General features: G+C 60.8%; 109 protein-coding genes, 6 tRNA genes and 2 pseudogenes (1 of these 117 only partly in view). 94 read left to right on the plus strand and 23 right to left on the minus strand.

What is annotated here, in order from left to right; translation table 11 throughout:
* Positions 1-276: 276 nt before the first annotated feature.
* Positions 277-1566 (minus strand): citrate synthase, encoded by a 1290-nt coding sequence (gltA, locus tag CKW24_RS10040; RefSeq protein WP_095167530.1) that lies wholly within the window; start codon positions 1564-1566, stop codon positions 277-279.
* Positions 1567-1929: 363 nt separating this feature from the next.
* Between gltA and sdhC the strand changes: the two genes are divergently transcribed.
* From sdhC to CKW24_RS10100, 12 genes are all read left to right on the plus strand, one after another.
* Entirely contained in the window at positions 1930-2304 is a 375-nt protein-coding gene (gene sdhC, locus CKW24_RS10045; RefSeq protein WP_095167532.1) for a succinate dehydrogenase, cytochrome b556 subunit, read from the plus strand.
* A complete protein-coding gene (sdhD, locus tag CKW24_RS10050) occupies positions 2298-2666 on the plus strand; it encodes a succinate dehydrogenase, hydrophobic membrane anchor protein (protein ID WP_003446906.1) in 369 nt (122 codons plus the stop codon). The genes sdhC and sdhD overlap by 7 nt, the downstream gene beginning before the upstream one ends.
* Positions 2667-2669: 3 nt before the next feature.
* Positions 2670-4442, plus strand: a complete 1773-nt coding sequence (sdhA, locus tag CKW24_RS10055; RefSeq protein ID WP_095167533.1) for a succinate dehydrogenase flavoprotein subunit — start codon at positions 2670-2672, stop codon at positions 4440-4442.
* A gap of 11 nt (positions 4443-4453) precedes the next feature.
* The gene (locus tag CKW24_RS10060) at positions 4454-5158 is read left to right on the plus strand and encodes a succinate dehydrogenase iron-sulfur subunit (protein ID WP_046032887.1); all 705 of its coding nucleotides are present in this window, start codon (positions 4454-4456) and stop codon (positions 5156-5158) included.
* A 262-nt stretch (positions 5159-5420) separates the two neighbouring features.
* Positions 5421-8252 carry a 2-oxoglutarate dehydrogenase E1 component gene (locus CKW24_RS10065; RefSeq protein WP_095167535.1) on the plus strand — a complete coding sequence of 944 codons (2832 nt, stop codon included), beginning with the start codon at positions 5421-5423 and terminating at the stop codon, positions 8250-8252.
* Positions 8253-8294: 42 nt separating this feature from the next.
* A complete protein-coding gene (odhB, locus tag CKW24_RS10070; RefSeq protein WP_095167536.1) occupies positions 8295-9512 on the plus strand; it encodes a 2-oxoglutarate dehydrogenase complex dihydrolipoyllysine-residue succinyltransferase in 1218 nt (405 codons plus the stop codon).
* Positions 9513-9611: 99 nt separating this feature from the next.
* Positions 9612-11048: a dihydrolipoyl dehydrogenase gene (gene lpdA / locus CKW24_RS10075; RefSeq protein WP_095167538.1), complete on the plus strand. Its 1437-nt coding sequence runs from the start codon at positions 9612-9614 to the stop codon at positions 11046-11048.
* Positions 11049-11226: 178 nt separating this feature from the next.
* Positions 11227-12393, plus strand: coding sequence for an ADP-forming succinate--CoA ligase subunit beta (sucC, locus tag CKW24_RS10080; RefSeq protein WP_007919879.1), 1167 nt, complete (start codon positions 11227-11229; stop codon positions 12391-12393).
* The gene (gene sucD, locus CKW24_RS10085) at positions 12393-13274 is read left to right on the plus strand and encodes a succinate--CoA ligase subunit alpha (RefSeq protein WP_053156820.1); all 882 of its coding nucleotides are present in this window, start codon (positions 12393-12395) and stop codon (positions 13272-13274) included. The genes sucC and sucD overlap by 1 nt, the downstream gene beginning before the upstream one ends.
* 429 nt (positions 13275-13703) lie before the next feature.
* On the plus strand, positions 13704-15017 hold the full coding sequence (gene brnQ, locus CKW24_RS10090) for a branched-chain amino acid transport system II carrier protein (protein WP_095167539.1): 1314 nt from the start codon (positions 13704-13706) through the stop codon (positions 15015-15017).
* A 222-nt stretch (positions 15018-15239) separates the two neighbouring features.
* Positions 15240-15977: a DUF599 domain-containing protein gene (locus CKW24_RS10095; protein ID WP_095167541.1), complete on the plus strand. Its 738-nt coding sequence runs from the start codon at positions 15240-15242 to the stop codon at positions 15975-15977.
* Positions 15977-16378 (plus strand): MAPEG family protein, encoded by a 402-nt coding sequence (locus tag CKW24_RS10100; protein WP_095167543.1) that lies wholly within the window; start codon positions 15977-15979, stop codon positions 16376-16378. Before CKW24_RS10095 ends, CKW24_RS10100 begins: the two co-directional genes overlap by 1 nt.
* A gap of 64 nt (positions 16379-16442) precedes the next feature.
* Here the strand turns inward: CKW24_RS10100 and CKW24_RS10105 are convergent, their stop codons facing one another.
* On the minus strand, positions 16443-16682 hold the full coding sequence (locus CKW24_RS10105; RefSeq protein ID WP_095167544.1) for a hypothetical protein: 240 nt from the start codon (positions 16680-16682) through the stop codon (positions 16443-16445).
* Positions 16683-16841: 159 nt separating this feature from the next.
* On the opposite strand from CKW24_RS10105, the gene CKW24_RS10110 reads away from it, so the two are divergent.
* The 4 genes from CKW24_RS10110 (at position 16842) to CKW24_RS10125 (ending at position 20555) form a co-directional block, all read left to right on the plus strand.
* Positions 16842-17318, plus strand: coding sequence for a PaaI family thioesterase (locus CKW24_RS10110; protein ID WP_095167546.1), 477 nt, complete (start codon positions 16842-16844; stop codon positions 17316-17318).
* Complete coding sequence (locus tag CKW24_RS10115; protein WP_095167548.1) at positions 17315-17767, plus strand: PaaI family thioesterase; 453 nt, start codon at positions 17315-17317, stop codon at positions 17765-17767. Before CKW24_RS10110 ends, CKW24_RS10115 begins: the two co-directional genes overlap by 4 nt.
* Positions 17768-17855: 88 nt before the next feature.
* The gene (gene htpG, locus CKW24_RS10120; RefSeq protein ID WP_095167900.1) at positions 17856-19760 is read left to right on the plus strand and encodes a molecular chaperone HtpG; all 1905 of its coding nucleotides are present in this window, start codon (positions 17856-17858) and stop codon (positions 19758-19760) included.
* A gap of 66 nt (positions 19761-19826) precedes the next feature.
* Positions 19827-20555: a dienelactone hydrolase family protein gene (locus CKW24_RS10125; RefSeq protein WP_095167549.1), complete on the plus strand. Its 729-nt coding sequence runs from the start codon at positions 19827-19829 to the stop codon at positions 20553-20555.
* A gap of 243 nt (positions 20556-20798) precedes the next feature.
* Here the strand turns inward: CKW24_RS10125 and CKW24_RS10130 are convergent, their stop codons facing one another.
* Together CKW24_RS10130 and CKW24_RS10135 are read right to left on the minus strand one after the other, a co-directional pair.
* Positions 20799-21671: a pirin family protein gene (locus CKW24_RS10130; protein WP_095167551.1), complete on the minus strand. Its 873-nt coding sequence runs from the start codon at positions 21669-21671 to the stop codon at positions 20799-20801.
* 62 nt (positions 21672-21733) lie between these two features.
* Positions 21734-22150, minus strand: coding sequence for an OsmC family protein (locus tag CKW24_RS10135; protein ID WP_095167553.1), 417 nt, complete (start codon positions 22148-22150; stop codon positions 21734-21736).
* Positions 22151-22296: 146 nt separating this feature from the next.
* Between CKW24_RS10135 and CKW24_RS10140 the strand changes: the two genes are divergently transcribed.
* Positions 22297-23316, plus strand: coding sequence for an amidohydrolase family protein (locus CKW24_RS10140; RefSeq protein ID WP_256585443.1), 1020 nt, complete (start codon positions 22297-22299; stop codon positions 23314-23316).
* Between the two features lie 70 nt (positions 23317-23386).
* The gene (locus CKW24_RS10145) at positions 23387-23851 is read left to right on the plus strand and encodes a DUF3859 domain-containing protein (protein WP_095167555.1); all 465 of its coding nucleotides are present in this window, start codon (positions 23387-23389) and stop codon (positions 23849-23851) included.
* 70 nt (positions 23852-23921) lie between these two features.
* On the opposite strand, the gene fabB is transcribed toward CKW24_RS10145, so the two are convergent.
* The 5 genes from fabB to CKW24_RS10170 all read right to left on the minus strand — a co-directional run bounded on the left by fabB (position 23922) and on the right by CKW24_RS10170 (position 30866).
* Positions 23922-25142 carry a beta-ketoacyl-ACP synthase I gene (gene fabB, locus CKW24_RS10150; RefSeq protein ID WP_095167556.1) on the minus strand — a complete coding sequence of 407 codons (1221 nt, stop codon included), beginning with the start codon at positions 25140-25142 and terminating at the stop codon, positions 23922-23924.
* A gap of 11 nt (positions 25143-25153) precedes the next feature.
* Positions 25154-25669: a 3-hydroxyacyl-[acyl-carrier-protein] dehydratase FabA gene (gene fabA / locus CKW24_RS10155; RefSeq protein WP_010211704.1), complete on the minus strand. Its 516-nt coding sequence runs from the start codon at positions 25667-25669 to the stop codon at positions 25154-25156.
* Positions 25670-25916: 247 nt separating this feature from the next.
* Positions 25917-27815 (minus strand): ATP-binding protein, encoded by a 1899-nt coding sequence (locus tag CKW24_RS10160; RefSeq protein WP_095167558.1) that lies wholly within the window; start codon positions 27813-27815, stop codon positions 25917-25919.
* Positions 27812-28741: an ABC transporter substrate-binding protein gene (locus CKW24_RS10165; RefSeq protein ID WP_256585445.1), complete on the minus strand. Its 930-nt coding sequence runs from the start codon at positions 28739-28741 to the stop codon at positions 27812-27814. Before CKW24_RS10165 ends, CKW24_RS10160 begins: the two co-directional genes overlap by 4 nt.
* Before the next feature lies 1 nt (position 28742).
* The gene (locus tag CKW24_RS10170; RefSeq protein WP_095167559.1) at positions 28743-30866 is read right to left on the minus strand and encodes a TonB-dependent siderophore receptor; all 2124 of its coding nucleotides are present in this window, start codon (positions 30864-30866) and stop codon (positions 28743-28745) included.
* A 196-nt stretch (positions 30867-31062) separates the two neighbouring features.
* On the opposite strand from CKW24_RS10170, the gene CKW24_RS10175 reads away from it, so the two are divergent.
* The 11 genes from CKW24_RS10175 (at position 31063) to pyrF (ending at position 40483) form a co-directional block, all read left to right on the plus strand.
* Positions 31063-32088 (plus strand): NAD(P)H-dependent glycerol-3-phosphate dehydrogenase, encoded by a 1026-nt coding sequence (locus tag CKW24_RS10175; RefSeq protein ID WP_095167561.1) that lies wholly within the window; start codon positions 31063-31065, stop codon positions 32086-32088.
* A 31-nt stretch (positions 32089-32119) separates the two neighbouring features.
* Entirely contained in the window at positions 32120-32467 is a 348-nt protein-coding gene (locus tag CKW24_RS10180) for a DUF4389 domain-containing protein (RefSeq protein WP_095167563.1), read from the plus strand.
* Positions 32464-32916, plus strand: coding sequence for a phosphohistidine phosphatase SixA (gene sixA / locus CKW24_RS10185; protein ID WP_095167564.1), 453 nt, complete (start codon positions 32464-32466; stop codon positions 32914-32916). Before CKW24_RS10180 ends, sixA begins: the two co-directional genes overlap by 4 nt.
* A gap of 107 nt (positions 32917-33023) precedes the next feature.
* Entirely contained in the window at positions 33024-34691 is a 1668-nt protein-coding gene (locus tag CKW24_RS10190) for an AMP-binding protein (RefSeq protein WP_095167565.1), read from the plus strand.
* Positions 34692-34720: 29 nt separating this feature from the next.
* Positions 34721-35164 carry a hotdog fold thioesterase gene (locus CKW24_RS10195; RefSeq protein ID WP_095167567.1) on the plus strand — a complete coding sequence of 148 codons (444 nt, stop codon included), beginning with the start codon at positions 34721-34723 and terminating at the stop codon, positions 35162-35164.
* A 134-nt stretch (positions 35165-35298) separates the two neighbouring features.
* A complete protein-coding gene (locus CKW24_RS10200) occupies positions 35299-36105 on the plus strand; it encodes an alpha/beta fold hydrolase (protein WP_095167569.1) in 807 nt (268 codons plus the stop codon).
* The gene (locus CKW24_RS10205) at positions 36096-36953 is read left to right on the plus strand and encodes an alpha/beta hydrolase (protein WP_095167570.1); all 858 of its coding nucleotides are present in this window, start codon (positions 36096-36098) and stop codon (positions 36951-36953) included. The genes CKW24_RS10200 and CKW24_RS10205 overlap by 10 nt, the downstream gene beginning before the upstream one ends.
* 50 nt (positions 36954-37003) lie before the next feature.
* Positions 37004-37663, plus strand: coding sequence for a glutathione S-transferase family protein (locus tag CKW24_RS10210; protein WP_095167572.1), 660 nt, complete (start codon positions 37004-37006; stop codon positions 37661-37663).
* Positions 37664-37686: 23 nt separating this feature from the next.
* Positions 37687-38493, plus strand: coding sequence for a DUF4892 domain-containing protein (locus CKW24_RS10215; RefSeq protein WP_095167574.1), 807 nt, complete (start codon positions 37687-37689; stop codon positions 38491-38493).
* Positions 38494-38565: 72 nt separating this feature from the next.
* Positions 38566-39618: an AI-2E family transporter gene (locus CKW24_RS10220; protein WP_095167576.1), complete on the plus strand. Its 1053-nt coding sequence runs from the start codon at positions 38566-38568 to the stop codon at positions 39616-39618.
* Between the two features lie 163 nt (positions 39619-39781).
* Positions 39782-40483: an orotidine-5'-phosphate decarboxylase gene (gene pyrF / locus CKW24_RS10225; protein ID WP_162530196.1), complete on the plus strand. Its 702-nt coding sequence runs from the start codon at positions 39782-39784 to the stop codon at positions 40481-40483.
* A gap of 259 nt (positions 40484-40742) precedes the next feature.
* On the opposite strand, the gene CKW24_RS10230 is transcribed toward pyrF, so the two are convergent.
* Entirely contained in the window at positions 40743-41747 is a 1005-nt protein-coding gene (locus CKW24_RS10230) for an NADP-dependent oxidoreductase (protein ID WP_095167578.1), read from the minus strand.
* Positions 41748-41979: 232 nt separating this feature from the next.
* On the opposite strand from CKW24_RS10230, the gene CKW24_RS10235 reads away from it, so the two are divergent.
* From CKW24_RS10235 to CKW24_RS28625, 4 genes and pseudogenes are all read left to right on the plus strand, one after another.
* Positions 41980-42741, plus strand: coding sequence for an SDR family oxidoreductase (locus tag CKW24_RS10235; RefSeq protein ID WP_095167580.1), 762 nt, complete (start codon positions 41980-41982; stop codon positions 42739-42741).
* Between the two features lie 211 nt (positions 42742-42952).
* A complete protein-coding gene (locus CKW24_RS10240) occupies positions 42953-44317 on the plus strand; it encodes a PLP-dependent aminotransferase family protein (protein WP_095167582.1) in 1365 nt (454 codons plus the stop codon).
* Positions 44318-45331: 1014 nt separating this feature from the next.
* Positions 45332-45718, plus strand: a pseudogene (locus CKW24_RS28620) (HAMP domain-containing protein); the annotation flags it as partial.
* A gap of 102 nt (positions 45719-45820) precedes the next feature.
* Positions 45821-46417: pseudogene (locus CKW24_RS28625) on the plus strand (methyl-accepting chemotaxis protein); the annotation flags it as partial.
* A 61-nt stretch (positions 46418-46478) separates the two neighbouring features.
* Here CKW24_RS28625 and CKW24_RS10250 read toward each other — a convergent pair.
* A complete protein-coding gene (locus CKW24_RS10250; RefSeq protein WP_177440614.1) occupies positions 46479-47237 on the minus strand; it encodes a hypothetical protein in 759 nt (252 codons plus the stop codon).
* A gap of 370 nt (positions 47238-47607) precedes the next feature.
* Between CKW24_RS10250 and CKW24_RS10255 the strand changes: the two genes are divergently transcribed.
* The 10 genes from CKW24_RS10255 (at position 47608) to CKW24_RS10300 (ending at position 51845) form a co-directional block, all read left to right on the plus strand.
* Positions 47608-47683: transfer RNA gene (locus tag CKW24_RS10255), tRNA-Glu, on the plus strand.
* A 2-nt stretch (positions 47684-47685) separates the two neighbouring features.
* Positions 47686-47761: transfer RNA gene (locus CKW24_RS10260), tRNA-Gly, on the plus strand.
* Positions 47762-47865: 104 nt separating this feature from the next.
* A tRNA-Glu gene (locus CKW24_RS10265) sits at positions 47866-47941 on the plus strand.
* Positions 47942-47944: 3 nt separating this feature from the next.
* A tRNA-Gly gene (locus tag CKW24_RS10270) sits at positions 47945-48020 on the plus strand.
* Positions 48021-48104: 84 nt separating this feature from the next.
* Positions 48105-48180, plus strand: a tRNA-Glu gene (locus CKW24_RS10275).
* A gap of 2 nt (positions 48181-48182) precedes the next feature.
* Positions 48183-48258: transfer RNA gene (locus tag CKW24_RS10280), tRNA-Gly, on the plus strand.
* Between the two features lie 479 nt (positions 48259-48737).
* Positions 48738-49520, plus strand: coding sequence for a transporter substrate-binding domain-containing protein (locus CKW24_RS10285; protein ID WP_095167588.1), 783 nt, complete (start codon positions 48738-48740; stop codon positions 49518-49520).
* A gap of 56 nt (positions 49521-49576) precedes the next feature.
* Positions 49577-50305 (plus strand): ABC transporter permease, encoded by a 729-nt coding sequence (locus CKW24_RS10290; RefSeq protein ID WP_095167590.1) that lies wholly within the window; start codon positions 49577-49579, stop codon positions 50303-50305.
* Entirely contained in the window at positions 50302-51012 is a 711-nt protein-coding gene (locus CKW24_RS10295) for an ABC transporter permease (protein ID WP_095167591.1), read from the plus strand. Before CKW24_RS10290 ends, CKW24_RS10295 begins: the two co-directional genes overlap by 4 nt.
* A gap of 68 nt (positions 51013-51080) precedes the next feature.
* Positions 51081-51845: an ABC transporter ATP-binding protein gene (locus CKW24_RS10300; RefSeq protein WP_095167593.1), complete on the plus strand. Its 765-nt coding sequence runs from the start codon at positions 51081-51083 to the stop codon at positions 51843-51845.
* 42 nt (positions 51846-51887) lie between these two features.
* On the opposite strand, the gene CKW24_RS10305 is transcribed toward CKW24_RS10300, so the two are convergent.
* Together CKW24_RS10305 and CKW24_RS10310 are read right to left on the minus strand one after the other, a co-directional pair.
* Complete coding sequence (locus CKW24_RS10305) at positions 51888-52526, minus strand: LysE family translocator (protein WP_095167595.1); 639 nt, start codon at positions 52524-52526, stop codon at positions 51888-51890.
* Between the two features lie 81 nt (positions 52527-52607).
* Complete coding sequence (locus CKW24_RS10310; protein ID WP_095167597.1) at positions 52608-53234, minus strand: hypothetical protein; 627 nt, start codon at positions 53232-53234, stop codon at positions 52608-52610.
* 91 nt (positions 53235-53325) lie between these two features.
* On the opposite strand from CKW24_RS10310, the gene CKW24_RS10315 reads away from it, so the two are divergent.
* Entirely contained in the window at positions 53326-54324 is a 999-nt protein-coding gene (locus CKW24_RS10315) for a LysR family transcriptional regulator (protein ID WP_095167599.1), read from the plus strand.
* A gap of 191 nt (positions 54325-54515) precedes the next feature.
* Here CKW24_RS10315 and CKW24_RS10320 read toward each other — a convergent pair whose 3' ends face one another.
* A complete protein-coding gene (locus tag CKW24_RS10320; protein WP_095167600.1) occupies positions 54516-54914 on the minus strand; it encodes a PA2817 family protein in 399 nt (132 codons plus the stop codon).
* 95 nt (positions 54915-55009) lie between these two features.
* Positions 55010-57457, minus strand: coding sequence for an acyl-CoA dehydrogenase (locus CKW24_RS10325; protein WP_095167602.1), 2448 nt, complete (start codon positions 57455-57457; stop codon positions 55010-55012).
* 250 nt (positions 57458-57707) lie between these two features.
* Between CKW24_RS10325 and CKW24_RS10330 the strand changes: the two genes are divergently transcribed.
* From CKW24_RS10330 to CKW24_RS10345, 4 genes are all read left to right on the plus strand, one after another.
* Entirely contained in the window at positions 57708-58367 is a 660-nt protein-coding gene (locus CKW24_RS10330) for a transglutaminase family protein (protein WP_095167604.1), read from the plus strand.
* Between the two features lie 43 nt (positions 58368-58410).
* Positions 58411-59034, plus strand: a complete 624-nt coding sequence (locus CKW24_RS10335; RefSeq protein ID WP_095167606.1) for a glutathione S-transferase family protein — start codon at positions 58411-58413, stop codon at positions 59032-59034.
* Between the two features lie 133 nt (positions 59035-59167).
* Positions 59168-60100, plus strand: coding sequence for an ABC transporter ATP-binding protein (locus tag CKW24_RS10340; protein ID WP_095167609.1), 933 nt, complete (start codon positions 59168-59170; stop codon positions 60098-60100).
* The gene (locus tag CKW24_RS10345; RefSeq protein WP_095167610.1) at positions 60097-60876 is read left to right on the plus strand and encodes an ABC transporter permease; all 780 of its coding nucleotides are present in this window, start codon (positions 60097-60099) and stop codon (positions 60874-60876) included. Before CKW24_RS10340 ends, CKW24_RS10345 begins: the two co-directional genes overlap by 4 nt.
* A 49-nt stretch (positions 60877-60925) precedes the next feature.
* Here the strand turns inward: CKW24_RS10345 and CKW24_RS10350 are convergent, their stop codons facing one another.
* The gene (locus CKW24_RS10350) at positions 60926-61447 is read right to left on the minus strand and encodes a DUF2062 domain-containing protein (protein WP_095167612.1); all 522 of its coding nucleotides are present in this window, start codon (positions 61445-61447) and stop codon (positions 60926-60928) included.
* A 135-nt stretch (positions 61448-61582) separates the two neighbouring features.
* Here CKW24_RS10350 and CKW24_RS10355 point away from each other — a divergent pair, with 135 nt between their 5' ends.
* The 11 genes from CKW24_RS10355 (at position 61583) to CKW24_RS10405 (ending at position 72071) form a co-directional block, all read left to right on the plus strand.
* Entirely contained in the window at positions 61583-63823 is a 2241-nt protein-coding gene (locus tag CKW24_RS10355; RefSeq protein WP_095167614.1) for a DNA internalization-related competence protein ComEC/Rec2, read from the plus strand.
* Between the two features lie 105 nt (positions 63824-63928).
* A complete protein-coding gene (locus CKW24_RS10360) occupies positions 63929-64564 on the plus strand; it encodes a MotA/TolQ/ExbB proton channel family protein (protein WP_162530197.1) in 636 nt (211 codons plus the stop codon).
* Positions 64561-64989: a biopolymer transporter ExbD gene (locus tag CKW24_RS10365; RefSeq protein WP_095167615.1), complete on the plus strand. Its 429-nt coding sequence runs from the start codon at positions 64561-64563 to the stop codon at positions 64987-64989. Before CKW24_RS10360 ends, CKW24_RS10365 begins: the two co-directional genes overlap by 4 nt.
* Positions 64989-65999 carry a tetraacyldisaccharide 4'-kinase gene (gene lpxK, locus CKW24_RS10370; RefSeq protein WP_095167617.1) on the plus strand — a complete coding sequence of 337 codons (1011 nt, stop codon included), beginning with the start codon at positions 64989-64991 and terminating at the stop codon, positions 65997-65999. Before CKW24_RS10365 ends, lpxK begins: the two co-directional genes overlap by 1 nt.
* A gap of 24 nt (positions 66000-66023) precedes the next feature.
* Entirely contained in the window at positions 66024-66209 is a 186-nt protein-coding gene (locus tag CKW24_RS10375; RefSeq protein ID WP_095167619.1) for a Trm112 family protein, read from the plus strand.
* Positions 66206-66970, plus strand: coding sequence for a 3-deoxy-manno-octulosonate cytidylyltransferase (kdsB, locus tag CKW24_RS10380; protein ID WP_095167621.1), 765 nt, complete (start codon positions 66206-66208; stop codon positions 66968-66970). Before CKW24_RS10375 ends, kdsB begins: the two co-directional genes overlap by 4 nt.
* The gene (locus CKW24_RS10385) at positions 66970-67434 is read left to right on the plus strand and encodes a low molecular weight protein-tyrosine-phosphatase (RefSeq protein ID WP_095167623.1); all 465 of its coding nucleotides are present in this window, start codon (positions 66970-66972) and stop codon (positions 67432-67434) included. The genes kdsB and CKW24_RS10385 overlap by 1 nt, the downstream gene beginning before the upstream one ends.
* Positions 67431-68450, plus strand: coding sequence for a UDP-N-acetylmuramate dehydrogenase (gene murB, locus CKW24_RS10390; protein WP_095167625.1), 1020 nt, complete (start codon positions 67431-67433; stop codon positions 68448-68450). Before CKW24_RS10385 ends, murB begins: the two co-directional genes overlap by 4 nt.
* A 239-nt stretch (positions 68451-68689) precedes the next feature.
* Positions 68690-69160 carry a (2Fe-2S)-binding protein gene (locus CKW24_RS10395; protein ID WP_095167626.1) on the plus strand — a complete coding sequence of 157 codons (471 nt, stop codon included), beginning with the start codon at positions 68690-68692 and terminating at the stop codon, positions 69158-69160.
* Positions 69157-71472, plus strand: coding sequence for a xanthine dehydrogenase family protein molybdopterin-binding subunit (locus CKW24_RS10400; protein WP_095167628.1), 2316 nt, complete (start codon positions 69157-69159; stop codon positions 71470-71472). The genes CKW24_RS10395 and CKW24_RS10400 overlap by 4 nt, the downstream gene beginning before the upstream one ends.
* The gene (locus tag CKW24_RS10405) at positions 71472-72071 is read left to right on the plus strand and encodes an NTP transferase domain-containing protein (RefSeq protein WP_371917582.1); all 600 of its coding nucleotides are present in this window, start codon (positions 71472-71474) and stop codon (positions 72069-72071) included. The genes CKW24_RS10400 and CKW24_RS10405 overlap by 1 nt, the downstream gene beginning before the upstream one ends.
* A gap of 126 nt (positions 72072-72197) precedes the next feature.
* Here the strand turns inward: CKW24_RS10405 and rne are convergent, their stop codons facing one another.
* On the minus strand, positions 72198-75398 hold the full coding sequence (gene rne / locus CKW24_RS10410; RefSeq protein ID WP_371917583.1) for a ribonuclease E: 3201 nt from the start codon (positions 75396-75398) through the stop codon (positions 72198-72200).
* Between the two features lie 740 nt (positions 75399-76138).
* On the opposite strand from rne, the gene rluC reads away from it, so the two are divergent.
* Genes rluC through sppA form a run of 3 tightly spaced genes read left to right on the plus strand, consistent with a single transcriptional unit; the run spans position 76139 to position 78764 of the window.
* Positions 76139-77101: a 23S rRNA pseudouridine(955/2504/2580) synthase RluC gene (rluC, locus tag CKW24_RS10415; protein WP_095167632.1), complete on the plus strand. Its 963-nt coding sequence runs from the start codon at positions 76139-76141 to the stop codon at positions 77099-77101.
* Entirely contained in the window at positions 77088-77753 is a 666-nt protein-coding gene (locus tag CKW24_RS10420) for an HAD-IA family hydrolase (RefSeq protein WP_095167634.1), read from the plus strand. The genes rluC and CKW24_RS10420 overlap by 14 nt, the downstream gene beginning before the upstream one ends.
* Before the next feature lie 21 nt (positions 77754-77774).
* Positions 77775-78764, plus strand: a complete 990-nt coding sequence (sppA, locus tag CKW24_RS10425) for a signal peptide peptidase SppA (RefSeq protein ID WP_095167635.1) — start codon at positions 77775-77777, stop codon at positions 78762-78764.
* Between the two features lie 114 nt (positions 78765-78878).
* Here sppA and CKW24_RS10430 read toward each other — a convergent pair whose 3' ends face one another.
* On the minus strand, positions 78879-79457 hold the full coding sequence (locus CKW24_RS10430) for a nucleoside triphosphate pyrophosphatase (protein ID WP_095167637.1): 579 nt from the start codon (positions 79455-79457) through the stop codon (positions 78879-78881).
* 105 nt (positions 79458-79562) lie between these two features.
* On the opposite strand from CKW24_RS10430, the gene CKW24_RS10435 reads away from it, so the two are divergent.
* The 12 genes from CKW24_RS10435 (at position 79563) to CKW24_RS10490 (ending at position 89381) form a co-directional block, all read left to right on the plus strand.
* The gene (locus CKW24_RS10435; RefSeq protein ID WP_008050439.1) at positions 79563-80090 is read left to right on the plus strand and encodes a YceD family protein; all 528 of its coding nucleotides are present in this window, start codon (positions 79563-79565) and stop codon (positions 80088-80090) included.
* A gap of 13 nt (positions 80091-80103) precedes the next feature.
* The gene (gene rpmF, locus CKW24_RS10440) at positions 80104-80286 is read left to right on the plus strand and encodes a 50S ribosomal protein L32 (protein WP_003179396.1); all 183 of its coding nucleotides are present in this window, start codon (positions 80104-80106) and stop codon (positions 80284-80286) included.
* A gap of 3 nt (positions 80287-80289) precedes the next feature.
* Positions 80290-81300, plus strand: a complete 1011-nt coding sequence (plsX, locus tag CKW24_RS10445) for a phosphate acyltransferase PlsX (protein ID WP_095167639.1) — start codon at positions 80290-80292, stop codon at positions 81298-81300.
* A gap of 125 nt (positions 81301-81425) precedes the next feature.
* Positions 81426-82364, plus strand: a complete 939-nt coding sequence (gene fabD / locus CKW24_RS10450) for an ACP S-malonyltransferase (RefSeq protein WP_095167640.1) — start codon at positions 81426-81428, stop codon at positions 82362-82364.
* Between the two features lie 16 nt (positions 82365-82380).
* A complete protein-coding gene (fabG, locus tag CKW24_RS10455) occupies positions 82381-83124 on the plus strand; it encodes a 3-oxoacyl-ACP reductase FabG (protein WP_095167642.1) in 744 nt (247 codons plus the stop codon).
* A 192-nt stretch (positions 83125-83316) separates the two neighbouring features.
* On the plus strand, positions 83317-83553 hold the full coding sequence (acpP, locus tag CKW24_RS10460; RefSeq protein WP_003175607.1) for an acyl carrier protein: 237 nt from the start codon (positions 83317-83319) through the stop codon (positions 83551-83553).
* Positions 83554-83662: 109 nt separating this feature from the next.
* The gene (gene fabF, locus CKW24_RS10465; RefSeq protein WP_095167644.1) at positions 83663-84907 is read left to right on the plus strand and encodes a beta-ketoacyl-ACP synthase II; all 1245 of its coding nucleotides are present in this window, start codon (positions 83663-83665) and stop codon (positions 84905-84907) included.
* Positions 84907-85722 carry an aminodeoxychorismate lyase gene (pabC, locus tag CKW24_RS10470; RefSeq protein WP_095167647.1) on the plus strand — a complete coding sequence of 272 codons (816 nt, stop codon included), beginning with the start codon at positions 84907-84909 and terminating at the stop codon, positions 85720-85722. Before fabF ends, pabC begins: the two co-directional genes overlap by 1 nt.
* Before the next feature lie 3 nt (positions 85723-85725).
* Positions 85726-86901 (plus strand): endolytic transglycosylase MltG, encoded by a 1176-nt coding sequence (mltG, locus tag CKW24_RS10475; RefSeq protein WP_095167649.1) that lies wholly within the window; start codon positions 85726-85728, stop codon positions 86899-86901.
* Positions 86902-86920: 19 nt separating this feature from the next.
* Positions 86921-87553 carry a dTMP kinase gene (gene tmk / locus CKW24_RS10480; RefSeq protein ID WP_095167651.1) on the plus strand — a complete coding sequence of 211 codons (633 nt, stop codon included), beginning with the start codon at positions 86921-86923 and terminating at the stop codon, positions 87551-87553.
* On the plus strand, positions 87546-88532 hold the full coding sequence (locus CKW24_RS10485; RefSeq protein WP_095167653.1) for a DNA polymerase III subunit delta': 987 nt from the start codon (positions 87546-87548) through the stop codon (positions 88530-88532). The genes tmk and CKW24_RS10485 overlap by 8 nt, the downstream gene beginning before the upstream one ends.
* 60 nt (positions 88533-88592) lie before the next feature.
* A complete protein-coding gene (locus CKW24_RS10490) occupies positions 88593-89381 on the plus strand; it encodes a TatD family hydrolase (RefSeq protein WP_095167655.1) in 789 nt (262 codons plus the stop codon).
* Between the two features lie 237 nt (positions 89382-89618).
* Here the strand turns inward: CKW24_RS10490 and CKW24_RS10495 are convergent, their stop codons facing one another.
* A complete protein-coding gene (locus CKW24_RS10495; protein WP_095167657.1) occupies positions 89619-90752 on the minus strand; it encodes an aminotransferase class V-fold PLP-dependent enzyme in 1134 nt (377 codons plus the stop codon).
* An 80-nt stretch (positions 90753-90832) separates the two neighbouring features.
* Here CKW24_RS10495 and CKW24_RS10500 point away from each other — a divergent pair, with 80 nt between their 5' ends.
* The 4 genes from CKW24_RS10500 (at position 90833) to CKW24_RS10515 (ending at position 93830) form a co-directional block, all read left to right on the plus strand.
* Positions 90833-91471, plus strand: coding sequence for a TetR/AcrR family transcriptional regulator (locus CKW24_RS10500; RefSeq protein ID WP_095167659.1), 639 nt, complete (start codon positions 90833-90835; stop codon positions 91469-91471).
* A gap of 139 nt (positions 91472-91610) precedes the next feature.
* Positions 91611-92579, plus strand: a complete 969-nt coding sequence (locus CKW24_RS10505) for a GTP 3',8-cyclase MoaA (protein ID WP_095167660.1) — start codon at positions 91611-91613, stop codon at positions 92577-92579.
* A 67-nt stretch (positions 92580-92646) separates the two neighbouring features.
* Positions 92647-93252, plus strand: a complete 606-nt coding sequence (locus CKW24_RS10510) for a DUF4823 domain-containing protein (protein ID WP_095167662.1) — start codon at positions 92647-92649, stop codon at positions 93250-93252.
* Between the two features lie 17 nt (positions 93253-93269).
* Entirely contained in the window at positions 93270-93830 is a 561-nt protein-coding gene (locus CKW24_RS10515; RefSeq protein ID WP_095167663.1) for a DUF1285 domain-containing protein, read from the plus strand.
* Positions 93831-93850: 20 nt separating this feature from the next.
* Here the strand turns inward: CKW24_RS10515 and CKW24_RS10520 are convergent, their stop codons facing one another.
* Positions 93851-95071 carry an MFS transporter gene (locus CKW24_RS10520; RefSeq protein ID WP_095167665.1) on the minus strand — a complete coding sequence of 407 codons (1221 nt, stop codon included), beginning with the start codon at positions 95069-95071 and terminating at the stop codon, positions 93851-93853.
* A gap of 230 nt (positions 95072-95301) precedes the next feature.
* Between CKW24_RS10520 and CKW24_RS10525 the strand changes: the two genes are divergently transcribed.
* Positions 95302-95784: a GNAT family N-acetyltransferase gene (locus tag CKW24_RS10525; protein WP_095167667.1), complete on the plus strand. Its 483-nt coding sequence runs from the start codon at positions 95302-95304 to the stop codon at positions 95782-95784.
* 8 nt (positions 95785-95792) lie between these two features.
* On the opposite strand, the gene CKW24_RS10530 is transcribed toward CKW24_RS10525, so the two are convergent.
* Entirely contained in the window at positions 95793-96845 is a 1053-nt protein-coding gene (locus tag CKW24_RS10530) for an NAD(P)-dependent alcohol dehydrogenase (RefSeq protein WP_095167668.1), read from the minus strand.
* Between the two features lie 179 nt (positions 96846-97024).
* On the opposite strand from CKW24_RS10530, the gene CKW24_RS10535 reads away from it, so the two are divergent.
* A complete protein-coding gene (locus CKW24_RS10535; protein WP_095167670.1) occupies positions 97025-97915 on the plus strand; it encodes an AraC family transcriptional regulator in 891 nt (296 codons plus the stop codon).
* 94 nt (positions 97916-98009) lie between these two features.
* Here CKW24_RS10535 and CKW24_RS10540 read toward each other — a convergent pair whose 3' ends face one another.
* On the minus strand, positions 98010-99674 hold the full coding sequence (locus tag CKW24_RS10540) for an electron transfer flavoprotein-ubiquinone oxidoreductase (RefSeq protein WP_095167672.1): 1665 nt from the start codon (positions 99672-99674) through the stop codon (positions 98010-98012).
* Positions 99675-100221: 547 nt separating this feature from the next.
* On the opposite strand from CKW24_RS10540, the gene CKW24_RS10545 reads away from it, so the two are divergent.
* The 14 genes from CKW24_RS10545 (at position 100222) to CKW24_RS10610 (ending at position 111770) form a co-directional block, all read left to right on the plus strand.
* The gene (locus CKW24_RS10545) at positions 100222-100971 is read left to right on the plus strand and encodes an electron transfer flavoprotein subunit beta/FixA family protein (RefSeq protein WP_003226982.1); all 750 of its coding nucleotides are present in this window, start codon (positions 100222-100224) and stop codon (positions 100969-100971) included.
* A gap of 2 nt (positions 100972-100973) precedes the next feature.
* Positions 100974-101903, plus strand: a complete 930-nt coding sequence (locus tag CKW24_RS10550; RefSeq protein WP_095167674.1) for an electron transfer flavoprotein subunit alpha/FixB family protein — start codon at positions 100974-100976, stop codon at positions 101901-101903.
* 81 nt (positions 101904-101984) lie between these two features.
* Positions 101985-102809 carry an ABC transporter substrate-binding protein gene (locus CKW24_RS10555; protein ID WP_095167676.1) on the plus strand — a complete coding sequence of 275 codons (825 nt, stop codon included), beginning with the start codon at positions 101985-101987 and terminating at the stop codon, positions 102807-102809.
* Positions 102810-102818: 9 nt separating this feature from the next.
* A complete protein-coding gene (locus CKW24_RS10560; RefSeq protein ID WP_095167678.1) occupies positions 102819-103175 on the plus strand; it encodes a DUF4398 domain-containing protein in 357 nt (118 codons plus the stop codon).
* Positions 103172-103975: an OmpA family protein gene (locus tag CKW24_RS10565; protein WP_095167679.1), complete on the plus strand. Its 804-nt coding sequence runs from the start codon at positions 103172-103174 to the stop codon at positions 103973-103975. The genes CKW24_RS10560 and CKW24_RS10565 overlap by 4 nt, the downstream gene beginning before the upstream one ends.
* A gap of 201 nt (positions 103976-104176) precedes the next feature.
* Entirely contained in the window at positions 104177-105616 is a 1440-nt protein-coding gene (locus CKW24_RS10570; protein ID WP_095167681.1) for a PLP-dependent aminotransferase family protein, read from the plus strand.
* Between the two features lie 90 nt (positions 105617-105706).
* A complete protein-coding gene (locus tag CKW24_RS10575; RefSeq protein ID WP_095167690.1) occupies positions 105707-106210 on the plus strand; it encodes a translation initiation factor 2 in 504 nt (167 codons plus the stop codon).
* Positions 106211-106369: 159 nt separating this feature from the next.
* A complete protein-coding gene (locus CKW24_RS10580; protein WP_095167692.1) occupies positions 106370-106624 on the plus strand; it encodes a YkgJ family cysteine cluster protein in 255 nt (84 codons plus the stop codon).
* A 41-nt stretch (positions 106625-106665) separates the two neighbouring features.
* Positions 106666-107271, plus strand: a complete 606-nt coding sequence (locus CKW24_RS10585; RefSeq protein WP_095167693.1) for an START domain-containing protein — start codon at positions 106666-106668, stop codon at positions 107269-107271.
* Between the two features lie 149 nt (positions 107272-107420).
* Positions 107421-107657, plus strand: coding sequence for a hypothetical protein (locus CKW24_RS10590; protein ID WP_095167695.1), 237 nt, complete (start codon positions 107421-107423; stop codon positions 107655-107657).
* 203 nt (positions 107658-107860) lie between these two features.
* The gene (locus CKW24_RS10595) at positions 107861-108202 is read left to right on the plus strand and encodes a ribonuclease E inhibitor RraB (RefSeq protein ID WP_095167696.1); all 342 of its coding nucleotides are present in this window, start codon (positions 107861-107863) and stop codon (positions 108200-108202) included.
* Positions 108203-108591: 389 nt separating this feature from the next.
* Positions 108592-110001, plus strand: coding sequence for a circularly permuted type 2 ATP-grasp protein (locus CKW24_RS10600; protein WP_095167698.1), 1410 nt, complete (start codon positions 108592-108594; stop codon positions 109999-110001).
* Between the two features lie 12 nt (positions 110002-110013).
* Positions 110014-110964 carry an alpha-E domain-containing protein gene (locus tag CKW24_RS10605; protein ID WP_095167700.1) on the plus strand — a complete coding sequence of 317 codons (951 nt, stop codon included), beginning with the start codon at positions 110014-110016 and terminating at the stop codon, positions 110962-110964.
* A complete protein-coding gene (locus CKW24_RS10610) occupies positions 110961-111770 on the plus strand; it encodes a transglutaminase family protein (protein ID WP_095167702.1) in 810 nt (269 codons plus the stop codon). The genes CKW24_RS10605 and CKW24_RS10610 overlap by 4 nt, the downstream gene beginning before the upstream one ends.
* Positions 111771-111868: 98 nt before the next feature.
* On the opposite strand, the gene CKW24_RS10615 is transcribed toward CKW24_RS10610, so the two are convergent.
* Positions 111869-111957, minus strand: partial view of a cytochrome c gene (locus CKW24_RS10615; RefSeq protein WP_095167704.1) — the end only. The gene runs 718 nt beyond the window's last position; the window shows 89 of its 807 coding nt (coding positions 719-807); its start codon lies beyond the right edge, outside the window; the stop codon is at positions 111869-111871.

The raw sequence follows: 111957 nt of genomic DNA on the forward strand, positions 1-111957 counted from the left end.
GGCCACCTCATGAACGCTACTGGCAGACAAACACTCTTCAATCAGTGATTGCTTGAGTGCTAGGTTGTATTTCGTCATGGAACACCCTCCCGAGGGGTCAGGTGTCCAACATTCGGGGGGCAGTTCATGTAAGAGCGAAACCGCCAGCGGCAGCACCCTAAGAAACGGATATGCCCCCAACCCCAAAAAATACCAACCCCAGCACAAACAAAAACGGCCCCTATATAAATAGAGGCCGTTCCCGGTACAACTTAAGACTTCATCGCAAGACAAATCTTATTTGCGGTCTTCCAGCTTGGTAATGTCACGCGACTCGTAGCCGGTGTACAACTGGCGCGGGCGGCCAATCTTGTACGGGCTGGAGAGCATTTCTTTCCAGTGCGAGATCCAGCCGACAGTACGTGCCAGGGCGAAGATCACGGTGAACATGCTGGTTGGAATGCCGATCGCCTTGAGGATGATCCCCGAGTAGAAGTCGACGTTCGGGTACAGCGAGCGTTCGATGAAGTACGGGTCGGTCAGGGCGATCTCTTCCAGGCGCATGGCCAGTTCGAGTTGCGGATCGTTGTTGATCCCCAGTTCCTTCAGTACTTCGTCGCAGGTCTGCTTCATTACAGTCGCGCGAGGATCGCGGTTCTTGTAAACGCGGTGACCGAAGCCCATCAGTTTGAACGGATCGTTCTTGTCCTTGGCCTTGGCGATGAACTTGTCGATGTTCGAGACATCGCCAATTTCGTCAAGCATGGTCAGTACCGCTTCGTTGGCGCCGCCGTGAGCCGGGCCCCAGAGTGCGGCGATGCCGGCAGCGATACAGGCAAACGGGTTGGCACCCGAGGAGCCTGCCAGGCGGACGGTGGAAGTCGATGCGTTCTGCTCGTGGTCGGCGTGGAGGATGAAGATCCGGTCCATGGCCTTGGCGAGTACCGGGCTGATCGGTTTGATCTCGCACGGGGTGTTGAACATCATGTGCAGGAAGTTTTCCGCGTACGACAGGTCGTTGCGCGGGTACATCATGGGTTGGCCCATGGAGTACTTGTAAACCATCGCTGCCAGGGTTGGCATCTTGGCAACCAGGCGGATCGCGGAGATTTCGCGATGCTGCGGGTTATTGATGTCCAGGGAGTCGTGGTAGAAGGCCGAAAGAGCGCCGACTACGCCGCACATGACCGCCATCGGGTGGGCGTCGCGACGGAAGCCGTTGAAGAAGGTCTTCAGCTGCTCGTGAACCATGGTGTGGTTCTTCACGGTGCCGACGAACTGGGCCTTTTGCTCTGCGGTCGGCAGTTCGCCGTTGAGCAGCAGGTAGCAGGTTTCCAGGTAGTCCGACTTTTCAGCCAGTTGTTCGATCGGGTAGCCGCGGTGCAGCAGGATGCCGTTATCGCCGTCAATATAGGTAATCTTCGACTCGCAAGAAGCGGTCGACATGAAACCCGGGTCAAAGGTGAAGCGGCCCGTGGCGGTCAAGCCCCGGACGTCGATAACATCGGGACCAACGGTGCCGGTTAAAATGGGCAGCTCGACGGGGGCTGCGCCCTCGATGATCAACTGCGCTTTTTTGTCAGCCATGTGGCCTCCTATTTATGCTTGAAATCATCAGACAGACCCCCCACGCAGGGCCCGCACCACTATAGTGAGATAAATTCGAATGTCAATTTGCCTAAAGTCTTGCCCCAGAAGGCTTTAACCACACTTTTTCCTCGAAATTGCCTGCCATTTACGCCTTTTATCCTGCTTGCGCAATCAGCTATTAGGGGAAGGTGTTTGCGTTGTCATTAGTAACCTAACTGTCTATACTCGGCAGCCGACCGCCAAGGGCTTTTGGGCCTGTTTTGATGGGGGTCGCATCCCTGGGTGGTGGTTACCTGACCAGTGCACTCCCCAACAACTTTGCCCTGATTGTTAGGGGCTCTTCAGTGTGAAAAAAAAGCCGTGAATAGCCAACGACCTGTAAACCTAGACCTAAGGACCATCAAACTCCCCATCACCGGCGTTACGTCGTTTCTTCACCGTGTTTCCGGCATCATCCTCTTCCTGGGCCTTGGCTTCATGCTGTATGCATTGGGCAAATCCCTGGGTTCCGAGGAAGGTTTCGCCGAGGTGAAGGCATGCTTGACCAGCCCGCTGGCCAAGTTCGTAGCATGGGGCCTCCTGTCCGCTCTGCTGTATCACCTGGTAGCCGGTGTGCGCCACTTGATCATGGATATGGGCATCGGTGAGACGCTGGAAGGCGGCCGCCTGGGCTCGAAAATTATCATCGCCGTTTCCGTGGTGTTGATCGTTCTGGCAGGAGTTTGGATATGGTAACCAGCGTTACGAACCTTTCGCGTTCGGGCCTCTATGACTGGATGGCACAACGTGTGTCTGCGGTCGTTCTCGCGGCTTATTTCATTTTCCTGATCGGGTACCTCGTCGCGAACCCTGGCATTGGCTACGCCCAATGGCACGAGCTGTTCGCAAGCAACTGGATGCGTATCTTCAGTCTGTTGGCCCTGGTGGCCCTGGGCGCTCACGCCTGGGTCGGCATGTGGACCATCGCGACCGACTACCTGACGCCAATGGCGCTGGGCAAGTCCGCGACTGCAGTACGTTTCCTTTTCCAGGCAGTATGCGGCGTTGCGATGTTCGCTTACTTCGTCTGGGGTGTGCAGATTCTCTGGGGTATCTGATTCATGGCTAACATTCCAACGATTTCTTTCGACGCCATCATCATTGGTGGCGGCGGTGCTGGCATGCGCGCAGCGCTGCAACTGGCACAAGGCGGTCACAAGACTGCCGTGATCACCAAGGTTTTCCCGACGCGTTCGCACACTGTATCGGCCCAGGGTGGCATCACCTGCGCCATCGCTTCTGCGGATCCGAACGATGACTGGCGCTGGCACATGTACGATACCGTCAAGGGTTCCGACTACATCGGTGACCAGGACGCTATCGAATACATGTGTCAGGAAGGCCCGGCCGCTGTCTACGAGCTGGACCACATGGGTATGCCGTTCTCCCGTACTGAACAGGGTCGTATCTACCAGCGTCCATTCGGCGGTCAGTCCAAGGATTACGGCAAAGGCGGGCAGGCTGCCCGTACGTGTGCTGCTTCCGACCGTACCGGTCACGCGCTGCTGCACACCCTTTATCAGGGCAACCTGAAAGCCGGTACCGTGTTCCTGAACGAGTACTACGCTGTTGACCTGGTAAAGAATGGTCAAGGCGAGTTCGTCGGCGTAATCGCTATCTGCATCGAAACCGGCGAAACCACCTACATCCGTGCCAAGGCCACCGTTCTGGCTACCGGCGGTGCAGGTCGTATCTACGCGTCCACCACCAACGCCCTGATCAACACCGGTGACGGCGTTGGCATGGCCTTGCGTGCTGGTGTTCCGGTACAAGACATCGAAATGTGGCAGTTCCACCCGACCGGCATCGCCGGCGCCGGTGTACTGGTGACCGAAGGTTGCCGTGGTGAAGGTGGTTACCTGATCAACAAGCACGGCGAGCGTTTCATGGAGCGTTATGCTCCGAACGCCAAGGACCTTGCCGGTCGTGACGTGGTTGCTCGCTCGATGGTCAAGGAAATCATCGCTGGCAACGGTTGCGGTCCGAATGGCGACCACGTAATGCTCAAGCTCGACCACCTGGGCGAGGAAGTGCTGCACAGCCGTCTGCCAGGCATCTGCGAACTGTCGAAGACGTTTGCCCACGTTGACCCGGTTGTTGCTCCGGTTCCGGTTGTTCCGACTTGCCACTATATGATGGGCGGCGTTCCGACCAACATTCACGGCCAGGCGATCACCCAGAACGACGAAGGCGTGGATCAGATCATTCCAGGTCTGTTCGCTGTAGGTGAAGTAGCTTGCGTATCGGTTCACGGTGCCAACCGCCTGGGCGGCAACTCGCTGCTCGACCTGGTGGTATTCGGCCGCGCTGCTGGCCTGCACTTGGAAAAAGCACTGACCGACGGCATCGAATACGATGAGGCCACCGACGCCAACATCGAAACTGCCCTGGCGCGCCTGTCCGCTCTGAACGAGCGTACTGATGGCGAAGACGTGGCAACCCTGCGTCGCGAGCTGCAAAGCTGCATGCAGAACTACTTCGGTGTGTTCCGTACCGGCGAATACATGCAGAAGGGTATTGCCCAGCTGGCTGACCTGCGCGTGCGCATCGCCAACGTCAAGATCAACGACAAGTCGCAGGCGTTCAACACTGCGCGGATCGAAGCTCTGGAACTGCAGAACCTGTTGGAAGTGGCTGAAGCCACCGCCATCGCTGCCGAAGTACGTAAAGAGTCCCGCGGTGCTCACGCCCGTGAAGACTTCGAAGACCGTGACGACGAAAACTGGCTGTGCCACACCCTCTACTTCCCGGGTGACAAGCGCGTGACCAAGCGTGCTGTGAACTTCTCGCCGAAGACTGTTCCGACTTTTGAACCTAAGATTCGGACTTATTAAGGGTGGCCGCCATGTTGAAAGTCAGCGTTTATCGTTACAACCCTGATCAGGACGCCGCGCCGTTCATGCAGGAATTTTCGGTCGATACCGGTGGTAAAGACCTGATGGTGCTGGACGTGCTGGCCCTGATCAAAGAGCAGGACGAGGGTTTCTCCTATCGTCGCTCTTGCCGTGAAGGTGTTTGCGGTTCCGACGGCATGAACATCAACGGCAAAAACGGCCTGGCGTGCGTTACGCCGCTGTCCGCTGTCGTAAAAGGTAACAAGTTGATCGTTCGTCCTCTGCCAGGTTTGCCGGTTATCCGTGACCTGGTCGTCGATATGAGCATCTTCTACAAGCAATACGAGAAGGTTAAGCCTTACCTGCAGAACGATACGCCGGCTCCGGCCATCGAGCGTCTGCAGTCCCCTGAAGAGCGTGAAAAGCTCGACGGTCTGTACGAGTGCATCCTGTGCGCTTGCTGCTCGACTTCGTGCCCGTCCTTCTGGTGGAACCCGGACAAGTTCCTGGGTCCAGCTGCCCTGCTGCAAGCGTACCGCTTCCTGGCAGACAGCCGCGACACCAAGACGTCCGAGCGTCTGGCTTCACTGGATGATCCGTTCAGCGTATTCCGCTGCCGCGGCATCATGAACTGCGTCAACGTTTGTCCGAAAGGCCTGAACCCGACTAAGGCCATCGGTCACATTCGTAACATGCTTCTGCAAAGCGGCGTGTGATTCAGCAGTAGTAAATGCAGGACCGCTGTACCCGTAGAGGCCAAGGCGCGGGCTTCAACCCGCGCCCTGGCTATAACCAGAGCAGTAGCCCATAAAGCTGCAGCTCTTATTTTGAAGAAATGAGACAAGCAGGGGCATCCGGGCTGGTACCCGGACTATCAGCGTGATCCTAAGTGGCTTGTTTTGGTCGCTGCACTCGGACTTCTGCAAGCTCGCTCGGTGTCTTCGCCGATGGTGTTCCCCTAACCGAGGGTGACCAAGCATGCAAGAAAGCGTGATGCAGCGCATGTGGAACAGCGCCTACCTATCCGGTAGTAACGCTGCCTATGTGGAAGAGCTCTACGAGCTCTACCTGCACGACCCTAACGCTGTGCCAGAAGAGTGGCGCACCTACTTTCAGAAGTTGCCGACAGACGGCAACTCTGCCATCGATGTTTCGCACTCCACAATTCGCGACCATTTTGTGCTGCTGGCAAAGAACCAGCGCCGCGCCCAACCGGTTTCCGCCGGCAGCGTGAGCAGTGAGCACGAGAAGAAGCAAGTTGAAGTGCTGCGATTGATCCAGGCCTACCGTATGCGTGGCCACCAGGCAGCCCAGCTTGACCCGCTGGGGTTGTGGCAGCGTCCTGCACCTGCAGACCTGTCGATCAATCATTACGGCTTGACCAATGCCGATCTCGATACGACCTTCCGTGCCGGCGACCTGTTCATCGGCAAAGAGGAAGCGAGCCTACGCGAAATTCACGAAGCGTTGCAGCAGACATATTGCCGCACCATCGGCGCTGAATTTACGCACATCACCGATTCCGAGCAGCGCCAGTGGTTCCAGCAGCGTCTGGAAAGCGTGCGTGGCCGTCCGACTTATTCCGCGGACATCAAGGGCCACCTGCTCGAGCGCGTGACCGCCGGTGAAGGCCTGGAAAAATACCTGGGCACCAAATACCCGGGTACCAAGCGTTTCGGTCTGGAAGGCGGCGAAAGCCTGATCCCGATGCTCGACGAGCTGATCCAGCGTTCCGGTTCCTACGGCACCAAGGAAATCGTCATTGGCATGGCCCACCGTGGCCGTCTGAACGTGCTGGTCAACACCTTCGGCAAGAACCCGCGCGAGCTGTTCGACGAGTTCGAAGGCAAGAAGAAGGTCGAGCTGGGTTCCGGTGACGTTAAATACCACCAGGGCTTCTCGTCCAACGTGATGACCACCGGCGGTGAAGTTCACCTGGCCATGGCGTTCAACCCGTCCCACCTGGAAATCGTTTCCCCGGTGGTCGAGGGTTCGGTTCGCGCCCGTCAGGATCGTCGCAACGACCCAACCGGTGAGAAGGTTCTGCCGATCTCGATCCACGGTGATGCGGCATTCGCCGGTCAAGGCGTGGTGATGGAAACCTTCCAGATGTCGCAGACCCGCGGTTTCAAGACCGGCGGCACCGTGCACATCGTGATCAACAACCAGGTCGGTTTCACCATCAGCAACCCGCTGGACTCGCGTTCCACCGAGTACGCTACCGACGTTGCGAAAATGATCCAGGCGCCGATCCTCCATGTGAATGGTGATGATCCGGAAGCCGTATTGTTCGTGACCCAGTTGGCCATCGACTACCGCATGCAATTCAAGCGTGACGTGGTGATCGACCTGGTCTGCTACCGTCGTCGCGGCCACAACGAGGCCGACGAGCCAAGCGGCACCCAGCCGATCATGTATCAGCAGATCACCAAGCAGCGCACCACCCGTGAGCTGTATGCCGATCGCCTGACTCAAAGCGGTGTGCTGGACGCAGAGCGTGTGCAGTCGAAAATCGACGAATACCGCAACGCACTGGACAACGGCCTGCATGTTGTAAAAAGCCTGGTCAAAGAGCCGAACAAAGAGCTGTTCGTGGACTGGCGTCCGTATCTGGGCCATGCCTGGACTGCGCGTCACGACACTCGCTTCGACCTCAAGACCCTGCAGGAACTGTCCGCCAAGCTGCTGGAAATTCCAGAAGGCTTCGTGGTTCAGCGCCAGGTTGCGAAAATCTACGAAGACCGTCAGAAGATGCAAGCCGGCGGCCTGCCGATCAACTGGGGTTACGCCGAAACCATGGCGTACGCGACCCTGGCGTTCGAAGGTCACCCGATCCGCATGACGGGTCAGGACATCGGTCGCGGTACGTTCTCGCACCGTCACGCCGTGTTGCACAACCAGAAAGACGCGGGGACCTACATCCCGCTGCAGAACCTGTACGAAGGCCAGCCACGTTTCGACCTGTACGATTCGTTCCTGTCCGAGGAAGCCGTACTGGCGTTCGAATACGGTTACTCGACCACCACGCCTGACGCGCTGGTGATCTGGGAAGCCCAGTTCGGCGACTTTGCCAACGGTGCCCAGGTGGTTATCGACCAGTTCATCACCAGTGGCGAGCACAAGTGGGGCCGTCTGTGCGGTCTGACCATGCTGCTGCCACACGGTTATGAAGGTCAGGGTCCTGAGCACTCCTCGGCACGTCTGGAGCGTTACCTGCAACTGTGCGCCGAGCACAACATTCAGGTAGCCGTACCGACTACGCCGGCTCAGATCTACCACTTGCTGCGCCGTCAGGTGATTCGCCCGCTGCGCAAGCCATTGATCGTACTGACACCGAAGTCGCTGTTGCGTCACAAGCTGGCCATCTCGACCCTGGAAGACCTGGCCGAAGGTTCGTTCCAGACCGTTATCCCGGAAATCGATGCCCAAGACCCGAAAAAGGTCGAGCGCATTGTTCTGTGTAGCGGCAAGGTCTACTACGACCTGCTGGAAAAACGCCGTGCCGAAGGCCGTGACGATATCGCCGTCGTGCGTCTCGAGCAGCTGTATCCATTCCCTGAGGACGACTTGAACGAAGTCCTGGCGCCTTACACCAACCTCAAGCATATCGTTTGGTGTCAGGAAGAGCCGATGAACCAGGGTGCCTGGTACTGCAGCCAGCACCACATGCGTCGCATCGTTGGCAATCACAACAAGGCACTCGTCCTCGAGTACGCCGGTCGTGAGGCCTCCGCTGCACCGGCTTGTGGTTATGCATCGATGCACGCTGAGCAGCAGGAAAAACTGCTGCAAGACGCCTTTACTGTTTAACGCCTTCGCGCACCTGAAACCGAATTTAAGGAACCACAGACAATGGCTATCGAGATCAAAGCCCCCACTTTCCCGGAATCGGTTGCCGATGGCACCGTTGCCACCTGGCACAAGCAACCGGGCGACGCGGTCAAGCGCGACGACCTGATCGTCGACATCGAAACCGATAAAGTCGTACTGGAAGTGTTGGCTACCGCTGATGGCGTACTGGGCGCTATCGTCAAGAACGAAGGCGACACCGTTCTGTCCGACGAAATCCTGGGCTCCATCGAAGCGGGCGGCGTTGCTGCCGCTCCTGCCGCGGCTCCTGCTGCTGCCGCTCAAGCCGCTGCCCCGGCTGCTGCTGGCGAAGACGATCCTGTTGCCGCTCCAGCTGCGCGCAAGCTGGCTGAAGAGAACGGCATCAACATCGCTTCCGTTGCCGGTACTGGCAAAGGCGGTCGTGTGACCAAGGAAGACGTGGTTGCAGCCGTTGCTGCCAAGAAAGCCGCTCCGGCTGCCGCGCCTGCCAAGGCTGCTGCTCCGGCCGCCGCTGCTCCTGTATTCGCTGCTGGCGATCGCATCGAGAAGCGCGTTCCGATGACCCGCGTGCGTGCCACCGTGGCCAAGCGTCTGGTTGAAGCTCAGTCGAACATGGCGATGCTGACTACTTTCAACGAAGTCGACATGACCGAAGTCATGGCACTGCGTTCGAAGTACAAGGATCTGTTCGAGAAGTCCCACAACGGCGTACGCCTGGGCTTCATGTCGTTCTTCGTGAAAGCGGCTACCGAAGCGCTGAAACGCTTCCCGGCGGTCAACGCTTCGATCGACGGTGCAGACATCGTTTACCACGGTTACGCCGACGTCGGTGTTGCTGTTTCCAGCGACCGCGGCCTGGTGGTTCCGGTTCTGCGTAACGCCGAACTGATGAGCCTGGCTGAAATCGAAGGCGGCATCGCCACCTTCGGCAAGAAAGCCCGTGACGGCAAACTGTCGATGGACGAAATGACCGGTGGTACGTTCACCATCACCAACGGTGGTACTTTCGGTTCGATGATGTCGACTCCGATCGTCAACCCGCCGCAAGCAGCGATCCTGGGCATGCACAACATCCTGCAGCGTCCTATGGCGATCAACGGTCAAGTGGTAATCCGTCCGATGATGTACCTGGCTCTGTCCTACGATCACCGTCTGATCGATGGCAAAGAAGCTGTGACTTTCCTGGTGACCATCAAGAACCTGCTGGAAGACCCGGCTCGTCTGTTGCTGGATATCTGATAGAAGCAGCCGCGAGCTGCAGGCTTCAGGCTGCTGGTTAACGGCAGTCTGGCTTGTGGCCCGCGGCTTCAGGCTTTTCGCTAAAGAGGATTTTTTTCAATGTCGCAGAAATTTGACGTAGTAGTGATCGGTGCCGGCCCTGGCGGCTATGTAGCAGCTATCAAGGCCGCTCAACTGGGTCTTTCGACGGCCTGCATCGAGAAGTACACCGACAAGGAAGGCAAACTGGCTCTGGGCGGTACTTGCCTGAACGTCGGCTGCATTCCATCCAAGGCGCTGCTGGACAGCTCCTGGAAGTTCCACGAAGCACAAGACGGCTTCGCGATCCACGGTATCAACCACGCTGGCGTGACCATGGACGTTCCAGCAATGGTCGGCCGTAAAGCCAACATCGTCAAAGGCCTGACCTCGGGTGTTGCCACCCTGTTCAAGGCCAACGGCGTGACCTCGATCCAGGGCCACGGCAAACTGCTGGCTGGCAAGAAAGTCGAAGTCACCAAGCCTGACGGTTCGGTAGAAATCATCGAAGCCGAGAACGTGATCCTGGCTCCAGGTTCGCGTCCAATCGACATTCCACCGGCTCCGGTTGACCAGAACGTGATCGTCGATTCGACTGGCGCCCTGGAATTCCAAGCTGTGCCAAAACGTCTGGGCGTGATCGGCGCTGGCGTGATCGGCCTGGAACTGGGTTCGGTATGGTCGCGCCTGGGCGCTGAAGTGACTGTCCTGGAAGCCCTGGACACCTTCCTGATGGCTGCTGACGCCGCCGTTTCCAAGGAAGCACTGAAAACCCTGACCAAACAAGGTCTGGACATCAAGCTGGGCGCTCGCGTAACCGGTTCCAAGGTCAACGGCGAAGAAGTAGTCGTGACCTACACCGACGCCAAAGGCGAACAGACCATCACCTTCGACAAGCTGATCGTAGCCGTTGGTCGCCGTCCGGTGACCACTGATCTGCTTTCCGCTGATTGCGGCGTGACCCTCGACGAGCGCGGTTTTGTGCACGTCGACGATCACTGCGCGACCACCGTACCGGGCGTATACGCGATCGGCGACGTGGTTCGCGGCATGATGCTGGCACACAAGGCCTCGGAAGAGGGCATCATGGTTGTCGAGCGCATCAAGGGCCACAAAGCCCAGATGAACTATGATTTGATCCCTTCGGTTATTTATACTCACCCGGAAATTGCATGGGTCGGTAAAACCGAGCAGGCCTTGAAAGCTGAAGGCGTTGAAGTTAACGTCGGCACTTTCCCGTTCGCAGCCAGTGGCCGTGCCATGGCAGCCAACGATACCGGCGGTTTCGTCAAAGTGATCGCCGATGCCAAGACTGACCGCGTATTGGGCGTCCACGTGATTGGCCCGAGCGCTGCAGAACTGGTCCAGCAGGGCGCAATCGGCATGGAATTCGGCACCAGCGCTGAAGACCTGGGCATGATGGTCTTCTCCCATCCGACCCTGTCCGAAGCCTTGCACGAAGCAGCTCTGGCAGTGAATGGCGGCGCCATTCACATCGCCAACCGCAAGAAGCGTTAAGACAATAAGAAACCACGGCGGTATGGCCCGTCGTGAGCCTTGCATGCAAGACTCACCGCGGAATATCCGCTGGACGCAGTCTTGCGTAGCCTAGGCTACGCAAGCAGCAGTCACAGGTGGTGCGGCACTCCACAGTGCAGCACCGAATGCGCAGTACCTAACGAAGACGGTAATAAGCATGAATCTTCACGAGTATCAGGGTAAGCAGCTGTTCGCTGAGTACGGCCTGCCAGTATCCACCGGTTACGCGGTAGACACCCCGGAAGCAGCAGCAGAAGCTTGCGACAAAATCGGCGGCAGCGAGTGGGTTGTCAAAGCCCAGGTCCACGCCGGTGGTCGCGGTAAAGCGGGCGGCGTAAAGCTGGTTCGCAGCAAAGAAGACGCTAAGGCATTCGCACAGCAGTGGCTGGGCAAGCGTCTGGTGACTTACCAGACTGACGCCAATGGTCAGCCAGTCACCAAGATCCTGGTTGAATCGTGCACTGATATCGCTAAAGAGCTGTACCTGGGCGCTGTCGTTGACCGTTCGAGCCGTCGCATCGTGTTCATGGCTTCCACCGAAGGTGGCGTGGACATCGAGAAAATCGCTCACGACACTCCAGAAAAAATTCTGAAAGCCACTATCGATCCACTGGTTGGCGCTCAGCCATTCCAGGGTCGCGAGCTGGCATTCCAGCTGGGCCTGGAAGGCAAGCAAGTTGCTCAGTTCGCCAAGATCTTCGTAGGTCTGGCCAAACTGTTCAAGGATCACGACCTGGCTCTGCTGGAAGTGAACCCGCTGGTGATCAAGGCTGACGGCGATCTGCACTGCCTGGACGCGAAGATCAACATCGACGCCAACGCCATGTACCGTCAGCCTAAGCTGAAGACTTTCCACGATCCGTCGCAAGACGATCCGCGCGAAGCGCACGCTGCCAAGTTCGAACTGAACTACGTAGCGCTGGAAGGCAACATCGGTTGCATGGTCAACGGTGCTGGCCTGGCCATGGGTACCATGGACATCGTCAACCTGCATGGCGGCAAACCAGCCAACTTCCTCGACGTGGGCGGCGGTGCTACCAAAGAACGCGTTACCGAAGCGTTCAAGATCATCCTGTCCGACACTAACGTCGCTGCAGTATTGGTCAACATCTTCGGCGGCATCGTTCGTTGCGACATGATTGCCGAAGGCATCATCGGCGCTGTGAAAGAAGTCGGCGTGAAAATCCCGGTTGTTGTTCGCCTTGAAGGCAACAACGCTGAGCTGGGCGCTAAAGTACTGGCAGAAAGCGGTTTGAACATCATCGCTGCTACCAGCCTGACCGACGCTGCTCAACAAGTTGTCAAAGCTGCGGAGGGCAAATAATGAGCGTCCTGATCAATAAAGACACCAAAGTTATCTGCCAGGGTATTACCGGTTCGCAAGGTAGTTTCCACACCCAGCAAGCCATCGAGTACGGCACCAAGATGGTTGGTGGTGTAACTCCAGGCAAAGGCGGCACCGAGCACCTGGGTCTGCCAGTGTTCAACACCGTGAAAGACGCCGTAGCTGCCACTGGCGCTACCGCCAGCGTGATCTACGTTCCGGCTCCTTTCTGCAAGGACTCGATCCTGGAAGCTGCTTTCGGCGGCATCAAGCTGATCGTGTGCATCACCGAAGGCATTCCTACCCTGGACATGCTGGACGCTAAAGTTAAGTGCGACGAGCTGGGCGTAGTCCTGATCGGCCCTAACTGCCCAGGCGTGATCACCCCAGGCGAATGCAAGATCGGCATCATGCCAGGTCACATTCACTTGCCAGGCAAGGTCGGTATCGTTTCCCGTTCCGGCACCCTGACCTACGAAGCTGTGAAGCAGACTACTGACGCCGGTTTCGGTCAGTCGACTTGCGTCGGCATCGGTGGTGACCCGATCCCGGGTTCGAACTTCATCGACATCCTGAAGCTGTTCCAGGAAGACCCGAAGACCGAAGCGATCGTGATGATCGGCGAGATCGGCGGTTCGGCTGAAGAAGAAGCGGCTGCCTACATCAAGGCACACGTGACCAAGCCGGTTGTTTCCTACATCGCTGGTGTGACTGCTCCTCCGGGCAAGCGCATGGGCCATGCTGGCGCAATCATCTCTGGCGGCAAAGGCACTGCAGACGAGAAGTTTGCTGCCCTGGAAGACGCAGGCGTGAAAACCGTGCGTTCGCTGGCAGACATCGGCAAGGCTTTGTCCGAGCTGACCGGTTGGGCTGTCAAGTAAGCCTCGCGCTTAGCTGACGCTTTACCAGACAAAGGCCACCTTCGGGTGGCCTTTGTCATTTCCGGGATTTGTGTTGACCGTGCGGACGCCATCGCGAGCAAGCTCGCTCCCACAGGGATTTGTAGTGCACATTCGATTTGATTCACACCGCAAAAACTGTGGGAGCGAGCTTGCTCGCGATGACGGACTTACAGACACCAACCATTTACATGCATAAACGCGACACGAAAATGTCGTAGATCGGATAGTTCGCCCTTTAACAGTGCGTTTTCCTGCCGAATTCGTTAGGCTACTTGCCATTTTTGCGTCTGCGTCCCACAAGGTTGCTGCGCGCTAAACGGGTCAGTCCTATACGGACCGACAGCATTTCCCTCACCCTTCAGGGAAATCCCTCTCTAAATTCCGATTCAGTAGTGTGGTATTTCCTTAATGAAAGTGTTGAAAGGCCAGGACATTCTGGCACTTGGTTTTATGACGTTTGCCCTGTTCGTCGGGGCCGGCAACATCATCTTCCCGCCTATCGTCGGTTTGCAGGCCGGACCACATGTCTGGATGGCGGCGCTGGGTTTTCTGATTACCGCGGTAGGTTTGCCGGTGATCACCGTTGTCGCGCTGGCCAAGGTCGGGGGGGCGATGGACGCCCTGAGCAGTCCGATCGGTAAAGTCGCTGGTGGCATACTGGCGGCTGCCTGCTACCTTGCCGTGGGCCCGCTGTTTGCCACCCCGCGTACCGCCACCGTGTCCTTTGAAGTGGGCCTGGCGCCACTGACCGGCGAAAGCCCGCTGGCACTGTTCCTCTACAGCTCGGTGTACTTCCTGCTGGTGTTCTTCATTTCCCTGTACCCGGGTCGCCTGCTGGACACCGTGGGTCGTTTCCTCGCCCCCCTGAAGATCATTGCCCTGGCAGTGCTCGGGATCGCCGCGTTCGCCTTGCCGGCCGGGGATATCGGGCACGGCACGCCAGAATACGTGGCGGCACCGTTCTCCCAGGGCTTCATCAATGGTTACCTGACCATGGATACCCTGGGCGCCCTGGTGTTCGGCATCGTTATCGTCAATGCCATTCGCTCCCGTGGCGTCGAGTCGCCTGCGCTGATTACCCGGTACGCGATCATTGCCGGGCTGATTGCCGGCGTGGGCCTGGCCCTGGTGTATGTCAGCCTGTTCCGTCTCGGTTCCGGCAGTCATGAAGTGGCTGTCGGCGCGACCAATGGCGCGGCGGTATTGCACGCTTACGTGCAGCACACCTTCGGTTCGCTGGGCAGTGGTTTCCTGGCTGTGCTGATTTCGCTGGCGTGCCTGGTGACCGCGGTCGGCCTGACCTGTGCCTGTGCCGAGTACTTCAGCCGTGTCCTGCCACTGTCCTACAAGACCCTGGTGATCATCCTCGCGGCATTCTCCCTGCTGGTGTCCAACCTGGGCCTGACCAAGTTGATTGCGTTCTCGATCCCGGTCCTGACCGCGATCTACCCGCCGTGCATCGTGCTGGTGGCCCTGAGCTTCTGCAAAGACTTCTGGCACGAGCACAGCCGCATCCTCGGTCCGGTGATGCTGGTGTCGTTCCTGTTCGGCCTGATCGACGCGCTCAAGGGCGCTGGCCTGGCTGACTGGATGCCGACTCAACTGACCCACTTGCCGCTGGCCGAGCAAGGCCTGGCATGGCTGGTGCCGTGCGTCTTCACCCTGGTGGTAGCGGTGGCCTGCGACCGCCTGTTGGGCAAGCGCGACGAAGCCCTGGCGTAACTGACGCCGCCCGTCACAAGCGGGCTGGCGCGAAACACCGAAATGCCCCGTATCGATCGATGCGGGGCATTTTTTATGGGCGCATAGCCGTGCCTTTTTCCCTGAGTTAACGTCGAACATCTAACTTGCAGGAACATGGCATGCCCGCGATGACGATCTCCAGGACGGCATCGCGGGCAAACCATGCTCCTGCGGGTTTAATCAACGTCTCCAGGGAATTACATGTCGTTCATCCATGCCAATCTGATCCATCTGCTGGCCGCGCTCTGGTTTGTCATCTGCTGGGGTGGCTACACCCGTTATGCCAGCTGGAAGGGGCGCGACACGGCGTGCCTGGCCAGCGTATTGCACCTGTACCGTGAAGACTGGATGCGCCGCATGCTGCTGCGCGACAACCGCATTGCCGACGCCAGCGTGATTGGCAATCTGGAGCGCAACGCGTCGTTCTTTGCCTCCAGCACCCTGATTATTCTCGCCGGTATTCTCACGGTACTCGGCGCATCCGAGCGCGCGGTGTCGTTGCTGGCTGATATTCCGATGGTGCAACAGGCCTCCCAGGGCATGTCGGAGATCAAGTTGCTGTGCCTGGCGCTGGTATTTGTCTATGCCTTCTTCACGTTCAGTTGGTGCATGCGCCAGTACAACTTCGCCGCGATCCTGGTGGGCTCGGCGCCCATGGTTGGTGAACGCCATGTCTCGGAGCAGGAGCGCAAGGCATTTGCCGCGCGGGCGGCGCGGGTGATTTCGATGGCCGCCAACCAGTTCAACTTCGGCCTGCGTTCTTACTACTTCGGCATGACCATGCTGGCCTGGTTTGTCAGCCCCTGGTTGTTCATGTCGATGAGTGCCGGGGTGGTGTTTGTGTTGTATCGCCGGGAGTTTCATTCCGACGTTCTAGAGGTCATGGTCTATACCCCTACCGAGGCGCCATTGCCCGAGGCCAATAAAGAGGTGAGCTGATGAGTATTGCGTTCTGGTGCGTATTGATCAGCGCCTTGCTGATTTTTGTCGCGCGTGTGCCAGTGACCAAGGCCATGAAGGAGCAGGGCGGCTACAACAATCACCTGCCGCGCCAGCAACAGGCGCAGTTGAGCGGCTTGGGTGCCCGGTCGCTGGCGGCCCACCAGAACAGTTTTGAGGCGTTCATCCTGTTTGCGGTGGGGGTGTTGATGGCGCACACCACGCAGACGGCGGGATGGCTGATCGACGGGCTGGCAATGGTCTTCGTGATTGCCCGGGTGATCTATTTGCTGTGCTACTGGGCTGACCTTCCCTGGCAGCGCAGCCTGGTGTGGTGTATCGGCCTGGTCTGTTCATTGCTGCTGATGCTCAGCCCGACATTCAAGAGCGTGCTGCTCTAATACGTTTGCAACGCGCACAATAAAGCCCGCACTTGGCGGGCTTTATTGTGCAGCGCTAAAACCATTAATTGGTTTTTGGAGCGGCTTCTTCGGCAGCGGCTTTGTTCGATTCAGCCTGAGCTTTGGCAGCTTCGGCGTTTTCTTTCGCAGCGTCGTTCACTTTATCCTGAGCTTTGCTCATGTCCTGCTGAGCTTGCTCGGCATGTTTGGTAGCATCTTGAGCTTTGTCCTCGGATTTTTTATCGCAGGCAGCGAGACCGAGGGAAGCGGTCAACATCAAGGCAATAGCTAAAGTTTTACGCATGGGGTGTTTCTCCTTATGGAAAATATCTACTTGGCCTTTCGAGCACAGCCTGAGGGGTTAAGTTCCATGTTTCCCACAGATATATAAGTTTATTCTTGTGGGAACTTTTCCTTACGTCCATAACAGCTAAGCAACAACACTAATCAGAGCCTATAGCGAATGTCGGATAACCCCATTTTTGAGCGTGCGATGCGTTTTTTATCGGCCCTGCGTCATTGTCAGGTCCTCGGTTTGCATGTGCACAGCGCCAGCCAGGAAGGGATGACCATCACCTTGCCCTACAGCCCGCAAATCGTCGGTAATCCGCAGACCGGGGTGATTCACGGTGGCGCCATTACCTCCCTGATGGACACCGCCTGCGGCATGGCCACCCTGTGTGTGCTGCCGGAGTTCGAAGTGTGTCCGACCCTCGACCTGCGCATCGACTACATGCACCCGGCCGAACCCCACAAGGATGTGTACGGCTTTGCCCAGTGCTACCGGGTGACCACCGATGTGATCTTTACCCGCGGCTTTGCCTATCAGGACGATCCGCAGCAGCCCATTGCCCATGTGGTCGGGACGTTCATGCGCATGGGCAAAGGGATCAAGGGCACCAAGGGCTTCGGCGGTTCGATGAGTGGTGGGCAACAATGAACGATGACTTCAAGACTCAATTGCAGCAGGCCCACGAGCGTGGTGACTATGCCTCGCTGCTGCACCTGATACCGTACGCCAAGCTGATTGGCGTTGAATGCTCGCGCCTGGGCGATGAGTTGCTGTTTCGCCTGCCGGCGAACAAGGACAACATTGGCAACCCGCTATTGCCGGCAATTCACGGCGGGGTGATTGCAGGTTTCATGGAGCTGGCTGCAGCCCTGCACCTGGTGGTGTTCACCGGCTCGCCGGGAGTGCCGAAGATCATCGACTTTTCCCTCGACTACCTGCGTGCCGGGCAGTTTCGCGATACCTATGCCAAATGCCAGGTGTGTCGGCAGGGGCGGCGCGTCGCCAACGTGGCGATAACCGCGTGGCAGAGCACTGAAGCCGAACCGATTGCCACGGCGCGGGCGCATTTCAAGATCGAGGAAACACCCAGCCCTTGAAATCCTCGGTGGCGCCCCCAACTTGAATGACATCCCGCCGCCACCCTTCAGGGCGCGGCCACTGCCATCCAATCGGAGTTTGATGACCATGAGCGTGGAAACTCAAAAGGAAACCCTGGGCTTCCAGACCGAGGTAAAGCAACTGCTGCACCTGATGATCCATTCGCTGTACTCCAACAAGGAAATTTTCCTTCGCGAACTCATCTCCAACGCCTCTGACGCTGTCGACAAATTACGTTTCGAAGCCCTGTCCAAGCCTGAGTTGCTGGAAGGCGGCGCGGAACTGAAAATCCGTGTGAGCTTCGACAAAGACGCCAAGACCGTCACCCTCGAAGACAACGGCATCGGTATGAGCCGCGAAGATGCGATCACGCATCTGGGCACCATCGCCAAGTCCGGCACTGCTGATTTCATGAAACACCTGACGGGCGACCAGAAGAAAGATTCGCACCTGATCGGTCAATTCGGCGTGGGTTTCTACTCCGCGTTCATCGTTGCCGACCAGGTTGAAGTGTTCAGCCGTCGTGCCGGCCTCGCCGCGAGCGAAGGCGTGCACTGGTCGTCCAAGGGCGAAGGCGATTTTGAAGTCGCGACCATTGAAAAAGCCGATCGCGGTACCCGTATCGTCCTGCACCTGAAATCCGCTGAAGACGAGTTCGCCGATGGCTGGCGCCTGCGCAACATCATCAAGAAGTACTCCGACCACATCGCGCTGCCGATCGAACTGCCGAAGGAAGTCACGGCGGCCGAAGGTGAAGAGACGCCTGCGGTTGAATGGGAAACCGTCAACCGTGCCAGCGCGCTGTGGACGCGTCCGCGTACCGAGATTAAGGACGAGGAATACCAGGAGTTCTACAAACACATCGCCCACGATTTCGAGAGTCCGCTGAGCTGGAGCCACAACAAGGTCGAAGGCAAGCTGGAATACAGCTCGTTGCTCTACGTGCCGGCCCGTGCTCCGTTCGACCTGTACCAGCGTGAAGCGCCTAAAGGCCTGAAGCTGTACGTGCAGCGGGTGTTCGTCATGGACCAGGCTGAGTCGTTCCTGCCGCTGTACCTGCGTTTCGTTAAGGGTGTGGTCGATTCCAACGACCTGTCGCTGAACGTGTCGCGGGAAATCCTGCAGAAAGACCCGATCATCGATTCGATGAAGTCGGCGCTGACCAAGCGCGTGCTGGATATGCTGGAAAAACTGGCGAAGAACGATCCTGAGCAATACAAAGGCTTCTGGAAAAACTTCGGCCAGGTGATGAAAGAAGGCCCGGCCGAAGATTTCGCCAACAAAGAGAAGATCGCTGGCCTGCTGCGCTTTGCCTCTACCCAGGGTGAAGAGGGCGAGCAAGTGGTTTCCCTGGCCGAGTACCTGGCACGCGCCAAGGAAGGCCAGGACAAGATCTACTACCTGACCGGCGAAACCTACGCACAGGTCAAGAACAGCCCGCACCTGGAAGTCTTCCGCAAGAAAGGCATCGAAGTGCTGCTGCTGACCGATCGCATCGACGAGTGGTTGATGAGCTACCTCAGTGATTTCGACGGCAAGAGCTTTGTCGACGTGGCGCGTGGCGACCTGGACCTGGGTAACCTGGATTCGGCCGAGGACAAGCAAGCGGCGGAAGAAGTCGCCAAGTCCAAGGAAGGCCTGGTTGAGCGTCTGAAAACCGCGCTGGGCGACGCTGTTGCCGAGGTGCGGGTTTCCCATCGCCTGACCGATTCGCCGGCGATCCTGGCCATCGGTGAGCAGGACCTGGGCCTGCAGATGCGTCAGATCCTTGAAGCCAGCGGGCAGAAGGTTCCGGACTCCAAGCCGATCTTCGAATTCAACCCGGCTCACCCGCTGATCGAGAAGCTCGACGCGGAGCAGAGTGACGAGCGGTTCGGTGATCTGTCGCACATCCTGTTCGATCAGGCGGCCCTGGCGGCCGGCGACAGTCTCAAGGATCCGGCCGCTTATGTGCGCCGGCTGAACAAGCTGCTGGTTGAGCTGTCGGTGTAAACAGGTTGTAGAAAAACCCGCTTCGGCGGGTTTTTTCATTGTGGCGTTTATTGACGGGAGTGAGTCATGAGTCAAATCACTGTGCGTTCCGTGGCCTATCAGATTGATGGCCAGCCATACGAAAGTCGCCTGGCGTTCGATGCCGCTCACTCAGGTCCGCGTCCGGGCCTGTTGATGGCGCCGAACTGGATGGGCGTTGGTGCGGGTGCCGAGGAGATTGCCAAGGCGGTCGCGGCCAAGGGCTATGTGGTGCTGATTGCCGACCTCTATGGTCAGGCGGTTCGACCGCAGGACAACGATCAGGCAGGGGCGGCGATGATGCCGCTGAAGAATGACCGGCCGTTGCTGCGCAAGCGTATGCAGGTGGCGTTCGAGCAGTTGCAGGGCCAGGGTGAGGCGGCGGTCGATGTCTCTCGGCTGGCGACGTTCGGTTTCTGCTTTGGCGGCTGCTGTGCGTTGGAGTTTGCCCGCACGGGGGCGGCGGTGAAGGCGGCTGTGTCGTTCCACGGTACGCTGGATACGCCGGATGCCAGCGATGCGAATAACATCAAGGGCTCGGTGTTGGTGCTGCATGGGGCGTCTGACCCGTTAGTGCCCAAGGAGCAGTTGCCGGCCTTCGAGGCCGAGATGAATGCAGCGGGTGTGGATTGGCAGTTGTTGAGTTATGGCGGGGCCTTTCACTCGTTTACCGATCCGCATGCCAATGTGCCGGGCATGATGATGTATGACGCCAAGGTGGCGGGGCGGGCGTTTAGGTCGATGCATGATTTGTTGGATGAGGTGTTTGCGGGGTAGGGGATTGGGGGCATCGCCCTCCGGGTGGATCAAGATCAAAAGCCAGGGCACGGCGACCTACCCGTCGGCCTGCTTTCCTGCGCTGGAATATCTCTGTGGGAGCGGGCTTGCCCGCGATGGCGGCTTGCTCCACACCAAAGCTCTCGGTGTAACCCCCCCAATCCTCTCGCAGCTGCCGAGCCCGCGAGGCTGCGTTCGAGGACGCAGTCCTCGCAGCGCATCCCACAAAAAAACCTGCCCGCCTCAGCCTCTGCCTTTGGGTAACTCAATTCTCTCGCTTTCCCCCGGAACACTTGGCCAGTCACCTGCTGCCCAGCGCCGGCGCGCTTCTTCGATGGCGCTCGGGTCGCTGGCGACGAAGTTCCAGTTGATCCGGCGTGGGCCGTCCATGGGGGCGCCGCCGAAGAGGATGGCGTGACAGTCGCTCTCGGCGAACAGGGTCATTGTTTCGCCGCTTGGCAGGATCACCAGCGAGTGGGGTTCGATGGGCTGGTCGTTGAGCTGGGCGTCGCCGCTGAGGACGTAGAGCGCGCGTTCTGTGTGTTCGGTGGGGATCAGCAGGGTGGTCGCGGTTTGCAGTTGCAGTTCCGCGTACAGGGTCGGGGAGAGTATGGGGACCGGGGACTCAAGGCAGAAGCCGGTGCCGGCGATCATGCGGATTTTTACTCCCAGGTTATCGCTGACCGGCAGGCTGGCGGCCGGGTGGTGGCTGTAGTGGCCTGGGCCTTGTTCGTGTTCCTTGGGCGAGGCCAGCCAGATTTGCAGGCCGTGCATGGTGAAGTCCTGGTCCCACAGCTCGGCGGGCGTGCGTTCGACGTGGGCGATGGCGCTGCCGGCGGTCATCCAGCTGACGTCACCGGCCTGGACGAGTTGCTCGGAGCCCAGGCTGTCCTTGTGCAGGAGTTCGCCTTCGAACAGGTAGGTCAGGGTCGACAGGCCGATGTGCGGGTGTTGGCGGATGTTCATGCCGTGGCCGGCCGGGTAGCGGGTGTGGAGCATGTGGTCGAAAAACACGAAAGGCCCGACGCTGCGGCATTTGGCCGAGGGCAGCGGGCGCAGGATCGGTTGGCCTTCGACCTCTTCGGGGCGCGGGCGGATCACGAGCGGAGCGGTCATGGGGCATTCCAGGCTGTACGAAAGATGCCGTTGAGCATAACCCGCACAGCCGGCACTTGCCGCTATTGGCTGAAGGCGCCTTCGGAAAGGTGGGTTTCGATGCTCACTTCGCTGGTGGTCATCAGCTTGTGGATCGGGCAGCGATCGGCCACCCGGTGCAGTTCGTCACGCTGGGCATCGGTGAGCACGCCCTTGAGGGTCAGCTTGACGTGCAGGGCGTACTTGCCTTTCTGCTCTTCGCTGTTGTCGTGCTTGACCTCGACCGTGACGCCGGTCAGCGGGATGCCTTTTTTCTGCGCGTACAGCTTCAGGGTCAGCGCCTTGCACGCCCCGAGAGCTGCGTCGAAGTAGTCGTGGGGCTCAGGCGCGGAGCCTTCGCCGCCTGCGGATACCGGGACATCGGCAAACAGTTCATGCTCATCGATCTGCACGCTGTGGCGAAAACCTTCACTGGATTCAGTATTGACGGTAATGGTCATGGGTTACCTCTCTGGCAGTGGGAGACGACGGAAAAACACCTTGCAGTTATAGAGCATTCGCGCAATCAGGCGTTCCACTTTCTTTATCGCTGAACCCTTGAGCTTGGTGCGGGGTCTATTCTGTTCATCTGTTGGGGAGCGCGCGCGTGTCTTTGAAACCCTGGAATGCTGCCTGGTTGCTGGTGCTGCTCAGCGGGCTGGCGGACGCCCGTGAGTACGCCTATAGCGATGCACACCTGCACTATGTGGATTTTTTCCAGGAAACCGCCGGCATGCCGAAACTGCTCAAGGCGATGGCGGACAATCGCATCGAGCATGTGATGATTTCCGGGGTCCCGGTGGCGAAGAAGTGGCATGAAGACGAGCCCAAGCGCCCGCGCTATTACGCCGGGGATGATGCCGATGCCTACTGGTACAGCGCCACTGATGTGATTGTCGCCGCCGCGGTGAACAAGCTGACCCCCGAACAGCGCCAACAGTTTCATCCGTTCCTCTCAGGCTTCAATCCCAATGACAAGAACTCTGAGGCGCATATCCAACGCATGCTCGACCTCAATCCCGGCTTGTGGCAGGGCATAGGCGAGGTGTTTACCCGGCATGACGACTTGACCGCCCTGACCTCCGGCGACACGCCGCGAGCGAACAACGAGGCCATGACGCGGATTTACCACCTGGCGGCGGAGAACGACTTGCCGGTGCTGGTGCATTCCAACATCACTTCCAAGCGCGAGAAAAACCCGCTGTACCTGGCCGAGATCGAAGAGCCGCTGCGCAATCATCCCCATACCCGGTTTATCTGGGCGCACGCTGGCACCAGCCTGGAAATCCATCGGCATCAAACCCAGCTGGATTTCCTGCTGCCGACCCTGACGCGGCTGCTCGAAGCGTACCCCAATCTGTTCATCGACCTGTCCTGGAGCGTGCTCACGCCTTATCTGCTGGATGAGGCGGGGCAGCCTCGCCCGGAATGGGTAAGCCTGGTGACGCGCTTCCCTGAGCGTTTCATGCTGGGTTCCGACGTGGTCGGGCGCTTCAAGACCCTGGGCAAACAAATGCACGGCTTTACCCCCTTTCTCGACGCCTTGCCGCCCGAGGTCGCGCGCCGGGTGGCGCGAGACAACTTCCTGGCGGTCCTGCCGCGTACGGTGACGCAAGGGGCGCGCTGAACGGCGGTTTGTCATCAGCCTGTCACCCGGGTGTCATACCCTCGCGCCCATCTCAATCAAGGAGCGCGAAATGTCCCTCACTCGTTTATCTGCATTGGCGGCGCTGATGCTGCTCAGCGGCCTGGCCAGCGCCGAGGTCAGCGTGCAAGGTCCAGTGGAATATGGTGTGTTCGAAGGGGCCAAGGCCGATCTGCAGTCAGGGGAGCGGGTGTTGCGGCGCAGCAACGAGTCGATCCGCCAGACCGAAACGGTGCCAGCCAAGTTGGGCACCAAGTTCGGTATCCGCTATCAGTTGGCCGGCAAGGCGGTCGAGGGGCAGCCGCTGACGTTGCTGTACTTTACCCCGGGCATTCGCACCCCCGACGGCGTGCGTCACGACAAGCTGGAGGTGGTCCAGAAGCTGCTGCCGGGTGCCCCGCAGGATGTGATGGCCTATGAATTCACCGAGAGCCACGAAGTGGTGCCGGGCGAATGGCGCTTCATGGTGTTCCAAGGCGATCGTTTGCTGACGCAGCAAAGTTTCACCGTGCGCTAAGCCGCAATCGCAGACAAAAAAACGCCCCGAACCAGTCGGGGCGTTTTTTATGCGGCGGTGCAGCGGGGTATTACTTACCCTGCCAGCGCTGCAGGACCAGGGTGGCGTTGGTGCCGCCGAAGCCGAAGCTGTTGCTCATCACGGTGTTGAAGGCTACGTCTTCACGGGTCTTGGTCAGGATTGGCATGTCGGCCACTTCCGGATCCAGCTCGTCGATGTTGGCCGAACCGGCCATGAAGTTGCCTTCCATCATCAGCATGCAGTAGATCGCTTCGTGAACGCCGGCGGCGCCCAGGGAGTGACCCGACAGGCTCTTGGTGGAGCTGATGGCCGGTGCCTTGGCGCCGAACACTTCACGCACACCTTTCATTTCCATGACGTCGCCGACCGGAGTCGAGGTGCCGTGGGTGTTCAGGTAGTCGATCGGTGCATCAACGGTGGACATCGCCATCTGCATGCAGCGGATGGCGCCTTCGCCGCTTGGTGCGACCATGTCGTAGCCGTCGGAGGTCGCGCCGTAGCCGACGATTTCCGCGTAGATCTTCGCGCCACGGGCCAGAGCGTGCTCCAGCTCCTCAACCACGACCATGCCGCCACCGCCGGCGATGACAAAACCGTCACGCTTGGCGTCGTAGGCACGGGAGGCTTTTTCCGGGGTTTCGTTGTACTGGCTGGACAGTGCGCCCATGGCGTCGAACAGGAACGATTGGCTCCAATGCTCTTCTTCACCGCCGCCGGCGAACACGATGTCCTGCTTGCCCATCTGGATCTGTTCCATGGCGGTACCGATGCAGTGAGCACTGGTGGCGCAGGCAGAAGCGATGGAGTAGTTCAGGCCCTTGATCTTGAACGGAGTGGCCAGGCACGCGGAAACGGTGCTGCTCATAGTCCGCGTCACGCGGTATGGGCCGACGCGCTTGACGCCTTTCTCGCGCAGGATATCCAGCGCTTCCATCTGGTTCAGGGTCGATGCGCCACCGGAGCCAGCGATCAGGCCGGTACGCGGGTTGGACACTTGCTCTTCGGTCAGGCCGGAGTCAGTGATGGCGTCTTTCATGGCCAGGTAGGCGTAAGCCGCCGCATGGCCGACGAAGCGATAGATCTTGCGATCGATCAGTTCTTCGAGGGGCAGGTCAATGGAGCCGGAAACCTGGCTACGCAGACCCATTTCGGCATATTCCGGGTTGAACCGGATGCCAGGGCGGCTTGCACGCAGGTTAGCGGAGACGGTCTCTTTGTCATTGCCCAGGCACGAAACGATGCCCAGACCAGTGATAACGACGCGGCGCATGCGGATAACCCTTAGAAGTTGTCAGTGGAGGTGAAAACGCCGACCCGAAGGCCTTCGGCGGTGTAGATCTCGCGGCCGTCAACGCTGACCGAACCATCGGCGATGGCCAGGTTCAGTTTGCCTTTGAGTACACGCTTGATCTGAATGTTGTAGGTGACTTTCTTGGCGGTCGGCAGGACCTGGCCAAAGAACTTCACTTCGCCCGAACCCAGGGCACGGCCGCGGCCTGGCAGGCCTTGCCAGCCGAGGAAGAAGCCGACCAGTTGCCACATGGCGTCGAGGCCCAGGCAGCCCGGCATCACCGGATCACCTTCGAAGTGGCAGGCGAAGAACCACAGGTCCGGAGTGATATCCAGCTCTGCGACCAATTCACCTTTGCCGTACTTGCCACCCTCTTCGCTGATATGGGTGATGCGATCCACCATCAACATGTTCGGGGCGGGCAGTTGCGCGTTACCTGGGCCGAACAGCTCACCGCGACTGCAGCGCAGCAGGTCTTCCCGAGTAAAGGCGTTTTGTTTGGTCATGCGAGCTCCTCAATAGTCCCATGCGGCAGGTGGGGCAAATCTTCCCGGCCGATCAAAGCATTCATGCCTTGAACCGGCAGCCTACTCATAGACTATTGCGTTGTGGTGAAAGTCACAGGACAAGGGACATGAATGTACACTTGTGCACTGAAATTATTATTCAAGCCCAAAATCGAGCCTGTCGAGGTGACTAAGACTGCCGCACTTTCGGTTTTCGCGCCAGTCGCAGATGCTCGATTAGGCGGTACTACTGCAGCCAACGCTGGAGAATTTGCTGCAGATCAGTACGTTTGAAAGGCTTGGCCAGGTAATCGTTCATTCCCGCCGCCAGGCAGGCCTCGCGGTCACCCTGCAAGGCGTTGGCCGTCAGGGCGATGATCGGTACTTCGCTGCAGCCGGGCAGTTGCCGGATCTGCCGCGTGGCTTCGTAGCCGTCGATGATCGGCAGCCGGCAATCCATCAGGATTGCCTCGAAAATCAGGCTTTCGGCGCTGCGTACCGCCTGCGCACCGTCGGTGGCGACGCTGACGGTGAAGCCCAGGCTGCGTAGCATGGCCTCGATCACGGTCTGGTTGACCGGGTTGTCCTCCACCAGCAACACATTGCGCCCTTCGCCATTGCCGCTCGGCACCCGCGCGGCAGGCGCCGGTGTGGGCAAGGTCTGGCGCGACAAGGCCAGGGGCATTTCCAGGGTAAAGACCGAGCCCTGGCCTTCCACGCTTTGCGCGCGCAGGGTGCCGCCCATGCGTTCGGCCAGGGTGCGGGCGATCGGCAGTCCCAGGCCAGTACCGCCATAACGCCTTGAAATCGAACTGTCGGCCTGCTGGAAGGCGTTGAACATCTGTTCCAGGTTGTCCGGGGAGATGCCGATGCCGCTGTCGCGCACCGTGCAGGTAAACCACAGCAGTTCGTGGTCCAGCGACTGCCACTGCGCCTGGATTGACACCTGGCCGTGCTCGGTGAATTTCAGGGCATTGCCGATCAGGTTGACCAGGATCTGCCGGATACGTGTCGGGTCGCCCTGCACGTTCAGGGCCGGCATGCCGTCGGCCAATTGCAGCTGCAGGTTCAGGCCGCGTTGCTGCGCACTGTGGGCGAACGCCTGGGCGCAACTGTTGATCAGGTCGGCGAGGTTGAACGGGATGTGCTCCAGTTCCAGGGGCGCTCGTTCGATGCGCGAAAAATCCAGAATATCGTTGATCACCTTGAGCAAATGCTCGGTGGACTCCGACGCCAATGCGGCGTACTCGACTTGCTCGTCGGTCATCTGGGTGGTTTCCAGAAGCTGCAACATGCCCAGCACGCCATTCATGGGGGTGCGCAGTTCGTGGCTCATCATCGCCAGGAAGTCGGATTTGGCGCTGTTGGCCTTTTCCGCCTCTTCACGGGTCTGGATCAGTTGCGCCATGGCCTGCTGCTGTTCACGGCTGGCGTGCTCCAGGCCATCGGCCAGGTTGTTGATATGCCGCGACAGGCTGCCCAATTCCGCATCGTCGACGATCGGCAGCGGGGTGCTGTAGTCGCCTTGTTGGATGGCCTTCACCGCGTTGCCCATGGCACTGATGGGTTCCGACAGGCTGGCGGCCAGGCGCCGGGCCAGGAGGAAGGTAAAGAGCAGGGCGAATAGCGCCAGGATGCCCGCCTTGAGGACGATCTCCTGTTGGCGCTGACTGAAGGCATCGTTGGACATGCCAACGATCACCCGCCCCAGATAGTCTTCAGTGATGCCGCTGGGCGGGGGCGCGGCCTGCAGGAAGTCGTCATTGAGCTGGATGCGTTGCAGGCGCACCGGTGCCTGGAATACCTCGATCTGCTGTGGCTGTCCGCGGGAAAGCGACGGTTGCTCGACGTACACCAGGACGTTGTTGGCACTGTCCTGGACCTGCAGGAAACGCACGTGAGGGGTGGCCAGCGTGGCCTTCATCAGGCTCTCGAGCACCTCCTTGTTGCCGGAAATCACCCCATATTCGGTGGCCGGGGCCAGTTGATTGGCCACCAGTTGGCCGGTGTGATTGAGTTCCTGGCGCAAGTCCTGGATGCGCACGAAGGTAAAGAAGCTGATCAGCAGCAGGGTCAGCAGCAGGGCCGGGCCGAGGCTGATGACCTGGGTGCGGGTATTGATGCCCCAGTGGCGGCGGAAGGTCATGGCCAGGTGTCTCCTTCGGCCAACTGGATAGCCACCGCCACGGGGTCGATCTGTTCAAGGCCCAGGGAGCGCGCGACTTGCGGGTTGGTGGCGACCTTGAAGCGCGTGGGGTAGAGGCTGCGTGGCCAACTAGCCGGCGGACGGTCGAGCAACTCGTCGAGGATCGCCAGCCAGTCACTCTGGTCGCTGTAGCTGCTGGCCAGGCTGCCGGCCTTGACGAACCCGGCATTCGGTCCGATCAGCGCCCGTTGCTGGCCATAGCTGCTGAGCAACAGGTTTTTTGCGGTTTTCGGGTTGTACAGCTCGGGGTCGTCGAGACCCAGCAGCACGTCGCTGTTTTTCAGTAGCGCTTGCAGGGGCCGGCTGTCACTGGTGTTGTCCCAGCGCTCGGCGACGACTTCTATGCCCAGGCGATGGGCGGCGCCGTGCAGCTCCTTGAGCAGGAACTCGCTGTCCTTGCCGAACAACACGCCAATGCGCCTGGCTTGCGGCAGCAGGCTACGGGTCAGGCGCAACTGGCGGCTGAGCGGTGGATCACTCCACAGCAGGCTCAGGTGCAGAGGACGGGTGTCGCCCACGCGTTGATTGGCTTGCAGGCGGCTGATCCGCAGCACCAGGGTGGGAGGGCCTTGATGGTCTTGCAGGCGCCAGTCGAGGCTGGCCAGGTCGAGCAGAATCAGGCGGGTGGTACAGGGGATGCGGGCGGGCGGCGGCAACTCGCGCAATGGCATGAAGCGCACAGTGTCTTTGGGCCGCTGCTGGGCCAGGGCCTGGGTAAAGGCCTGCACGCCGGGACTGTCTTCGGCCCCCGTCAGGAGGATATCGGCTGCCCGCACGGGGAGGGCGGCCAGGCAGCCGAGCAGCAGCAGCCCCAGGCAACGAAGCAGGTGGTTCAGCAGGCTGGTCGACATACGCGCAAGAACCATCTCAGAACACCAGCTCGGCGCTGAAGTACAGCACGTGGCGTGAGTCGTAGTAATTGTCGGCGAAGGTGTTGGGCTGATTGTCCAGGCGTTGTTGCAGGGTGCTGGCCAGCTCCAGGCTGGCCTTGCCCAGGGCGATGCGTTTGGCCAGGCGCGAGTCGAGCCGTTCGAAACGGTAGCCATTGAGGGCGTCGTCGCCGTAGTAGAACAGCGCGCTGTTCCAGCCGTTGCCCCAATCGCGCAGCCAGCCGGCGGAGCCACTGTTGCGCGCGGTCAGTTGCTGGTCCTGGGGGCTGCTGGCCTCGGCGTCGACATAGGCGTAGGTCAGGCGTAACCGGTCGACAGCACTCAGGCGCCAGTCGAGCTGGGTTTCCGTACCTTGAAAGCGAGCGGTGTTGGAATTGCTGGCAATGAACTGATTGTTGCGCAGCGACTCGCTGATCATCCCGGTGATCTCGTCGTGGAACAGCTTGACGTCGAGATTCAGGCCCAGCTGGGCGAAATAGCCGTTGTAGCCGAGTTCGCGCGAGCGCATGTGTTCCTGCTCGAGATCGCCGGGGCCGCGGGTCTTGACGAAATAACGGGCGTTGGGCCTGCCGTAGGCCGTGGGGTTGAGCCCGGTCACCCGATAGCTCCAATTGACGTTGTTCTCGAACATGTCGGGCGAGCGCACGGCTTCGGAGTACACCGCGCGCAGGCCATGGCGCGGGTTGATCAGGTAGTTGATCGCGAAGCGCGGGGTCAGCGAGTCACCGATCAAACGGGTTTTTTCGTACATTGCACCGCCCTGCAGTAGCCAGTGCTCGGTGGCACGCCACTCCAACTGGCCGAACAGGCGCGAGGTGGTGTCATCGAGGGTGCCATTGAAGTAGGTCTCGGAGTCGGCCCGGTCGTAACGATAGTTCAAGCCGCTGACCAGGCGCAGACTATCGGACAGGCTCAGGGTGTCCTGCAGTTCCAGGTCGTAGCGCGATTCCCGGGTGCTTTGGTCGATGTTGCCGCAGACGGTCCGGTTGGCGCCGCCTCGCCACTGCGCCAGGGCCTGGTTGGCCAGTGCCTCCTGCTCTGGCGTCGAGCTTGGGGCACCGCTGGCGGTGAAGCTGTCCATGTTGCGCGCCAGGCGCTCGGTGTAGTTCGGGTCCAGTTGCCAGAGCTCCGCCAGTTGCGGGCTGAACGATATTTCGGCATCACAGGCGCGCCAGGTTTGCTGGCGATCCCAGTGCTGCGCCGTGCCCTGGACATAGAGGCTGTGCTCGGGGTTCAGGTCGAGGTTCCAGCGCAGGGAGGTGGAATAATTCTTGGCGCTCACGTCGGAATTGTTTCCGGCGGCGGTAATCCCGGGGAATACCGGACGGTAGGTATAGGGCCGCTGATTGCTGCCGTCCTTGGCGTTGAGCTGCCAGTCGAGGCTGTGCTGTTCGTCGAGTGCCTGGCTGATGGCCAGGTTGACCCGGTCCAGGCGCCGGCTGTCGTGGTAGTCCGCACCCCGCTGGTCGGAGTCGAAGCCGTCGTCTTCCTGGCCCGACAACGACAGGCGCAGGTCGCCACTGCCCCAGCCGGTGCCGTGGCTGGCGTACCAGTCATTGATCCCGCGCTGGCCGCGGGTGACTTTGACCCGTGTGCCATGGCTGTTGGCCGGGGCGCGGGTAATGATGTTGACCACGGCCATCAGGGCATTGGCGCCGTAGCTGACGGTGTTGGGCCCGCGAAACACCTCGATGCGCTCAACGTCTTCCAGCGCTACCGCGATATCGCTCCAGTCCACCGTTGCCAGGCCGGCGCGGTACACCGAGCGCCCATCGATCAGTACTTGCATGCGCCGCGCCTGACTGGCATTGCTGCCGTGGTAGTTGACCACCGCCTGGTTGCCGTTGATGTTGCCCACCATCATCCCCGGTACCAGCCGCAACAGCTCGCTGATGTCCCGCGCGCCGCTGGCCTTGATCAGTTCGCTGTCGAGCACGCTCATGCTGCCCGGCACGGCGGCGGGCGACTGTTTGAGTCGGGTGGCGGTCAGCACTTGTGGCAGCGGCAGGTTTTCCAGGAACAGGTCATCGGCCAGCAAGGTGTCGCTGAACAGCAACGCCAGGGCCAGCGAAGAATGGAGGGGGGAGGGACCAGCAACCACGGAACAGCCTTGATACCGTTTGGATGGGGCGCATGTTAACCGAGCTGGTCGAGTTTTCCAGTCACGATGTCAGCGTTTTCCTTCGTTTTGTTGTCTAGCGTCCTACTGATGTCGGTAATTGTTCGGGGGGCTGGTCGATGCACGGCCGCCCCGTATAATGCTGTCATCGCCATTGCAATGGATTAATGGACTACATATGAATGAACAGCGCCCGATTGCGGTCCTGGGGGGCGGGAGTTTTGGTACCGCTGTGGCAAATCTGCTGGCTGAGAACGGTCATGCGGTTCGCCAATGGATGCGCGATCCCGAGCAGGCCGAGGCCATTCGAGTCAACCGCGAGAACCCACGCTACCTCAAAGGTATCAAGGTGCATCCGGCCGTGGAGCCGGTCACCGATCTGCAGGCCACCCTCGACGATTGTGATCTGAGTTTTGTCGCACTGCCGTCCAGCGCCCTGCGCTCGGTGCTGGCACCCCATGCCGAGCGCCTGAGTGGCAAGTTCCTGGTGAGCCTGACCAAAGGCATTGAGGCGCAAAGCTTCATGCTGATGAGTGAGATCCTCGAGGAAATCGCTCCGCAAGCGCGTATCGGGGTGCTCTCCGGGCCGAACCTGGCCCGTGAAGTCGCCGAACACGCCCTGACAGCCACGGTGGTGGCCAGTGAGGACGAAGAGGTGTGCCAGCGCGTACAAGCCGCGCTGCACGGCCGGACCTTCCGCGTCTACGCCAGTGCAGACCGTTTTGGGGTCGAGTTGGGTGGCGCGCTGAAAAACGTCTACGCGATCATCGCCGGCATGGCCGTGGCGCTGGGCATGGGGGAAAACACCAAGAGCATGTTGATCACCCGGGCGCTGGCGGAAATGACCCGTTTTGCGGTGAATCGTGGTGCCAACCCGATGACGTTCCTCGGTCTGGCCGGGGTCGGCGACTTGATTGTCACCTGCTCTTCACCCAAGAGCCGCAACTATCAGGTGGGTTTTGCCCTGGGCCAGGGCTTGAGCCTGGAGGATGCGGTGAACCGCCTGGGCGAGGTCGCCGAGGGCGTCAACACCCTCAAGGTGCTCAAGGCCAAGTCCCAGGAAGTCGGAGTCTATATGCCGTTGGTCGCCGGCCTGCACGCCATTCTGTTTGAAGGGCGCACGCTGGAGCAGGTGATTGAACTGCTGATGCGTGGCGAGCCGAAAACCGATGTCGATTTTATCTCCACCAGCGGTTTCAACTGAGCCCTCGATTGACGGGGGCAGGGAGCAAGACATGAACGAACCCAAAGTAGAAGCCAGGTACGAGTCGATCCTCCTGCGGGTGCTGTGGATGCTGGTGTTTGTGCTGGTGTGGCAGGTGGCGCAATTCATTCTCGGCGCCGTGGTGCTGGTGCAACTGGTCTACCGCCTGATTTATGGTGCCCCGAGTGCCGGGCTGATGAACTTCGGTGACAGCCTCAGCCAGTTCCTCGCGCAGATCGGCCGTTTCGGCAGCTTCCACAGCGACCAGAAACCCTGGCCGTTTGCCGACTGGCCAACCCCGCGCACCCCGGAAGGCGAGGCCCCGCACACAGTGGCGCCAGCACCACATCCGGTCCGTGATGAGGAGCCAAAACTATGAAAGTCTGGGTGTTGCGCCATGGTGAAGCACAGCCCTATGGTTCGCGTCCGGACTCGGAGCGGGCATTGACGCCCCATGGCTGCGAGGAAGCCTTGCGCAGTGCCGCCCGGTTGATCGGCGAGCCGCTGACCGCGATCTACGCCAGCCCCTATCTGCGTGCCCAGCAAACGGCACAACTGGTGCGCGAGGCCCTGGGTTTCGTGCCAGACATTCGCACCGTCGAATGGCTGACCCCCGACAGCCGCCCGCAAGCCGTGGCCGAGCAACTGGCCTCGGTGGACAACGTGCTGCTGGTCAGCCACAACCCGTTGGTGGGCAATCTGCTGGGGTTTTTGCAGCACGGTCATGTGCAGGAGCCTGTGGCAGTGCGCACGGCAGGCCTGGCGGAACTCGAAGGCGAGTGGCCGCTGGCCGGGCTGATGAAGCTCAACAGCCTCAAACACCCGTAATACCCCGGCGCTCAGGGGCGGGGTTTTTTGTTTGAAATAGACAACCAAGCAATCGCTTGGTTGGTCTACGCTTGCGGCGACACCGAACAAAAACAGGAGCGCATTCCATGCCCGCCGCTTTTCGTTTGCCGCTGCAAGTGTTCTACGAGCGTGAAGCCCGCCACCCGCGCCAGCGGTTCATGGTCCAGCCGACTGGGCGCGGCCAGGTCGAAACGCTGACCTGGGCCGATGTCGGTCACCAGGCTCGTTGCGCCGCGCACTGGCTGCGCGCCCGGGAGTTGCCCCAGGGCAGCCACATTGCCCTGATCTCGAAAAACTGTGCGCACTGGATCATCGCTGACCTGGCGATCTGGATGGCCGGGCATGTGTCGGTGCCGCTGTACCCCAACCTGACGGCCGAGTCGGTGGCCCAGGTGCTGGAGCACTCGCAGGCGGCCCTGGCATTCATCGGCAAGCTGGATGACTGGCCGGGCATGTCCAAGGGCGTCAGCGCCGACCTGCCCACCATCAGCCTGCCACTGTGCCCCGCGGCGACGTTTGACTACAGTTGGGCCGACCTGCAGCGCAGTTCACCGATCCAGGACAACCCGACGCCGGATGCCGACGAGTTGGCGACCATCATCTATACCTCCGGCACCACGGGCCTGCCCAAAGGGGTGATGCACAGCTTTGCCAACCTCGGCTTTGCCGCCACCCATGGCACCCAGTTGTTCAACCTCACTGAGTCGGATCGACTGTTGTCGTACCTGCCGCTGTGCCATGTCGCCGAACGCATGTTTGTCGAAATGGCATCGATTTATACCGGGCAAACAGTGTTTTTTGCCGAGAGCCTCGACACCTTCCTGGTTGATTTGCAGCGCGCCCGGCCCACGGCGTTGTTTGGCGTGCCGCGGATCTGGACCAAGTTCCAGATGGGGGTCTACAGCAAGATCCCGGCCCGACGCCTGGATTTTTTGCTGGGCCTGCCGATCATCGGCAAGCGGGTCGGGCACAAGGTGCTGGCCGGCCTGGGCCTGGATGCCTTGCGCATTGCCCTGTCCGGCGCTGCACCGGTGCCCTTGGCCTTGCTGCATTGGTACAAGCGCCTGGGACTGGATGTGCTGGAGGTCTACGGGATGACCGAAAGTTGCGGTTATTCGCATATCTCCCTGCCGGGCCAGCAACGCCCCGGCTGGATCGGCAAACCGTGCCCTGAGGTGCAAGTGCGCATCGACACAACGGGCGAGGTGCAGGTGCGCAGCGGCGCCACCATGCAGGGCTATTTCAAGGAGCCGCAGAAAACCGCCGAGACCATTACCGAAGATGGATTTCTGCGCACCGGCGACAAGGGCGAGCAGGACGCCGAGGGTTATTTGCGCCTGACCGGACGGCTCAAGGAAATCTTCAAGACCAGCAAGGGCAAGTACGTGGCCCCGGCACCGATCGAGAACCGCCTGGCGGTGCACTCGCGCATCGAGCAAGTGTGTGTGGTTGGCGACGGCCTGAGTGCGCCGTTGGGCCTGTGCGTGCTGTCGGCGGTGGGACTGCAGGATGCCGCCAGCGCGGCGCGAAATGCCCTGCATGCGAGCCTGGAAAGCCTGCTCGAAGAGGTCAATGGCGCCCTCGACAAACATGAGCGCCTACGCCAGTTGGTGGTGGTCAAGGACAGCTGGGCGGTGGAGAACGGCTTTCTGACCCCGACCCTGAAGATCAAGCGCAACGTGATCGAGGCCACCTACGGTGCGCGCTTCGAGGAATGGAGCGCGCGCAGCGAAGCGGTGCTGTGGCAGGATTGAGGCAAACAACAGCAATAAGGGACCAAGAGATGAGTCTGTGGCGTACTGCTCCAAACATTGAACAACTGAATGCGATTCAGAAAAACACCATTGGCGAAGTGCTGGATATTCGTTTTGAGTCGTTTGACGAGCAATCGCTGACCGCCAGCATGGTGATCGATCACCGCACCCATCAGCCCTACGGCTTGTTGCATGGCGGCGCCTCCGTGGTGCTGGCCGAGTCGGTTGGCTCGATGGCCAGTTACCTGTGCATCGATGCGAGCAAGTTCTATTGCGTTGGCCTGGAAATCAATGCCAACCACCTGCGAGGGCTGCGCAGCGGGCGGGTCACGGCGGTGGCCAGGCCGATCCACATCGGGCGTACCACCCACGTCTGGGACATTCGCCTGAGCAGCGATGAAGGCAAGGCCAGTTGCGTGTCGCGCCTGACCATGGCGGTGGTGCCGCTGGGTGAGGCACCTCCAGCACGCTGATCCGCTGCTGCTGGGGCGTGGGCGATCTACATAACCATGGCCTGACTGTCACCCTTCCTGGCAGTTACGGTCATTGCCCCGGACCTGGGTCTTGCGGACAATCAACCCTTGATTTTGTTTATGGATATGTCGTTATGCCGCAGCAGATTTTTTTCGCCCATGCCAATGGCTTTCCTTCAGGCACCTACGGCAAGTTGTTTGCCGCACTTGCGCCGGAGTATCAAGTCGCGCATCTGCAGCAGCACGCCCATGACCCACGGTTTCCGGCGGACGACAACTGGTTCAACCTGGTGGACGAGTTGATCCATCACCTGGAGCAGCAACCAGGCCCGGTGTGGGGGGTGGGGCATTCCTTCGGCGGCGTCCTGCACCTGCACGCCGCATTGCGTTGCCCGCAGTTGTACCGCGGGGTGGTGATGCTTGATTCGCCCGTGCTGACCCGTACCGATCAGTGGGTGATCCGCGCGGCCAAGCGTTTTGGTTTAATCGACCGCCTGACCCCCGCCGGCCGCACCCTGGGGCGCCGGGAAGAGTTTGCCGACCTCGAGGCAGCCCGGCATTACTTTGCCGGCAAGAGCCTGTTCCGCGGTTTCGACCCGGAGTGTTTCGACGCCTACCTGCAACATGGTTTGCACAAGGTCGGCGATCGTTTGCGGTTGCGTTTTGACCCGGCCACCGAGATCAGTATCTACCGGGGGGTGCCGCACACCAGTCCTGGTCGTACGCGTCAGTTGCAGGTGCCGCTGGCGGTGGTGCGTGGGCGGCAGAGCCGGGTGGTCATGCGTCATCACGCCAGCGCGGTGGCCCGCATGCCCCAGGGCGAGTCCCTGACTGTGCCCGGCGGCCACATGTTCCCCCTCGAACGGCCACAAGACACCGCCGGATTGCTCAAGGAGCTGTTCCAGCGCTGGGCCGGTCGCAGCGACCGGGAATGCGCGTGAGCAGCGTCACCGAGGTGCGCCTGAACCTGCCGCACATCGAATTGGCGGCCCACCTGTTCGGGCCTGAAGATGGCCTGCCAGTGATCGCTCTGCATGGCTGGCTCGACAACGCCAACAGCTTCGCCAGGCTGGCACCCCGGCTCAAGGGCTTGCGCGTGTTGGCCCTGGATATGGCCGGGCATGGTCATTCCGGGCATCGCCCCCTGGGGGCCGGTTATGCCCTGTGGGATTACGCCCACGACGTGCTGCACGTTGCCGAACAGATGGGCTGGCAACGGTTTGCCCTGCTTGGCCATTCCATGGGGGCGATTGTCTCGGTGGTGCTGGCGGGTGCCATTCCCGAGCGCGTGACGCACCTGGCGTTGATCGACGGGGTGATTCCCCCCACGGCGGAACATGACAATGCTGCCGAGCGCATGGGCATGGCGTTGCAGGCGCAACTGGACCTGCAAGGCAAGCGCAAACCGGTCTACAGCAGCATTGACCAGGCTGTGCAAGTGAGGATGAAAGGCCTGGTGGCGGTCAGTCGTGAAGCGGCTGAGTTGCTCGCCGAGCGCGGGCTGATGCCGGTGCCGGGCGGCTACACCTGGCGCACTGACAGTCGCCTGACACTGCCTTCACCCCTGCGCCTGTCCAGTGAGCAGGCGCTGTCCTTTGCCCGGCGCATCAGCTGTCCGGCGCACCTGGTAGTCGCGGCCGACGGCATGCTCGGCAAGCATCCCGAGTTGCTGGAGCGTCTACCCTTTAGCCACGAACAGCTGCCAGGCGGGCATCACTTGCACTTGAACGACGAGGAGGGGGCAACCCTTGTTGCAGACTGTTTCAATCGCTTTTTCGCCATTCCTTGACTTGCAGCGGGCAACTGTCGAGGCTGGGCGGGTTGAAATGGGAGACAACCATGATAGATCTCTACACCGCTGCGACCCCTAATGGCCACAAGGTCTCTATCGTGCTCGAGGAACTCGGCATGCCCTACACGGTGCATGCCCTGAGTTTCGACAAGAAGGAACAAAAGGCACCCGCGTTTCTCAAGATCAATCCCAATGGCCGGATTCCGGCGATTGTCGACCGCGCCAACGGCGATTTTGCCGTGTTCGAATCCGGCGCGATCCTGCTCTACCTCGCTGAACTGAGCGGGCAATTGCTGCCCACCGACCCACAAGGGCGTTCGCGGGTAATCCAGTGGTTGATGTTCCAGATGGGCGGCATCGGCCCGATGCAGGGCCAGGCGAATGTGTTTTTCCGCTACTTTGCGGAAAAACTGCAGGGCGCCATCGACCGTTACCAGCACGAAACCCGCCGCCTGTACGAGGTGCTCGACAGCCGTCTGGAAACCGTCGAATACCTCGCCGACACCTACAGCATTGCCGACATTGCGACCTATCCGTGGGTGCGTGGCCACGAGTGGTCCGGGGTCTCGGTTGATGGCTTGCCGGCCTTGCAGCGCTGGATGGCTGCCATGGCCGAGCGCCCGGCAGTGCAGCGCGGGTTGTTGGTGCCACAACGCATCGACGACGCCAGTGTCATCAAGGGCGCCCAGGCCATGCTGATCCGATGAGAGTCTCTTCAAGGTTGAAGCGCATGCGTTTTTTCAGTTTGTTCGTACTTGCCTGTTGCAGTTCGTTGGCGTCGGCTGCCGACGTGCCGGGCAGCCAGGATTTGCCGCTGGTGCCACGCATGGCCGATGCGCAAATCGTCGATTATCGTCCGCCCGCCGAGCTGGAGCGGATCTACCCCATGGGTGCGATCCGCAAGATCAGCGGCCAGTTGCGGTTTGACGGGCAAGTCACTGCGCGGGGCCAGATGACCTCGGTGACCTATGAGTTGCCACCGGAACATTCCGCCACCGCTGCCTTCACCGCAGCCCGCGAAGCCTTACAGAAGCAGGGCGCCGAGTTGTTGTTCTGGTGCCAGGCGCGTGATTGTGGCGAAAGCAGCCTGTGGGCCAACGAAGTCTTCGGCAACGCCAAGCTCTATGGTGCCGATAACGGCCAGGCCTATCTGCTGCTACGCCTGGCTGCACCCCAGGACAACTCATTGGTGGCGCTGTACAGCATCACGCGAGGCAATCGCCGGGCGTACCTGCATGTCGAGCAATTCGACGCCGGTGCCCCCTTGGGCGAACTGTTGCCTACCTCTGCCACGTTGTTACGGCAACTCAAGGACACAGGCACGCTGGACCTGCCACGCTTGACCGGGGAACCCCAGGCCTCGTGGGTGACGTTGCTGTCCCGTGGCCTGAACCTCGATACCACGTTGCGGGTCAGTGTTTCCGGGGCCCAGGCCGATGCCTGGCGTCAGGCGCTGGTGGCACAGGGCGTGCGCAGTGCGCGGTTGGACCTGGGTGAGGTGAAAGACCCTGGCCTGCATTTCGAACTCTTGCGTTAAGCTCTGTGCAAGCGAACGTGCCTTGGGCCGTTCGCTTGCACTTTTGTCGATTAACCCTGTTCGAGATTTTTCATGCTCAATAACGATCGCCTGTTGGTGCAGATCCTGCTCCTGGTGTTATTCGGTGCCAGTTTCTGGGTGATGGCGCCGTTCTGGTCGGCGCTGTTCTGGGGCGCGGTGCTGGCGTTCGCCAGTTGGCCGTTGATGCGCCTGCTGACCCGTTGGCTCAACGGTCGCGAATCCCTGGCCGCCGCCGTGCTGACCCTGGGCTGGATGGTGCTGGTGGCGGCGCCACTGGTATGGCTGGGTTTCAACCTGGCGGACCATGTGCGCGATGCCACGGTCTTCATCAAGGATGTCCAGGTCGATGGCCTGCCCGAAGCGCCCGTCTGGCTCGGCTCCATTCCCCTGGTCGGGGGACGGCTGGTGGGTATCTGGAACAGCGTCGACCAGCAGGGCGCGGCACTGATGGTGACGGTCAAACCCTATCTGGGGCAGGTTGGCAACTGGTTGCTGGCACGCAGTGCGCAGATCGGTGGCGGTATCCTGGAGCTGACACTGAGCATCGTCTTCGTGTTCTTTTTCTACCGCGATGGCCCGCGGCTGGCGGGTTTTGTCCACCGTCTGCTGGAACGCCTGATCGGCGAGCGGGCCGGTTACTACATCGAGTTGGTGGCCGGCACCGTGCAGCGGGTGGTCAACGGGGTCATTGGCACGGCGGCGGCACAGGCCGTGCTGGCCCTGATCGGTTTCCTGATCGCCGGTGTGCCGGGGGCGCTGGTGCTGGGCATCGTGACCTTCCTGCTCAGCCTGATTCCCATGGGCCCACCCCTGGTGTGGATTCCGGCTACGGCCTGGCTGGTGTGGAAGGGCGACTACGGGTTTGCGGTGTTCCTCGGTGTTTGGGGGATGTTCATCATCAGTGGCGTCGACAACGTGCTCAAACCCTACCTGATCAGCCGTGGCGGTAATCTGCCGTTGGTGATCGTCTTGCTCGGGGTCTTTGGCGGTTTGATTGCCTTCGGCTTTATCGGCCTGTTCATCGGCCCGACCTTGCTGGCGGTTGCCTATAGTCTGCTGATCGACTGGAGCAACAGCCAGGCACGGGTTGAAGACAAGCGCTGAAAGGGAGGGCGGGCTGACGCGGGTGGCAACGAGCGCGTCAGCTCTTTGAGGCTTTTTTTCAGTCATGGGCACCGTTGATGATGATTTACCGATCATCGGGTCCCGGACGGGCTCGCGTTCCGCTACAATGCGCGCCGATTTCGACTTGCCTGAGAGCCCACTCATGTCCGCCTGCCAGACTCCTATCATCGTCGCCCTGGATTTCCCTACCCGTGACGCCGCACTGAAGCTGGCTGACCAGTTGGACCCCAAGCTGTGCCGGGTCAAGGTCGGTAAAGAGCTGTTCACCAGTTGTGCTGCGGAAATCGTCGGAACCCTGCGCGACAAGGGTTTTGAAGTATTTCTCGACCTCAAGTTCCACGACATTCCCAACACCACCGCGATGGCCGTCAAGGCGGCAGCGGAGATGGGTGTGTGGATGGTCAACGTGCATTGCTCCGGTGGCTTGCGCATGATGGCGGCCTGCCGTGAAGTGCTCGACCAGCGTAGTGGTCCCAAGCCGCTGCTGATTGGCGTGACGGTGCTGACCAGCATGGAGCGTGAAGACCTGGCCGGGATCGGCCTGGACATCGAGCCGCAGGAGCAGGTCTTGCGTCTGGCGGCACTGGCGCAGAAAGCCGGGATGGATGGCCTGGTGTGTTCGGCGCTGGAAGCCCAGGCCTTGAAGGCGGCGCATCCGTCGCTGCAACTGGTGACCCCGGGGATTCGTCCGGCGGGCAGTGCGCAGGACGATCAGCGCCGGATCCTTACTCCGCGCCAGGCTCTGGATGCGGGTTCTGACTATCTGGTGATTGGTCGTCCGATCAGTCAGGCGGCTGATCCAGCCAAGGCGTTGGCTGCGGTTGTGGCTGAGTTGGCTTTGTAGGGGGGGGTGCGCATTTCTCTTCTGTGGGAGCGAGCTTGCTCGCGATAGCGGCCTGCGCCACACCGTAGATCTCGGCAATACCCCAATCCCCTGCAGCTGCCGAGCCCACGAGGCTGCGTTCGAGGACGCAGTCCACGCCCCGGCTATCTCAAGATCAAGAGCTGCAGGCGAGCCAACGCTCGGCCTGTTGAGTGGTGGTGGCTTCTGTAGGGGCTGGCTTGCCGGTGAGGGTGCGACAAGCCAGCAGTGCTGGCTTGGGTTAAACCTTCAACACCAGTTTCCCGAAGTTTTCGCCGCTGAACAATTTCATCAGGGTTTCCGGGAACGTCTCCAGTCCGTCAACGATATCCTCCTTGCTCTTGAGCTGACCCTTGGCCATCCAGCCGGCCATTTCCTGCCCGGCGGCCGCGAATTGTGCGGCGTAGTCCATCACCACGAATCCTTCCATGCGTGCCCGGTTGACCAGCAGCGAGAGGTAGTTGGCCGGCCCCTTGATTGCTTCCTTGTTGTTGTACTGGCTGATGGCGCCGCAGATGATCACGCGGGCCTTGACGTTCAGGCGGCTCAGTACAGCGTCGAGGATGTCGCCGCCGACGTTGTCGAAGTACACGTCCACGCCTTTCGGGCATTCGCGCTTGAGACCGGCCACCACGTCCTCACTCTTGTAGTCGATGGCCCCGTCGAAACCCAGTTCGTCAATCAGGAACCGGCACTTGTCGGCCCCCCCGGCAATGCCCACCACGCGGCAACCTTTGAGTTTGGCAATCTGCCCGGCGATGCTGCCGACCGCTCCGGCGGCGCCAGACAGCACCACGGTTTCACCGGCCTTGGGTGCGCCGACGTCCAGCAGCGCGAAATAAGCGGTCATGCCGGTCATGCCCAGCGCTGACAGGTAACGTGGCAGTGGCGCCAGTTTCGGATCGACCTTGTAGAAACCGCGCGGCTCACCGAGGAAGTAGTCCTGCACCCCTAGTGCGCCGTTGACGTAATCGCCCACGGTAAACCCGGGGTTGTTGGAGGCAATGACCTGGCCCACGCCCAAGGCACGCATGACTTCGCCAATGCCCACTGGCGCGATGTAGGACTTGCCTTCGTTCATCCAGCCGCGCATGGCCGGGTCCAGCGACAGGTACTCGTTCTTGACCAGGATCTGGCCCGCCGCCGGTTCGCCCACCGGTACTTGCTGATAGGTAAAGGTTTCGCGGTTTGCCGCCCCCACCGGGCGTTTGGCGAGCAGGAATTGGCGGTTGGTCTGGGCAGTCATGGCGGGTACTCAAGGGTGAAGGAAGTCTGATTGATAGACCCTCATGGCCGATGTCGCAAGGTTTGCTGATCCAGCGAATACGGCTCGATCCAACGCAGTGATAGTTCGGTGGGCCTATTCATCACTGCTACTCATGAGCGATCAACCGGCCTTCTGATAGTGCTGACGTGCGACAGGGCCGGGTGGCTAGACTGGCAAAACGCGTTCACTCCCATTTTTCGAGGACACAACAATGAGCATGACGTTTTCTGGCCGGGTAGCGTTGGTGACCGGTGCGGCCGCCGGTATCGGCCGTGCGACTGCCCAGGCATTTGCCGCCGAAGGCTTGCAAGTGGTGGTGGCGGATCTCGATGTGGCGGGGGGAGAGGGCACGGTCGAACTGATTCGTGCGGCCGGTGGCGAGGCAGTGTTTGTGCGTTGCAACGTGACCCAGGAAAGCGACGTGCAAAACCTGATGGCGCAAGCCGTGAGTACTTATGGCCGAATTGATTACGCCTTCAACAACGCCGGGATCGAGATCGAAAAGGGCAAGCTGGCCGAGGGCACGCTCGATGAGTTCGACGCGATCATGGGGGTCAATGTCAAAGGTGTCTGGCTGTGCATGAAACATCAACTGCCTTTGATGCTGGCCCAGGGCGGTGGCGCCATCGTCAATACCGCCTCGGTGGCCGGCCTGGGGGCGGCACCTAAGATGAGCATCTACGCTGCGTCCAAGCACGCGGTGATCGGCCTGACCAAGTCGGCCGCCATCGAATATGCGAAGAAAAAGATCCGGGTCAATGCGGTGTGTCCTGCGGTGATTGATACCGACATGTTCCGTCGGGCCTACGAGGCCGATCCGAAAAAGGCCGACTTCGCTGCCGCCATGCACCCGGTGGGACGTATAGGCAAGGTGGAAGAAATTGCCAGTGCGGTGCTGTACCTGTGCAGCGATGGCGCGGCGTTTACCACAGGCCATTCGTTGGCCGTGGATGGTGGGGTGACGGCTTTTTGATGGACTGAGGAAAGCCGAGTTTTCTGCAGTGCAACCACTGGAACTTATGTAAGAGCAAGCCCGCATTCCTGTGGGCTTTTTTGTGTCTTTGGTGAATGTGTTTCAAGGGGTTAGGGCGAGGGGGTTTTGACCGGGTGCCGCGTCAAGCGGACAGGCAGGCTGTGCTTAACTGATCGAGGAAATAATCTAAAACATTTGGAGCTGATTTCTCATGGAATTGAGAATCGATCGTCAGGCGCTGGTCCCCGTCGTGCAGCAGGTGGTTGATGCGCTTGCCGGCAGAATTCGCCAGGGTGCCATCGAGCCTGGCACGCGTTTACCCTCTGTTCGCCAACTGGCCCGGGACAACCTGCTCAGCCAATCCTGCGTGATAGAAGCCTACGAGCGCATGGTGGCGCAGGGCGTGCTTGCATCGCGTCATGGTTCAAGCTATTTCGTTGTCACGCCGCTGCTCCCGTGCAGCTCTGAAGAAGTGCTCGCTGCCGGGGCAAGCCCGTTGCCCCTGGGATGTGCCGGCATGCCGCAAAGCTGGCGCGAAAGCGATGACCTCGGGTATGCGATCCGGCAGATGTCACGCACCGATATGCAGGGGTTGTTCAGCTACAGCTCGGTGTATGGCTTGCCGGCCCTGCGCCTGCAGATTCTCAAGCGCCTGAAACAGATTTCGATCGTCGCCGAGCAGTCCCAGGTGCTCACCACTGCCGGCGCCACCCATGGGCTGGACCTGATCATCCGCACCCTGCTCAAACCCGGTGATTGTGTGGTGGTGGAAACGCCCGGTCATTCGAACCTGTTCGAGCAATTGCGGTTGTCAGGTGTGCGGATGCTCGAGGTGCCGCGTACCCCGCGTGGGCCGGACATCCAGGTGCTTGAGTCGCTCTTGGCAGTCCATCAGCCGCGCGCACTGTTCATCAACAGCCAGTTTCACAATCCTACCGGCAGTTGCCTGGTCCTCGCTGTGGCGCAACGCCTGCTGGAGCTGGCCGCTCAATATGGGCTGTGCATTGTCGAAGATGACGTCTATGGCGATTTTCACGGGCGCAGTGCGACTCGTCTGGCCGCGCTGGATAACGCTGGCTGTGTGATCTACCTCGGCAGTTTTTCCAAGACCCTCAGCAGCTCGCTGCGGGTCGGCTATGTCGTGGCCAATCAGGCTCTGGTGGCGCGCCTGGCGCAGGTCAAGCGGATCACCAGTCTGGGCGTCTCCTGTTTCAGTGAAGCGGTGCTCCATACCCTTCTGGCCAACGGGGCATATCGCAAGCTGGTGCAGCGCCAGCGGCTGCGTTTGAAGCGCGAGCTGAACGCGTCACTGCAGGTGCTGGAGGACGCGGACTGGGAAGTCTTTGGCAGACCTTCGGGGGGGCTGTATATCTGGGCCAGGCCCAGGGCTTGTGCAGCGAAACACGTACGCGCCCTCGCGCAGCGACACGGTATTGCCCTGGCTGGCAGCGCTGAATTCAGCCCCAGCGGCGAGGCCGGCGATTGGTTGCGCATCAATGTGGCCTATGCCGGCGACTCACAAGCATTGGCGTTCTTTCAGGCCTGCGCATTGGAGGATCGACCTCAAGCGTTCTGAAAGCGACGCATACATAGCTTTTTGCCATGATTGCGGCAGCCGAGACTTGTGCTTGAGGGGCCCCGGTTGCGACCCTGCCGGGAGAGAAAATGGCCCCCATTGCCATTGGCCACTGGAAGAAGGTGACGAGCAATGATTTCAGGCGCGCAAGGATATTTCGCCAACCTCGGCATGGCGAAAAAACTGGGACTGGGTTTTATCCTGGTGTTGCTGTTGACTGCCCTGGTAGCGGCTATCGGGGTCTGGTCGCTGCACACCATCAGCCAGCGTTTCGACGGGCTCAAGCAAATGTCGGCGCTCAACAGTGGCCTGCTCAAGGTGCGTCTGCTGGAGCAGGAGTATGCCTTGCACGCCGATGACAAAACCGCCGAGGCCTTGCGCCAGGGCCTTGACGGCTTGCTCAACCTGACCGCCGAGCTCAAGGCGCGGTCGGCGGTCAATGCCCCGGTGATGAATGAGGTCGAGCATTCCCTGGGCGCCTATCGCAAGGCCTTCGATGAATTTGTCGAGCTGACTTCGGCCAAGGACCTGGCGCTGGAAATGGCCAGTTGGTCGGTCGCAAGCGTGGCCAACAACCTGGATGTATTGCAGGCGGGGCTGGCTGACGATGGCGCCTACATACTCAAGGAGTCGGCCGGCAAGGAGGGTGGTGAATTTATCGAGCAAGCCAGCCAGGTCAGTCAGGTCTCGAAGTTGATGCTGCAGGCAATGAACGAGGCGCGGGTCCGCCTGGACCAGAGCCGCAAGGCCACCACGCAGGATAGCGAGCAGGGCAAGATCGAGCAGGCTGACCAGGCGTTGAGCCAGGCGCAAGCGCTGATGCAGGTGGTCAAGGATGGCGGTTACCAGACTGTACTCGGCGAGGTGGCCGGGCACATCGCCAGTTTCACCGAAAAACTGGCGGAGTACACCGAACTCCTGGCTCGCGAACAACAGGTGTATCAACAGTTACATGCACGTGCTGGCGAAGTGGTGCAGCGGGTCGATCAGGCTTACGCCGCACAAGACCAGGCGATGCAGGCAGAGTTGCAGCAAAACTCGCTGCTGATCATTGTGTCGTCGGCCTTGGCCTTGGTGGTCGGACTGATCGCCGCCTGGCTGATCACCCGACTGATCGTTAGCCCTTTGCGCAGCGTAATCCGACTGGCCGAGCAAATTGCCGCTGGCGACTTGAGTGCCAGTGTAGTGGTGACCCGGCGTGATGAAATCGGCCAGCTGATGCAGGCCATGCAGCAGATGGGCGCGGGATTGAGCCGGATCGTCAGTGGCCTGCAGGCGGGCATCGAGCAACTGGCCAGCTCCGCGCAGTCGCTGTCGGCAGGGACCGAGCAGACCAATCTTGAAGTCAGCAGCCAGAAAGAAGAAACCGACCAAGTTGCCACCGCCATGAATCAGATGACGGCCACGGTGCACGACGTGGCGCGCAATGCCGAGGAAGCGGCGCAGGCTGCCCAAATCGCTGACAGCAAGGTGGAGTCCGGCCAGCAGGTGGTGCGTCAGAGCATGCAGCGGATCGAACAACTGGCAGACTCGGCGACGTCGGCCAGCTCCAGCATCGAGAGCTTGAGCGCCGAGATCCAGAACATTGGCAGTGTCCTCAGCGTGATCAAGAGCGTGGCCGAGCAAACCAATCTACTGGCCCTCAACGCCGCCATTGAGGCGGCGCGGGCAGGCGAGCAGGGCAGGGGCTTTGCCGTGGTGGCCGATGAGGTCCGCGCGCTGGCCAAGCGCACCCAGCAGTCGACCGAGGAAATCGAGCGCCTGGTGTCTTCCCTGCGCGGCGCCGCGCAGTCTTCAGTGCAGCAGATCGAGAACAGTGGCGAGTTGGTCAAGCTGGCGGTCAGTGATGCGCTGCAGACCGAGAGCGCACTGGGCAGTATCGCTGCGGCCGTTTCGCTGATTCAGCAGATGAACCAGCAGATCGCGGCCGCAGCCGAGCAGCAGAGTTCGGTGGCCGAAGAGATCAATCGCAGCGTCACCAGCATCCGTGCCAGTGCCGATCAATCCTCGCTGGCCATGCAGGGCAATGCCGCGTCGAGCATTGAGCTGGCGCAGTTGGGTGTGGAGCTGAAGGGAATGGTCGGGCATTTCAGGCTGTAGGGCGGGGGGCGTAGCAGGAGGATCGCAGGCCAGTACTGACCTGCGATCCTCGAAGGTGATATCAGTCGTAGATGACTTTCTTCTTCCAGTCTGCATCGGCCTCGACTTCCTTGAGGCCCTCGGTCAACTCATTCACGTCACCTTCAACCGGGGCAATGTTGGTCAGCACCATGGAGTTGGCGCGGGCCAGGAGTTTTTCCAGGAACTTCAACTGTTCACTGTAGGCCTGCGGATCGGGTTGTTTGCGCAAGTACTGCACGCCACGCTCGAATGCCAGGCGCGCCTGGCCAGGTTGTTCCTGTTGCAGGGCGTGCTGGCCCAGATTGCTGAAAAACTCGATGTGCAGCAACACCAGGATGTGGCGGATTTCACGAATCCAGCTTTTTGCCTCGTTGGTGGGCAGGAAACCATCGTGGGCGGCGCGGGTGACCTGTCCATGCAAGGCTTCGAGCAGGAAACGTACGTCCTTGGCCTTGGCCTCGGTCAGGATCGGCGCCGGCCGGTTGTTCACCGGAATCGATTCGCCCTGGGCAATCAAGGCCTTCAACTCTTCGATGCGGCTTTTCAAGGGGGTGCTGGATTTCTCCAGATTGAGCATGCGCTGGCAGACGTTCAGTTCCAGGCGAGCCAGCAGCAACTTGAGGGCCGGTGTCATCAACTGGCCGGGGAAGGTCTCGGTGATTTCGCCGCAGCGGCGCAAGCGGTCATTGAGTTCAACCTTGGTGCGGGCCTTTTGCAGCTTGTTGTTTTCCACCACATTGTTCATGTAGCCAATAGCGATCAGTAGTGCGATCCCGACTATTACTAGCAGGGTGATCATGAGTGGTGTCACCGTGAAGACCTCTTTATTGGGTTTGGGTGCGAGTGTAGTGGCTAAGCCTGGGGGCGGATAGGGCGGTGCGACGAGTTGAAACGGGCCCTGCAGCGGTCGATAGGGGTAGGTGGTCGATGGATGCACAATGCCACTATCGGTGTGCCAAGGACTATAGCGCCTTGGCGAGTGCCAGAATATAGGCGTCAAACACCGGTCGGCCGAAAACCCCGAAACGTCCCACAAAGGACAGCGAAGTCATTGATTTAAATAAATTTATATCGGGGGGTTGACGACCCCTCAATCCATCCATAGAATGCGCGCCACTTACAGCGTAAAGCGAACAGCAAAACGCGGTAGGGAGTGAAGTTGTAGCTGTGTCCCCTTCGTCTAGTGGCCTAGGACACCGCCCTTTCACGGCGGTAACAGGGGTTCGAGTCCCCTAGGGGACGCCAATGCGGGAATAGCTCAGTTGGTAGAGCACGACCTTGCCAAGGTCGGGGTCGCGAGTTCGAGTCTCGTTTCCCGCTCCAATTTTAAACAGCAGTGCTTTCGGGCGGTGCTGAGTGAAACCAGAACCAAGTCTTCGGATGCGGCTCTGGACACCGAAACACACACCATGTGTTCCGGGTAGCGTGTCCCCTTCGTCTAGTGGCCTAGGACACCGCCCTTTCACGGCGGTAACAGGGGTTCGAGTCCCCTAGGGGACGCCATTTGCGGGAATAGCTCAGTTGGTAGAGCACGACCTTGCCAAGGTCGGGGTCGCGAGTTCGAGTCTCGTTTCCCGCTCCAAATTTAACGAGAGCGCCACTCAGTGAGTGGCGTTTTTGTTGGTCACCGCAGCACACGCCATGTGTTGCGGGTAGTAGTTGCTGTGTCCCCTTCGTCTAGTGGCCTAGGACACCGCCCTTTCACGGCGGTAACAGGGGTTCGAGTCCCCTAGGGGACGCCATTGCGGGAATAGCTCAGTTGGTAGAGCACGACCTTGCCAAGGTCGGGGTCGCGAGTTCGAGTCTCGTTTCCCGCTCCATATTCATCAAAAACGCCGCTCATCGAGCGGCGTTTTTGTGTGCGTGGGTTTTTTCTTGCCTCGCCATTCAAGTGGCAATACCTGCTGCCCACCGGGTGTTTCCCCTCGCCATTAAACCTCTCAAATTGTTACCGGACGCACCAATACCGGGCGAAGTGCGCACCGGGTAACAGTCTGAACCTTGAACGGCCTGATCCTCAATACACTGTTTATGTACGGCGAACCCCCCGTGCCTGTGGGCTTGCGTGCCTTTCGCCTGGGGCGGTTTGGCCTTGCGCGGGGGAGTTGGCTGAGTGATTGCATATGCTTGTACGTACAAGTAAGTCTATGTGTGTAAGTGTTGAGGTCGAAGCTCGGCGCACTGGATTGCTTTTGAAGCTAGCGCTTGAGGTTCGGGATCAGGTTTAGCGTCTTGCGCGCAGTCCCTGACCGTATCCATGGGTCACAAGCGCCCGTCATGGTTTTAGGAATTGATAATAATGAAAAGAACATTGCTGACCCTTTCTGCGCTGACCCTCTGCCTGGCTGCCGGTGCTGCCCTGGCCAAGGACTACAAGGAGCTGCGTTTTGGCGTCGATCCTTCTTATGCACCCTTCGAATCCAAGGCCGCCGATGGCAGCCTGGTGGGCTTCGATATCGATCTGGGTAACGCGATCTGCGCCGAGTTGAAGGTCAAGTGCCGGTGGGTAGAAAGTGATTTTGACGGCACGATTCCCGGGCTCAAGGCCAACAAGTTCGACGGTGTGATTTCCTCGATGACCGTTACCCCGGCTCGGGAAAAAGTCATCGATTTTTCCAGTGAGCTGTTCTCCGGGCCAACTGCCCTGGTCTACAAGAAGGGTTCCACTGTAGGTATCGACCTGGCTTCGCTCAAGGGCAAAAAAGTCGGCTACGAGCAGGGCACCATTCAAGAGGCCTATGCCAAGCAAGTACTGGACAAGGCTGGCGTGGAAACCCAGGCCTACGCCAACCAGGACCAGGTCTACGCTGACCTGATTTCCGGCCGTCTCGACGCCTCGATCCAGGACATGCTGCAAGCCGAGCTGGGCTTCTTGAAGTCGCCACAAGGTGTCGACTACGAAGTCAGCCCGCCCGTCGACAGTCCACTGTTACCGGCCAAGACCGCGGTGGGTATTGCCAAGGGCAACACCGAACTCAAGGCCCTGATCAATAAAGGCATCCAGGCGCTGCACGATGACGGCACCTACGCGGCGATCCAGAAAAAACACTTCGGTGATCTGAATCTCTACAGCGGCAAATAACGTCCCGCGCCCTTCTCGGGGAGGGCGCTTCTTTATCGCTATAGGTCCTGTGAATTATGTTCGAAGCTCTCTTACAGACGCTCGGGCTTTCCGCATTCAGCTTGCAGGGTTTTGGCCCTCTGTTGCTGGAAGGCAGCTGGATGACCGTCAAGTTATCGATTTTGTCCCTACTGCTGAGTGTGCTGCTCGGTCTGCTCGGCGCCAGCGCCAAGCTGTCCAGCCTCAAACTGTTGCGAATTCCCGCCCAGCTCTACACCACCTTGATTCGTGGGGTGCCGGACCTGGTGCTGATGCTGTTGATTTTCTACAGCCTGCAAACCTGGTTGACCAGTTTTACGGTGGCCATGGAGTGGGAATACATCGAGATCAATCCATTTGGCGCCGGGGTCATCACCCTGGGCTTTATCTATGGCGCCTATTTCACCGAGACCTTCCGTGGCGCGATCCTCGCCGTGCCCCGTGGCCAGATGGAAGCTGCCACCGCCTACGGCCTGAGTCGTGCGCAGCGCTTTCGCTTCGTGGTCTTCCCGCAGATGATGCGTTTCGCTTTGCCCGGCATTGGCAACAACTGGATGGTGATTCTCAAGGCCACCGCGCTGGTGTCGATCATCGGCCTGGCCGACCTGGTCAAGGCCGCCCAGGACGCCGGCAAGAGTACTTATCAGTTGTTCTTTTTTCTGGTGTTGGCGGCGCTGATCTACCTGCTGATCACCAGCGCGTCGAATGTCGTCCTGCGCTGGCTTGAGCAGCACTACGCGGCAGGTTCCCGGGAGGCAGTGCGATGATTGAGCTCTTGCAGGAGTACTGGAAGCCGTTCTTCTACAGTGACGGCTACCACATCACCGGCCTGGCGATGACGATGTGGCTGCTCAGCGCCTCGATCTGCATCGGCTTCCTGGTGTCGATCCCGCTGGCGATTGCCCGGGTTTCACCGCACTTCTACATCCGCTGGCCGGTGCAGTTCTACACCTACCTGTTCCGTGGCACGCCGCTGTATATCCAGTTGCTGATCTGCTATACGGGGATCTACAGCCTCGCCGCGATCCGCGCGCAACCGGTGCTCGATGCGTTCTTTCGCGACGCGATGAACTGCACGATCCTGGCCTTCGCCCTGAACACCTGCGCCTACACCACGGAGATTTTCGCCGGGGCGATTCGCAGCATGAACCACGGCGAAGTCGAGGCTGCCAAGGCCTATGGCCTGACGGGCTGGAAGCTGTATGCCTACGTGATCATGCCTTCGGCCCTGCGCCGTTCGTTGCCCTACTACAGCAACGAAGTGATCCTGATGCTGCACTCCACCACCGTGGCCTTCACCGCGACCATCCCGGACATCCTGAAAGTCGCGCGGGACGCCAACTCGGCAACCTTCCTGACGTTCCAGTCGTTCGGCATCGCCGCGTTGATCTACCTGGCCGTAACCTTTGCCCTGGTCGGTCTGTTCCGGGTTGCCGAACGCCGCTGGCTGGCATTTCTCGGTCCAGCCCATTAAGGGCTGCAGTCACCGTCTGCGACCGATGCGCCGCGACTTACCTTTTTTCTTTCTGGATGTTTGCGCCCATGTACAAACTGACCATTGAAGAGTTGCACAAGAGTTACGGTAGCCACGAAGTGCTCAAGGGGGTTTCCCTCAAAGCCAAGACCGGGGATGTGATCAGCCTGATCGGCGCCAGTGGTTCGGGCAAGAGCACCTTTTTGCGTTGCATCAACTTTCTCGAAACCCCCAACGACGGTGCCATGAGCCTGGACGGCAAGTCGATTCGCATGGTCAAGGATCACCATGGCATGCGCGTGGCCGACGACGCCGAGTTGCAACGCCTGCGCACGCGCCTGGCGATGGTGTTTCAGCACTTCAACCTGTGGGGCCACATGACGGTGCTGGAAAACATCAGCATGGCGCCGCGCCGGGTGCTGGGTGTCAGCAAGAAAGAGGCTGAAGAGCGGGCCCGCCGTTATCTGGAAAAGGTCGGCCTGCCGGCTCGTGTGGCAGAGCAGTATCCGGCGTTCCTCTCCGGTGGCCAGCAGCAGCGGGTGGCGATCGCCCGTGCGCTGGCAATGGAGCCGGAAGTCATGCTGTTCGACGAGCCCACTTCGGCCTTGGACCCGGAGTTGGTGGGGGAGGTGCTCAAGGTGATCCAGGGGTTGGCCGAAGAGGGGCGGACGATGATCATGGTCACCCATGAAATGAGCTTTGCGCGCAAGGTCTCCAACCAGGTGCTGTTCCTGCATCAAGGGCGAGTCGAAGAGCAGGGGGCGCCGGAGGAGGTGCTGGGTAATCCGAAGAGCGAGCGCCTGCAACAGTTTCTCAGCGGTAATCTGAAGTAACTGCGTGCGCGTCCGGCCGCGGGGCTGGGCGCGTGCAGTTTGTTACAGCGAGAGCAGCAGGCGTCCGGCAAACAGAATCAGGATCACGCCCATGGTCCGTTCGAACCAGTGGCCCATGCGCATGAACTGCTGGCGCACCCGGTTGCTGGAAAAGAACAGTGCCACCAGGACAAACCACAGGGCGTTGACCAAACACATCCACAGTCCGTACAGCGCCTGCACCTCCAGCGGCGTGGTGGCGCTGATGAGCGTGGTGAAGATCGCCAGAAAGAACAGCGTTGCCTTGGGATTGGTGGCGTTGGTCAGGAAGCCGGTGGTAAAGGCTTTGCCCAGGCTCTGCGGGGCTTCGGCTATGGTGGCGGCCGGTTCGCTGTCAAGCGTCGACTTGGGTTTGCTGCGCAGCAGGCTCACGCCCAGATAAACGATGTAGCCACCCCCCAGCACCTTGGCCACCGTCAGCAACCAGGGCGTGGTGTGCATCAGTGCGCCGACGCCGAGCACGGTGTACAGCACATGCACTGAAATGCCCGCGCCAATACCCAGCGCAGTGCAGATCCCCACCCAGCGGCCAAACCTCACGCTCTGGCGGATCGTCACCGCAAAATCCGGCCCCGGGGCCACCACGGCGAGAAAGTGGATGGTCGCCAACGCCAGGAACTCACCCAGATAATTCGAAAGCATCTCAACTCCAGCAGGTAGGGGGAGCATGCTCTGGCGAGCATGCCGGTAACGTGTGCTTTCAGGTGAGGGACAGGTCGGGGGTCAGCTGACGTCGTAGCGCACCGACAGCGTGCCTTTCTTCTGCGAGAGGCTGGCGATGGTCACCGTGCCGAGTTCCTGCAGGCGCCGCACATGGGTGCCGCCGCAACCGTAGGCCGGTAGTTCACCAAAACTGATTTCCCGCGCGCCTTCGCGCAGCGAGGTCAGGCGCGGCAGGTCGTCTTCAATCCACTGGGCCAGAGCGTCTTGCAGGGCACTGGCATCGAACTCTGTGGGCGTCTCGCCCGGCTTGAACGTCACCCGTCCTTCACCTGGCCAGTGATGACCCTTGATCGGAATCCAGCCTAGGGTTTCGGCAAAGTGCCCGATCAAGTGCCCGGCCGTATGCAGCCGGGTATTGAGCTGGCGACGTTGCTCGTCGAGGCGGATGCGGGTCATGCCGGGGCTGATGGGCCGATCGACGTAGTGCACGATGCGCTCGGGCTCCTGAACCACCCGCAGGACCTGGCTTTCACCGATCCAGCCGGTGTCGCAGAGTTGACCGCCACCTTGGGGATGGAACAGCGTGGCACGCAGTACGACGGCAAATTCGTTCTCGTAGGGCGTGCACTCCAGGACTTCCACGTTGGCACTGTGTTCATCGCTGTGGAAGAACAGGCGAAGCGTCATATTCCAGGCTCTTATCAAAATTTCCGTTTTTTATTATATGGATGGCGCAATAGCGTGATAATCCGTTCAAACATCAAAGGACTGTTGCGCTGTGAGCATAAATCTACCGTTACCGCTGTTGGGTGAAATGGCGATTTTCGTCAAGGTGGTCGAGACCGGCAGCTTCTCGGAAGCGGCGCGCCAGCTGGGTTCTTCTCCCTCGGCGGTGAGCCGGAGCATCTCGCGCCTGGAAAAGGCCCTGGCCACCCGGCTGCTGCAACGCACCACGCGCAAGTTGCGCCTGAGCGATGGCGGCGAAGAGGTGTTCAAACGCTGCCAGGAGATGGTCAGCGCCGCCCGTTCGGTCATGGAAATCAGTGGCCAGTTTACCCAGGAGGCCGAAGGGTTGGTGCGGGTCAGCGTGCCCAAGGCTGTGGGGCGGTTTGTGATCCATCCGCATATGCCAGAGTTTCTGCGGCGCTACCCCAAGGTCGATGTCGAGTTGCTCCTGGAGGATCGCGAGGTCGACCTGATCGACGACCATGTCGACCTGGCGATCCGCATCACCGACCGCCCACCGGTGGGACTGGTGGGGCGTCAGTTGCTGACCATCGACCACCTGCTGTGTGCGACGCCGCAGTACCTGGCGGAGCACGGTACGCCGAGCCATCCTCACGACCTGCTGAATCACAGTTGCATCTACCTGGGGGAAACGCCGAGCGATGCGCGCTGGAAGTTCAAGCGAGGCAGCAAGGCGGTGACCGTCGGCGTGCGCGGGCGATATGCGGCCAATCACACCGGGGTGCGCCTGGGGGCCGTGTTGCAGCATATCGGCATTGGCAGCCTGCCGTACTTCACCGCCCGGCATGCCCTTGAGCAGGGGTTGATCGTGCAGGTGCTAGCGGACTGGAGCTTTCTCGCTTCCTACAGTGGTGGCGCCTGGTTGCTGCATTCGCCGACGCGCTACCTGCCGCCCAAGCTGAGGGTGTTCATTGACTATCTGGTGGAGTGCCTGGAGAAAGAGCCGACGCTGAGTAAGCCCGGGAAATCGGCAGGGGTGGGTACGTTTGTTGCGCACTATGAGTTGCCGGAGAGTGAGGGGTTGTTCTGAGGTAGTGCGGGAGGGGGGACATTTCTGTGGGAGCGGGCTTGCCCGCGATGGCGATTTCCGCCAATCCCCCGTAGCAGCTGCCGAGCCCGCGAGGCTGCGTTCGAGGACACAGTCCTCGCCGCCCTTCAATGAGCCGACCTAGCGGTCGGCCTGCTTGGCTGTGCTGTAGGAGGTTCGCTTCCTGCTGTTGATCAGTGCTTGCTGTCCTGGTTCGACAGGGCCAGCAGTTGTTTTTCCTGGTTCCAGTCGAAAGGTTCGTCGTTCTGTTCGGCTTCGAAGCGACGTTCTTCCAGGGCTTGGTACAGGTCGATCTCATCGTCGGGCATGTAGTGCAGGCAGTCACCGGCGAAGTACCACAGCAGGTCGCGTGGGACCATATGGGCGATTTGCGGGTAGCGTTGGATGATCTGGCACATCAGGTCCTGGCCCAGGTACTGGCTTTCGATCGGATCGATCGGCAGGGCGGCACGCAGTTCATCGAAGCGTTCCAGGAACAGCGCATGGCTTTCTTCCGGGACCTGCTCGGCTTCACCGACAGCGACCAGGATACTGCGCAGGAGGTCGAGCTGGACGAGAGTTTGGTCGAGCATAACGGGAGTCCTCTAGAACTAAAGCAAAACGGGCGCCGGAGTATATAGCTCTGGCGCCCGTTTTTCATCTCCGCCGCGCTGGACGGGCCAGGGGCCTAGCGGACTTTGCCCTCGGCCAGTTGCAGTTGCTCCTTGGAAAAGTCATCGACGTCGATCACTTTGCGACGCGCCGCTTCGGCTTCGCGCAGGCTCTGCGCCTCCACGGCTTGCAGCACCCCGGCCTCAAGGGCCGCGTCGATGAGGTTTTCCCCGGCAGCGGGCTTGAACTGCCCGTTCTTGAGGGCCAGGTGGAGTTTTTTCTGCAGCGGATGGACCGCATTCAGCAGATTGCAGGCATGTTGCAGGGCGCCCACCGGATCTTCGACAGCTTGCGGACGGTAGCAGCCGCCCAGGAGCTCCTCGAGGGTCGGGTCGCCCTTGGCCCGGCCGATCACGCCTGCCACTTCGGCACCGAGTCGGTCGTCCGGGCCTTTGTGTCGGCGCCCGAACGGAAACACGATGACCCGCAACAGGCAGCCCAGCACCTTGCTCGGGAAGTTGCTCAACAGCTCGTCCAGCGCCCGTTCGGACTGCCCCAGGCTTTCCTCCATTGCCCAGGTGAACAGCGGCCGCATGTGCTCGGGCGAGTCGAGGTCGTGATAACGCTTGAGCGCGGCAGAGGCCAGGTACATGTTGCTCAGTACATCGCCCAGGCGGGCTGACAGGCGCTCACGGCGTTTCAGCTCGCCGCCCAGCAACATCATGCTCAGGTCGGCGAGCATGGCGAAGGCAGCCGCCTGGCGGTTGAGCGCGCGGAAGTAACCCTGGCTGAGTTTGTCGCCGGGACTGTGTTCCAGATGACCAAAGCCGAGGTTGAGGACCAGGGTGCTGGCCGCGTTGCTCACGGCAAAGCCGATATGCTTGAGCAGCAAACCGTCGAACTCTTTCAGTGCCTGGTCCTTGTCTTCGCGGCCGGCAAGGGCCATTTCTTTCAGGACGAACGGGTGGCAGCGGATCGCACCCTGGCCGAAGATCATCAGGTTGCGCGAGAGAATGTTCGCGCCCTCCACGGTGATGAAGATCGGCGCACCTTGCCAGCTACGTCCCAGGTAGTTGTTCGGGCCCATGATGATCGCCTTGCCGCCGTGCACATCCATTGCGTGGCTGATGCACTCGCGACCCCGTTCGGTGAGGTGATACTTGAGCACTGCCGAGAGCACCGAGGGTTTTTCGCCAAGGTCCAGGGCGCTGGCGGTGAGCATGCGGGCCGCGTCCATCATCCAGGCATTGCCGCCGATGCGCGCCATGGCTTCCTGAATACCTTCGAAGGCCGAGAGCGGCACGTTGAACTGTTCACGCACCTGGGCATATTGGCCGGTGACCAGGCTGGTGAACTTGGCGGCGCCCGTGCCTACGGCTGGCAACGAAATCGAGCGTCCCACCGACAGGCAGTTCATCAGCATCATCCAGCCCTTGCCGAGCATCTCCTGGCCGCCAATGAGGAACTCCAGGGGCACGAAAACGTCCTTGCCGGAGTTGGGCCCGTTCATGAACGACGCGCCGAGAGGCAGGTGGCGGCGCCCGATTTCCACGCCATCGGTATCGGTGGGAATCAAGGCCAGGCTGATGCCCAGGTCTTCTTCGTCGCCCAGCAGATGGTCCGGATCATAGGCCTTGAACGCCAGGCCGAGCAGCGTGGCCACGGGGCCCAGGGTGATGTAGCGCTTTTCCCAGTTCAGGCGCAGGCCCAGGGTTTCCTCGCCTTGCCATTGGCCTTTGCAGATAATCCCGGTGTCAGGCATCGCGCCGGCGTCGGAACCTGCCAGCGGGCCGGTCAGGGCGAAGCACGGGATGTCATCGCCACGGGCCAGGCGCGGCAGGTAGTGGTTGCGTTGTTCTTCGGTGCCGTAGTGCAGCAGCAGTTCGGCCGGCCCCAGTGAGTTGGGGACCATGACGGTGGAGGCGAGGTCGCCACTGCGGGTCGCCAGTTTCATCGCCACTTGTGAGTTGGCGTAGGAGGAGAACCCCTTGCCGCCGTATTCCCGGGGAATGATCAGGGCAAAAAAGCCGTTGGCCTTGATATGTGCCCAGGCTTCGGCTGGCAGGTCCATGGTCTGGCCGATCTGCCAGTCGCTGACCATGGCGCAGAGCTCTTCGGTCGGGCCGTCGAGGAAGGCCTGCTCCTCTTCGCTCAACTGCGCCTTGGGATAGGCCAGCAGCTTGTTCCAGTCCGGGCGACCGCTGAACAGTTCACCATCCCACCAGACGGTGCCCGCATCGATGGCGTCGCGTTCGGTCTGCGACATGGGCGGCAGGGTTTTCTGGAACCAACTGAACAGCGGGGCGCTGAAGAACTTGCGCCGCAGATCTGGCAGGAGCAGGGGCGCGGCCACGGCCGCCAGCGCGATCCAGAAAATCAGCAGCAACCAGCCGGGTGCGTGACTCAGGATGCCCATCGCCAGCAGGTAGGCGGCGACGATACCCAGGGCGGGCAGGGGCGCGGTGCGGCGGTGAGCCAGATAGGCAATTGCGACCACTAGAACCAGTATCCACAACAGCAACATATTCAATCCTCCGTGAAACCAGGGTCAAAACCACCCCAAGAGCTTAGTCGGCATCTGCCAAAGGGGGCGGTTGGCACTATGTGTTTGAATGTGTAGGAAATAGGGGGGTGTATTTCGCTTGTGAAACCGGGCGGCAAGCCGAACAAAAGCTGCGTGGGGTGTGTGACAAGCTCTCATGTTTGGCCGATATGTCGTTATCTCTGTGCTGAGGGTGTCGCTAGACTCGGGGCTTCCCCAGGAGATTGTTCTCATGCACGAGTATCTGAGTCCCGGCCGCTTCATCGATAGTGACCACCTGTCGGTGGTGGAGTTCGCCGAAAAACATCGGGGTAGCAGTCCAGACCCGGTCACGCAGGCGGTCAATCTCTATTACGCCGTGCGCGAGGCCGTGCGCTACAACCCCTATACCTTCAGTCGTGATCCCGAGACGCTGCGCGGCAGCTTTGCCCTGGCCACCGGTGAAAGCTACTGCGTGCCCAAGGCCACTTTGCTGGCCGGCTGTGCCCGGCATTGCGGCATAGCGGCACGCATCGGCCTGGCGGATGTGCGTAATCACCTGTCGACCCCGCGCCTGATCGCCTTGCTCAAGAGCGATGTGTTCGCCATGCACGGGTACACCGAGCTGTATCTGCAGGGGCGCTGGGTCAAGGCGACGCCGGCGTTCAATGCGCGGCTGTGTGAAATTTTCGATGTGCCGGCGTTGGAGTTCGACGGGGTCAACGACAGTGTGTTTCATGCCTTCAACCGCCAGGGGCTGCAGTCCATGGAGTACCTGGTGGATCACGGGCAGTTTGCCGATGTGCCCGAGGCGTTCTTTTTCGAGCATCTGCAACAGTGCTATCCGCATTTGTTCAGCGAGCGGATGCCGGCCCTGCTGGGGGACATGCAGAGCGATTTGTCTGACGCTTGATCCGGCGTAGACTGCCCCGGCATTCATCCATTGAGGGAAGGTCATGCTGAAGATCTGGGGTCGGAAAAACTCGTCGAACGTCAGAAAACCACTGTGGGCGGCGCAGGAACTTGGCCTGGCCTATGAGGCCATCGACGCCGGCGGCGCGTTTGGGGTTGTCGATACGCCCGAGTACCGTGCCATGAACCCCAACGGCCGGGTGCCGGTGATCGAAGATGATGGCTTTGTGCTGTGGGAGTCCAACACCATCGTGCGATACCTGATGGCTCGTCACGCCAATGCGACCCATTGGTACCCGGCCGATGTCCAGGCCCGCGCGAGTGCCGAAAAATGGATGGACTGGACCACCTCAAGTTTCGCCGGTCCCTTCCGTACAGTGTTCTGGGGTGTGTTGCGCACCCCGCCCGCGCAGCAGGACTGGTCGGCGATCAACGCCGCGATCAAGGAGTGCGAAGCCTTGCTGGCGATGGCGGACCAGGCGTTGGCCAGCCAACCCTATCTGTCCGGTGCCGAGATCGGCATGGGCGACATTCCCCTGGGCAGTTTCATCTATGCCTGGTTCGAGATGTCCATCGAGCGCACTCCGCAACCCCATCTGCAAGCCTGGTACGCGCGCCTGAAACAGCGCCCGGCCTATCAGAAAGCGGTCATGACCGCGTTGACTTAATACTGACTATCAATACGCGTGACTGTACTTGTGCGACTTCGCCAAGCACCATAACGCTCATGCGCCGCGGTGGTTTTACTCGCCGCGAGCCGCAACGTATTTCTCACTTCCCTTCTTGGTGCGTAAATCCGATATGAGTTCTGCTCTGTCCATCCGGCAGCTAACCAAAACCTACGGCAACGGTTTCCAGGCCCTGAGTGGTATCGATCTGGATGTCGCTGAAGGTGACTTCTTCGCCTTGCTCGGCCCCAACGGGGCTGGCAAATCCACCACCATCGGCATTCTCTCGACCCTGGTCAACAAGACCAGTGGCAGCGTGAATATCTTCGGTCACGACCTAGACCGCAACCCGGCCGCGCTCAAGCGCAGCATCGGCGTGGTGCCCCAGGAGTTCAACTTCAACCAGTTCGAAAAGACCTTCGACATCGTAGTGACCCAAGCGGGCTACTACGGCATTCCCCCCAAGGTTGCCAAGGAGCGGGCCGAACAGTACCTGACCCAACTTGGCCTGTGGGACAAGCGCGATGTTCCGTCGCGCTCACTGTCCGGCGGCATGAAGCGCCGCTTGATGATCGCCCGCGCGCTGGTGCACGAGCCGCGCCTGCTGATCCTCGACGAGCCTACTGCCGGCGTCGATATCGAACTGCGGCGCTCGATGTGGAGCTTCCTCACCGAGCTGAACCAGAAGGGCATCACCATCATCCTCACCACCCACTACCTGGAAGAGGCCGAGCAGCTGTGCCGCAACATCGGCATCATCGACCACGGCACCATTGTCGAAAACACCAGCATGCGTAACCTGCTCGGTCAGTTGCATGTCGAGACGTTCCTGCTCGACCTCAAGCACGACATGCAGGTGGCGCCGCAGTTGATCGGCTACCCGAGCCGGCGGATCGACAGCCATACCCTGGAAGTCCAGGTGGATAAAGCGGTGGGCATCACGGCGTTGTTCGCTCAATTGGCGACGCAGAACATCGAAGTGTTGAGCCTGCGCAATAAAACCAATCGCCTCGAGGAGTTGTTCGTGTCCCTGGTGGAGAAAAACCTGGCGAAGGTGGCCATATGAGTTCCGAACTGCAACCCAACCTCGTTGCCCTCAACACCATCGTTTACCGTGAAGTGCGCCGGTTTACCCGGATCTGGCCGCAGACCTTGCTGCCGCCGGCGATCACCATGGTTCTGTACTTCGTGATTTTCGGTAATCTGATCGGCCGGCAGATCGGTGACATGGGTGGCTTCACCTACATGGAGTACATCGTGCCGGGCTTGATCATGATGTCGGTGATCACCAACTCCTACGGCAACGTAGTGTCGAGTTTCTTCGGCAGCAAATTCCAGCGCTCCATCGAAGAGCTGATGGTGTCGCCGGTTTCACCGCACACCATTCTGATCGGCTACACCCTGGGCGGTGTGCTGCGCGGCTTGATGGTTGGGGTGATCGTGACCTTGCTGTCGATGTTCTTCACTGACTTGCAGGTGCATCACCTGGGCGTGACTATCCTGGTGGTGGTGCTGACGGCCACTATCTTCTCGTTGTTGGGGTTCATCAATGCGGTGTTTGCGCGTAACTTCGACGATATCTCGATTATCCCGACCTTTGTGCTGACCCCCCTGACTTACCTGGGCGGGGTGTTCTACTCCATCAGTCTGCTGCCGCCGTTCTGGCAGACGGTGTCGCTGGCCAACCCGGTGTTGCACATGGTCAATGCCTTCCGCTACGGCATTCTTGGCGTGTCGGACATCAAGATCAGCATCGCCATCACCTTCATGCTGGTGGCCACCGTGGTGCTGTACGTCGGCTGTGCACGGTTGCTGGTCAGTGGTCGCGGGATGCGCACCTGATACAGGCACCCTGCGACAATAAAAACGGCACCCTGCGAGGTGCCGTTTTTTATTTGGTTCGCCGAGCTTTTTTGCGTCGCGTCCATTGCCGGCCGACCCACCAGCGCCAGTAGGTCATGGTCATGCAGTAAGCCAGGGCACCGAGCACCAGGCCGGCCACCACCGACCCTAGCAGGAACGGTTGCCACAGCGTCGACAGTTCACCGCTGATCCATTCCCAGGTCAGTTCCTCCGGCAGGCTGCGGGCAGGCACATTCATCAGCCAGGCGCCGGTCTGGTAGGTGCAGAAAAACACCACTGGCATGGTAATCGGGTTGGTCAGCCAGACCAGGCTCACCGCGATCGGAATATTGCCGCGCACCGAAATCGCCAGTGCCGCCGCTACCAGCATCTGCATGGGGATCGGCAAAAAGGCGGCAAACAGGCCCACCGCCATGGCCCGGGCTACCGAGTGGCGGTTGAGGTGCCAAAGGTTCGGGTCATGCAGCAGGGTGCCGAGAAAGCGTAAGGACTTGTGTTCCCTGATGCTGCTCGGGTCTGGCATGTAACGTTTGAATAAGCGCCGGGGCATAGGGCTTCTCGGTCAGTTCAGGCGGCAAGTATGCCCGGATTCAAGGAAACGCCCATTCAGACTTTGTGACAATTAATAAATGCGCGGCGCCGTGACTCGGCTAATCCAAGAGAGGGCACTCTCAAGGACGGGCTTATGCGCACAGGGATGTTGGCGCTTGCACTGGGTCTGTTGACCCTGGTTTTTTTGCCGGCCTTACCACCGGTCGGGATGTTGCTGGCGATGGTCTTGCTGGCGCTGATGCTGCTGCCGTTTCGCACCTACCCGCTGGCGTTGTTTCTATTGGGCCTGGTGTGGGCCTGTAGCAGTGCGCAGTGGGCGCTCGATAATCGCCTGGCGCCGGAGCTCGACGGCCAGACCCGCTGGATCGAAGGCCGGGTCGTGGGCTTGCCGCGGTACGCACCCGGCGTGGTGCGCTTTGAGTTGGCCGATGCCCAGGCGCGGCGCACCGAGGTGCCGAAGTTGCTCCGGCTGGCCTGGTATGACGGGCCGCGGGTCAACAGCGGCGAACGCTGGCGGCTGGCCGTGAAGCTCAAGCGTCCCGTGGGCCTGCTCAACCCCCATGCCTTTGATTACGAGGCCTGGCTGTTGGCGCAACGCATCGGTGCCACGGCCACCGTCAAGGACGGACAGCGCCTGCAGCCTGCGCAATGGGCCTGGCGCGACGCGGTTCGCCAGCGTTTGCTGGCCGTCGACGCCCAGGGCCGAGAAGGGGCACTGGCGGCGTTGGTGCTGGGCGACAGCTCTGGGCTGAGCCGTGCCGACTGGCAAGTCCTGCAGGACACCGGCACCGTGCACTTGCTGGTGATTTCCGGACAGCACGTGGGTTTGCTGGCGGGGATGGTCTATCTGCTGATTGCGGGGCTCGCCCGGTATGGCCTGTGGCCGCAGCGCCTGGCGTGGTTGCCCTGGGCCTGTGGCCTGGCGTTCGCCGCGGCACTGGGCTATGGGTTGCTGGCGGGATTCGAGGTGCCCGTGCGCAGGGCCTGCGTGATGATTGGCCTGGTGTTGTTATGGCGCCTGCGCTTTCGCCATCTTGGGGCCTGGTGGTCATGGCTGCTGGCGCTCAATGCAGTGCTGCTGTTGGACCCCATGGCCAGTTTGCGCCCGGGGTTCTGGCTGTCGTTTGCTGCGGTGGCGGTGTTGATTTTCACCTTTGGCGGGCGACTGGGGCCGTGGCGCTGGTGGCAAACCTGGACCCGTGCCCAGTGGCTGATTGCGCTGGGCTTATGTCCGGTGCTGTTGATCCTCAACCTGCCCATCAGCCTCACCGGCCCCTTGGTCAATCTGTTGGCCGTGCCCTGGATCAGCTTGCTGGTCCTGCCCCCAGCCTTATTGGGCACGTTATTGCTGCCGGTGCCCTATATCGGGGAGGGCCTGCTGTGGCTGGCTGGCGGTTTGCTCGAGGGGCTATTCGGCGCGCTGGCCTGGGTGGCGGGTAAACTGCCGGCCTGGGTGGCGCCGGCAGTACCTCTGTGGGTCTGGGCGATCGCCGTGCTGGGCGCGGTATTGCTATTGCTGCCCAAGGGCTTGCCGTTGCGGTTGCTCGGCTGGCCGATGTTGCTGCTCCTGGTGTTCGCGCCGCTCCGGGAGCTGCCCGAAGGCCGGGCCGAAGTCTGGCAACTGGATGTCGGCCAGGGCCTGGCGATTGTAGTGCGCACCCGGCAGCACACTCTGCTCTATGACACGGGCCCGGGTTTTCGCGACTCTGACCTCGGAGCGCAGGTGGTCCTGCCGGCGTTGCGCAAGTTCGGTGTCCGCCACCTGGACCTGATGCTGATCAGTCACGCCCATGCCGATCATGCCGGGGGCGCTCGCTCGATCTGGCGTGGCCTACCGGTCACGCAGGTGATCAGCGGCGAACCGCCGGACCTGCCGGATGAATTGCGCGCTTTGCCCTGTGTCAGTGGCAAGCAGTGGGAGTGGGACGGAGTGCGGTTTGCCCTGTGGCATTGGCCTGGGGCGACTGACAGCAATCAGAATTCCTGTGTGTTGCAGATTGAGGCCAATGGTGAGCGCCTGCTGCTGACCGGCGATATTGACGCCCGTGCCGAGCGGGTGTTGCTCGGTTCGCCGCTGGCGGTCCACAGCCATTGGTTGCAAGCGCCACACCACGGTAGCCGCAGTTCTTCATCCGAGGCTTTTGTCCGCGCGCTGGCGCCCCAGGGGGTACTGATTTCCCGGGGGCATGGCAACAGCTTCGGTCATCCCCATCCGCAGGTGGTCGAGCGTTATCAACGCCTGGGAGTGCAGATCTATGACAGTGCCGAGCACGGCGCGGTGCGCCTGCTTCTGGGGGAGTTCGCGGCGCCGCAGGCGATGCGTCGTGGAGCACGTTTCTGGCACAGTGCACCGTCCGTCAGCCCTGCACCCTGAGGCGGCGTGGCCTGGTGCCATTGCCGGGCACGGTCGTCGGCGGGCCCGGCCTCTATGGCCTGTCGGTATGCTAAAGTGGCGCACTTTTTCGAGGGGACTGTCACTGTGTGGGAATTGGTCAAATCCGGCGGCTGGATGATGTTGCCGATCATTTTGAGTTCGATCGCTGCATTGGGCATTGTTGCCGAGCGCCTGTGGACCCTGCGGGCCAGCCGTGTGACCCCGGAGCACTTGCTCGGGCAGGTCTGGGTGTGGATCAAGGACAAGCAACTCAATAAAGAAAAACTCAAGGAATTGCGCGCCAACTCGCCGCTGGGGGAAATCCTCGCCGCGGGCCTGGCCAACTCCAAGCATGGTCGCGAGATCATGAAGGAGTGCATCGAAGAGGCTGCCGCCCGGGTCATTCATGAGCTGGAGCGCTATATCAATGCGCTCGGTACCATTGCGGCCATGGCGCCATTGCTGGGGCTGCTGGGTACGGTGCTGGGCATGATCGATATTTTCAGTTCGTTCATGGGCTCGGGCATGACCACCAACGCCGCGGTGCTGGCCGGGGGGATTTCCAAGGCCTTGATCACCACGGCCGCGGGCCTGATGGTGGGGATTCCGTCAGTGTTCTTCCACCGGTTCCTGCAGCGCCGCATCGATGAACTGGTGGTCGGCATGGAGCAGGAGGCGATCAAGCTGGTTGAAGTGGTGCAGGGCGACCGTGACGTCGACCTGACCGAGGGCAAAGCGTGAAATTCCGCCGCAAGCCACGGGAGAATGTGGACATCAACCTGGCGTCGCTGATCGACGTGGTGTTTATCCTGCTGCTGTTTTTCGTCGTGACCACTACCTTCACCCGGGAAACCCAGCTGCGTGTCGATTTGCCGGAAGCGGTCAGCGGCTCGCCGGCCGAAGACCAGCAGGCCAAGCAACTGGATGTCGCCATCAGCGCCGACGGGACGTTCTCGGTGAACAACCAGGTGCTGCCCAAGAACGACCTGGCCAGCGTGATCGATGCGTTGAAAAAACAGTCCAATGGCGACACCAACCTGCCGCTGTCCATCAGCGCCGATGGCAAGACCCAGCACCAGGCGGTCATCACCGCCATGGACGCCGCCGGCAAGCTGGGATTCACCCATTTGCGCATGACCACTGTCGAGGCGGCTCCGGCACCCTGATGGCCATGTCCGATCGATTGCTCGCCGCGTGGTACGCCGGTCATCCGGCGCTTAAAGTCTTGTGGCCACTGGAGTGGTTGTACCGGCGCGTGGTCACGGCCAAGCGCCGGCGGTTCCTGGCGGGCGAGGGCGAGATCTACCAGCCCCCGGTGCCGTTGATCGTGGTCGGCAACATCACGGTCGGGGGCACCGGCAAGACGCCGTTGATTCTGTGGATGATCGAACACTGCCAGCGCGCCGGCCTGCGGGTCGGGGTGGTCAGTCGTGGCTACGGGGCGACGCCGCCGCAGTTGCCCTGGCGGGTCGAGGCGCAACAGACAGCCGCGATGGCCGGCGATGAGCCGCTGCTGATCGTCCAGCGCACTGGCGTGCCCTTGATGATCGATCCGGACCGCAGTCGCGCCGTCCGTGCGTTGTTGGCCGCCGAGCCGCTGGACCTGATCCTTTCCGACGACGGCATGCAGCATTACCGCCTGGCGCGCGACCTCGAACTGGTGCTGATCGATGCCGCGCGCGGCCTGGGCAATCGTCGTTGCCTGCCGGCTGGGCCGTTGCGCGAGCCGGTGGAGCGCCTGCAAAGCGTTGATGCGGTGCTGTACAACGGCGCCCTGGCTGATGCCGACGATGGTTTTGCATTCCGCTTGCAACCCACGGCTCTGGTCAACCTGTTGACCGGCGAGCGCCGCGGCCTCGAGCATTTTCCAGCGGGGCAGGCGTTGCACGCAGTGGCCGGGATCGGCAATCCGCAACGTTTCTTCACTACCCTTGAAACGCTACACTGGCAGCCTGTGCCACATGCGTTTGCCGACCACGCGCAATACAGCGCGGCGGCCTTGAATTTCACGCCATCGCTACCGCTGGTCATGACGGAAAAGGATGCGGTGAAATGCCGAGCCTTTGCTGCCCCCGACTGGTGGTACCTGGCGGTCGATGCTGCGCCTTCACCGGCTTTCGTGGCCTGGTTCGATACGCAGCTGATGCGGCTGTTGCCCGCACGTCTTTTGCCTTAAACGCTGTTTTCCAGGGAGTTTTTCATGGACACCAAATTGCTCGACATCCTCGCCTGCCCGATCTGCAAAGGTCCACTCAAGCTCAGCGCCGACAAGACCGAACTGATCAGCAAGGGTGCTGGCCTGGCATTTCCGATTCGTGATGGCATTCCGGTCATGCTGGAAACCGAAGCCCGTACCCTGACCACCGAAGAGCGCCTGGACAAATGAGCAACGCGTTCACCGTGGTGATTCCGGCGCGATTTGCCTCCACGCGCCTGCCGGGCAAGCCCCTGCAGATGATTGCCGGCAAGCCGATGGTCCAGCATGTCTGGGAGCAGGCGCGTAAAAGTGCCGCCCAACGAGTGGTAATCGCCACCGACGACGCGCGCATTGTCGAGGCCTGCCAGGCCTTTGGTGGCGAAGTGGTGATGACCCGGGTCGACCACAACTCCGGCACTGACCGCCTGGCCGAGGTGGCCACCCAGTTGGGCCTGGCGCCAGATGCCATCGTGGTCAACGTCCAGGGTGACGAGCCGTTGATTCCGCCGAGCGTGATCGACCAGGTCGCCGCCAACCTGGCAGCCCATGCCGAAGCGGGCATGGCGACCCTGGCCGAACCGATCGAAGACCTTGAAACCCTGTTCAACACCAATGTGGTCAAGGTCGTCAGCGACCTCAATGGCCTGGCGTTGACCTTCAGTCGGGCGACCCTGCCGTGGGCGCGCGACCAGTTCGCCAAGAGCCAGACGCAAATGCCTGAAGGCGTGCCGTACCGCCGTCATATCGGGATCTACGCCTACCGTGCCGGCTTCCTGCATGACTTCGTCAGCTGGGGCCCGTGCTGGCTGGAAGACACCGAGTGCCTGGAACAGCTGCGCGCGCTCTGGCACGGTGTGCGGATCCATGTCGCCGATGCCCTTATTGCCCCGCCAGCGGGGGTCGACACCCTTGAAGACCTCGAGCGCGTCCGTCGCCTGCTGGAGGCCTGATGCGGGTTCTGTTTGTCTGCCTGGGCAATATCTGCCGGTCGCCGACGGCCGAAGGCGTACTGCGGCATAAGCTGCGTGCAGCCGGGCTGACCGGGCAGGTCGACGTGGCTTCTGCCGGCACCGGCGACTGGCATGTCGGCAATCCGCCCGACAAGCGTAGCCAGGCCGCAGCCCTGCGCCGGGGCTACGACCTGTCGGCGCAACGGGCGCAACAGGTAACGCGTGCCGACTTCTCCAGCTACGACCTGATCCTGGCCATGGACCAGAGCAACCTGCGCCACCTCAAGACCCTGCAGCCCACCCAGGGCAAGGCTGAGCTGGACCTGTTCCTGCGTCGATATGAGTCGAGTGTCGATGACGTACCGGATCCTTACTGCGACGGTGAGCATGGCTTCGAACAGGTGCTGGACCTGATCGAACAGGCCTGCGATTTGCTGGTGATTGAATTGAAGGGACGCTTATGACTTTGCACCTGCAGTCGCAGGTTTCGCTCAAGCCGTTCAACAGCTTTGGCGTGGATGTGCGCGCGCAACTGTTCGCCGAGGCCCAAAGCGATGCCGACGTTCGCCAGGCGCTGGCGTATGCCGACGAGCACGGGCTGCCATTGCTGGTGATTGGCGCGGGCAGCAACCTGCTGCTGACGGCGGACATCCCGGCGTTGGTGCTGCGCATGGCCACTCGCGGGATTCGCCAGTTGAGCGACGATGGCACGCGTGTAGTGATCGAAGCCGAGGCGGGCGAAGCCTGGCACCCCTTTGTGCTATGGACGCTGGCGCAGGGCTTGTCGGGTCTTGAGAACCTCAGCCTGATTCCCGGCACGGTAGGTGCGGCGCCGATGCAGAACATCGGGGCCTATGGGGTGGAGATCAAGGACGTGTTCGCCGGGTTGACGGCCCTGGATCGCCAGACCGGCGAGCTGCGGGATTTCACCCTGGCCGAATGTAACTTCGCCTACCGCGACAGCCTGTTCAAGCAACAGGTTGGCCGCTGGTTGATCCTGCGGGTACGTTTTGCCCTGGACCGGGTCGAGCATTTGCACCTGGAATACGGTCCGGTGCGCCAGCGCCTGACCGAGCAGGGCATCGAGCGGCCGAGCGCCAGCGATGTCAGCCGGGCGATTTGCAGTATTCGCAGTGAGAAGCTGCCTGACCCGGCCGTGCTCGGCAACGCCGGCAGCTTTTTCAAGAATCCGCTGGTCGGCGCCCAGTTGGCCGCGCAAATCCGCCTCGCGCACCCGGGCCTGGTCGGTTATCCACAAGCCGATGGCCAGGTCAAGCTGGCGGCCGGCTGGTTGATCGAGCAGGCGGGCTGGAAAGGTTTTCGCGAAGGCGACGCCGGAGTACACCGGCTGCAATCGCTGGTGCTGGTCAACTATGGCGGTGCCACCGGGCTTGAGTTGCTCGCGCTGGCGCAGCGGATCCAGAAAGACATATTCGAGCGTTTTAATGTCGAGCTGGAAATGGAACCGAACCGCTATTGAGCTACGCTTGAACGCTGAACCCAGAGCCCTGCACACCCTAATGGTTGCAGGGCTTTTTTGTTAATGATCAGTTAACGTGAGCTTCTGACGATGTTTTCATTTTGCTCCACCGAAGGCCCGGTGAAGACCCATCTTCACAAGAGAGCCCATTAGCCTGAGTCGATCTGCGTGTTCCGAACCCTCGCTACAGCGCGGCAGATAACTCGGCCCCATAACCTCATGCATATGCGGGCGTGCCCATGATTACCCTGAAGCTCAATGGTCAAGACCATCAACTGGACGTCACCGAGGACATGCCGCTGCTCTGGGCGATCCGCGACGTTGCCGGTTACAGCGGCACCAAGTTTGGCTGTGGCATGGGCCTGTGCGGTGCGTGCACCATCCATATCGACGGTGCCCCGGCGCGCAGTTGCATCACCCCGATCGGTTCGGTGGTCGGCCAGGATATCGGTACTATCGACAACCTGCACCGCGATCCGCTCGGCCAACTGGTCCAGCAAGCCTGGCTTGATACGGCCGTGGCGCAGTGCGGATTCTGCCAGGGTGGCCAGATCATGTCGGCCACAGCATTGCTCAAGACCCATCCCAACCCCAGCGATGAGCAGATCGAGACCGCGATGGTCGGCAATATCTGCCGCTGTGGCACCTATAACCGGATCAAGACTGCAATCCGCCAGGTGGCAACTCATCTGCAGGAGGCCAAGGCATGAGCCGCTTACCCAGTGATTTTGTCCTGAGCAACCTCAGTCGACGCGGCTTTCTCAAGGGGGTAGGCGCCACCGGTGCGCTGGTGCTGGCAGCCAGTTGGGGGTGGCAGGAGGCGTTCGCCGAGGTCAAAAAGTTCGGTGCCGAGGGCATGCCCAACGGCTGGATCGATGACCCCAAGGTGTACGTCAGCATAGCCGCCGATGGCACGGTGACGGTGCTGTGCAACCGCTCGGAAATGGGCCAGGGCGTGCGCACCAGCTTGAGCATGGTGGTGGCCGATGAACTGGACGCCGACTGGGCCATGGTCAAGGTCCGCCAGGCGCCGGGCGATGAAGTACGTTTCGGCAACCAGGACACCGACGGTTCGCGCAGCATGCGCCACTGGTACGAGCCGATGCGCCGGTGTGGGGCTGCGGCGCGGAGCATGCTGGAGCAGGCGGCGGCCAATCAATGGCAAGTGCCGGTCGACGAATGCCGGGCGCAATTGCATACCGTCCGCCATCAGCCCAGTGGTCGCCAATTGGGCTACGGCGCGCTGGCCGAGGCGGCCGCTGCCTTGGCGGTACCGGCGCGAGAAAGCCTGCGGCTGAAGCAGCCGTCGGAGTTTCGTTACATCGGCAAGGAGTCGGTGCGTGCCATTGATGGCGAAGACATTGTCACCGGGCGGGCGGTCTACGGCGCCGATGTGCACTTCGAAGGTATGCTCTTTGCCACCGTAGCGCGGCCGGCGGTGTATGGCGGCACGGTCAAGTCCTTTGATGCCAGTGCGGCGCTGAAGGTGCCGGGGGTGGTCAAGGTGATGCAGATCGACAGTCGGCCGATTCCCTCCGAGTTCCAGCCGCTGGGCGGTGTGGCAGTGATTGCGAGCAATACCTGGGCGGCGATCAAGGGGCGCGAGGCGCTGAAAATTGTCTGGGCCGACGGCGCCAATGCCGCATATGACTCGCTTGCCTACCGCAAGGAGCTGGAGGCTGCTGCGCTCAAGCCGGGCAAGGTAGTGCGCAGCACCGGCAATATCGACGAGGCGCTGAACAGTGCCGCCAGCAGCCTGGAAGCGTCCTATTACTTGCCTCACCTGGCACAGTCGCCAATGGAGCCGATGGTTGCCGTAGCGCGCTTCAAGGATGGCCAGTGCGAAGCCTGGGCGCCGAGCCAGGCCCCCCAGGTCACCCGTGAGCGCATCGCCGAACGCCTGGGCATACCGTTCGACAAGGTCAGGGTGAACGTCACCTTGCTCGGTGGTGGTTTCGGGCGCAAGTCCAAGCCGGACTTCATCCTCGAGGCGGCGATCCTGGCCCAGGCGTTTCCCGGCAAGGCGGTGCGGGTGCAGTGGACCCGTGAAGACGATATCCACAACTCCTACTTCCATACGGTTTCGGCCGAATACCTCAAGGCCAGTCTCAATCAGGACGGCATGCCATCCGGTTGGCTGCACCGCACCGTGGCGCCGAGCATCACCGCGTTGTTCGCGCCGGGTATGGATCACGAAGCCGCTTTTGAGCTGGGCATGGGCTTCACCAACATGGCCTATGCGATTCCCAACGTGCGCCTGGAAAATCCCGCAGCCGCTGCCCATACCCGGGTCGGCTGGTATCGTTCGGTGTCGAACATTCCCCATGGTTTCGCCATCCAGAGCTTTGTCGACGAGCTGGCGCACAAGGCCGGCCAGGATCCGCTGAAGTACCAGATCAAGCTATTGGGGCCTGATAGGCAGATCGACCCGCGGACCTTGAGCGAGGAGTGGAACTACGGCGAATCCCCCGAACGTTACCCGATCGACACTGCGCGTCTGCGTGCGGTGCTGGAAACCGCCGCCCAGGCTGCCGGCTGGGGTCGCGAGTTGCCCAAGGGCCGTGGCCTGGGGCTGGCAGTGCACTACAGCTTCGTCACCTATGTGGCGGCAGTCATCGAAGTGGAGGTCGGGGATGACGGGACGCTGGTGGTGCACAAGGCGGATATCGCCGTCGATTGTGGTCCGCAGATCAATCCCGAGCGTATTCGCTCGCAGTTCGAGGGGGCCTGCGTGATGGGCCTGGGCAACGCGGTGCTGGGGGAGATCAGCTTCAAGGACGGCAAGGTCCAGCAAGACAACTTCCATATGTACGAGGTGGCACGCATGTCCCTGGCGCCAAAGGTGCTGGCGGTGCATCTGGTCACGCCACCGGGCAACGTGCCATTGGGCGGGGTCGGCGAGCCGGGCGTGCCACCGATTGCACCGGCCCTGTGCAATGCGATCTTTGCCGCGACTGGCAAGCGTATCCGCAGTTTGCCCGTGCGTTATCAGCTGCAAGGCTGGCAGCAGGAAAAGGCGTGATGGCGCGTGTGCAGCGCAATGTCGGCGCGATCATTCTCGCGGCAGGGCAGGGCAGTCGTTTTCGGCAAGTGGCCGGCGCCGACCAGGACAAGCTGCTGGCGCTGTGCAAAGGCCGCGATGGGGTTGTCCGGCCGGTGCTCGAGCATAGCCTGCGCAACTTGCCGGACAGCGTCCAGCCGCGCTGGTTGGTGACCACGCCGGACCGCGCCGAGGTCGCCCGGCTGGCCCGTGTCTACGGCTGCGAAGTGCTGTGGCTGGCATCGGCGGGCATGGGCGACAGCATCGCCGCGGCGGTGGCGGCTTGCCCAGGGTTGGAGGGATGGCTGGTGGTGCTGGGAGATATGCCGTTTATCTTGCCGGCGAGTATTGATGAGGTGGTTGCCCAAGTGGCGGCCGATACCATCAGTGTGCCGGTGCAGGCGGGCGAGTTCGGCCACCCCGTGGGGTTTGGCGCATCGTTTGGCCCGGCGTTGATGGCCCTGTCCGGTGATCGTGGGGCCAAGCCGTTGTTTGCCACGGCCAAGGTGGTCGAGGTGGTGGTGAAGGATGGGGGTGTTCTGTGGGATGTGGATGTGCCACAGGCGCTGGTTTTTGGTTAATCAGCCGGGTGATGCCTTTGTGGCTTGCCAGCGATGGACGTACCAACCTGGGAGCGGGCGCCGGTTCCCACGATAAAAAAAGCCCCGCCTGATTGCTCAGGCGGGGCTTTTTAGTGGCGGATGGAATCAGGCGAGGGGTTTAGGCTCGTGCTCTTTTTCCAGGGCCTCTGGGTGTTGCTCTACCACTTCTTCAACGGAACGCAGGTTTTCGTCGATGGCAGGGGCAGCAGGCTCGGCAGCAACTTCAGCGACCGGTGCAGCAGTGGCAGCCAGTTCGGCTTCCTTCTGCAGGCGCTCGGCTTCGCGCTTGCGGCGACGCACTTCACGTGGGTCGTTCGGCGCACGACCGTTTTCGGTCAGGACCGCAGCTGGCGCAGCTTCGACCACCGGGGCGGCAGCTTCAGCCACTACCGGGGCTTCAACTGGCGCTGGTTCGGCAGCCACGGGGGCTGGCTCGGCAACCACTTCGGCAACCGGTGCCACAACCTCGGCTGCCACGGCCTCAACTACTGCAGGCTCAGCTACCCAGTTAAAGGCAGTCTGCTCTTCGCGGGCTTCAGGCGCCTGTTCGGCGACTGGTGCTTCGAAAGCAGGTGCTTCAACCACCGCAGGGGCTTCGACAACGGCCTCTACAGCGACAGGTGCTTCAACCACTGTTTCGGCTTCAGCCGCTACTTGCGGTTGTGCTTCAACAGTCTGGGCTTCAACCGCCGGAGCCACTTCTATAGCAGGAGCGACTGGCGCTTCAACTGGAGTGGTGGCTTCCACGACTGGCGCTTCAACCTGGGCGGTTGGCTGAACAACTTCTTCAGTCACGGCGGCGGTTGCACGTTCAGCTTGCTGATGAGCCTCGGCTTCGGCTGGAGCACTGATCACGGTGCTGGCAACAGCGGCGGTCACGGCCAGGCCGGCAGCCAGTTCTGCGCCCGTAGGCTCTTCGCTGCCTTCGGACTCTTCCGAGCCTTCGATCACATTGCCATTGGCATCACGTTGACGCTCACGACGGTTGCTGCGGCGACGCTGGCCACGGGAGCGGCGGCGTGGACGATCGCCTTCGGCGTTGTCCTGGCCATCTTCCGGCAGTTGCTCTTCGCTGGTTACCAGTTCTTCTTCTTCGGCAACCGGGGCTGCAGCTTGTTCGGCACGTGGTTGACGCTCTTCACGCGGCGGACGCGGTGCACGCTCTTCGCGTGGCTGGCGAGCCGGGCGCTCTTCAGCGACGGCGCTAGCAGCAACAGCAACGGCGGCAGCAGGTGCGGCATCCAGAGGTTCACGCAGTTCGCGCACTGGACGGTCTTCACGATCGCCACGTGGCTTGCGCTCTTCACGTGGTGGGCGTGGAGCACGCTCTTCACGTGGGGCGCGAGGTGCGCGTTCTTCGCGAGCGACGGTCGGGGTCTCTTCGCGGGCTTCGCGTGGCTGACGCTCTTCGCGCGGCTCACGTGGAGCGCGTTCTTCACGCGGTGCACGTTCTTCGCGTGGCTTGCGTTCCTCATCGCGGCGACCGTTACGGTTGCGGCTCTGCTGACGACCGTTGCGACGTTCTTCGTTGCGGGCTGGACGCTCGGCGGCAGGTTTTTCAACCACGACCGGAGCGGCTGGCTCTTCCTTGGTGGCGAACAGGCTGACCAGCGACTTCACCAGGCCCTTGAACAGGCTTGGCTCTGGTACGGCAGCCGGAGCGACTACCGGGGCAGCTGCGACTTCAACCGGCACCGGTGCGTTGGCACGGGCGGGTGCAGTCTTCACGGCAGCTTCCTGGCGAACCAGGGTGCGGGTGGCGGCGGCCGGTTGCACTTCTTCCACTTCAGCCGCGGCAGCTGCGATTTCGTAGCTGGACTGGTTGGTGTGGGCTTCCGGGCTGTCATCGCGCAGGCGCTGCACTTCGAAGTGCGGCGTCTCGAGATGATCGTTCGGCAGGATGACGATGCGGGCGCGGGTGCGCAGTTCGATCTTGGTGATCGAGTTGCGTTTTTCGTTGAGCAGGAACGCTGCCACCGGGATCGGCACCTGGGCGCGAACTTCGGCGGTACGGTCTTTCAGGGCTTCTTCTTCGATCAGGCGCAGGATCGCCAGCGACAGCGATTCAACGTCACGGATGATGCCGGTACCGTTGCAACGCGGGCAGACGATGCCGCTGCTTTCGCCGAGAGACGGACGCAGGCGCTGACGGGACATTTCCAGCAGGCCGAAGCGCGAGATGCGACCGACTTGTACGCGAGCGCGGTCGGCTTCCAGGCATTCGCGGACTTTCTCTTCCACGGCGCGCTGGTTCTTGGCAGGGGTCATGTCGATGAAGTCGATGACGATCAGGCCGCCGATGTCGCGCAGGCGCAACTGACGGGCGATTTCTTCAGCGGCTTCAAGGTTGGTCTGCAGAGCGGTTTCTTCGATGTCGCTGCCTTTGGTGGCGCGCGCCGAGTTGATGTCGATGGACACCAGGGCTTCGGTCGGATCGATGACGATGGAGCCGCCGGAAGGCAGTTCGACAACGCGCTGGAATGCGGTTTCGATCTGGCTTTCGATCTGGAAACGGTTGAACAGCGGCACGCTGTCTTCGTACAGCTTGATCTTGCTGGCGTACTGCGGCATCACCTGGCGGATGAAGGTCAGGGCTTCGTCCTGGGCTTCAACGCTGTCGATCAGCACTTCGCCGATGTCCTGGCGCAGGTAGTCGCGGATCGCGCGGATGATCACGTTGCTTTCCTGGTAGATCAGGAACGGCGCGGAACGGTCCAGCGAAGCTTCTTTGATGGCGGTCCAGAGTTGCAGCAGGTAGTCGAGGTCCCACTGCATTTCTTCGCTGCTGCGGCCAAGGCCGGCAGTGCGCACGATCAGACCCATGTCAGCCGGGGCAACCAGGCCGTTCAGGGCTTCACGCAGTTCGTTGCGCTCTTCACCTTCGATGCGACGGGAGATACCGCCGGCACGTGGGTTGTTCGGCATCAGCACCAGGTAACGACCGGCCAGGCTGATGAAGGTGGTCAGGGCTGCGCCCTTGTTGCCACGTTCTTCTTTTTCGACCTGAACGATGACTTCCTGGCCTTCGCTCAGGACGTCCTTGATATTGACGCGGCCTTCAGGCGCTTTCTTGAAGTATTCGCGGGAGATTTCTTTGAGGGGCAGGAAGCCGTGGCGCTCAGAGCCGAAATCGACAAAGGCAGCCTCAAGGCTTGGTTCGATGCGAGTAATCCGGCCTTTATAGATGTTGGCCTTCTTCTGCTCGCGTGCACCGGATTCGATGTCCAGGTCGTAGAGGCGCTGGCCATCTACCAGTGCAACACGCAACTCTTCGGGTTGAGTTGCGTTAATCAGCATTCTTTTCATGTAGTACCGTCGGTTTCCGGGCTGCCGGAAACGGCGTTCGGCACACACGACTTCTCACGGTCGGTGTCAGGTGCGTCGGGAGTGGTTGGCCATTCCCGTGTCTAGCGAAGTCCGGCCAATGTGGGCCTTCATCGCGACGTACGCGTCCTGCTTGCTGTGGCTACTTAAGCACTCAGTCAGGAGGAGGAATCAACCGGCGACTGTGGACGAGATGAAGCGTCTAAATATAAGCCTAGTGCTACACGGTCCGACGGTTGTGCATCTCCACCCTACACGTATCCCTGATAATTCGGGTGCTGCCGCGCGCAGAATCCGCAGCGGGTTGGCATTTACCGTGTTCTCCAATGGGGAGTCCACGCTCATGGCTACACAAGACTGGGTGAAAGCTGTTTGGCTGGCTCCCAGCTTGTAACAGGCGTTGTTTCCGAAACTCTCGACCCAGGTGTGATTCGGGACTGACTGCACTTTGTGAACTGGCCGTAAATATCGGCGCAACAGACGAGTGGTACTCTGTTTGTTGCACTCGCTTCAGGCCTCATGTCACCTGCGCTTGTTACAATCACGAACCTTCCAGAAGATGCGAAAGCCCCGTAGGACGGCCTCGCGTCCTGATGAATTGCGTTGGTCAGGGCCGGCAACTTGCCGTTTGTCCTCTGTCCAGCCGCTTTTGGCGGCGTTCGCGACTATAGCAGCAATGATTAAGTGCTTCAATTCCATAAAAAATTGTTATCATTCGCGGCATGACGACTACTGCCCCCCCGACCCCAGCCGTACAACTGCTGGAGGTCTCGCCGGAATATGCCGGCCAACGAATTGACAACTTCCTTCTTGCTCGGCTCAAAGGTGTGCCCAAGACCTTGATTTACCGCATTTTGCGTAAAGGCGAAGTGCGCGTGAACAAAGGTCGGATCAAGCCCGAGTACAAGCTGCAGGCGGGCGACATCGTGCGCGTGCCGCCGGTGCGTGTGCCGGAGCGTGACGAGCCAGTGCCCCTGGCCCAGGGGTTGTTGCAACGCCTGGAAGCCTCGATTGTCTTTGAAGACAAGGCGCTGATCGTGATCAACAAGCCTTGCGGCATTGCGGTCCACGGTGGCAGCGGCTTGACCTTCGGGGTGATTGAGGCCTTTCGTCAGTTGCGTCCCGATTGCAAGGAGCTCGAGCTGGTGCACCGTCTCGACCGTGACACCTCTGGCCTGCTGATGATCGCCAAGAAACGCAGCATGCTGCGTCACTTGCACACGGCATTGCGCGGCGATGGCGTCGACAAGCGCTACATGGCGCTGGTTCGCGGCAACTGGGCGAGCTCGATCAAGCAAGTCCGGGCGCCGCTGGGCAAGAGCAATCTGCGCTCCGGCGAGCGCATGGTCGAAGTCGACGAGGAGGAGGGCAAGGAGTCGGTGACCGTGTTCAAGGTCCTGCGTCGTTTTGGCGACTTTGCCACCCTGATCGAAGCCAAGCCGATTACCGGCCGGACTCACCAGATCCGCGTCCACACCTTGCACGCCGGGCACTGCATTGCTGGCGATACCAAGTACGGCGAGGAAGGTTTCTCCAAGGAGATTCGCGATCTGGGCGGCAAGCGATTGTTCCTCCATGCCTACATGCTGACCGTGCCGCTGCCCGATGGCGGTGAGTTGAAGTTGCAGGCGCCAGTGGACGAAATGTGGGCCAAGACCGTGGAGCGCCTGAGTGCACCCCTCTGATTGCAAACTACTGATTTTCGATTGGGACGGGACACTGGCCGATTCCATTGGTCGGATCGTCGAGGCGATGCACGTCGCGTCTGAACGCTCGGGTTTTGCGCTGTGCAGCGATCTGGCGGTCAAGGGCATTATCGGGCTGGGTTTGCCAGAGGCGATTCGCACCTTGTATCCGCAAATCGGTGATGCCGAGCTGGTGGCGTTTCGTCAGCATTATGCCGATCACTACATAGCGCTGGAGGCCGAGCCTTCGCCGTTGTTCGAGGGCGTGCTCGAGTCGCTTGAGGCGTTCCGCGCCGAGGGCTATCAGTTGGCCGTAGCCACTGGCAAGGCGCGTCGTGGCCTGGATCGGGTGCTGAAGTCCCATGGCTGGGAGGATTATTTTGATATCACACGCGCCGCCGACGAAACCGCTAGCAAGCCGCACCCCTTGATGCTCGAGCAGATCCTGGCGCATTGCGCGGTCGGGCCTGGGCAGGCGCTGATGGTGGGGGATTCGTCGTTCGATCTGCAGATGGCTCGCAATGCCGGGATGGCGTCTGTGGCAGTCAGCTATGGCGCGCAATCCATAGAGGCGCTGCGTGCGTACGAGCCGTGCCTGGCCATTGATCATTTTTCGCAATTGCATGCCTGGCTGGGTCAGCAGGCCAATTAAGTTTGGGTTGGGGTAGATGCAATGACTGACGAATGGAAGGCGCCTGTCAAAGCCAGTGCTGAAGACGGCGAAGACAAGAGCTGGAAACTGCTGGAAAAAACCCTGCTGGCCGGTGTGCAGGAGCAGCGTCGCTCGCGGCGTTGGGGGATTTTCTTCAAGCTGTTGACCTTTGTGTACCTGATTGTCGCGTTGATCCTGTTCACGCCGCTGATGGACATTGAAAAGAGCGCGACGCGCGGCTCGGGCTACACCGCATTGATCGAGATCACTGGGGTGATTGCCGATAAAGAGCCGGCCAGTGCCGACAATATCGTCGGCAGCCTGCGTGCGGCGTTCGAGGATGCCAAGGTCAAGGGTGTCGTGCTGCGGATCAACAGCCCTGGCGGCAGTCCGGTGCAGTCCGGCTACGTCTATGACGAAATTGTGCGCTTGCGCGCCTTGCACCCGCAAATCAAGGTTTATGCGGTGATTTCCGACCTGGGCGCCTCGGGTGCCTACTACATCGCCAGCGCTGCGGACCAGATCTATGCCGACAAGGCCAGTCTGGTGGGTTCCATTGGTGTCACAGCGGCCGGCTATGGCTTTGTAGGTACCATGGAGAAGCTGGGTGTCGAGCGGCGTACCTACACCTCGGGTGAGCACAAGTCGTTCCTCGATCCGTTCCAGCCGCAAAAACCGGAAGAAACCAAATTCTGGCAGAGCGTGCTGGATACCACCCATCAGCAGTTCATTGCCAGCGTGAAGAAGGGGCGTGGTGATCGGCTCAAGGACAAAGATCATCCGGAGCTGTTTTCCGGGCTGGTCTGGTCGGGCGAGCAGGCATTGCCGCTGGGCTTGATCGATGGCCTGGGCAGTGCCAGTTCGGTGGCGCGGGACGTGATCGGTGAGAAAGAGCTGGTGGACTTCACCATCCAGGAATCGCCGTTCGATCGTTTCTCGAAAAAGCTCGGCGCCAGTGTGGCCGAGCAGTTGGCCATGTGGATGGGCTTTCACGGCCCCGCCTTGCGCTGATTGCTGTGCGAGATAAAAAAACCGGCCTGCGTGGCCGGTTTTTTTATGGTCTGTAGCAGCTGCCGAGCCCGCGAGGCTGCGTTCGAGGACGCAGTCCTCGCCGGGTGCGAGCTGCTACGGGATCTGCACGTCTTCGGCCAGCAGCATGTCTACCAGGCGAATCAGCGGCAGGCCGACCAGGCTGGTGGCGTCCGGGCCTTCGGTGCGTTGGAACAGGCTTACCCCCAATCCTTCGGCCTTGAAGCTGCCAGCGCAGTCGTAGGGCTGCTCTGCGCGCAGGTAGCGCTCCACGCTTGCTGGGTCGAGCGTGCGCATGTGGACGGTAAAGGGGATGCAGTCGAGCTGGCAGTGGCCGCTCTGGCTGTTGAGCAGGGCCAGGCCGGTGAGGAAGGTCACGCTGGCACCGCTGGCGGCCAGCAGTTGTTCGCGGGCCTTGTCGAAGGTGTGGGGCTTGCCGATGATCTTGCCGTCGAGTACCGCGACCTGGTCCGAGCCGATGATCAGATGCCCCGGATGGCTGGCGGCCAGTGCCTGGGCCTTGGCTTGTGCCAGGCGCCTGACCAGCTCGGTGGCGGACTCGCCCGCCAGTGGGCTTTCGTCGATATCCGGGGAGCTGCAGGTAAAAGGCAACTGCAGGCGAGCCAGTAATTCGCGGCGATAAACCGAGCTTGAAGCGAGTAATAAAGGCAACATAGGGCTCTCCAGAAGTCAGTCGCAAATTCTAGCGGGGCCTGCAAGTGACGGACAGGACTGAATTTCCTTTGACAAGGGCGGGTGCATCCCTATAATGCTGCGCCTATGTTGAATGACCCGATTCCACCTCACGTTGACCCGCGCAAATTGGCTGATCGTGGCACCACCCTTCAAGGTGAAATGCTGCTGGCCGATTTGGAGAGACTCTGCGACCCGCTTTCCGACAATGTCGGTACGGTGCAGGCTAAATTCGTTTTTGAACGAGATGAACGTAAATCTGTGGTGATCCACAGCTTTATCGACACCGAGGTCAAAATGGTTTGCCAGCGTTGTCTTGAGCTGGTCACCCTGCCGATTCACAGCGAATGCAGTTATGCTGTGGTAAAGGAGGGTGCGAATACCCAGTCGTTGCCGAAAGGTTATGACGTGCTGGAACTGGGCGAAGATCCTTTGGATCTGCAGTCACTGATCGAGGAGGAGCTTTTGCTCGCCTTGCCCATTGTGCCTGCTCATCATCCGGAAGAATGCCAGCAGCCGGCGGGTCTCGATGAGCCCGAACCGAGCGAGGACGAGGTAACGCGGTCCAACCCGTTCAGTGTATTGGCGCAGTTAAAGCGTGACCCAAACGTTTAGGAGTTAATCAATTATGGCTGTTCAGCAGAACAAAAAATCCCGCTCCGCCCGTGACATGCGTCGTTCGCACGACGCTCTCGAGGCAAGCACTCTGTCCGTAGAAAAGACCACTGGTGAAGTTCACCTGCGTCACCACGTATCGCCAGAAGGCGTATACCGTGGCCGTAAAGTGATCGACAAGGGCGCTGACGAGTAATCCTTGTCCGCTCAAGTCATCGCGATTGACGCAATGGGCGGGGACTTCGGTCCCCGCAGCATTGTTCAGGCCAGCCTTGCTTGCCTGTCTGCTACGCCCTCGCTACACCTGACCCTCGTCGGTCAACCCTCCCTTCTTGAAGAATTGATCGCTGGCCAATCGGCTGTGGATCGCGCGCGTCTGTCGATTGCTCCAGCGTGCGAAGTCATCACCATGGATGAAAAGCCCGCCCAGGCCCTGCGTGGCAAGCCCGATTCGTCGATGCGCGTGGCGCTGGAGTTGCTGCGTGATGGCAAGGCCCAGGCCTGTGTCAGTGCCGGCAACACCGGCGCGCTGATGGCGTTGTCGCGGTTCGTGCTCAAGACGTTGCCCGGTATCGATCGGCCAGCGATGGTCGCGGCGATCCCGACACAAAAGGGTTACTGCCAGTTACTGGACCTGGGGGCTAACGTCGATTGCAGTGCCGAGCACCTGTTCCAGTTCGCGGTGATGGGTTCGGTGGCGGCCGAGACGCTGGGGATCGCCCGGCCCCGGGTGGCGTTGTTGAATATCGGCACCGAGGACATCAAGGGTAATCAGCAGGTCAAGCTTGCGGCGACCCTGTTGCAAGGTGCCCGGGGCCTGAATTACATCGGTTTTGTCGAGGGTGACGGCCTGTATCGGGGTGAGGCGGATGTGGTGGTCTGTGATGGTTTTGTCGGCAACATCCTGCTCAAGTCCAGCGAAGGCCTGGCGACCATGATTGCCGGGCGTATCGAGGCCTTGTTCAAGCAGAATCTTGCATCAAGGATGGTCGGGGCCCTGGCCTTGCCCTTGATGAAGCGTTTGCAGGCTGACCTGGCGCCCGCCCGGCACAACGGCGCGAGCTTCCTCGGGTTGCAGGGGATCGTGGTCAAGAGCCACGGTTCAGCTGGCGTGCAGGGTTTTCAGAGTGCGATCCAGCGAGCCTTGATCGAGATCCAGGAGAACCTGCCGCAGCGACTCCATGGGCGTCTCGAGGATTTGCTGCTTTAGGCATTTTCGTCGGACAATGCTTAAATGTGACCGCTCGGTTCAATTGGCCATCCAACTGTCAGTTTCTTGCGTCCCCTCAGCGGGGCGTCAACTCTCCGACGACAAGATCATTAGGGGCTTGTTACATGTCTGCTTCCCTCGCATTCGTCTTTCCAGGACAGGGTTCGCAGTCCCTCGGCATGCTGGCCGAGTTGGGCGCGCAATATCCGCTGATCCTCGAAACATTCAAAGAAGCTTCCGATGCTCTGGGTTACGACCTGTGGGCACTGACCCAGCAAGGGCCGGAAGAGCAGCTCAATCAAACCGACAAGACCCAGCCGGCCATCCTCACTGCCTCGATCGCCCTGTGGCGCCTGTGGCTGGCTGAAGGCGGTGCGCGTCCGGCTTATGTGGCCGGTCACAGCCTGGGCGAATACAGTGCCCTGGTCGCGGCAGGCAGCCTGAGCCTGGGCGACGCCGTGAAGCTGGTCGAGCGTCGTGGTCAACTGATGCAGCAAGCCGTTCCGGCCGGGCAGGGCGCCATGGCGGCGATTCTCGGCCTGGACGACGCTGACGTGCTGGCGGCCTGTGCCGAGGCGGCGCAAGGCGAAGTGGTCAGCGCGGTCAACTTCAACTCCCCGGGCCAGGTGGTGATCGCCGGTGCCAAGGCGGCCGTCGAGCGTGCCATCGAAGGCTGCAAGGCGCGGGGTGCCAAGCGCGCCATGCCGTTGCCGGTCAGCGTGCCGTCGCACTGTGAGCTGATGCGTCCTGCGGCCGAGCAGTTTGCCGAGTCCGTCGCCGCGATTGACTGGCAGGCCCCGCAGATTCCAGTGGTGCAGAACGTCAGCGCACAAGTGCCGGCCGATCTGCAAACCCTCAAGCGTGATCTGCTCGAGCAACTGTTCAAGCCAGTACGCTGGGTCGAGTCCGTACAGGCGCTGGCGGCCAAGGGCGCGACCAATCTGGTCGAGTGCGGCCCGGGCAAAGTCCTGGCCGGCCTGAACAAGCGTTGCGCCGAAGGCGTGTCGACATCCAACCTCAATACCCCAGACGCCTTCGCTGCCACCCGTGCAGCGTTGGCCTGAATCAGGAGAAGCTTGCATGAGTCTGCAAGGTAAAGTTGCACTGGTCACCGGTGCGAGCCGTGGCATCGGCCAGGCTATCGCCCTGGAATTGGGTCGTCAGGGCGCCATCGTGGTGGGTACCGCTACTTCCGCCGCGGGTGCCGAGCGCATTGCCGCCACCCTGAAGGAAAATGGTATTCAAGGCACGGGCCTGGAGCTCAACGTCACTAGCGACGAGTCCGTGGCCAGTGTTCTGGCGAGCATCCAGGAGCAATTCGGTGCGCCGGCGATCCTGGTCAATAACGCCGGTATCACCCGCGATAACCTGATGATGCGGATGAAAGATGACGAATGGCATGACGTCGTCGATACCAACCTGAACAGTCTGTTCCGCCTGTCCAAGGGCGTTTTGCGCGGCATGACCAAGGCGCGTTGGGGTCGAATTATCAGTATTGGTTCGGTTGTGGGTGCCATGGGCAACGCAGGCCAAGTAAACTATGCAGCCGCCAAGGCAGGTCTGGAAGGTTTCAGTCGCGCTTTGGCCCGTGAAGTGGGCTCGCGCTCGATTACGGTCAACTCGGTGGCTCCTGGGTTCATCGACACCGATATGACCCGCGAACTGCCTGAAGCGCAGCGTGAAGCCCTGCAGACACAAATTCCGCTGGGTCGTCTGGGGCAAGCTCAAGAGATCGCGTCTGTGGTCGCTTTTCTTGCGTCGGACGGTGCGGCTTACGTTACTGGGGCTACAATCCCGGTGAACGGCGGGATGTACATGAGTTAAATGTGACGGATCGCTTCAAAAAAATGTCATACGAGCTGTCTAAAATCCGTTATAAAGCTGCAATCTATTTATAGGCAGCCGGTCGTCAGGGTTTGAGGAGTGAAGCTTTCAGTTGAAAAACTGAAAAGCCTTTCTATACACTTACCCACTGGCCAGCTGCCTGAATTTGTCCATTAGGAGTGAAAACAAGGTATGAGCACCATCGAAGAGCGCGTCAAGAAAATCGTTGCTGAGCAACTGGGCGTTAAAGAAGAAGAAGTGGTGAACACTGCTTCCTTCGTTGAAGACCTGGGTGCCGACTCCCTTGACACCGTTGAGCTGGTGATGGCTCTGGAAGAGGAATTCGAGACCGAAATCCCTGACGAAGAAGCTGAGAAGATCACTACTGTACAAGCTGCCATCGATTACGTTACTAGCCACCAGGCGTAATAGTTTGTAATCGTTGTTAGCTGTCATGGAAAAACCGCACTGCCATCATGGCGTGCGGTTTTTTCTTTAGGTCTGATGCAAAGTCGTCATTTGAAAAAAGGAGAGTGCTGTGTCGCGTAGACGCGTCGTAGTCACCGGTATGGGTATGTTGTCGCCACTGGGCACGGATGTGCCGAGCAGCTGGCAGGGCATTCTGGCTGGCCGCAGTGGCATTGGTCTGATCGAACACACTGACCTTTCTGCCTATTCCACTCGTTTTGGCGGCTCGGTAAAGGGCTTCAATGTCGAGGAGTACCTGTCGGTCAAGGAAGCTCGCAAACTCGACCTGTTCATTCAATACGGTCTGGCGGCCGGGTTTCAGGCGGTGCGTAATGCCGGGCTGGAAGTCACCGATGCCAACCGTGAGCGTATCGGCGTGGCTATGGGCTCGGGTATTGGCGGACTGACCAATATCGAAGAAACCAGCCGCACGCTGCATGATTCCGGGCCGCGACGGATTTCGCCGTTTTTCGTGCCGGGCTCGATCATCAATATGATTTCCGGTTTCCTGTCGATCCACCTGGGTATACAGGGACCTAACTACGCCATTGCCACTGCCTGCACCACCGGTACTCACTGTATCGGCATGGCTGCGCGCAACATTGCCTACGGCGAAGCCGATGTGATGATTGCCGGCGGTGCCGAGATGGCCGCCTGTGGCCTGGGCATGGGTGGCTTTGGTGCTGCCCGTGCACTCTCCACGCGTAATGACGAGCCGACCCGCGCCAGCCGTCCATGGGACAAGGGCCGTGATGGTTTTGTACTGTCCGACGGTGCCGGGGCCCTGGTTCTCGAAGAACTGGAGCACGCCAAGGCACGCGGGGCGACCATCTACGCCGAGCTGATTGGCTTTGGTACCAGCGGCGATGCCTATCACATGACCTCGCCTCCGGCGGACGGTGCCGGTGCTGCTCGCTGCATCGCCAACGCCCTGCGTGATGCGCGGATCAATGGCGACCAGGTGCAGTACATCAATGCCCACGGCACCTCGACCTCGGCCGGCGACCTCGCCGAAGCCCAGGCGATCAAGACCGTGTTCGGCGATCACGCCTACAAGCTGGCCATCAGCTCGACCAAATCCATGACCGGCCACCTGCTGGGTGCCGCGGGCGCCGTCGAGGCGATCTTCAGCGTGCTGGCGATCAACGGCCAGGTCGCGCCGCCAACCATCAACCTGGACGAGCCGGACGAAGGCTGCGATCTCGATTTTGTACCGCACACTGCGCGTAACATGGATATCGACGTAGTGCTGTCCAACTCCTTCGGGTTTGGTGGCACCAACGGCTCCCTGGTGTTCCGTCGGTTCGTCGACTGATGGAAAGCTGGGTCGACGGTCAGCCGGCTGACGCACTGTCGCTAAAAGACCGCGGCCTGGCCTACGGCGATGGCTTGTTCGAGACCATCGCCGTCAGGGGCGGCCAGCCCGTATTGCTGGAACGCCACCTGCAACGCCTGGCCGAGGGCTGCTTGCGCCTGGCGCTGGCGGCGGATCACAGGCTGATTCGCGCCGAACTGGTGGCCTATGCCGCCGAGCTAGGCGACGGCGTGCTCAAGCTGATCCTGACCCGCGGCGACAGTCAACGCGGTTATGCCTTCGACCCTGCAGCTGCGCCGCGACGTATCCTGCAAGGCAATCCCCCTGCACATTACCCCAGCGTTCATGCCGAGCACGGCGTGCGCCTGTTCCCCTGTGCCACGCGTTTGGCCAGCCAGCCGCTGCTGGCGGGCCTCAAGCACCTCAATCGTCTTGAGCAAGTCCTTGCCCGCGCCGAGTGGCAGGGGCCTGAATGCGCAGAAGGGTTGATGTTGGACGTAGATGCCCGAGTCATCGAGGGTGTGTTCAGTAATTTGTTCATCGTGCGTGATGGCGTGCTGCTGACCGCCGATTTGCGCCGATGTGGTGTCGCCGGGGTGATGCGGGGCGAATTATTGTTTCAAGCCAAGTCACTGGGGATCCCCACTGAAATCACTGACATCAGCCTCGAACAACTGCAACAGGCCGATGAAGTCTTTGTCTGCAACAGCGTCTACGGCATCTGGCCGGTAAACGCATATGCTGCGCTGAGCTGGCCGGTTGGGCCGCTCACCCGTAAACTGCAGGGAATTGCCCGCGCGCTACTGGATGCTTGATTCGTGAGACGTAAACTCTTGCTGCTGCTGGAAACCGGATTGGTTCTGGCGGGGCTGCTGCTGGGCGCTTCGGCCTGGAAAATCAATTCGGCGCTGGAACAGCCACTCAACATTACTCAGGAAGAGTTACTCGACGTACCCACTGGCTCGACGCCGTCCGGGACCTTCAATCGCCTGGAAGCCGACGGTGTGCTCGAGGACGCTTTCTGGCTGCGCCTGTACTGGCGCTTCAACCTGGCCACCCAACCCCTGCACAGCGGCGAATACCGCATGCTGCCGGGCATGAGCGCACAAGGCCTGATCGGTCTGTGGCAGCGCGGCGAAGTGGTCCAGTACAGTCTGACGCTGGTGGAAGGCTGGAACTTCCGCCAGGTGCGTGCAGCGCTGGCGAAAAACGATAAGCTTGAACAGACCCTGGCCGGCCTCAGCGACAGCGAACTGATGGAAAAACTCGGGCATGGCGGCGTGTTTCCCGAGGGGCGGTTCTTTCCGGACACCTACCGTTTCGTCCGCGGCATGACCGATGCCGAAGTCCTGGAAAAGGCCTACGATCGGCTGGAAGAAGTGCTGGCCAAGGAATGGAGCAAGCGCTCCCCGGATGTGCCGTACAGCGAGCCCTACCAGGCGCTGATCATGGCGTCCCTGGTGGAGAAGGAAACCGGGGTGCCACAGGAGCGCGGACAGATTGCCGGAGTGTTTGTACGGCGCATGCAGATCGGCATGATGCTGCAGACCGATCCGACCGTGATCTATGGCATGGGTGAGCGCTACAACGGAAAACTGACCCGCGCGTCCCTGCGCGAGCCGACGCCCTACAACACCTATGTGATTTTCGGCCTGCCGCCGACCCCGATTGCCATGGTCGGCCGTGAAGCGATTCACGCGGCCCTCAACCCGGTGTCGGGCAGCAGCCTGTACTTCGTCGCTCGCGGCGACGGCAGCCATGTATTTTCCGATGACCTGGATGCCCACAACAACGCCGTGCGCGAGTATCAACTCAAGCGCCGCGCCGACTATCGTTCCAGCCCTGCGCCCGCCAACGGTGCGGTGACGCCCGAGGAGCCGGCGCCGCTGGTGCCAGAGGTGCCAGCAGTGCCCGAAGCGCCTGAGGCGGTCCCGCAGGATCTACCACCTGCGCCGCCAACGCCTGACGCCCAGGCACCGCAAAGCCCGCAATGACTCTGACTAAGGACTGCCTGTGACTGGCTTGTTTATTACCCTGGAAGGCCCCGAAGGCGCCGGCAAAAGCACCAATCGCGAATACCTTGCCGAACGCCTGCGTGACGCCGGTATCGAAGTGGTGCTGACACGCGAGCCCGGCGGTACCCCCTTGGCCGAGCGCATCCGCGAAGTGCTGCTGGCGCCGGTCGATGAAGTCATGCATGCCGACACCGAGCTGTTGCTGGTGTTCGCCGCGCGCGCGCAGCACCTGGCCGAGGTCATCCGCCCGGCGCTGGCGCGCGGCGCGGTGGTGCTCTGTGACCGGTTTACCGATTCGACCTACGCCTATCAGGGCGCCGGCCGCGGGTTGTCGCTGGAGCGCATCGCGGCGTTGGAGACCTTCGTCCAGGGCGATTTGCGCCCGGACCTGACCCTGGTGTTCGATTTGCCGATCGAGATCGGCATGGCCCGCGCCAGTGCCCGTGGCCGACTGGATCGGTTCGAGCTGGAAGGCCGGGTGTTCTTCGAGGCCGTGCGCGCGGCATTCCTCCAGCGTGCCGCGGCAGATCCGCAGCGTTACCTGTTGGTCGATGCCGCCCAGCCATTGGCGCAGGTGCAGCAGGCGCTGGACGGCTTGCTGCCACAGTTGCTGGAGCGTCACCGTGGCTGAAGCCTATCCGTGGCAGGACAGCCTCTGGCAGCAACTGGCCGGCCGCGGGCAGCACGCCCACGCCTACCTGCTCCATGGCCCCAAGGGCATTGGCAAGCGCGCCCTGGCCGAGCGCCTGATGGCGCGCCTGCTGTGCCAGCGGCCAGACGGCCTGGACGCTTGCGGGCAATGCAAATCCTGCCTGCTGCTCAAGGCCGGCAGCCATCCGGACAACTACATCCTCGAGCCGGAGGAGGCGGACAAGGCGATCAAGGTCGACCAGGTCCGTGAGCTGGTCAGTTTCGTGGTCCAGACCGCGCAGTTGGGCGGGCGCAAGGTGGTGCTGATCGAGCCGGTGGAGTCGATGAACATCAACGCCGCCAACGCCTTGCTCAAAAGCCTCGAAGAACCGTCCGGTGACACCGTGCTGTTGCTGGTCAGCCATCAGACCAGTCGCCTGTTGCCGACCATCAAGAGTCGCTGTGTACAGCAAGCCTGTCCGCTGCCTAGCGAGGCCATGAGCCTGGCATGGCTGGCCCAGGCCTTGCCCGATTGCACGCAAGAGGAGCGGGTCGAGTTGCTGACCCTGGCAGCCGGCTCGCCCCTGGCAGCGGTCACCCTGCAGGCCCAGGGCGTACGCGAACAGCGGGCGTTGGTGGTCGACGGGGTGAAGAAACTACTCAAGCAACAGCAGTCGCCCACCCAACTGGCCGAAGGCTGGAATGCGATCCCGCTGCTGTTGTTGTTCGACTGGTTCTGCGACTGGTCGAGCCTGATCCTGCGTTATCAACTGACCCAGGATGAAGCCGGCCTCGGCCTGGTGGATATGCGCAAGGTGGTGCAGTACCTGGCGCAGAAGTCTTCCCAGGACAAGGTGCTGAACATCCAGGACTGGATCCTGGCCCAGCGGCAGAAGGTCCTGAGCAAGGCTAACCTCAACCGTGTGCTGCTGCTCGAGGCCCTGCTGGTGCAGTGGACAGGGTTGCCGGCTCAACGTTAAACCGCGCTGCCCGGACTGTGTCCGGGCGCCCCACCCATACGATTTAGTTGCAACCTCACTATGCTTGTAGATTCCCATTGCCATCTCGACCGTCTCGACCTCGCCGCCCACGACGGCTCCCTGGACGCTGCCCTTGAGGCGGCGCGCCAGCGCGGGGTCGGGCATTTCCTGTGTATCGGCGTCAGTGTCGACAACGCGGCCGACGTCAAGGCGCTTGCCGAGCGCTACGACGACGTCGACTGCTCGGTGGGCGTGCATCCGCTGGACGTCCAGCCGGGCGCGGCACCGGCGTTGGACTGGCTGTTGCACGAGCTCAATCATCCGCGCGTGGTGGCCATTGGCGAGACGGGCCTTGACTACCATTACGAGCCAGAGGCGGCCGAGCTGCAGCAGCAATCCTTCCGCCTGCACCTGCAAGCCGCCCAGCAAACGGGCAAGCCGGTGATCGTCCACACCCGTGGCGCACGCGCCGATACCCTGGCATTGCTGCGCGAGGCAGCCTTGCCCCAGGCGGGTGTGCTGCATTGCTTCACCGAAGACTGGGACATGGCCAAGGCGGCGCTTGACCTGGGCTTCTACATCTCGTTGTCCGGCATCGTCACCTTCCGCAATGCCGATGCCTTGCGTGATGTCGCGAGCAAGGTGCCGGCCGATCGCCTGCTGGTGGAGACCGATTCCCCCTACCTGGCGCCGATTCCTTACCGCGGCAAACCTAACCTGCCGCAATACGTACGCGAAGTGGCGGAGTTCCTGGCGATGCTCCGCGGTGAGTCCTACGAGCGGTTTGCCGAGCAGACCACCGAAAACTTCAAGCGACTGTTCCCCTTGGCCCACGTTAAGTCGGTTTGAGCGACGGCCTGGGGAGGCAAATCGCAGGCAAAAAAAACCCGGGTTCTGGGGGGTGAATCCGGGTTAAGACCATTAGGAGTAAAACAAAGGTACGCGGTCCGTTGGTACCTATATCCACGCGCCACTTGGGGGAGATGACGCGCCGACATTTCAAGTATTGATCAGTATTGCGCCGAGTCCAGTTTGCTCCCCGGGTTTCTTAAACATATTTGGAATACCGGCGCTTCGCTTGAGTTCTCACTGCTTGGCGATGGCTGCGACTATGGCGATAGTTTCGTCGATCACGCGTTTTTCGGTATAGAAGTGCGGGGAAAACCGCACGCCCGGTCCGCGCGGAATACACACCACCTGCTGAGCCTTGAGAGTCTCGTACACGACCTGGTTATCGATGCCGTCGATGCTGAAGGAAAAAATCCCCCCGCGCCGAGCCGGATTGAGCGGGCTGTGCAGGGTGATCCCGGCGATTGCGCCCAAACCGTCCTGCAGCCACTGCACGCGTTCGGCGATGAGTGTGGCCACGGTCGGCATGCCGACTTCTTCCAATAACGACAGACTGGCCTCCAGGGCCATCGCGCCGAGCATGTTCGGGCTGCCGCACTCAAAACGCCGGGCACTCTTGGCCGGCTCCCAGGTGGTGCGGGTGTAGTCACCCATGTGTTCAAGCATGTGCCAGCCGAATTCGTGCAGCTTGAGTTGTTCGCGCAGTTCGCTGCGCACGTAGAACACCCCCAGGCCTTCCGGGCCCAGCAACCATTTGTGGCCATCGGCCATGGCAAAGTCGCATTGATAGCTCTGGACGTCGAAGGGCAGGGCACCGAGTTGCTGGATGGCGTCGATGCAAAACAGCACGTTTTGCTGTTTGCAGCCGGCTCCGAGGCGCTGCAGGTCCAGGCGCAGGCCGCTGGCAAATTGTATGGCGCTGACCGACATCAAGCGCGTGCGGGGGCCGCAGGCAGCCAGCAGCGCGCCTTCCGGGTCGTCGCCCTTGAGGCTGGCCTGGATCACTTCGACGCCTTGCGCGGCCAGGGCCTCCCAGACGATGCGGTTGGATGGGAACTCCTCATCGCTGATGACGATCTGGTCACCGCTCTGCCAGGGCAGTCCGAAGGCGACAAAAGACAGTGCTTCAGAAGTATTTTTGACCAGCGCGATGTCGTCCGTCGACGGTGCGTTTAGCAGGCGCATCAGGCGTTCACGCAGGCGCTGCTCCAGTGACATCCAGTCCGAATAGTCCCGCGCGCCCAGCAAAACGTTCTCTTGGGCGAAGCGCGCCACGGCGCTGGCCGCCCGATTTGGCCAGGGCGCGACGGCTGCATGATTCAAATAGCGAAGGCCTGGAGCCTGTACAAATTCATCAAGAAACGTAGTCATGGTCGGATGATCCGTGCAATTTGGCGCAAGTTAGGCATAATACGCGGCTTCGAATTTTGACCCCTACAGACCTTTTTCTTATGCACAAAGAACCTCGTAAGGTCCGTGAGTTTCGTCGCCGCGAGCAAGAAATTCTCGACACCGCGCTCAAGCTGTTCCTCGAACAAGGTGAAGACAGTGTCACCGTCGAGATGATCGCTGATGCCGTGGGTATCGGCAAAGGCACCATCTATAAGCACTTCAAGTCCAAGGCGGAGATCTATCTGCGCCTGATGCTCGATTACGAGCGTGACCTGAACGAGCTGCTGCACTCTGCCGATGTCGACAAGGATAAGGAAGCCCTGTCCCGGGCCTACTTCGAATTCCGCATGCGCGACCCACAACGCTACCGGTTGTTCGATCGCCTGGAAGAGAAAGTGGTCAAGGGCAACCAGGTGCCAGAGATGGTCGAGGAGTTGCACAAGATCCGCGCCTCCAACTTCGAGCGCCTGACCCTGTTGATCAAGGGCCGGATCAGCGAAGGCAAGCTGGAAGACGTGCCGCCGTATTTCCACTACTGCGCATCCTGGGCGCTGGTGCACGGCGCCGTGGCGCTGTATCACTCGCCGTTCTGGAGCAATGTGCTGGAAGACCAGGAAGGTTTCTTCCAGTTCCTGATGGATATCGGCGTGCGCATGGGCAACAAGCGCAAGCGCGATACCGACACCCCAGGCAGCTGATTCATTCAGCAGCCTTATTGCGCCATGTTTCCCTGTATGGCGCAGTGCCCCAGGAATATACTCAGGCTTAGGTATTGCTAAAACTTGATTTGTGAGTCAAGTTTTAGCTTTTCCGCACCGACTTCCGCCGGAGTAATCCATGATCGTTGACCGACAAGGCAGGCGCTTCCGCAATTTGCGCGTCAGCCTGACCTCCGCCTGCAACTATGCCTGTACCTACTGCGTGCCTAACGGCAAGCGGCTGGTGGCTGCGCAGGACGAACTGTCGGCCGACGCCATGGCGCGCGGGGTTGCGTACCTGATTGAGGCGGCAGGCATCGAGCGACTGCGCATTACCGGCGGCGAACCGCTGGTGAGCCCGAAGCTGGAAACCTTCATGCGGGCGGTCGGGCAGATGGGCCTGGACGACATCAGTCTGACCACCAACGGCCAGTTGCTGGGCAAAAAGTTGCCGTTGCTGGTGGATGCCGGCATTCGGCGGATCAACGTTTCCCTCGATACCCTCGACCCAGCGGCCTTTCGCGGCATCGCCCGCGGTGGCGATCTGCCGACGGTGCTCGATGGCATGCAGCAGGCCCGCGCCGCGGGCATCAAGATCAAGGTCAACATGGTACCGCTGCGCGGGCAGAACCTGGACCAGGTGATGCCCTTGCTCGAATACTGCCTGGAGCGCGGCTATGAACTGCGTTTTATCGAATTGATGCGCATGGGCCACCTGGCCTCTGACTCGAATGCCTTCCTGCAGCAGTTCGTCAGCCTCCAGCAGTTGCTCAGCCTGATTGGCGAGCAATACGAATACCTGCAAGCCGATGCGCCGGTGGATGCCACGGCGGTGCGCTATGAAATCCCCGGGCTCGGCCATTTTGGCGTGATCGCCAATGAAAGCGTGCCGTTCTGCCGGACCTGCTCGCGCCTGCGCTTGTCGTCCACGGGCTGGTTGCATGGCTGCCTGTCATCGAGCAATCGGCATTATGTCGGCGACCTGCTGGACAAGCCCCGTCACCAGGCCTTGCCGGCGTTGCAGCGGCTGTTGGTGAAGGCCCTGGGGGACAAGCAGGAAGTGGCATTTTCCGGTGGCGCGACCGTGATGAAAATCATCGGCGGCTGAGCTGGCGCGGAAGCTGCATCTTGCCCGGATTCGCCGGTTTTCCGTCACCGGCTTCTGGAGGGTAAGGATGCGTAGCCTGGTTTTGCTGCTGGCGGTTGTCACGCTTGGCGGCTGCATGACTGTCAGCGACATGGGCGAAGGGGTTCGCGATCAGATGAGCGACGCCGGTTTTCTCGATCACAGCGACAGCCGTCGGGTGAACAACCTGCGTATTCAGCCAGACTCGTTCATCTACATTGCCCAGGGCCCGTTTGCCCCGCCGGGCAGTGCCGAGCCGCGCCCCAACGTGGTTGCCGAACAGGCTTTCAACGGCTTTATCGAGTATTTCCCGATGGTCCGTCGCGCCCGCGCGCCCGAGGGCCTGGATGCCGCCATGGGCGAGGCACGGGCTGCAGGCGCCCATTACCTGCTCTACACCCGCTTTGCCAGCGCCGACGACCGCATCGGCAACTCGGATGAATGGCTCGATCAAGAGGCTGTGGATCGCCTGGGTATCGACAAAGGGGTGATTCAACTGATGTTGATCGAGACCAGCACCCAGTATTTGATTGATACTGCACGGATCAAGAGTCGTGGCGGTTTACTGACGTTCCACGACACCAGGCCAGAAGATCTGCTGGGCCCGCCGCTGGCGCAATATGCGCGTAGCCTGCTGGGCCTGGGCGATCAGTAGTTCAACCGGAGAACAACATGAGTGGTGCGCAAAAAGCTAACGATCTGCTGGGGCAAATCCCCAAGTCAAAAGGCTTGCCGCCGGTTCATCTGTGGAACCCCGACTTCTGTGGCGACATCGACATGCGCATCGCCCGCGACGGCACCTGGTACTACCTGGGCACGCCGATCGGGCGCAAGCCGATGGTCAAGCTGTTCTCCACCATCATGCGCCGCGACGGTGACGATTATTTCCTGATCACCCCAGTGGAGAAGGTCGGGATCAAAGTGGATGACGCGCCTTTCGTGGCCGTGACCCTGGAGGTGCAAGGCGAGGGCGAGGCCCAGGTTTTGCGTTTCACCACCAACGTCGAGGAAGTCACCGAAGCCGGGCCAGAGCACCCTCTGCGAGTGGTCATCGACCCGCAGACCCAGGAACCAGCCCCTTATGTGCACGTACGGAGCAACCTCGAAGCCTTGATCCATCGCAACGTGTTCTACCAACTGGTCGAGCTCGCCGTCACCCGCGAACTCGACGGCCAGCGCTGGCTGGGGGTTTACAGCGGTGGCGAGTTTTTCCCCATCGGGCTCGAACCCTGAGCGTGACTGACACGAGCACCCTACGCCTCCTGCAATGTCTTGCTCGTGACCAGCCAGCGCCACAACAACCGCCCGACGGTGATCAACCAGTTCAACAGCGCCACGCCCAGCACCACCAGCAGCATCGCCGGCAGCCCTTGCTCGACGATGATCCTGCCCGCCAGCCAGGGAAAGCCGAATACCCCGACAAAATAGCCCAGGCTGAACAGCAGCAGGGCTTGAGGGGTGCTGCCGGGCGGCGCTTCGTTGGCGGCCAGGCCATTGATCACCGAGTAGGTCAGGCCGTAGCCGATGCCCAGCACCACGGCTGCCAGCAGGTAGCTGAAGGCATCGTCGACGACGAAGCCGAACATCAGCACCGACACCACCATCAACCCCGACAGCAGGCACGATGCCCAGTAAGGGTCGCGCTTGACCACGAAGCTGGCAATCAGCATGCGGCTGGTAATCGCCGCGCTCATGAACCCGAGAAAGAACAGCGAGTAATCCAGCGCACGCGCGGCGGCGTAGCTGGTCTGAAAGCTCGACAGCCCGCCGAAGACACAACCACCCAGGCCCACCATGATGATCGGGAACAGCGCCCTGGAGGACATCACCCGAACCGTCGCCGCCCAGGAAATACGCGATAGCGCGGCATTGCCCAGCTGATTGGGTCGTTGCGAAAGCACTGCACCCAGGCGCCAGAACAGCAGCGCACCGATCAGGCTGGCGAGGGCGGCAAGGAAAAACGCGCTGCTCAGTGGATAACCCAGGGCGCTGGCGGCGCGCCCCAGCAAGGGCCCGGACCCGATGCCGGTCATCATGCTGCCCGACAGCAGGGCGAAATACCTGGTCCGTTGTGCTGCGGGCACCAGCATGGCCACGATGATCGGCCCCAGGGTGTAGAACACGCCCCAGCCCAGGCCCAGGGTCAGGCCAAAAAACAGCAAGGCGCTGCCAAAGCCCGGCGTCAGGGCAAACCCCAGGCTGGCCAGCACCAGCAGGCCGCCGAACAGGGCAATCGAACGCGCGGCACCGAACAGGTCCGACAAATGCCCGGAAACCAGCACCGCGGCGAAGGTGCTGAGCATCGCCGCAGAAATCACGCTGCCGGCATCGTGCTCGTTACCGCCCCGTGAGCTGATCAGCAGGGACAGTAAAAAGGTCGAGCCGTAGGACAACGACAGCAGGTAGCTGGCGAGGCAGAACAGGCCAAACAGTTTTCCCGCAACGGCGGAGTCCGGAGTAGAGCGACGGGGCATGGCGATATCTCGTGACCGGTAGGTTTGTCGAACCCTTATCTACCACGGCCAGCCCGAGTGTTTGTTCTGTGGTTGGCGGTTTCAGGGTTAGCGAATGGCGGAGTAACCCCTAGGCAGCGCGAGTCCTTTGATCAGCACCAGCGTTGCCTGGAGAAAATTTGACAGTGCCATGTGACGAACGTCGATCGGCGACATAGTATGGCGTTTTCATTCGTTCTCAAGGGACGTCCATGTCGATCGAGATCCGCCCGGCCACACCCAGCGATGCCCCGCAAATTCTCGCCTTCATCACCGAGCTGGCGGATTACGAGCGCGCCCGCCATGAAGTCATCGCCAGTGTCGCCGATATCGAACGCAGCCTGTTCAGTGAAGGTGCCACCGCTCACGGCCTGATCTGTCTGCGCGATGGCCTGCCGATCGGATTTGCGGTGTTTTTCTTCAGCTATTCGACCTGGTTGGGCAGTAACTGCCTGTACCTTGAGGACCTGTACATCACGCCCGAGCAGCGCGGCGGTGGCGCAGGCAAGTACTTGCTGCGCCACCTGGCGAAGATTGCTTGCGCCAACGACTGCGGGCGTTTTGAATGGAGTGTGCTGGAGTGGAACACCCCAGCCATCGAGTTCTACAAATCCCTCGGCGCCCAGCCCCAGGAAGAGTGGGTGCGCTATCGCATGGACGGCAATGTCTTGCGTGATTTCGCCGAGGGGCGCTGAAGCTTTGCTCAGGCCTTGAGGGTCGCCATGTCGATGACAAAGCGATACTTCACATCACCGGCGATCATGCGCGCATAAGCCTCGTTGATCTGGCGGATATCGAGCATTTCGATGTCACAGGTGATCCCGTGTGCAGCGCAGAAATCCAGCACTTCCTGGGTTTCGGCAATGCCACCAATCAGCGAGCCAGCGAGGACCCGGCGGCTCATCACCAGTTTGCCGGCGTGGACCGGTGGATCGATGGGTTCAATCAAGCCCACCAGGATGTGCACGCCGTCAAAGCGCAGGGTGTCGAGGTAGGGGTTGAGGTCGTGCTGCACCGGGATGGTGTCGAGCAGGAAATCGAACTGTCCGGCCGCCGCTGCCATCTGCGCGGCATCGGTGCTGACGATCACGTGGTCGGCCCCCTGGCGACGCCCTTCTTCAGCCTTGCTCGCCGAGCGAGTGAACAGCGTCACTTCGGCGCCCATGGCCTTGGCGAACTTGATCCCCATGTGGCCCAGGCCTCCCATGCCAAGAATGCCGACCTTGTCGCCAGACTTCACGCCGTAGTGCTTGAGCGGCGAATAGGTGGTGATACCGGCGCAGAGGATCGGTGCGGCGCTGGCTGCGTCCAGTTGCGGCGGGATGCGCACCACAAAGTGTTGATTGACCACGATGCTGTCGGAGTAGCCGCCCATGGTGTTGCTGCCGTCGACCCGGTCCGGGGTGGCGTAGGTCATAGTCGGGCCTTCGCGGCAGTACTGCTCCAGGTCAGCCTGGCAGGCTTCGCAGTGGCGGCACGAGTCGACCATGCAGCCGACGCCGACCAGGTCGCCGACTTTATGTTGGCTGACGTCGGCGCCGATGGCTGTGACCCTGCCGACGATCTCGTGGCCCGGCATCAGCGGGTAAACGGCAATCCCCCATTCGTTGCGTGCCTGGTGGATGTCGGAGTGGCAGACGCCGCAGTAGAGGATCTCGATTGCGACGTCGTCAGCTCGTGGGCTACGACGTTGGAATTGCACGGGGGCGAGGGGAGTGGTGGCCGACTGGGCGGCGTAACCGATGGCGGTGTACATGATGAACCTCGCAAATACAGTGACAGGAGAGGCGGCGCATTCTGGGCGCCAAGGCGGTCAACGGCCATGGCGATTCCTCCGGGTGTCATGCCTAATCCTCCGGCATCGGCCTGCCAAGGCTCGCATTGGCGAGCAGACCTGCGATGATGCTTTCATCCCATTTTTGCGAAGTTTTTCCTATGTTGCTGACCCGTCATCTCGACGCCAATGCCAGCCTGGTGGCGCTGATCGAGCCGCTGGCCACCGGTGATGGCTTCACCCCGACCGCGTTGCCCGGCGTGCAGGTGCTGCGCGCCAGTTGCGACGTTGCCCGCGGCCCTCATATCTATGAGCCGAGCCTGATGATCATCGCCCAGGGCAGCAAACTGGCGTACCTGGGGCCGCGGACCATGGAGTATGGGGCCGGGCATTACCTGATCCAGGCATTGCCGGTGCCCTTCGAATGCGAAACCTATGCCTTGCCCAATGCCCCCTTGCTGGGGGTCTCGGTGGCGATTGACCGGGTGCTGCTGGGGGAGTTGGTGCTGGCCATGGGGCTGGCGCCAGGGCGGCCCGGTGCCGCACAGACACCCGAGTCGATGACCTCGGTGGTGCTCGATGACGGCATGCGCGGTTGTGTCGAGCGGTTGTTGTCGTGCCTGCACGATCCGCTGGAAGCTCGGATCATGGGGCCGGCGCGCCTGCGTGAATTGTTGTTCACCGCCCTGCGCGGGCCCCAGGCCGATGTGCTGCGGGCGCTGGTGGAGCAGCAGGGCCAGTTCGCCCGCGTCGCGGCGTCGATCAGCCATCTGCATGCGCACTACAACGAGCCGTTGAACGTCGAGACCCTGGCCAGCTGCGCCAACATGAGCGCCTCGACTTTTCATGAACACTTCAAGCGCAGTACTTTGTTGTCGCCGGTGCAGTACTTGAAGCGCCTGCGCCTGCTCAAGGCTCAGACTTTGCTGGTGGCCGAGGGCCTGGGCGTGGCGCAGGTGGCGCACCGGGTCGGTTATCAGAGCACGTCGCAGTTCAGTCGCGAGTACAAGCGCTACTTCGAGCGCAACCCGGGAGACGAGCGCGCCGCTTGACCCAGCCGTGCGCTGCTCGGCAGCTGCTACCAGAGCTTTATTGCAGGCAACAAAAAGGCCCCCATTCGGGAGCCTTGATGTTCAGGCATACGGCTTACATGTTCGGGTAAGTCGGTCCGCCCGCGCCTTCCGGCGTCACCCAGGTGATGTTCTGCGCAGGGTCCTTGATGTCACAGGTCTTGCAGTGCACGCAGTTCTGGGCGTTGATCTGGAAGCGTTTCTCGCCGTCTTCCTTGGTGATCACTTCATACACACCGGCCGGGCAGTAGCGCTGCGCAGGCTCGTCGTAGAGCGGCAGGTTCTTGCTGATCGGGATGCTCGCGTCGGTCAGCTTGAGGTGGCACGGCTGCTCTTCTTCGTGGTTGGTGCCGGAGATGAACACCGAGCTGAGCTTGTCGAAGCTGAGTTTGCCGTCGGGTTTCGGGTAGTCGATCTTCTTGCAGTCGGCCGCCAGCTTCAGGCACGCGTAGTCTGGCTTGGTGTCGTGCAGGGTGAACGGCAGCTTGCCGCCGAAGATGTTCTGGTCGAGCCAGTTGACCCCACCGCCGACGATCGCGCCGAACTTGTGGATCGCTGGACCGAAGTTGCGGCTGGCGAACAGTTCTTCGTACAGCCAGCTTTTCTTGAAGCTGTCGACATAGGCCGTCAGTTCGTCGCCGCCTTCGGATTCGGCGAACAGGCGATCAGCCACCGCTTCAGCCGCGAGCATGCCGGACTTCATCGCCGTATGGCTGCCTTTGATCTTGGCGAAGTTCAGGGTGCCCAGGTCGCAACCGATCAGCGCGCCGCCCTTGAAGACCATTTTCGGCAACGAGTTCAGGCCGCCTTTGCAGATTGCCCGGGCGCCGTAGCTGATGCGCTTGCCGCCTTCCAGGTATTGCTTGAGCACCGGGTGATGCTTGAGGCGCTGGAACTCGTCGAATGGCGACAGGTAGGTGTTGCTGTAGGACAGGTCGACGATCAGGCCCACGACCACCTGGTTGTTTTCCAGGTGATAGAGGAACGAGCCGCCGGTGTTCTCGGTGCCCATGATATCCAGCGGCCAGCCGGCGGTGTGGACCACCAGGCCAGGCTGGTGCTTGGCCGGGTCGATTTCCCAGATTTCCTTGAGGCCGATGCCGTAGTGCTGGGCGTCGGCATCGCTGTCCAGGTTGAAGCGCTTGATCAGTTGCTTGCCAATGTGGCCGCGGCAACCTTCGGCGAACAGCGTGTACTTGCCGCGCAGTTCCATGCCGGGGGTGTACAGGCCTTCTTTCGGATTACCTTCGCGATCGACGCCCAGGTCACCAGTGATGATCCCGCGGACCACGCCATTTTCGTCGAACAGGGCTTCCTGTGCGGCGAAGCCGGGGTAGATTTCCACGCCCAGGTTCTCGGCCTGCTGGGCGAGCCAGCGGCACAGGTTGCCCAGGGAGATGATGTAGTTGCCTTCGTTGTGCATGGTCTTGGGCACAAAGAAGTCAGGAACCTTGACGGACGCCTCGGGGTTGCGCAGCACATAGATGTCATCGCGCACGACCGGGGTGTTGAGCGGGGCGCCGAGCTCTTTCCAGTCCGGGAACAATTCGTTCAGGGCTCGAGGTTCGAACACCGCGCCGGACAGGATATGCGCACCGACTTCGGAGCCTTTTTCGACCACGCAGACGCTAATTTCCTTACCGGCTTCGGCGGCCTTCTGCTTCAATCGGCAGGCGGCGGAAAGACCAGCGGGGCCGGCACCGACGATGACCACGTCGAATTCCATGTATTCGCGTTCCACAGGTTATCTCCTACTCAAGGCTCAACAGTTTTTTTTCTAATTGGAGGTTTGGTGTAGCCTCGATCAATTGCTCTGCCCTGTGGGCAGGAGGACAATCGAGGGCCCACCTTTCTCTCTAGGTGGCGCATTATATCTACACCACTCTCAGCGTCCAATACAAACGTTTGTTTGAAATTGCTGGAAGCCAGATAAATCAAAGAAGCGCGGCTTATAACTGACCATTTTGCCGTATTGACCGGAATAGGCGTTCCGGTCAAGATACGGGCGGTTTTGCGCTCGCCGTAGGCTGACTGTTGGTTTCAAGAGCACCTCTAAAGACAGGGCGAAGGCAGTACAAGGTGATGCGCAATGTGGGTTCGCGGCGAAGTCTACACGCTGTGAAAACGAATGACTTGTCAGTCACCGCTGACGAACGGTCATTTGCCTCCTGAGCAGGATTACCCGATACACAGGCCGGCGTTTTTAGAGGTGCCCTTGTGCCCGATGAGCATCAACCGCCAGGTTCGCCTAGGCGACTTTCTTTTCACCGGAGAGTAACGAGGAATCCATGAAGGTTCTTGTAGCTGTCAAACGAGTGGTCGACTATAACGTCAAGGTCCGCGTCAAAGCGGATAACTCCGGCGTCGATCTCGCTAACGTCAAGATGTCGATGAACCCTTTCTGCGAAATCGCAGTGGAAGAAGCCGTACGCCTGAAAGAGAAAGGTGTTGCGACTGAAATCGTCGTCGTCTCCATCGGCCCGTCCACCGCTCAAGAGCAACTGCGCACCGCGCTGGCTCTGGGTGCCGACCGCGCCATCCTCGTCGAATCCGCCGAAGACCTGACTTCCCTGGCCGTTGCCAAGTTGTTGAAAGCTGTTGTCGACAAGGAACAGCCGCAGCTGGTGATCCTCGGTAAACAAGCGATCGACAGCGACAACAACCAGACTGGCCAGATGCTCGCTGCATTGAGCGGCTACGGTCAGGGCACCTTCGCTTCGAAAGTCGAAGTGTCTGGCGACAGCGTTGCCGTGACTCGTGAAATCGACGGCGGCGCGCAGACAGTTTCCCTGAAACTGCCAGCCATCGTCACCACCGACCTGCGTTTGAACGAGCCGCGTTATGCGTCCCTGCCAAACATCATGAAAGCCAAGAAGAAGCCGCTTGAAGTGCTGACTCCGGATGCTTTGGGCGTTTCCACTGCCTCCACCAACAAGACCCTGAAAGTCGAAGCGCCGGCTGCACGCAGCGCGGGTATCAAGGTCAAGTCGGTGGCTGAACTGGTCGAGAAACTGAAAAACGAAGCGAAGGTAATCTAATCATGACTATCTTGGTAATCGCTGAACACGACAACAAGGTTGTGGCCCCGGCCATCCTGAACACCGTGGCTGCCGCTGCGAAGATCGGTGGCGACATCCACGTCCTGGTCGCTGGCCAGAACGTTGGCGCGGTGGCTGAAGCCGCTGCGAAAATCGCTGGCGTGGCAAAAGTGTTGGTGGCCGACAACGCCGCCTACGCACACCAACTACCGGAAAACGTAGCGCCATTGGTTGCCGAGCTGGGCGCTGGCTACAGCCACATCCTGGCTGCCGCCACTTCCAACGGTAAAAACATCCTGCCGCGCGTTGCCGCGCAGCTGGACGTTGACCAGATCTCCGAGATCATCTCGGTAGAAAGCGCTGACACCTTCAAGCGCCCGATCTACGCCGGTAACGCGATCGCCACCGTGCAATCGAACGCCGCCGTAAAAGTGATCACCGTGCGTGCCACCGGTTTCGACCCGGTTGCAGCTGAAGGTGGTTCGGCTGCTGTTGAAGCGGTTGCTGCTGCTCACGATGCTGGCACCTCCAGCTTCGTTGGCGAAGAGCTGGCCAAATCCGATCGTCCGGAACTGACCGCTGCCAAGATCGTCGTTTCTGGCGGTCGCGGCATGCAGAACGGCGACAACTTCAAACACCTGTACGCCCTGGCCGATAAGCTGGGCGCTGCTGTCGGCGCTTCCCGTGCCGCGGTTGACGCAGGTTTTGTACCCAACGACATGCAGGTCGGCCAGACCGGCAAGATCGTTGCTCCACAGCTGTACATCGCCGTCGGTATTTCCGGCGCGATCCAGCACTTGGCCGGCATGAAAGACTCCAAAGTGATCGTTGCGATCAACAAGGACGAAGAAGCGCCGATCTTCCAGGTGGCTGATTACGGCTTGGTGGCGGACTTGTTCGAAGCCATCCCTGAGCTGGAGAAGCTGGTCTAATCCAGCGGCTTCACTTATAAAGAGCCCGGCCTTTTGGCTGGGCTTTTTTTTGTCCGCGAGTTGAGAGTGGAGACATACGCCATGGATTTGCGTCGCTTGAGCGGTTGGTCGATGTTCCTCGGCCTGACCCTATTGCCCCTTGTATCGAACGCTGCCGGCAAATGCGAACGCCTGGTGGTGACCGGCAGCCCCGATGCACCGCCCTATCTGTGGCAAGACCCGCAGGACCCCGTGCACCTGATCGGCGCCAATGCCGACTTGCTGCAGCAGGTGGCAGCGGAGTTGGGGCTCAAGGTCGAGTTGCGTTATGCCGGCAAGCGCTCCCAGGCGCTGGAGGAGGTGCGCAGCGGGCGCATCGACATGCTGGCGGACGCTCCGCTGGCGACCGGGCAACTGGAGGCGCTGGACTACATACACCCGGCGCTGACCAGCAATGACTACCTGGTATGGACCCGTAATGGTTCGACGCTGGACTACAGCGAGGCCAAGGATTTGAGTGGGCATCTTGGCGCGGTGTCGCAGCAGGCACGGCTGACCCAGGATTTCGCAGCGTTCGCGCAATCGCAACTGACCCTGGTCAGTACGCCGAACCTGACCCAGGCGTTTCAGAAATTGCTGCTGGGCGAAGTGGAGTTTGTGTTGGCGGGGCGGTACGCCGGGATGGCCATGACACAGACCCTGAGTATCGCCAACGACGTGCAGGCTTACGCCCAACCGGTGGATAAACCCGGGCTGTTTCTGGCTATTTCCCACAACTCGGCGTGCAACGATCCATGGTTGCGCGGACAGTTAGCCAAAAAGATGACAGAATTGCCCGCGTCCGGTCTGACTGAGGCCGTGCTACAGCGCAATCTGGAGCGCTGGAAAGCACAATTGAAACAGCCCGTCAGCACCCCAAAACAGTAGGGATTTTTAGTGACTATTCGACCTCTTTTCGCTGCCCTGGCCGTCACGGCTCTGGCGGGTTGTGCAGCCGATCCGGCGCCGAATGAACAAATGCGTTTGACCGGGCAGGCCCTGGAACAGGCGACCGCGGTGGGGGCCACCGCCGAGGAAGTGCCGGAGCTGAAGCTGGCAGAAGGTAAGTACACCCAGGCCAAGGCCGATATGGCCGACCAGTCATTCAAGGATGCCCGTGTGCAGGCCGAGCAGGCCGAACTGGATGCACGCCTGGCCGAGGCCAAGGTCCTGACGCTTAAAAGCCAGGAGCAACTGAACGTTCTCAACACCCGCATCGCGCGCTTGCGCAAGCAGTTGGGAGACGCCCAATGAAGCTTGCGAATGGCGTCCTCGGCGGCCTGCTGCTGGCCAGCCTGTACGGGTGTGCGGGCCAGCACAGCGATGTGGCATTGCAACAAGCCTATAACGACTTCCAGAAGGTCAAGGAAGACTCCAACGTATTGCGCATCGCGCCCAAGGACGTGATCCGGGCCGGTGAATCCTTGGCCCGGGCCGATCGCCTGTCCAGCTATTGGGGCAGTGGCGCCGATGTGCAGCACTATTCCTACCTGAGCCAGCGTTACAGTGAGATTGCCCGGCAACATAGCGAGAAAGTGCTCAACGAAGAGCGCGCAGCCAAGCTCGAGCTGGAGCGCCAACGCCTGCAACTGGCATTGCGCGAGGCCAAGTTGCTCAGCGTGCAGCAGCAGGGCAAATGGCTGGAAGAGCAGATCATCAGCCTGGCAACTACCCAGACCGATCGCGGGCTGGTGATGACCCTTGGCGATGTGCTGTTCGACACTGGTGAGGCGGAGCTCAAGAGTTCGGCCAATCGCACGGTGCTGAAAATTGTCCAGTTCCTGCAGCTCAACCCCAAGCGTGTCGTGCGCATCGAGGGTTACACCGACAGCACGGGCGGCAAACAGGAAAACCGCAAACTGTCCCGGGACCGCGCCCAGGCGGTGGCCGACATGCTGATGGACCTGGGTGTTGACGATAAACGTATTCAAGTCGAAGGTTATGGCGATGAATACCCGGTAGAGGCCAACGCTTCCGAGCGGGGCCGGGCGCAGAATCGCCGGGTGGAAATTGTGTTCTCCGACGAAAAAGGCCAGCTCGGCGCTGCCCGCTAAGGTCAGCGTTACTGGAAAGCCCGGCACCTGTAGAGGTGCCGGGTTTTTTTTGGCCTGCCAATCGGCGCACAAAACAGTACAGTTTTTACTGACACTGGGCTGTACGGTCGACTATTGTGGCAACTGTCCCCGTACACTTCTAAACTGTGCCGGTATAGTTCTCTACAAAAATAAAATGCCCGTGAAATCGAGTGCTGCGTCATGACCAATCTTTTGCTCTATCAACGTATCGCTCAGCAGCTGGCTGAGGATATCCGGCGCGGCGTGTATCAGCCTGGCGAGCGTGTGCCTTCGGTGCGCAAGATGAGCTCGCAGCTCAATGTCAGCCATGCGACGGTGCTCCAGGCCTATGCCAACCTGGAAGACCAGGGCCTGATTCGCGCACGTCCGCAGTCGGGTTACTACGTTCACCAGACCCCGGCCCTGACCGCGCCGACCCCGGATATCGCCCGGGTCGAGCGCCCGGGCCTCGTGACCCGCAGCAGCATCATCCAGCAAGTGTTGGTGGAGTCACGCCGCGAAGGGGTGTTCCCACTGGGCGCCGCTGTGCCCAGTGTCGACTATCTGCCGGTGCGGGCGCTGCATCAGCAACTGGCCAAGGTCACGCGTTTTCACAGTCCGCGGGCGTTCAGCTACATGTTCAGTCCCGGTTTCGAGCCCTTGCGCCGCCAGGTGGCGATTCGCATGCGCGACGCCGGGGTGGTGGTCGACCCATCCGAAGTAGTGATCACCCACGGTTGCGTCGACGCCCTGCAGATGTCCTTGCGCGTGCTGACCCGCCCCGGTGACCTGATTGCCGCAGAGTCGCCGACCTATTACGGCCTGTTGCAACTGGCCGATCTGCTCGGCCTCAAAGTCATCGAGATTCCCAGTGATCCGTCCACCGGCATGAGCCTGGAAGCCCTGCAACTGGCCGCCAACCAGTGGTCGATCAAGGCCCTGGTGCTGACCACCCGCCTGAGCAACCCCCTGGGTGGCACTATGCCGGAAGAGCGGCAGAAACAACTGCTGCGCCTGGCCTCGGACTTTGATATCCAGGTGGTTGAAGACGATATCTACGGCGAATTGATGTTCGAGCAGGGGCGCACCAAGTCCCTCAAGGCCTATGACCGCCTGGATCGGGTGATCTACTGCTCGAGTTTTTCCAAGACCCTGTCCCCCGGGGTGCGCATCGGCTGGATGATCGCCGGCAAGTACCAGCAGGAAATCCAGCGGCTGCAGACCTTCAGTACCCATTCGGCCTGCAGCGTCACGCAGATGGGCATCGCGGCCTACCTGGAGAACGGCGGTTACGATCGACACCTGCGCTACATTCGCCAGGAGTATCGCAAGAACCTCAGTGCGTTCCAGCTGGCAGTGCAGCAGTATTTCCCCGAAGGCACCCAGATGACCCGACCCACTGGCGGTTTCATCCTGTGGGTCAGTTTGCCGGGACGGGTCAATACCCAGGAACTGCACGTGCGGGCTTTGCAGCAGGGGATCAGCATCGCCCCAGGACTGATTTTCAGTAACACCGAGCAGTTCAACCACTGCATTCGCTTGAACTGCGGCATCCCCTGGAACCGTGAAGCCGAGCGAGCCTTGATGACACTGGGCATGCTCGCGACCCAGCTGTGTCAGGAAACCGCGAGCGGTTTTTGAGGCATCGCCGGGGCTGATCGAGATGGGCGCTTGTCAGCGCCCCTGCAACAGGCGAGCATATGGCCCTCTGCCGTTAGTGCTGTAGGGGTTATGAAAGCGATTTTTCCTGTTGGTCTGGTGTTGGTCTGCTTGCTGAGTGTGTTTAATTGGGGGAGCGCGATAGCGGCGACGACCCCGGATAAAGCGGTTTCCAGTACGTCAACGACTAAGGTGGCACCCACCACGCCGGTCAAAAAAGTCGCGCCCGTGAAAAAAACGGACGCTGCGAACAAACCCGTTGCGCACAAGCCACGCCCGCCGATTGCCTCGAAATCCAAGGCCGCCAGCGAAGTGGTGCGCACCACTGAGTTACCGTCCACCAATATCGACCTGAGCCTGCCTCCGGAAATGGTCCGCCAGTTGCAACCCATTGGCACTGTCCCGATCGTCAAGCGCGCACCTTTGCTGCCGCCACTGTTCGAGGAAAAACCCAAGGAAGAAAGCAAGTTCCAGCTTAACGGCCGGCTGATTTCCAACGAAATGCAATTGCAACTGCGCAACGAAGAGCGCCGGGAAATCGAAGGCGCGGCCCTGGAATTCCAGTTCAATCAGTAAAACCCGACGGCAGGTGTGACCTGGCGAGCTGACACTTTGTCGCAAGACTGATCAGTCACGCGTATTTGCGCGAAAAACCCCTGGGCGGCCAATTTCAAACGGCTGTTTAAGCGGGTACTCTAGTCCCCGTCATTCCACACTCCCGAGGAGCTTGTCGTCATGAAATGCCGAGAAGGCTGTGGCGCCTGCTGCATTGCCCCTTCCATCAGTACACCGATTCCCGGCATGCCCCATGGCAAGCCCGCGGGCGAACGTTGTGTGCAACTGTCTGTCGATAATCTGTGCAGTATCTTCGGCCAGCCCGAGCGTCCTGCCGTCTGTGGCGCGTTCCAGGCGGATATCGAGGTCTGCGGCAGCAGCCAGGAACAAGCCATCACGCTGATCGGCTGGTGGGAGCAAATGACCGCGGCGTAGTGTGTTCAACGAACGGAACTTCAACAATAAGGAACAAGACTATGGGTTCGCTGCATCGTATCGCTGTGCTGTGTGGGTTGAGCGCTGTTCTGGCCTCCACCGTGGTTCAGGCCGAAGACTGGAAAGTTGCCAAGAACGAAGACGGGATCAAGATCTCCCTGAGTGAAGTGCCGGGCTCCGACTACAAGTCCTATCAGGGCGTTACCCTGATGAAGACCACTGTTGCCAAGCTGCGGGCGCTGCAGGAAGACGTGGCCGGGGCCTGTGCCTGGATCCACGAGTGCAAGAGCCAGAAACTGCTCAAGCACGAAGGTGACCAGAGTTGGACCTACACCCAGTTCAATACCCCTTGGCCGGTGACTGCGCGTGACTCGGTGCTGCATATCACCACCGTCGATGGCGCCGATGGCAGCCTGACCCGCAACCTGGAAGGCGTGCCGAAATACATTCCGGAGGAAAAGGGTTTTGTCCGGGTAACCGAGGTCAAGGGCTTCTGGAAGTTCGTGCCCAAGGGCGATCAGGTCGAAGTGACCTATCAAGTGCACACAGAGCCAGGTGGTAGCGTGCCGGCGATGGTCGCCAACAAGTTTGTGGTCGATGCACCTTTCGAGACCCTCAAGGCCCTCAAGGAACGTGTCGAGAAGTAAGCACGCCTGTTCCAGGCCATCGGAACAACAGGGTTGGTGATAGCAACCCTGTTGCCAGGGCAGTTCTTCGAGGGGCAGGGAACGAATGCCCGGCGACCCGGGTCGAGATGGAAGTAAGCCCATCTACGGGTTTTATCGAGGAGGCACCGATGCAAAAGTGGGAAATCACCTTTGTGGATGATCATGGTGTGCAAAGCGTCGAACGCTTCGACTGCGAGCACCAACCTGACATGGAAAAGGCCGCGCAACTGATTCGCGCCAAACTTCTCCCGGTTCCGGCCGAGCTGGATCTCAATGACCTGGAAGGTCGCACCGACGACCCGACGCTCAAGAGCCTCAAAGATCAGAACAGCATTCAAATCCTCAGCATCTCCCCGATTCCATAATCCCTTCTGTAACCAGGCCTTGGCACGCGCTCCGAGTTGGAGCTACTCTGCAAGCGAGATCAGCGAATGGATCGCTAAGGTCTGGTCTTGTCAGCTACATGCTTGTGTCCCGGCGGCAATCTGATTGCCGTAGCGCCTGCACCATTCGGTTGCCGGCGCGTGGAGTACGGAAAGTCTATCCATTGGAAGTAGGAGGACGTTTCATGAGCACAGCCTATCAAGAAGACATCAGCAGCAGCGTGCTGCGCCGCATGAAAGAAGGCGGTTTTGATTTTTCACGGTTCCATCCCATCGAGTTCTACGCCATTTTCCCCGACGAGGAGGGGGCACGCAGGGCGGCAGGACAATTTCGCGGTGAATCCTTGAATGCACAGATCAGTGTGCGCGACGACGGTGCCTGGTACCTGGAACTGAGCAAGGTGATGTACGCCACCTACGGCGGCATTGGCGATTTTGAACAGGACTTCGAGGCGGTGGTCGAGCCTTTGGGGGGAATCATCGAAGGTTGGGGCGTCAAGCAGGAGGTACGAGGGCAACTCGCATAACACTATGAATAGCGACAACACTCAGCGACGGCTGACCCTTTGGGTCGGCCGTTTTCATTTGGGCTGGGGCAAACGCCAGGCAAAAAAAAGCCACCTGAGCAGGTGGCCAAAAGGGAAGAGGGGTAGCCAGCAAGCGAGCGGTGCCGCTTGCTGCGTGATGGGCCAATTATCCGCGTGCCTGGGCGGGCAGTGAAATGAACTATGGCTATGCTGCTAATAGCCATAAGCATTGCTTCGCAATGAAGCGCGGGCGATCAGGTGGGGGCGTTTGCTGCACGGGATTGGTGCGAAGCCTTCGGGGTGGAAATCCAACTGATTGATACTAAAGGGTTTATGCCGCTGGCACGGGCCTTGCGATGCCAAGGTGTCCGGGTGACAAGGAGTACGGCATGATCCGCACCTATTTTGATGAGATGTACGATGCCAGCGGCCAGGTCCGCGCGCATTATCGAGAATTCGCCCGTTGGCTGGCCCAAACGCCTGACGAGCTGCTGGCTCAACGCCGACGCGAGGCCGATCTGTTGTTTCATCGCGCCGGGATTACCTTCACTCTCTATGGCGACGAGCAGGGCACCGAGCGCCTGATTCCCTTCGACACCATTCCGCGCAGCATCCCCGCCAGCGAGTGGCGGATTGTCGAGCGTGGCTGCATCCAGCGGGTCAAGGCGCTGAACATGTTCCTCGCCGACCTCTATCACGAACAACGCATTATCAAGGCAGGCATCATCCCGGCCGAGCAGGTGCTGGCCAACGAACAGTACCAACTGGCCATGCAGGGCCTGGACCTGCACCGCGACATCTACTCGCACATCTCCGGGGTCGACCTGGTGCGCGATGGCGACGGCAGCTACTACGTGCTGGAAGACAACCTGCGCACCCCCAGCGGTGTGAGCTACATGCTCGAAGACCGCAAGATGATGATGCGCCTGTTCCCTGAGCTGTTCGCGGCCCAGCGTATTGCGCCCATCGACCACTACCCGAACCTGCTGCTCGACACCCTGAAAAGCTCCAGCCCCATCGATAACCCGAGCGTGGTGGTGCTGACCCCGGGACGCTTCAACAGTGCGTTTTTCGAGCACGCCTTCCTGGCCCGGGAAATGGGCGTGGAACTGGTGGAAGGCGCGGACCTGTTCGTGCGTGACGACAAAGTCTTCATGCGCACCACCGATGGCCCCAAGGCCGTCGATGTGATCTACCGGCGGCTCGACGACGCCTTCCTCGATCCGCTGGCATTCAACCCGGACTCGATGCTCGGGGTTCCCGGCCTGCTGGCGTCCTATCGCAGCGGCAATGTGGTGTTGGCCAACGCCATCGGCACGGGTGTGGCGGATGACAAGTCGGTGTATCCGTTCGTCACCGAGATGATCCGTTTCTACCTCGATGAGGAGCCGATCCTGAAAAACGTGCCGACCTGGCAGTGTCGCAACCCGGCGGAACTGTCCCACGTGCTGGCCAACCTGCCCGAGCTGGTGGTCAAGGAAACCCAGGGTTCCGGCGGCTACGGCATGTTGGTCGGACCGGCAGCGACGGCGGCCGAGATCGAACAGTTCCGCGCACGGATCAAGGCCAAGCCCCATGCCTATATCGCCCAGCCGACGTTGTCCCTGTCGACCTGTCCGACCTTCGTCGAGAACGGCATCGCCCCGCGGCATATCGATCTGCGCCCGTTCGTCTTGTCGGGCCGTGAAACCCGGGTGGTGCCTGGGGGCCTGACCCGCGTCGCCCTGCGCGAGGGCTCTTTGGTGGTCAACTCCTCCCAGGGTGGCGGTACCAAGGACACCTGGGTTGTCGAGGATTAAAGGAAGCTTGCCATGTTGAGTAGAACTGCCTCGGATCTGTACTGGATGTCGCGCTACCTGGAGCGGGCGGAAAACCTCGCGCGGATGCTCGACATCAGTTATTCGCTGTCGTTGATGCCGCAGGACGGCCGCGGCGATGGCTTGCATGAACTGGCGATGCCCTTGTTGATCACCGGCACGCTGGACGACTACCTGGAGCGCCATGGCGCGTTGCACGCCGAGCGTTTGCTGCACTTCTTCGCCCTGGACGCCGCCAACCCGGCCAGCATCTATAGCTGTCTCGGGGCCGCGCGGGCCAGCGCCCATGCGGTGCGTGGGCGGATTACCGCCGACATGTGGGAAAACATCAACGCCACCTGGCTGGAAATTCGCGGGATAGCCGAACAGGGCCTTGGGCGTTATGGCATGAGCCGGTTCTGCGAGTGGATCAAGGAACGTTCCCACCTGTTCCGCGGGGCTTCCTACGGCACCATCATGCGCAATGATGCGTTTCGCTTCATTCGCCTGGGCACCTTCATCGAGCGGGCCGACAACACCTTGCGCCTGCTGGATGCGCGCTACGAAATGGCCGGCGATCAGGGCGAGGCGGTCAGCGATGGCACCGCCCACGCCTACTACCAGTGGAGTGCGTTGCTGCGGGCCTTGTCGTCATTCGAGGCCTACACCGAAATCTATCGTGACGCGCCCGGCGCCCAGCAGGTCGCCGAGTTGTTGTTGCTGCGAGCCGATGTCCCCCGTTCGTTGCGCGCCTGCACCGAGGAAATCGACCAGATCCTTGCCCAGTTACCAGGCGCCAACGGCCGTCCAGCCCAGCGCCTGGCGGCGGAAATGGACGCGCGCCTGCGCTACACCGGCATCCAGGAAATCCTCGACGAAGGCCTGCATGCCTGGTTGACCGAGTTCATCCCGCTGGTACGCCAGTTGGGCAATGCCATACACAGTTCCTACCTGGAGGCTGCATGAGACTTTCCATTAGCCACGAGACCACCTATCACTACGAGGACCAGGTGCGGGCGAGCATTCAGTATGTGCGGTTGACCCCCCACGACAGCGAGCGCCAGCACGTGCTCAGCTGGCAACTGGAGTTACCGCGACCGGTGCGTGCGCAGCTCGACCCGTTCGGCAACATCCTGCATGTGCTGACCCTGGACGAGCCCCACGAAGCCATCATCATCGGGGCGCGCGGGCAGGTGGACATCGATGAGTTGCGCGAGGCCGAACACGAGAGCCAATCGGCCCTGCCATTCCTGCGCTTCACCCGCCTGACCGAGGCCGACGAGGCCCTGCAGGCCTTTGCGACACAACAGTGTCGGCAACGGCGCGACCGCAGCGCGTTGATCGACCTGATGCATGGCCTGAACCAGTACATCACCTACACCCCAGGCGCCACCGAAGTGCAAACCAGCGCCGCGCAAGCCTTCGCCGGCCGTGCCGGGGTCTGTCAGGACCATGCCCACACCTTCATCGCCTGTGCCCGCAGCCTGGGGATCCCGGCGCGTTATGTGTCGGGCTACCTGTACAGCGAAAGCAGCGAACACCTGGCCAGCCATGCCTGGGCCGAAGCCTGGCTGGACGACGCCTGGTACAGCTTTGACGTGACCAACCAACTGGCCCGTCCCGAGCGCCACCTGAAGCTGGCAGTGGGCCTGGACTACCTCGACGCCTGCCCGGTACGCGGCATGCGCCGCGGTGGCGGTTTTGAACAGATGCACGCCAAGGTCTTCGTCTCGCCGCTGCCGGCGCCGGTGATGTCGGTGCAACAGCAGTAGGCGGCGTGCCTGCATCGCGAGCAGGGCTCTTGCGGTGATCAACAGACCTTGTGGGAGACATCCGCGCGCGCTCCGCCTGCTCGCGATGGGGCCACCCGTCAGGGTTTCACCTTGCGCCCCGCCATATGCCGCAAGTACGCCACCAACTGTGCCAACTCTTCATCCTTCAACACCGCCTGGGAGAACC

Source organism: Pseudomonas sp. Irchel 3H3, assembly GCF_900187635.1.
Lineage (GTDB): Bacteria > Pseudomonadota > Gammaproteobacteria > Pseudomonadales > Pseudomonadaceae > Aquipseudomonas.

Excerpts from the sequence above, each read along its gene's own strand:
- gltA (WP_095167530.1), bottom strand. The coding sequence starts at position 1,566 with ATGGCTGACAAAAAAGCGCAGTTGATCATCGAGGGCGCAGCCCCCGTC.
- sdhD (WP_003446906.1), top strand. The coding sequence starts at position 2,298 with ATGGTAACCAGCGTTACGAACCTTTCGCGTTCGGGCCTCTATGACTGG.
- sdhA (WP_095167533.1), top strand. The coding sequence starts at position 2,670 with ATGGCTAACATTCCAACGATTTCTTTCGACGCCATCATCATTGGTGGC.
- CKW24_RS10060 (WP_046032887.1), top strand. The coding sequence starts at position 4,454 with ATGTTGAAAGTCAGCGTTTATCGTTACAACCCTGATCAGGACGCCGCG.
- CKW24_RS10065 (WP_095167535.1), top strand. The coding sequence starts at position 5,421 with ATGCAAGAAAGCGTGATGCAGCGCATGTGGAACAGCGCCTACCTATCC.
- odhB (WP_095167536.1), top strand. The coding sequence starts at position 8,295 with ATGGCTATCGAGATCAAAGCCCCCACTTTCCCGGAATCGGTTGCCGAT.
- lpdA (WP_095167538.1), top strand. The coding sequence starts at position 9,612 with ATGTCGCAGAAATTTGACGTAGTAGTGATCGGTGCCGGCCCTGGCGGC.
- sucC (WP_007919879.1), top strand. The coding sequence starts at position 11,227 with ATGAATCTTCACGAGTATCAGGGTAAGCAGCTGTTCGCTGAGTACGGC.
- sucD (WP_053156820.1), top strand. The coding sequence starts at position 12,393 with ATGAGCGTCCTGATCAATAAAGACACCAAAGTTATCTGCCAGGGTATT.
- brnQ (WP_095167539.1), top strand. The coding sequence starts at position 13,704 with ATGAAAGTGTTGAAAGGCCAGGACATTCTGGCACTTGGTTTTATGACG.
- CKW24_RS10095 (WP_095167541.1), top strand. The coding sequence starts at position 15,240 with ATGTCGTTCATCCATGCCAATCTGATCCATCTGCTGGCCGCGCTCTGG.
- CKW24_RS10100 (WP_095167543.1), top strand. The coding sequence starts at position 15,977 with ATGAGTATTGCGTTCTGGTGCGTATTGATCAGCGCCTTGCTGATTTTT.
- CKW24_RS10105 (WP_095167544.1), bottom strand. The coding sequence starts at position 16,682 with ATGCGTAAAACTTTAGCTATTGCCTTGATGTTGACCGCTTCCCTCGGT.
- CKW24_RS10110 (WP_095167546.1), top strand. The coding sequence starts at position 16,842 with ATGTCGGATAACCCCATTTTTGAGCGTGCGATGCGTTTTTTATCGGCC.
- CKW24_RS10115 (WP_095167548.1), top strand. The coding sequence starts at position 17,315 with ATGAACGATGACTTCAAGACTCAATTGCAGCAGGCCCACGAGCGTGGT.
- htpG (WP_095167900.1), top strand. The coding sequence starts at position 17,856 with ATGAGCGTGGAAACTCAAAAGGAAACCCTGGGCTTCCAGACCGAGGTA.
- CKW24_RS10125 (WP_095167549.1), top strand. The coding sequence starts at position 19,827 with ATGAGTCAAATCACTGTGCGTTCCGTGGCCTATCAGATTGATGGCCAG.
- CKW24_RS10130 (WP_095167551.1), bottom strand. The coding sequence starts at position 21,671 with ATGACCGCTCCGCTCGTGATCCGCCCGCGCCCCGAAGAGGTCGAAGGC.
- CKW24_RS10135 (WP_095167553.1), bottom strand. The coding sequence starts at position 22,150 with ATGACCATTACCGTCAATACTGAATCCAGTGAAGGTTTTCGCCACAGC.
- CKW24_RS10145 (WP_095167555.1), top strand. The coding sequence starts at position 23,387 with ATGTCCCTCACTCGTTTATCTGCATTGGCGGCGCTGATGCTGCTCAGC.
- fabB (WP_095167556.1), bottom strand. The coding sequence starts at position 25,142 with ATGCGCCGCGTCGTTATCACTGGTCTGGGCATCGTTTCGTGCCTGGGC.
- fabA (WP_010211704.1), bottom strand. The coding sequence starts at position 25,669 with ATGACCAAACAAAACGCCTTTACTCGGGAAGACCTGCTGCGCTGCAGT.
- CKW24_RS10160 (WP_095167558.1), bottom strand. The coding sequence starts at position 27,815 with ATGACCTTCCGCCGCCACTGGGGCATCAATACCCGCACCCAGGTCATC.
- CKW24_RS10165 (WP_256585445.1), bottom strand. The coding sequence starts at position 28,741 with ATGGTTCTTGCGCGTATGTCGACCAGCCTGCTGAACCACCTGCTTCGT.
- CKW24_RS10175 (WP_095167561.1), top strand. The coding sequence starts at position 31,063 with ATGAATGAACAGCGCCCGATTGCGGTCCTGGGGGGCGGGAGTTTTGGT.
- CKW24_RS10180 (WP_095167563.1), top strand. The coding sequence starts at position 32,120 with ATGAACGAACCCAAAGTAGAAGCCAGGTACGAGTCGATCCTCCTGCGG.
- sixA (WP_095167564.1), top strand. The coding sequence starts at position 32,464 with ATGAAAGTCTGGGTGTTGCGCCATGGTGAAGCACAGCCCTATGGTTCG.
- CKW24_RS10190 (WP_095167565.1), top strand. The coding sequence starts at position 33,024 with ATGCCCGCCGCTTTTCGTTTGCCGCTGCAAGTGTTCTACGAGCGTGAA.
- CKW24_RS10195 (WP_095167567.1), top strand. The coding sequence starts at position 34,721 with ATGAGTCTGTGGCGTACTGCTCCAAACATTGAACAACTGAATGCGATT.
- CKW24_RS10200 (WP_095167569.1), top strand. The coding sequence starts at position 35,299 with ATGCCGCAGCAGATTTTTTTCGCCCATGCCAATGGCTTTCCTTCAGGC.
- CKW24_RS10205 (WP_095167570.1), top strand. The coding sequence starts at position 36,096 with ATGCGCGTGAGCAGCGTCACCGAGGTGCGCCTGAACCTGCCGCACATC.
- CKW24_RS10210 (WP_095167572.1), top strand. The coding sequence starts at position 37,004 with ATGATAGATCTCTACACCGCTGCGACCCCTAATGGCCACAAGGTCTCT.
- CKW24_RS10215 (WP_095167574.1), top strand. The coding sequence starts at position 37,687 with ATGCGTTTTTTCAGTTTGTTCGTACTTGCCTGTTGCAGTTCGTTGGCG.
- CKW24_RS10220 (WP_095167576.1), top strand. The coding sequence starts at position 38,566 with ATGCTCAATAACGATCGCCTGTTGGTGCAGATCCTGCTCCTGGTGTTA.
- pyrF (WP_162530196.1), top strand. The coding sequence starts at position 39,782 with ATGTCCGCCTGCCAGACTCCTATCATCGTCGCCCTGGATTTCCCTACC.
- CKW24_RS10230 (WP_095167578.1), bottom strand. The coding sequence starts at position 41,747 with ATGACTGCCCAGACCAACCGCCAATTCCTGCTCGCCAAACGCCCGGTG.
- CKW24_RS10235 (WP_095167580.1), top strand. The coding sequence starts at position 41,980 with ATGAGCATGACGTTTTCTGGCCGGGTAGCGTTGGTGACCGGTGCGGCC.
- CKW24_RS10240 (WP_095167582.1), top strand. The coding sequence starts at position 42,953 with ATGGAATTGAGAATCGATCGTCAGGCGCTGGTCCCCGTCGTGCAGCAG.
- CKW24_RS10250 (WP_177440614.1), bottom strand. The coding sequence starts at position 47,237 with ATGATCACCCTGCTAGTAATAGTCGGGATCGCACTACTGATCGCTATT.
- CKW24_RS10285 (WP_095167588.1), top strand. The coding sequence starts at position 48,738 with ATGAAAAGAACATTGCTGACCCTTTCTGCGCTGACCCTCTGCCTGGCT.
- CKW24_RS10290 (WP_095167590.1), top strand. The coding sequence starts at position 49,577 with ATGTTCGAAGCTCTCTTACAGACGCTCGGGCTTTCCGCATTCAGCTTG.
- CKW24_RS10295 (WP_095167591.1), top strand. The coding sequence starts at position 50,302 with ATGATTGAGCTCTTGCAGGAGTACTGGAAGCCGTTCTTCTACAGTGAC.
- CKW24_RS10300 (WP_095167593.1), top strand. The coding sequence starts at position 51,081 with ATGTACAAACTGACCATTGAAGAGTTGCACAAGAGTTACGGTAGCCAC.
- CKW24_RS10305 (WP_095167595.1), bottom strand. The coding sequence starts at position 52,526 with ATGCTTTCGAATTATCTGGGTGAGTTCCTGGCGTTGGCGACCATCCAC.
- CKW24_RS10310 (WP_095167597.1), bottom strand. The coding sequence starts at position 53,234 with ATGACGCTTCGCCTGTTCTTCCACAGCGATGAACACAGTGCCAACGTG.
- CKW24_RS10320 (WP_095167600.1), bottom strand. The coding sequence starts at position 54,914 with ATGCTCGACCAAACTCTCGTCCAGCTCGACCTCCTGCGCAGTATCCTG.
- CKW24_RS10325 (WP_095167602.1), bottom strand. The coding sequence starts at position 57,457 with ATGTTGCTGTTGTGGATACTGGTTCTAGTGGTCGCAATTGCCTATCTG.
- CKW24_RS10330 (WP_095167604.1), top strand. The coding sequence starts at position 57,708 with ATGCACGAGTATCTGAGTCCCGGCCGCTTCATCGATAGTGACCACCTG.
- CKW24_RS10335 (WP_095167606.1), top strand. The coding sequence starts at position 58,411 with ATGCTGAAGATCTGGGGTCGGAAAAACTCGTCGAACGTCAGAAAACCA.
- CKW24_RS10340 (WP_095167609.1), top strand. The coding sequence starts at position 59,168 with ATGAGTTCTGCTCTGTCCATCCGGCAGCTAACCAAAACCTACGGCAAC.
- CKW24_RS10345 (WP_095167610.1), top strand. The coding sequence starts at position 60,097 with ATGAGTTCCGAACTGCAACCCAACCTCGTTGCCCTCAACACCATCGTT.
- CKW24_RS10350 (WP_095167612.1), bottom strand. The coding sequence starts at position 61,447 with ATGCCCCGGCGCTTATTCAAACGTTACATGCCAGACCCGAGCAGCATC.
- CKW24_RS10355 (WP_095167614.1), top strand. The coding sequence starts at position 61,583 with ATGCGCACAGGGATGTTGGCGCTTGCACTGGGTCTGTTGACCCTGGTT.
- lpxK (WP_095167617.1), top strand. The coding sequence starts at position 64,989 with ATGGCCATGTCCGATCGATTGCTCGCCGCGTGGTACGCCGGTCATCCG.
- CKW24_RS10375 (WP_095167619.1), top strand. The coding sequence starts at position 66,024 with ATGGACACCAAATTGCTCGACATCCTCGCCTGCCCGATCTGCAAAGGT.
- kdsB (WP_095167621.1), top strand. The coding sequence starts at position 66,206 with ATGAGCAACGCGTTCACCGTGGTGATTCCGGCGCGATTTGCCTCCACG.
- CKW24_RS10385 (WP_095167623.1), top strand. The coding sequence starts at position 66,970 with ATGCGGGTTCTGTTTGTCTGCCTGGGCAATATCTGCCGGTCGCCGACG.
- murB (WP_095167625.1), top strand. The coding sequence starts at position 67,431 with ATGACTTTGCACCTGCAGTCGCAGGTTTCGCTCAAGCCGTTCAACAGC.
- CKW24_RS10395 (WP_095167626.1), top strand. The coding sequence starts at position 68,690 with ATGATTACCCTGAAGCTCAATGGTCAAGACCATCAACTGGACGTCACC.
- CKW24_RS10400 (WP_095167628.1), top strand. The coding sequence starts at position 69,157 with ATGAGCCGCTTACCCAGTGATTTTGTCCTGAGCAACCTCAGTCGACGC.
- CKW24_RS10405 (WP_371917582.1), top strand. The coding sequence starts at position 71,472 with ATGGCGCGTGTGCAGCGCAATGTCGGCGCGATCATTCTCGCGGCAGGG.
- rne (WP_371917583.1), bottom strand. The coding sequence starts at position 75,398 with ATGAAAAGAATGCTGATTAACGCAACTCAACCCGAAGAGTTGCGTGTT.
- rluC (WP_095167632.1), top strand. The coding sequence starts at position 76,139 with ATGACGACTACTGCCCCCCCGACCCCAGCCGTACAACTGCTGGAGGTC.
- sppA (WP_095167635.1), top strand. The coding sequence starts at position 77,775 with ATGACTGACGAATGGAAGGCGCCTGTCAAAGCCAGTGCTGAAGACGGC.
- CKW24_RS10430 (WP_095167637.1), bottom strand. The coding sequence starts at position 79,457 with ATGTTGCCTTTATTACTCGCTTCAAGCTCGGTTTATCGCCGCGAATTA.
- CKW24_RS10435 (WP_008050439.1), top strand. The coding sequence starts at position 79,563 with ATGTTGAATGACCCGATTCCACCTCACGTTGACCCGCGCAAATTGGCT.
- rpmF (WP_003179396.1), top strand. The coding sequence starts at position 80,104 with ATGGCTGTTCAGCAGAACAAAAAATCCCGCTCCGCCCGTGACATGCGT.
- fabD (WP_095167640.1), top strand. The coding sequence starts at position 81,426 with ATGTCTGCTTCCCTCGCATTCGTCTTTCCAGGACAGGGTTCGCAGTCC.
- fabG (WP_095167642.1), top strand. The coding sequence starts at position 82,381 with ATGAGTCTGCAAGGTAAAGTTGCACTGGTCACCGGTGCGAGCCGTGGC.
- acpP (WP_003175607.1), top strand. The coding sequence starts at position 83,317 with ATGAGCACCATCGAAGAGCGCGTCAAGAAAATCGTTGCTGAGCAACTG.
- pabC (WP_095167647.1), top strand. The coding sequence starts at position 84,907 with ATGGAAAGCTGGGTCGACGGTCAGCCGGCTGACGCACTGTCGCTAAAA.
- CKW24_RS10490 (WP_095167655.1), top strand. The coding sequence starts at position 88,593 with ATGCTTGTAGATTCCCATTGCCATCTCGACCGTCTCGACCTCGCCGCC.
- CKW24_RS10495 (WP_095167657.1), bottom strand. The coding sequence starts at position 90,752 with ATGACTACGTTTCTTGATGAATTTGTACAGGCTCCAGGCCTTCGCTAT.
- CKW24_RS10500 (WP_095167659.1), top strand. The coding sequence starts at position 90,833 with ATGCACAAAGAACCTCGTAAGGTCCGTGAGTTTCGTCGCCGCGAGCAA.
- CKW24_RS10505 (WP_095167660.1), top strand. The coding sequence starts at position 91,611 with ATGATCGTTGACCGACAAGGCAGGCGCTTCCGCAATTTGCGCGTCAGC.
- CKW24_RS10510 (WP_095167662.1), top strand. The coding sequence starts at position 92,647 with ATGCGTAGCCTGGTTTTGCTGCTGGCGGTTGTCACGCTTGGCGGCTGC.
- CKW24_RS10515 (WP_095167663.1), top strand. The coding sequence starts at position 93,270 with ATGAGTGGTGCGCAAAAAGCTAACGATCTGCTGGGGCAAATCCCCAAG.
- CKW24_RS10520 (WP_095167665.1), bottom strand. The coding sequence starts at position 95,071 with ATGCCCCGTCGCTCTACTCCGGACTCCGCCGTTGCGGGAAAACTGTTT.
- CKW24_RS10525 (WP_095167667.1), top strand. The coding sequence starts at position 95,302 with ATGTCGATCGAGATCCGCCCGGCCACACCCAGCGATGCCCCGCAAATT.
- CKW24_RS10530 (WP_095167668.1), bottom strand. The coding sequence starts at position 96,845 with ATGTACACCGCCATCGGTTACGCCGCCCAGTCGGCCACCACTCCCCTC.
- CKW24_RS10535 (WP_095167670.1), top strand. The coding sequence starts at position 97,025 with ATGTTGCTGACCCGTCATCTCGACGCCAATGCCAGCCTGGTGGCGCTG.
- CKW24_RS10545 (WP_003226982.1), top strand. The coding sequence starts at position 100,222 with ATGAAGGTTCTTGTAGCTGTCAAACGAGTGGTCGACTATAACGTCAAG.
- CKW24_RS10550 (WP_095167674.1), top strand. The coding sequence starts at position 100,974 with ATGACTATCTTGGTAATCGCTGAACACGACAACAAGGTTGTGGCCCCG.
- CKW24_RS10555 (WP_095167676.1), top strand. The coding sequence starts at position 101,985 with ATGGATTTGCGTCGCTTGAGCGGTTGGTCGATGTTCCTCGGCCTGACC.
- CKW24_RS10565 (WP_095167679.1), top strand. The coding sequence starts at position 103,172 with ATGAAGCTTGCGAATGGCGTCCTCGGCGGCCTGCTGCTGGCCAGCCTG.
- CKW24_RS10570 (WP_095167681.1), top strand. The coding sequence starts at position 104,177 with ATGACCAATCTTTTGCTCTATCAACGTATCGCTCAGCAGCTGGCTGAG.
- CKW24_RS10575 (WP_095167690.1), top strand. The coding sequence starts at position 105,707 with ATGAAAGCGATTTTTCCTGTTGGTCTGGTGTTGGTCTGCTTGCTGAGT.
- CKW24_RS10580 (WP_095167692.1), top strand. The coding sequence starts at position 106,370 with ATGAAATGCCGAGAAGGCTGTGGCGCCTGCTGCATTGCCCCTTCCATC.
- CKW24_RS10585 (WP_095167693.1), top strand. The coding sequence starts at position 106,666 with ATGGGTTCGCTGCATCGTATCGCTGTGCTGTGTGGGTTGAGCGCTGTT.
- CKW24_RS10590 (WP_095167695.1), top strand. The coding sequence starts at position 107,421 with ATGCAAAAGTGGGAAATCACCTTTGTGGATGATCATGGTGTGCAAAGC.
- CKW24_RS10595 (WP_095167696.1), top strand. The coding sequence starts at position 107,861 with ATGAGCACAGCCTATCAAGAAGACATCAGCAGCAGCGTGCTGCGCCGC.
- CKW24_RS10600 (WP_095167698.1), top strand. The coding sequence starts at position 108,592 with ATGATCCGCACCTATTTTGATGAGATGTACGATGCCAGCGGCCAGGTC.
- CKW24_RS10605 (WP_095167700.1), top strand. The coding sequence starts at position 110,014 with ATGTTGAGTAGAACTGCCTCGGATCTGTACTGGATGTCGCGCTACCTG.
- CKW24_RS10610 (WP_095167702.1), top strand. The coding sequence starts at position 110,961 with ATGAGACTTTCCATTAGCCACGAGACCACCTATCACTACGAGGACCAG.